78 protein-coding genes and 1 pseudogene (1 of these 79 only partly in view) are annotated in these 89,110 nt (G+C 74.8%); 53 read left to right on the top strand and 26 right to left on the bottom strand.

Going from position 1 to position 89,110, the window contains the following annotated elements:
* Positions 1-461 precede the first annotated feature (461 nt).
* The gene (gene ileS / locus OSB71_RS09395) at positions 462-3,605 is read right to left on the bottom strand and encodes an isoleucine--tRNA ligase (protein WP_265946359.1); all 3,144 of its coding nucleotides are present in this window, start codon (positions 3,603-3,605) and stop codon (positions 462-464) included.
* Positions 3,606-4,148: 543 nt separating this feature from the next.
* On the opposite strand from ileS, the gene OSB71_RS09390 reads away from it, so the two are divergent.
* A complete protein-coding gene (locus OSB71_RS09390; RefSeq protein ID WP_265946357.1) occupies positions 4,149-5,132 on the top strand; it encodes a TraR/DksA C4-type zinc finger protein in 984 nt (327 codons plus the stop codon).
* A 68-nt stretch (positions 5,133-5,200) separates the two neighbouring features.
* Positions 5,201-5,749: a signal peptidase II gene (gene lspA / locus OSB71_RS09385; protein ID WP_265946381.1), complete on the top strand. Its 549-nt coding sequence runs from the start codon at positions 5,201-5,203 to the stop codon at positions 5,747-5,749.
* Positions 5,750-5,912: 163 nt separating this feature from the next.
* Here lspA and OSB71_RS09380 read toward each other — a convergent pair whose 3' ends face one another.
* The 4 genes and pseudogenes from OSB71_RS09380 to OSB71_RS09365 form a co-directional block, all read right to left on the bottom strand.
* Positions 5,913-6,272 (bottom strand): hypothetical protein, encoded by a 360-nt coding sequence (locus OSB71_RS09380; RefSeq protein WP_265946355.1) that lies wholly within the window; start codon positions 6,270-6,272, stop codon positions 5,913-5,915.
* A 38-nt stretch (positions 6,273-6,310) separates the two neighbouring features.
* On the bottom strand, positions 6,311-6,907 hold the full coding sequence (locus OSB71_RS09375) for a peptidoglycan-binding domain-containing protein (protein ID WP_416237230.1): 597 nt from the start codon (positions 6,905-6,907) through the stop codon (positions 6,311-6,313).
* A gap of 48 nt (positions 6,908-6,955) precedes the next feature.
* Positions 6,956-7,231 (bottom strand): annotated as a pseudogene (locus tag OSB71_RS09370) (peptidoglycan-binding domain-containing protein); the annotation flags it as partial.
* Positions 7,232-7,555: 324 nt separating this feature from the next.
* Positions 7,556-9,388: a peptidoglycan-binding protein gene (locus OSB71_RS09365; protein WP_265946353.1), complete on the bottom strand. Its 1,833-nt coding sequence runs from the start codon at positions 9,386-9,388 to the stop codon at positions 7,556-7,558.
* A gap of 224 nt (positions 9,389-9,612) precedes the next feature.
* Here OSB71_RS09365 and OSB71_RS09360 point away from each other — a divergent pair, with 224 nt between their 5' ends.
* Both OSB71_RS09360 and OSB71_RS09355 read left to right on the top strand, forming a co-directional pair.
* Complete coding sequence (locus OSB71_RS09360) at positions 9,613-11,493, top strand: PhoX family protein (protein ID WP_265946351.1); 1,881 nt, start codon at positions 9,613-9,615, stop codon at positions 11,491-11,493.
* A gap of 194 nt (positions 11,494-11,687) precedes the next feature.
* Positions 11,688-12,626 carry an RluA family pseudouridine synthase gene (locus OSB71_RS09355; protein ID WP_265946349.1) on the top strand — a complete coding sequence of 313 codons (939 nt, stop codon included), beginning with the start codon at positions 11,688-11,690 and terminating at the stop codon, positions 12,624-12,626.
* A gap of 6 nt (positions 12,627-12,632) precedes the next feature.
* Here OSB71_RS09355 and OSB71_RS09350 read toward each other — a convergent pair whose 3' ends face one another.
* Positions 12,633-13,700 carry a mechanosensitive ion channel family protein gene (locus tag OSB71_RS09350; RefSeq protein WP_265946379.1) on the bottom strand — a complete coding sequence of 356 codons (1,068 nt, stop codon included), beginning with the start codon at positions 13,698-13,700 and terminating at the stop codon, positions 12,633-12,635.
* Positions 13,701-13,826: 126 nt separating this feature from the next.
* On the opposite strand from OSB71_RS09350, the gene OSB71_RS09345 reads away from it, so the two are divergent.
* A complete protein-coding gene (locus OSB71_RS09345) occupies positions 13,827-14,405 on the top strand; it encodes a dienelactone hydrolase family protein (protein WP_265946347.1) in 579 nt (192 codons plus the stop codon).
* 68 nt (positions 14,406-14,473) lie between these two features.
* Positions 14,474-15,700, top strand: a complete 1,227-nt coding sequence (locus OSB71_RS09340) for a PP2C family protein-serine/threonine phosphatase (RefSeq protein WP_265946345.1) — start codon at positions 14,474-14,476, stop codon at positions 15,698-15,700.
* 57 nt (positions 15,701-15,757) lie between these two features.
* Here OSB71_RS09340 and OSB71_RS09335 read toward each other — a convergent pair whose 3' ends face one another.
* The 3 genes from OSB71_RS09335 to OSB71_RS09325 form a co-directional block, all read right to left on the bottom strand.
* A complete protein-coding gene (locus OSB71_RS09335) occupies positions 15,758-17,323 on the bottom strand; it encodes an alkaline phosphatase D family protein (protein ID WP_265946377.1) in 1,566 nt (521 codons plus the stop codon).
* 357 nt (positions 17,324-17,680) lie between these two features.
* On the bottom strand, positions 17,681-18,487 hold the full coding sequence (locus OSB71_RS09330) for a thioredoxin domain-containing protein (protein ID WP_265946343.1): 807 nt from the start codon (positions 18,485-18,487) through the stop codon (positions 17,681-17,683).
* 79 nt (positions 18,488-18,566) lie between these two features.
* Entirely contained in the window at positions 18,567-19,250 is a 684-nt protein-coding gene (locus tag OSB71_RS09325; RefSeq protein ID WP_265946341.1) for a hypothetical protein, read from the bottom strand.
* Positions 19,251-19,591: 341 nt separating this feature from the next.
* Here OSB71_RS09325 and dnaE point away from each other — a divergent pair, with 341 nt between their 5' ends.
* Positions 19,592-23,134, top strand: coding sequence for a DNA polymerase III subunit alpha (gene dnaE, locus OSB71_RS09320; RefSeq protein ID WP_265946338.1), 3,543 nt, complete (start codon positions 19,592-19,594; stop codon positions 23,132-23,134).
* Positions 23,135-23,385: 251 nt separating this feature from the next.
* On the opposite strand, the gene OSB71_RS09315 is transcribed toward dnaE, so the two are convergent.
* Positions 23,386-23,532, bottom strand: coding sequence for a hypothetical protein (locus OSB71_RS09315; protein WP_265946336.1), 147 nt, complete (start codon positions 23,530-23,532; stop codon positions 23,386-23,388).
* A 241-nt stretch (positions 23,533-23,773) separates the two neighbouring features.
* On the opposite strand from OSB71_RS09315, the gene OSB71_RS09310 reads away from it, so the two are divergent.
* The 4 genes from OSB71_RS09310 (at position 23,774) to OSB71_RS09295 (ending at position 27,763) form a co-directional block, all read left to right on the top strand.
* Positions 23,774-25,021 carry an NYN domain-containing protein gene (locus tag OSB71_RS09310; RefSeq protein WP_265946334.1) on the top strand — a complete coding sequence of 416 codons (1,248 nt, stop codon included), beginning with the start codon at positions 23,774-23,776 and terminating at the stop codon, positions 25,019-25,021.
* Between the two features lie 87 nt (positions 25,022-25,108).
* Positions 25,109-26,122: an ABC transporter ATP-binding protein gene (locus OSB71_RS09305; protein WP_265946332.1), complete on the top strand. Its 1,014-nt coding sequence runs from the start codon at positions 25,109-25,111 to the stop codon at positions 26,120-26,122.
* On the top strand, positions 26,119-26,964 hold the full coding sequence (locus tag OSB71_RS09300; RefSeq protein ID WP_416237226.1) for an ABC transporter permease: 846 nt from the start codon (positions 26,119-26,121) through the stop codon (positions 26,962-26,964). Before OSB71_RS09305 ends, OSB71_RS09300 begins: the two co-directional genes overlap by 4 nt.
* Before the next feature lie 70 nt (positions 26,965-27,034).
* Positions 27,035-27,763, top strand: coding sequence for an ABC transporter permease (locus tag OSB71_RS09295; RefSeq protein WP_265946330.1), 729 nt, complete (start codon positions 27,035-27,037; stop codon positions 27,761-27,763).
* A gap of 227 nt (positions 27,764-27,990) precedes the next feature.
* Here OSB71_RS09295 and ybaK read toward each other — a convergent pair whose 3' ends face one another.
* The 3 genes from ybaK to OSB71_RS09280 form a co-directional block, all read right to left on the bottom strand.
* On the bottom strand, positions 27,991-28,497 hold the full coding sequence (gene ybaK / locus OSB71_RS09290; protein WP_265946328.1) for a Cys-tRNA(Pro) deacylase: 507 nt from the start codon (positions 28,495-28,497) through the stop codon (positions 27,991-27,993).
* A gap of 20 nt (positions 28,498-28,517) precedes the next feature.
* A complete protein-coding gene (locus OSB71_RS09285) occupies positions 28,518-29,264 on the bottom strand; it encodes an LON peptidase substrate-binding domain-containing protein (RefSeq protein WP_265946326.1) in 747 nt (248 codons plus the stop codon).
* A gap of 318 nt (positions 29,265-29,582) precedes the next feature.
* Positions 29,583-31,229: an oxidoreductase gene (locus OSB71_RS09280; RefSeq protein ID WP_265946324.1), complete on the bottom strand. Its 1,647-nt coding sequence runs from the start codon at positions 31,227-31,229 to the stop codon at positions 29,583-29,585.
* Positions 31,230-31,361: 132 nt separating this feature from the next.
* Here OSB71_RS09280 and hisD point away from each other — a divergent pair, with 132 nt between their 5' ends.
* The 8 genes from hisD to hisF all read left to right on the top strand — a co-directional run bounded on the left by hisD (position 31,362) and on the right by hisF (position 37,169).
* Positions 31,362-32,702 (top strand): histidinol dehydrogenase, encoded by a 1,341-nt coding sequence (gene hisD, locus OSB71_RS09275; protein ID WP_265946322.1) that lies wholly within the window; start codon positions 31,362-31,364, stop codon positions 32,700-32,702.
* Positions 32,699-33,823: a histidinol-phosphate transaminase gene (locus tag OSB71_RS09270; protein WP_265946320.1), complete on the top strand. Its 1,125-nt coding sequence runs from the start codon at positions 32,699-32,701 to the stop codon at positions 33,821-33,823. Before hisD ends, OSB71_RS09270 begins: the two co-directional genes overlap by 4 nt.
* The gene (hisB, locus tag OSB71_RS09265; protein WP_265946318.1) at positions 33,820-34,413 is read left to right on the top strand and encodes an imidazoleglycerol-phosphate dehydratase HisB; all 594 of its coding nucleotides are present in this window, start codon (positions 33,820-33,822) and stop codon (positions 34,411-34,413) included. Before OSB71_RS09270 ends, hisB begins: the two co-directional genes overlap by 4 nt.
* Positions 34,410-34,574, top strand: a complete 165-nt coding sequence (locus tag OSB71_RS09260; protein ID WP_265946316.1) for a CG2302 family histidine operon protein — start codon at positions 34,410-34,412, stop codon at positions 34,572-34,574. Before hisB ends, OSB71_RS09260 begins: the two co-directional genes overlap by 4 nt.
* Positions 34,575-34,657: 83 nt before the next feature.
* Positions 34,658-35,278: an imidazole glycerol phosphate synthase subunit HisH gene (gene hisH, locus OSB71_RS09255; RefSeq protein ID WP_265946373.1), complete on the top strand. Its 621-nt coding sequence runs from the start codon at positions 34,658-34,660 to the stop codon at positions 35,276-35,278.
* Positions 35,279-36,019 (top strand): bifunctional 1-(5-phosphoribosyl)-5-((5-phosphoribosylamino)methylideneamino)imidazole-4-carboxamide isomerase/phosphoribosylanthranilate isomerase PriA, encoded by a 741-nt coding sequence (gene priA / locus OSB71_RS09250; RefSeq protein ID WP_265946314.1) that lies wholly within the window; start codon positions 35,279-35,281, stop codon positions 36,017-36,019.
* The gene (locus OSB71_RS09245) at positions 36,016-36,417 is read left to right on the top strand and encodes a Rid family hydrolase (protein ID WP_265946312.1); all 402 of its coding nucleotides are present in this window, start codon (positions 36,016-36,018) and stop codon (positions 36,415-36,417) included. The genes priA and OSB71_RS09245 overlap by 4 nt, the downstream gene beginning before the upstream one ends.
* Entirely contained in the window at positions 36,414-37,169 is a 756-nt protein-coding gene (gene hisF, locus OSB71_RS09240) for an imidazole glycerol phosphate synthase subunit HisF (protein ID WP_265946310.1), read from the top strand. Before OSB71_RS09245 ends, hisF begins: the two co-directional genes overlap by 4 nt.
* Positions 37,170-37,316: 147 nt before the next feature.
* Here the strand turns inward: hisF and OSB71_RS09235 are convergent, their stop codons facing one another.
* Both OSB71_RS09235 and OSB71_RS09230 read right to left on the bottom strand, forming a co-directional pair.
* Positions 37,317-37,949, bottom strand: a complete 633-nt coding sequence (locus tag OSB71_RS09235) for a TIGR03085 family metal-binding protein (protein WP_265946308.1) — start codon at positions 37,947-37,949, stop codon at positions 37,317-37,319.
* A 110-nt stretch (positions 37,950-38,059) separates the two neighbouring features.
* The gene (locus tag OSB71_RS09230; protein ID WP_265946306.1) at positions 38,060-38,995 is read right to left on the bottom strand and encodes a hypothetical protein; all 936 of its coding nucleotides are present in this window, start codon (positions 38,993-38,995) and stop codon (positions 38,060-38,062) included.
* 157 nt (positions 38,996-39,152) lie between these two features.
* On the opposite strand from OSB71_RS09230, the gene hisI reads away from it, so the two are divergent.
* From hisI to trpA, 8 genes are all read left to right on the top strand, one after another.
* The gene (gene hisI / locus OSB71_RS09225) at positions 39,153-39,527 is read left to right on the top strand and encodes a phosphoribosyl-AMP cyclohydrolase (RefSeq protein WP_265946304.1); all 375 of its coding nucleotides are present in this window, start codon (positions 39,153-39,155) and stop codon (positions 39,525-39,527) included.
* 2 nt (positions 39,528-39,529) lie between these two features.
* Positions 39,530-41,113 carry an anthranilate synthase component I gene (locus OSB71_RS09220; protein WP_265946302.1) on the top strand — a complete coding sequence of 528 codons (1,584 nt, stop codon included), beginning with the start codon at positions 39,530-39,532 and terminating at the stop codon, positions 41,111-41,113.
* Entirely contained in the window at positions 41,110-41,862 is a 753-nt protein-coding gene (locus tag OSB71_RS09215) for a TIGR02234 family membrane protein (RefSeq protein WP_265946300.1), read from the top strand. Before OSB71_RS09220 ends, OSB71_RS09215 begins: the two co-directional genes overlap by 4 nt.
* Positions 41,863-41,940: 78 nt before the next feature.
* The gene (locus OSB71_RS09210; RefSeq protein ID WP_265946298.1) at positions 41,941-42,186 is read left to right on the top strand and encodes an HGxxPAAW family protein; all 246 of its coding nucleotides are present in this window, start codon (positions 41,941-41,943) and stop codon (positions 42,184-42,186) included.
* Positions 42,187-42,564: 378 nt separating this feature from the next.
* Positions 42,565-43,371, top strand: coding sequence for an indole-3-glycerol phosphate synthase TrpC (trpC, locus tag OSB71_RS09205; RefSeq protein ID WP_265946295.1), 807 nt, complete (start codon positions 42,565-42,567; stop codon positions 43,369-43,371).
* 4 nt (positions 43,372-43,375) lie between these two features.
* The gene (trpM, locus tag OSB71_RS24615; RefSeq protein ID WP_416237225.1) at positions 43,376-43,543 is read left to right on the top strand and encodes a tryptophan biosynthesis modulator TrpM; all 168 of its coding nucleotides are present in this window, start codon (positions 43,376-43,378) and stop codon (positions 43,541-43,543) included.
* A 141-nt stretch (positions 43,544-43,684) separates the two neighbouring features.
* Entirely contained in the window at positions 43,685-44,920 is a 1,236-nt protein-coding gene (gene trpB / locus OSB71_RS09200; RefSeq protein WP_265946293.1) for a tryptophan synthase subunit beta, read from the top strand.
* Positions 44,920-45,816: a tryptophan synthase subunit alpha gene (trpA, locus tag OSB71_RS09195; RefSeq protein WP_265946291.1), complete on the top strand. Its 897-nt coding sequence runs from the start codon at positions 44,920-44,922 to the stop codon at positions 45,814-45,816. The genes trpB and trpA overlap by 1 nt, the downstream gene beginning before the upstream one ends.
* 117 nt (positions 45,817-45,933) lie before the next feature.
* Here trpA and OSB71_RS09190 read toward each other — a convergent pair whose 3' ends face one another.
* The 6 genes from OSB71_RS09190 to OSB71_RS09165 all read right to left on the bottom strand — a co-directional run bounded on the left by OSB71_RS09190 (position 45,934) and on the right by OSB71_RS09165 (position 51,945).
* A complete protein-coding gene (locus OSB71_RS09190) occupies positions 45,934-47,394 on the bottom strand; it encodes a sodium/solute symporter (protein ID WP_265946289.1) in 1,461 nt (486 codons plus the stop codon).
* A complete protein-coding gene (locus OSB71_RS09185; protein WP_265946287.1) occupies positions 47,391-47,771 on the bottom strand; it encodes a hypothetical protein in 381 nt (126 codons plus the stop codon). Before OSB71_RS09185 ends, OSB71_RS09190 begins: the two co-directional genes overlap by 4 nt.
* Positions 47,768-48,523 (bottom strand): LytR/AlgR family response regulator transcription factor, encoded by a 756-nt coding sequence (locus OSB71_RS09180; RefSeq protein ID WP_265946285.1) that lies wholly within the window; start codon positions 48,521-48,523, stop codon positions 47,768-47,770. The genes OSB71_RS09185 and OSB71_RS09180 overlap by 4 nt, the downstream gene beginning before the upstream one ends.
* A complete protein-coding gene (locus tag OSB71_RS09175; protein WP_265946283.1) occupies positions 48,520-49,587 on the bottom strand; it encodes a sensor histidine kinase in 1,068 nt (355 codons plus the stop codon). The genes OSB71_RS09180 and OSB71_RS09175 overlap by 4 nt, the downstream gene beginning before the upstream one ends.
* Positions 49,588-49,825: 238 nt before the next feature.
* Positions 49,826-51,502 carry a monocarboxylic acid transporter gene (locus tag OSB71_RS09170; protein ID WP_265946281.1) on the bottom strand — a complete coding sequence of 559 codons (1,677 nt, stop codon included), beginning with the start codon at positions 51,500-51,502 and terminating at the stop codon, positions 49,826-49,828.
* Positions 51,499-51,945 carry a DUF485 domain-containing protein gene (locus OSB71_RS09165; RefSeq protein WP_265946279.1) on the bottom strand — a complete coding sequence of 149 codons (447 nt, stop codon included), beginning with the start codon at positions 51,943-51,945 and terminating at the stop codon, positions 51,499-51,501. The genes OSB71_RS09170 and OSB71_RS09165 overlap by 4 nt, the downstream gene beginning before the upstream one ends.
* 244 nt (positions 51,946-52,189) lie before the next feature.
* Between OSB71_RS09165 and OSB71_RS09160 the strand changes: the two genes are divergently transcribed.
* The 10 genes from OSB71_RS09160 (at position 52,190) to OSB71_RS09115 (ending at position 66,521) form a co-directional block, all read left to right on the top strand.
* Entirely contained in the window at positions 52,190-52,975 is a 786-nt protein-coding gene (locus tag OSB71_RS09160) for a DsbA family protein (RefSeq protein WP_265946277.1), read from the top strand.
* A 54-nt stretch (positions 52,976-53,029) separates the two neighbouring features.
* Complete coding sequence (gene lgt / locus OSB71_RS09155; RefSeq protein ID WP_265946275.1) at positions 53,030-53,995, top strand: prolipoprotein diacylglyceryl transferase; 966 nt, start codon at positions 53,030-53,032, stop codon at positions 53,993-53,995.
* Between the two features lie 124 nt (positions 53,996-54,119).
* Positions 54,120-54,824 carry a VIT1/CCC1 transporter family protein gene (locus OSB71_RS09150; RefSeq protein WP_265946273.1) on the top strand — a complete coding sequence of 235 codons (705 nt, stop codon included), beginning with the start codon at positions 54,120-54,122 and terminating at the stop codon, positions 54,822-54,824.
* Positions 54,825-55,132: 308 nt separating this feature from the next.
* Complete coding sequence (gene gltB, locus OSB71_RS09145) at positions 55,133-59,707, top strand: glutamate synthase large subunit (RefSeq protein ID WP_416237229.1); 4,575 nt, start codon at positions 55,133-55,135, stop codon at positions 59,705-59,707.
* Entirely contained in the window at positions 59,700-61,160 is a 1,461-nt protein-coding gene (locus OSB71_RS09140) for a glutamate synthase subunit beta (protein WP_265946269.1), read from the top strand. The genes gltB and OSB71_RS09140 overlap by 8 nt, the downstream gene beginning before the upstream one ends.
* A gap of 193 nt (positions 61,161-61,353) precedes the next feature.
* Complete coding sequence (locus tag OSB71_RS09135; RefSeq protein ID WP_265946267.1) at positions 61,354-61,881, top strand: hypothetical protein; 528 nt, start codon at positions 61,354-61,356, stop codon at positions 61,879-61,881.
* A 436-nt stretch (positions 61,882-62,317) separates the two neighbouring features.
* Positions 62,318-63,601 carry a sugar ABC transporter substrate-binding protein gene (locus OSB71_RS09130; protein ID WP_265946265.1) on the top strand — a complete coding sequence of 428 codons (1,284 nt, stop codon included), beginning with the start codon at positions 62,318-62,320 and terminating at the stop codon, positions 63,599-63,601.
* Positions 63,591-64,790: an ABC transporter permease subunit gene (locus tag OSB71_RS09125; RefSeq protein ID WP_265946263.1), complete on the top strand. Its 1,200-nt coding sequence runs from the start codon at positions 63,591-63,593 to the stop codon at positions 64,788-64,790. The genes OSB71_RS09130 and OSB71_RS09125 overlap by 11 nt, the downstream gene beginning before the upstream one ends.
* On the top strand, positions 64,787-65,611 hold the full coding sequence (locus OSB71_RS09120; RefSeq protein ID WP_265946261.1) for a carbohydrate ABC transporter permease: 825 nt from the start codon (positions 64,787-64,789) through the stop codon (positions 65,609-65,611). The genes OSB71_RS09125 and OSB71_RS09120 overlap by 4 nt, the downstream gene beginning before the upstream one ends.
* A gap of 28 nt (positions 65,612-65,639) precedes the next feature.
* On the top strand, positions 65,640-66,521 hold the full coding sequence (locus tag OSB71_RS09115) for a hypothetical protein (RefSeq protein WP_416237224.1): 882 nt from the start codon (positions 65,640-65,642) through the stop codon (positions 66,519-66,521).
* Between the two features lie 31 nt (positions 66,522-66,552).
* On the opposite strand, the gene OSB71_RS09110 is transcribed toward OSB71_RS09115, so the two are convergent.
* The 4 genes from OSB71_RS09110 to OSB71_RS09095 form a co-directional block, all read right to left on the bottom strand.
* Entirely contained in the window at positions 66,553-66,753 is a 201-nt protein-coding gene (locus tag OSB71_RS09110; protein ID WP_265946257.1) for a DUF397 domain-containing protein, read from the bottom strand.
* Positions 66,750-66,938, bottom strand: coding sequence for a DUF397 domain-containing protein (locus OSB71_RS09105; RefSeq protein WP_265946255.1), 189 nt, complete (start codon positions 66,936-66,938; stop codon positions 66,750-66,752). Before OSB71_RS09105 ends, OSB71_RS09110 begins: the two co-directional genes overlap by 4 nt.
* Before the next feature lie 249 nt (positions 66,939-67,187).
* Complete coding sequence (locus OSB71_RS09100; protein ID WP_265946253.1) at positions 67,188-67,379, bottom strand: DUF397 domain-containing protein; 192 nt, start codon at positions 67,377-67,379, stop codon at positions 67,188-67,190.
* Complete coding sequence (locus OSB71_RS09095) at positions 67,376-68,248, bottom strand: helix-turn-helix domain-containing protein (protein WP_265946251.1); 873 nt, start codon at positions 68,246-68,248, stop codon at positions 67,376-67,378. The genes OSB71_RS09100 and OSB71_RS09095 overlap by 4 nt, the downstream gene beginning before the upstream one ends.
* A gap of 198 nt (positions 68,249-68,446) precedes the next feature.
* Between OSB71_RS09095 and OSB71_RS09090 the strand changes: the two genes are divergently transcribed.
* The 4 genes from OSB71_RS09090 to OSB71_RS09075 all read left to right on the top strand — a co-directional run bounded on the left by OSB71_RS09090 (position 68,447) and on the right by OSB71_RS09075 (position 73,054).
* Positions 68,447-68,896 (top strand): ATP-binding protein, encoded by a 450-nt coding sequence (locus OSB71_RS09090; RefSeq protein ID WP_265946248.1) that lies wholly within the window; start codon positions 68,447-68,449, stop codon positions 68,894-68,896.
* Positions 68,897-69,105: 209 nt separating this feature from the next.
* A complete protein-coding gene (locus OSB71_RS09085) occupies positions 69,106-69,414 on the top strand; it encodes a chorismate mutase (protein ID WP_265946246.1) in 309 nt (102 codons plus the stop codon).
* Positions 69,415-69,496: 82 nt separating this feature from the next.
* Positions 69,497-72,046, top strand: a complete 2,550-nt coding sequence (pepN, locus tag OSB71_RS09080) for an aminopeptidase N (protein ID WP_265946244.1) — start codon at positions 69,497-69,499, stop codon at positions 72,044-72,046.
* Between the two features lie 195 nt (positions 72,047-72,241).
* Positions 72,242-73,054, top strand: coding sequence for a (2Fe-2S)-binding protein (locus OSB71_RS09075; RefSeq protein ID WP_265946242.1), 813 nt, complete (start codon positions 72,242-72,244; stop codon positions 73,052-73,054).
* A gap of 266 nt (positions 73,055-73,320) precedes the next feature.
* Here the strand turns inward: OSB71_RS09075 and OSB71_RS09070 are convergent, their stop codons facing one another.
* On the bottom strand, positions 73,321-74,334 hold the full coding sequence (locus OSB71_RS09070) for an ABC transporter substrate-binding protein (RefSeq protein ID WP_265946241.1): 1,014 nt from the start codon (positions 74,332-74,334) through the stop codon (positions 73,321-73,323).
* A 139-nt stretch (positions 74,335-74,473) separates the two neighbouring features.
* Here OSB71_RS09070 and OSB71_RS09065 point away from each other — a divergent pair, with 139 nt between their 5' ends.
* The 12 genes from OSB71_RS09065 to OSB71_RS09005 all read left to right on the top strand — a co-directional run.
* Positions 74,474-75,472, top strand: a complete 999-nt coding sequence (locus OSB71_RS09065; RefSeq protein WP_265946239.1) for a FecCD family ABC transporter permease — start codon at positions 74,474-74,476, stop codon at positions 75,470-75,472.
* A 92-nt stretch (positions 75,473-75,564) separates the two neighbouring features.
* Positions 75,565-76,629, top strand: a complete 1,065-nt coding sequence (locus tag OSB71_RS09060) for a FecCD family ABC transporter permease (protein WP_265946237.1) — start codon at positions 75,565-75,567, stop codon at positions 76,627-76,629.
* A complete protein-coding gene (locus OSB71_RS09055) occupies positions 76,629-77,486 on the top strand; it encodes an ABC transporter ATP-binding protein (RefSeq protein WP_265946235.1) in 858 nt (285 codons plus the stop codon). The genes OSB71_RS09060 and OSB71_RS09055 overlap by 1 nt, the downstream gene beginning before the upstream one ends.
* A gap of 527 nt (positions 77,487-78,013) precedes the next feature.
* Positions 78,014-78,211: a hypothetical protein gene (locus OSB71_RS09050; RefSeq protein WP_265946233.1), complete on the top strand. Its 198-nt coding sequence runs from the start codon at positions 78,014-78,016 to the stop codon at positions 78,209-78,211.
* Positions 78,208-79,722, top strand: coding sequence for a pyridoxal phosphate-dependent decarboxylase family protein (locus OSB71_RS09045; RefSeq protein WP_265946231.1), 1,515 nt, complete (start codon positions 78,208-78,210; stop codon positions 79,720-79,722). Before OSB71_RS09050 ends, OSB71_RS09045 begins: the two co-directional genes overlap by 4 nt.
* Positions 79,723-79,793: 71 nt before the next feature.
* Positions 79,794-80,381 carry a hypothetical protein gene (locus OSB71_RS09040; protein WP_265946229.1) on the top strand — a complete coding sequence of 196 codons (588 nt, stop codon included), beginning with the start codon at positions 79,794-79,796 and terminating at the stop codon, positions 80,379-80,381.
* 71 nt (positions 80,382-80,452) lie between these two features.
* On the top strand, positions 80,453-81,697 hold the full coding sequence (locus OSB71_RS09035; protein ID WP_265946227.1) for an alanine racemase: 1,245 nt from the start codon (positions 80,453-80,455) through the stop codon (positions 81,695-81,697).
* Positions 81,698-81,723: 26 nt separating this feature from the next.
* Positions 81,724-83,487, top strand: a complete 1,764-nt coding sequence (locus OSB71_RS09030; protein WP_265946225.1) for an IucA/IucC family protein — start codon at positions 81,724-81,726, stop codon at positions 83,485-83,487.
* Positions 83,484-84,866, top strand: a complete 1,383-nt coding sequence (locus tag OSB71_RS09025; RefSeq protein WP_265946223.1) for a lysine N(6)-hydroxylase/L-ornithine N(5)-oxygenase family protein — start codon at positions 83,484-83,486, stop codon at positions 84,864-84,866. The genes OSB71_RS09030 and OSB71_RS09025 overlap by 4 nt, the downstream gene beginning before the upstream one ends.
* Entirely contained in the window at positions 84,863-86,194 is a 1,332-nt protein-coding gene (locus OSB71_RS09020; protein WP_265946221.1) for an MFS transporter, read from the top strand. Before OSB71_RS09025 ends, OSB71_RS09020 begins: the two co-directional genes overlap by 4 nt.
* Positions 86,191-87,984, top strand: coding sequence for an IucA/IucC family protein (locus OSB71_RS09010; RefSeq protein ID WP_323055261.1), 1,794 nt, complete (start codon positions 86,191-86,193; stop codon positions 87,982-87,984). The genes OSB71_RS09020 and OSB71_RS09010 overlap by 4 nt, the downstream gene beginning before the upstream one ends.
* Positions 87,981-89,110 carry the 5' portion of a glutamine synthetase family protein gene (locus tag OSB71_RS09005; protein WP_265946219.1) on the top strand. It continues 232 nt past the right edge of the window, so the window shows 1,130 of its 1,362 coding nt (coding positions 1-1,130); it begins with the start codon at positions 87,981-87,983; the stop codon falls past the right edge of the window. Before OSB71_RS09010 ends, OSB71_RS09005 begins: the two co-directional genes overlap by 4 nt.

Below are 89,110 nucleotides of genomic sequence, written 5' to 3'. Positions count from 1 at the left end.
GCGCCGGCGCCGGGGCCCGGGGGGCCCGGCCCGCCGCCGTTGTCCCACCGGCGCAACCGGCTGGAGCGCAGGACGCGCGTCGTCGGGGGTGCGGCGGAACGGGCCCCCGGCCGGGCGGCGTGGCGCCGGCACCCCCGGCGGCGGAACGGGCGTCCGGCCCCGGGCGCAACCCCGCCGCCGTCCGCAGGGTGTCTCCCTGCGCCTCGCTTCCTCGGGCGTTCCCGGGCGCGCCCGCCGGGTGGCCCCGCGCGCCCCGTTGGCCGGGTGGCTCCAGTGCCCCGTGGGCCGGGCGGCCCCGCGGGCCCGTCCACCCGGGGCCTGCTCGGGTGGTCCGCCCGCCGCGTGGGGTCCCGGGTGTTCCGTCGGCCGGTGGTCCCGGGGGAGTGGACGCGGGGCCCGCCGTCCGCTCCCGCCGGACGGGCGGGCAGCTCGTCCGGCGGGAGCGGAACAGTCCCCGGCGCTCAGATCCTGCGCAGGCGGAACGTCAGACCCAGCGCCTCGTCGGTGAAGGCGGGGCCGAACGCGTCGTCCGCCGGGTCGGCGGAGACCTCGTCGGCCAGCACCTCGGCGGCGATGAGGCCGGAGTGCTCGGCCAGCGCCGCAGCGACCTCCTCGTCGGCGGACCGCCAGCGCAGTGCGATCCGGTCGGCGACGTCCAGCCCGCTGTTCTTGCGCGCCTCCTGGATCAGCCGGATCGCGTCCCGCGCGAGGCCGGCGCGGCGCAGCTCCGGGGTGATCTCCAGGTCCAGCGCGACCGTCGCGCCGGGGTCGGACGCCACCGACCACCCCTCGCGCGGCGTCTCGGTGATGATCACCTCCTCCGGCGCCAGCCCGACGCGCTCGCCGTCGACCGTCACCTCGGCCGTGCCCGCGCGCAGCGCCGCGGACAGCTCGGCCGCGTCCGCGGCCGCGATCGCCGCCGCCACCGGCTGCGTCCGCTTGCCGAAGCGGCGTCCCAGCGCCCGGAAGTTCGCCTTGGCCGTGGTGTCCACCAGCGAGCCGCCGACCTCACCGAGCGAGGCCAGCTCGCTGACGTTCAGCTCCTCGGCGATCTGCGCGCGCAGGTCGTCGTCCAGCAGCTCGAAGCCCTGCGCCGCGATCAGCGCCCGGGACAGCGGCTGGCGGGTCTTGACGCCCGACTCGGCCCGGGTGGCCCGGCCCAGCTCCACCAGGCGGCGCACCAGGAGCATGTCCATGGACAGCCGCTCGTCGATGGCCCCGGGATCGGCCACCGGCCAGCTCGCCAGGTGCACCGACTCCGGCGCGCCGGGCGTCACCGGCACGACCAGGTCCTGCCACACCCGCTCGGTGACGAACGGCACCAGCGGCGCCATCAGCCGCGTCACCGTCTCCAGCACGTCGTGCAGGGTGCGCAGCGCGGCCCTGTCGCCCTGCCAGAACCGGCGGCGCGAGCGGCGCACGTACCAGTTGGACAGGTCGTCGACGAAGGTGGACAGCAGCTTGCCCGCGCGCTGGGTGTCGAAGTCCTCCATGGCGCGGGTGACCAGGTCCACCAGCGCGTGCACCTCGCTCAGCAGCCAGCGGTCCAGCAGCGGGCGCTCGCCGGGGGCCGGGTCGGCCTCGCCGGGCGCCCAGGCGGTGGTGCGCGCGTACAGGGCCTGGAAGGCGACGGTGTTCCAGTAGGTCAGCAGCGTCTTGCGCACCACCTCCTGGATCGTGCCGTGCCCCACCCGGCGCGCCGCCCACGGCGAGCCGCCGGCGGCCATGAACCAGCGCACCGCGTCCGCGCCGTGCTGCTCCATCAGCGGGACCGGCTCCAGGATGTTGCCCAGGTGCTTGGACATCTTGCGCCCGTCTTCGGCCAGGATGTGGCCCAGGCAGACGACGCTCTCGTAGCTGGAGCGCCCGAAGACCAGCGTGCCCACGGCCATGAGCGTGTAGAACCAGCCGCGGGTCTGGTCGATGGCCTCGGAGATGAACTGCGCGGGGTAGCGCTGCTCGAACAGCTCCTTGCCGCGGTACGGGTAGCCCCACTGCGCGAACGGCATCGAACCCGAGTCGTACCAGGCGTCGATGACCTCCGGGACGCGGACCGACCGAAGCGCGCAACCCTCGGCCGGGCAGGTGAAGGTGACGGCGTCGATGAACGGGCGGTGCGGGTCCAGACCGCTCTGGTCGCTCCCGCTCAGCTCGCTCAGCTCGGCCAGCGAGCCGACGCAGGTCAGGTGGTCGTCCGCGCAGCGCCAGATGGGCAGCGGCGTGCCCCAGTAGCGGTTGCGGGAGAGCGCCCAGTCGATGTTGTTGCTCAGCCAGTCCCCGAAGCGGCCGTGCTTGACGGACTCCGGGTACCAGTGGGTCTTCTCGTTCTCCTGGAGCAACTGCTCCTTGATCTGCGTGGTGCGGATGTACCAGGAGGGCTGGGCGTAGTAGAGCAGCGCGGTGTGGCAGCGCCAGCAGTGCGGGTAGCTGTGCTCGTAGGCCAGGTGGCGGAACAGCAGCCCGCGCGCGTCCAGGTCGGCGACGAGGGTCTCGTCCGCCTTCTTGAAGAACTGGCCGCCCACCAGCCCGAGCGCCGGGTCGAAGGTGCCGTCCGAGCGCACCGGGTTGACCACGGGCAGCCCGTAGGCGCGGCACACCCTCAGGTCGTCCTCACCGAACGCGGGGGCCTGGTGCACCAGACCGGTGCCGTCGTCGGTCGTCACGTACTCGGCGTTGACGACGAAGTTCGCGCCCTCCAGCTCGACCAGGTCGAACGGCCGGCGGTAGGTCCAGCGCTCCATCTCCGCGCCGGTGAAGGACCGGTCCGTGGCCTGCCAGCCCTCGCCGAGCGCCTTGGCCAGCAGCGGTTCGGCGACCACGAGCCGCTCGGTGCCGTCCGTGGCGACGACGTAGCGCACGTCCGGGTGCGCGGCGACGGCCGTGTTGGACACCAGCGTCCACGGCGTGGTCGTCCACACCAGCAGGGCGGCCTCGCCGGCGAGCGGACCGGAGGTCAGCGGCAGGCGGACGTAGACGGAGGGGTCGACGACCGTCTCGTAGCCCTGGGCGAGCTCGTGGTCGGACAGGCCGGTGCCGCAGCGCGGGCACCAGGGCGCCACCCGGTGGTCCTGCACGAGCAGGCCCTTGCCGAAGATCTGCTTCAGCGACCACCAGACGGACTCGATGTACTGCGGGTCCATCGTGCGGTAGGCGTCGTCCAGGTCCACCCAGTAGCCCATGCGCCGGGTCAGCTCGGCGAAGGCGTCGGTGTGCCGGGTGACGGACTCGCGGCACTTGGCGTTGAACTCCGCGATGCCCATCGCCTCGATGTCCTGCTTGCCGGTCAGGCCCAGCTCCTTCTCCACGGCCAGCTCCACCGGCAGGCCGTGGCAGTCCCAGCCGGCCTTCCGGGGCACGTGGTAGCCCTGCATGGTCCGGAAGCGCGGGAAGACGTCCTTGAACACCCGGGCCTCGATGTGGTGCGCGCCCGGCATGCCGTTGGCGGTGGGGGGGCCCTCGTAGAACACCCACTCGGGGCGGCCCTGGGACGCCTCCAGCGTCCGGGCGAAAATCTTCTGCTCCCGCCAGAACTCGAGCACGGCGTGCTCCAGGGCGGGCAGATCCACCTGGGCGGGCACCTGGCGGTATTGCGGGGTGGGGCTCATCGGGCGGTTCCTCCGGCGGACAGGGCAGCTTCCGTCGGAGGGACGAGACGCGCCGTGCGGCGCCTCCCGCGGTACCACCCTCCTTGGCGGCGGACCCGCGGCCCACCACCCCCTCGTTGGGCGCGGCCGCCTCACCTGCCGCGGCCGCCCGCGTGCCGGTTCTACTCACCCGCCCGGACCAGGGGCGCGCTTTCCTCCGGCGGCTCCGGGGTGATCTTCACGTCGCGCTCGCCCCCGGGCTTCCACCGTCCCCGGGTCGCTCACGGCTGCTCGACGACGCTACTCGTCCCCATCCACGCCTTTCGCTGCGCCCAGTGTACGGGCCCGCGCGAGCGGGTGCCGAGCGGTTTCCGGGCCGCCGGGCCGGGCACAACGCCTTCGCGGCGTCCGGTGGCGCCGTGCCGCGGATCGCGCCCGTTCGGCGCGTCCCGTTGCCGTGCACCGCGGGTCGATTTATCGTTCCGGCACGATTCACGAGCAAGATCACACTATGTGAGGGGTCGGCGAGGACAGGCTCCGGACCGGCAGGAGGTGGCCGTCAACATGACCCCCGCGAAGCGACCCCCGGCCGACGCGGCGCACGGCGCGGACGAGCCGGCGGCGAAGACCCCGGCGAAGCGGGCGGCCGAGGAGAAGGCGCCGACCGAGGAGGCGTCGGCCGACACGGCACCGGCCGAGAAGGCGCCGGCCGAGAAGGCGCCGGCCAAGCGGGCGCCGACGGGCGGGGCCGCGGCGAGGAAGGCGCCGGCCAAGGGCGGCCCGGCGGCCCGGGCGCGGGCGGCGGAGCGACCGCCCGCGAAGCCGGCGGGCACCTCCGCGCACGCCGCGCGGGAAGAGCCCGTGCCGCCCACCGGCGCGGCGGCACGGCGCGCCGCCGCCGAGCGGGCGCCCGCGAAAAAGACCGGGGCGAAGAGGACCGCGGCCGACGGTGCTCCGGCCGAGGAGGCCGCGGGCCGGCAGGCCGCCGCCCGGAAACGGGCGGCGCCGCAGGCGCCCACCGGCGCCGGGCGGGGTAGGGACACGGTGGGCCGAGAGGCGGCCCAACGGGAGACGGGAGCCGAAGCGGTGGCTGCGAAGAAGACGACGACCGGTACGCACACGGCGGTGCCCCAGGCCCGGGTCGCGGCCGCCCCCGACGAACTGGCGGTCCGCACGGGCGAGGACCCGTGGACGGAGAGCGAGGTCGACGAGGCCCGCACCGAGCTGGCGACCGAGGTGGACCGGCTGCGGGCCGAGATCGACGCCGTCGAGCGCGGGCTGGCCGGGCTGATGCGCGACTCGGGTGACGGCGCCGGGGACGACCAGGCGGACACCGGCACGAAGAACGTCACGCGCGAGCACGAGATGGCCATCGCGGAGAACGCCCGCGAGATGATGTACCAGAGCGAGCGCGCCCTGGAGCGCCTTGAGGCCGGTACGTACGGCCTGTGCGAGAACTGCGGCAACCCGATCGGCAAGGCCCGCATGCAGGCCTTCCCCCGGGCCACGCTGTGCGTGGAGTGCAAGCAGAAGCAGGAGCGTCACTGAGGGCGCGAGCGGGCGGCACCGCACCGGTGTCGTACGCTCGACCCGTGACAGCAGAGGCGGAGCGGGCCATCGACGACGGGCCGGAGAAGTCCCGGGCGGGAGCGGAAGACGACGCCGTGCGGCAGACCCGCGGCAGGCGGCGCGTCGGCGTGCTCCTGAGCGTGGCGGGCGTCGCGTACGTGCTCGACCTGGTCTCCAAGCTCCTGGTCGTGGAGCACCTGGAGGGCCGGCCCTCCATCGAGGTGGTCGGTGACCTGCTGCGGCTGACGGCGGTGCGCAACTCCGGCGCCGCCTTCGGCATCGGGGAGGCGCTGACCATCGTCTTCACCGTCATCGCGGCCGCCGTCATCGTGGTGATCTTCCGGCTCGCCCGCAAGCTCTACAGCACGCCGTGGGCGCTGGCGCTCGGGCTGCTCCTGGGCGGGGCCTTCGGCAACCTCACCGACCGCGTCTTCCGCTCGCCCGGCGTGTTCCGGGGCGCGGTGGTGGACTTCATCGCCCCGGCGCACTTCGCCGTGTTCAACCTCGCCGACACCGCGATCGTCTGCGGCGGCGTGCTGATCGTCATCCTCTCCTTCCGGGGCCTGGACCCGGACGGCACGGTCCACCGGGACTAGCGGACCGGCCGCACCGGCACCGCCGCCGCACGGGGCCGCACGGCGGACGGGGCCGCACGACCGCGCGCGGGAGCGTCACCGGCACGCCGGACCCGGCCGCCCCCTCCGACGGCCGGGTCCGGCGTGCCGCCGACGCGGCGGCGTGCCGCGCCGGCGGGTGCGCTCAGCAGCTCGCGGACCAGGAGATCCTCAGCCCGGTCAGTGTGGCCGGCCGGGCGATCCGCTGGTGGGTGTTGGGCGTCACGCAGGTCTCCACGCCGTCGGACCAGCGCAGGTGCACCACGTCGTCGTTGCGCGTGTTGTGGATCACCTGTGCGGTCGCGCTGCGCGTGACCGACTGGTAGGAGGACGTGACGTCCCGGTACTGGCCCGTCTTGTTGCCGTGCACGTACAGGCACACGTAGGGGTAGGAGCAGGTGTTCGACGCCGCCTGCGCGGTGCCGGTGGTCGCGGCGGTCAGGCCCGCGGTCAACGCGAGGGCCACGAAGGCGCCGACGGCCTTTCTGGCGAAGTTCTTGCGCATGACTTTCTTCCCGTTCTTCTCAGGCACTCGGACGGAATTCAGCAGCCGCAGCTGTGGAATGTGGCGTCCCAGTGGTTGCTTTCGCGGGCGTAGATGTTCCCTGAGGCGGCTTTGTACTGCGCCGCCCCGTCACCGCGATAACCGATGAAGGAGAAGTTGCCGGTGATGTAGTTGCTGATGCAGCCGTACGTAGCGAAATCGAGCTTGTAGCCGTTCCAGTGGCTGTAGGTGCCGGAGGCGTGCCCGGTTTCCGTGCCGCCGGTCAGGTGAATGGAGCACCCGCTGGCGCGCTTCAGGGTCACGATGCCCTCGGCGCTCGTGCGCCGCAGTTGGTCGAAGGAGGTGCAGGTGCTCACGTTCCGGTTGGAGCAGTTCCCGGAGGAGGACCAGTTGATCCCGGCGCTGCGGAACATGGAGGTGGCCTGGGAGTGCGTCAGCTTGGAGCCGTCACCCCCGCCGCCCGAGCCGGAGCCGGTGATCAGGGCGCGCCAGGTGTTGGGGCCGACGACCCCGTCGACGCTCAGGCCCTTCGACTTCTGGAAGGAGCGGACCGCGCCGGCGGTGCCGCTGCCGAAGACACCGTCCACCGCGAGCTGGTGCCCGTAGGTGTTGAGCTGGACCTGGGCGGCCTTCACGGCACTGCCGTCGCTGCCGCTGCGGACCGTGACGACCAGGGCGCTCCAGGTCTGGCTGCCCACGTAGCCGTCCGCCGTCAGGCCCTTGGACCGCTGGAAGGCCTTCGTCTTCGACGTGGTGTCGGAGCCGAAGATGCCGTCGGCCGAGGTGCTGTGGCCCCGGGCCGTCAGCAGGTGCTGGGCGGTGGTGACGTCGGCCCCGGTGCTGCCGCTGCTCAGCACCGGCCAGTCGGCGGCCTGCGCGGTGGGGGCGGACAGCAGCGTGACGAGCAGCGCGCTCAGCACGGTGGCGACGACGGCGGGCAGACTTCTGCGTCTGTGCATCCTTGCGTTTCCTCCGCTGTGTGGTGCGAACTCTTGGGCCGCGGGCCCCGGGGAGCGGCGTGCCGCCAGTCTTCCGGCGGAGGGCCGCCTGCGGGGCCGTCCCGGGGCGTTCTGGGACGGTCCGGGACGGCCCGGGACGCCGGGAACGCCTCCTGGGCGGCCGGGACGCCGGGCCGGACCCCGCCCCGGAGCGGGCGCGTGGGACGCTCCGGGACGCGGGCCGGGTCCCAGGGCCGTGGAACGCGAGCGGGCCCGCCCGGCCCCGAGGGGACGGGCGGGCCCGCTCGCGCGTCGGCGGCGCGGTGGCCCCGGTCGCCGGGAGGGTCAGAACCGGCCGCGGTTCAGGGCGGTCTGCAGGGCCCGGGTGGTGGCGCTGCCCCAGTCGCCGTCCACGGTGAGACCGGCGCCGGTCATGGTGTTGAGGTGCCGCTGGAGCGCCCGTACCGACGCCGGGCCGAAGTCGCCGTCCACGACCAGGTCGGCGTCGGCCCAGCGGTTGAGGTGCCGCTGGAGCGCCCGGGCGGACGCCGGGCCCCACTGGCCGTCCACCGTCGCGCCCGTCACCCGCTGCACGGCCGACACGGTGGCCGGGCCGAAGACGCCGTCGACGTCGAGGCCGGCGCCGGAGTCGATGTAGGCGTAGTAGGCGCTTTCGGTGTTGGGTCCCCACAGGCCGTCGTCGGTGACGCCGACGCGGCGTTGCAGCCAGCGCACGCCCGCGTCCGTGTTCGGCCCCCAGATGCCGTCCAGCTCCAGGGCGGGGCTGTGGCCCAGGGAGTTGACGGCGCTCTGCTGGGAGATGACCGAGCGGACGGACGTCATGCCACCCGAGCCGCCCGAGCCGCCCGACAGGTAGGCGGTGTGAGCGCTTTCGGTGTTGGGTCCCCACAGGCCGTCGTCGGTGACGCCGACGCGGCGTTGCAGCCAGCGCACGCCCGCGTCCGTGTTCGGCCCCCAGATGCCGTCCACGGCCAGCGCGGGGCTGTAGCCCAGGGAGTTGACCGCGCGCTGCTGTGCGGCGACCGAGCGGACGGACGTCATCCCGCCGCCGCCGGGGTCGCCGGGCGCGGGGCGCTCGTCGATCGGCACGTCCTCGCCGTCCATGCCGCCGCGGACCCAGGCCCGCAGGTCGGCGCCGGGGCAGGAGGTCGAGTTGCCCGGCAGGCCGCCGTGGTAGGTGGGGGTGAGCGCGCGCCCGGCCAGCGCGTTGGCCTTGCGGTACAGCGCCCGGATCGTCGTCTTGGCCGCGGCGGTGGCGTCCCCGTCGCCGCCGATGAAGCACACCCCGATGTGGCTGGTGTTGTGGCCGGTGGCGTGCGCGCCGACCGTCAGCCAGCCGCGTCCCTCGTAGGCCCGCCCGTAGCGGTCGACCAGGAAGTTGTACCCGATGTCCGACCACTGGCGGACGTCCATGTGGTAGTTCTGGATCTGCCGCGGCGTCTGGGTCGTCGGCCCCGCCGAGTAGTGCACCGTGAAGCCCTGCCGGGCCGACCAGGTGGTCCGCGTCTGTTCCCGGGGCGCCCTGGCGCCCCACTGGGCCCGCGGGGTGATGGAGATGGTCGGCGGCGGCGTGGGCGGGGTCGGCGGCGCGAGCGAGCCGTTGCGCACGTAGGGCTGGAGGTTGCCCGGGCACTCGGTGTCCCAGACCTGCTGGTGGCCCCGGATCAGCGGGCCCGCCGGGTAGCGGTCGTGGTCGCGCAGGTAGCCGATGAGGTCCTTGATGGACGACCGCATGGCGGCCGACGGGCTGTCCTCGGAGCCCAGCAGGCCGAGCACCGCGTAGAACCCCTCGTTGGCGCCCACCCGGACGGCGTTGCTGACGTCGATGGAGCGCGTGCCGTTGGCGGCCGGGCGGGTGGCCACGCCGCGGCCCTCGAAGATGTCGCCGTGCTGGCAGACGACGAAGCTGTAGGCGATGTCGTCGTAGGTCTCCAGGTAGCCGGGGGACCAGTCGGGCAGCCAGCCGCGCCAGCCCGGGTCCATGTGCTTGCTCTGGATGTCCTTGACCATGCCGTAGCAGTGCAGGCCGCTGTCCGGCGGATGGCTGCCGCCGCCCATGTGGTGGATGACGACACCGCCCTTGCGCGGGTCCCAATTCCCCTCGACCGGTCTGCCCGGCTGCGCGCCCCAGGTATCGCGTCCTCTGATGGTGACCACGTGCACCCTCCCGGAAATCTCTGGAATCTCGGCTGTGACGGAATGACGAAATGCTGCCGAATGGCGGCGGCGGGGTGGGCGCGCAACTATGGCTTTTTCAGCGGAGCATGACGCGTTATCACTGTCAAGAACTTGACCGCCCGCGGCAGTTGTGCGTAAGTTTTTGCTCGCTCGCTGATGCAGTGCGGTGAACGGGTGGGCGCACCCATCAGTGAGGTATTCGCATGAGATCTGCATCCGGCGCCGAAGAGCGCCCCGGAGAAAATGCACCGGACTTCGGCACCGACGGGTCGGCGGAACCGGGGCGGAGCCGGGTCACGCGACGGGCGCTGCTGGCGACCGGCGCGGCCGGGCTCCTCGCCCTCGCCGCGCCGCCCGCGCTGGCGTCGGCGCCCGCCCCGGCCCGGCGCGCGGACGGCCGCGACACCGGCCGGCTCGGCTTCCGCGCCGTGGCGCCCGACGACCGGGACGAACTCACCGTCCCCGAGGGCTACACCGCCGAGGTGCTGGCCCCGTGGGGCGCCCCCCTGCTGTCCACCGGCCCGCGGTGGCGGCCGGACGGGCGGCACGCGGCGCTGGACCAGGCCCACCAGGTCGGCACGCACCACCACGGGCTGGAACTCTTCCCCGAGCCGGACGGCCGCCGCGGCCTGCTGGCCATCGGCCACGAGGCCGTCGACGCGGCCCAGCTCACCGGCGGGCTCGCCCAGGCGCTCGCGGCCCAGGGCGTGACCATCGCCGCGGTGGCCGAGCGCGGCGGCCGGTGGTCGCTGGTGGACTCCGCGCACAGCCGCCGGACGACGGGCACCACCCCGGTGCGCTTCGCCGGGCCGGTCGGCGCCGACCACCCCTGGCTGCGCACCGGGCAGCCGCCCCGGGGCGTGCTGGCCTCCGGCGGTGGCGGTGCGACGCCCTGGGGCACTTACCTGGCCTGCGAGGAGAAGGTCAACTCCTGGTTCGGCACGGACGACGCGGAGTGGGAGCGCACCGAGGCGCAGGCGCGCTACGGGCTCAGCGCGGCCGGGTTCGGCGCGCCCTGGCACCGCGAGGACGCCCGCTTCGACCTGGCGGCCACCCCCGGGGAGGCGCAGCGCCACGGGTGGGTCGTGGAGATCGACCCGCGCCGGCCGGGCGCCGCCCCGGTCAAGCGGACGGCGCTGGGTCGCTTCCTGCACGCGGGGGCCACCGTCACCCAGTCGCGGGGCCGTGTGGTCGTCTACAGCGCCGACGCCGAGGACGGCGAGTACGTGTACAAGTTCGTCGGCGACCGGCCGTGGCGGCAGGTGCGGGCGGAGGGCGCGGACCCGCTGGACCACGGCCGGCTCTACGTGGCCCGCTTCTCCGCCGACGGCACCGGGCGCTGGCTGCCGCTGTCCCACGGGACCGGCCCCCTGGTCCGTGCGGCCGGCTGGCAGGACCAGGCCGACGTGCTGGTGCGCGCGCGGATGGCGGCCGACGCGCTCGGTGCCACCGGTCTGCCGCGTCCCGAGCGGCTGGCCGCCGGTCCCTCGGGCGGTGAGGTCTACCTCGCCCTCGCCGGCGGCGCGGGCGGTGGCGCCTGCTGTGCCGACGCGGGCGGCGCGGACCAGGCCGGACGGGTGCGCCGCTGGCGGGAGGCGGCCGGGGACGCCGCCGCCGAGTCCTTCACGTGGGAGGAGTTCGCCGTCGGGGGGGAGTCGGACCCGGGCCCGGCGGGGCGGCCGGACCAGGGCGACCTGTTCGCCGCGCCCAAGGACCTCGCGCTGGACCCCGGCGGGCGGCTGTGGATCTCGACCGGGATCTCCGGCTACCTGCTCCACCGCGCCGAGACCGGCCACGAGCGGTTCGGGACCAACGCGCTGCTGGCGGCCGACCCCGGCACCGGGGAGGTGCGGCGCTTCCTGACCTCCCCGCGCGGCGCGGAGATCACCGGCGTCACCGCGAGCCCCGACGGGCGCGCCCTGTTCGTCAACGTGCAGCACCCGGGGGAGGCGGGGTCCCGCTGGGGGACGCCGGGGCCGGACCGGCCGGACGCGGTCAGCTCCTGGCCGGACCGCCGCGGCGGGCGCCCGCGCTCGGCGACCGTGGTCGTGCGCCGCGCAGACGGCGGGGTGGTCGGCGCCTGACCCCGGGCCCGGTGGGGCCGGCGCGCGACCCCACCGGGCCGCCGGTCCGTGCGCGGGCTCCGGCGCCCGGCCCCGCCCGGGTACGCGCCCGGCGCCGCCGGCCCCCGCCCGGCCCCCGCCCGGCCCCCGCCCGGCCCCCGCCCGGACCCGGCTCGGGTCCGGGCGGGGGCCGCCCGTCCGGCATACTCGACCGGGTGAGTACCGCACCGCCCCCCGAGATCCGCACCCTTCCCGTACCCGACGGCCTGGAGGGCGAGCGCCTGGACGCCGCCCTGGCCAGGATGTTCGGCTTCTCCCGCACCAAGGCCGCCGAGCTCGCCGCCGAGGGCAAGGTGCTGGTGGACGGGGCGGCGGCCGGGAAGTCCGACCGGGTGCACGGCGGCGCCTGGCTGGAGGTGGAGATGCCCGCCCCGCCCGCGCCGGTGCGCGTCGTCGCCGAGCCGGTGGAGGGCATGGACGTCGTCCACGACGACGACGACCTCGTCGTGGTGATGAAGCCGGTCGGCGTCGCGGCCCACCCCAGCCCGGGCTGGAGCGGGCCGACCGTCATCGGCGGGCTGGCCGCCGCCGGGTACGCCGTGGCCACCTCCGGCGCGGCCGAGCGGCAGGGCGTCGTGCACCGGCTGGACGTGGGCACGTCCGGGCTGATGGTCGTCGCCAAGTCCGAGCGCGCGTACAGCAGGCTCAAGCAGCAGTTCCGCGAGCGCACCGTGGACAAGCGCTACCACGCGCTGGTCCAGGGGCACCCCGACCCGCTGAGCGGCACCATCGACGCGCCCATCGGACGCCACCCGCAGCACGACTACAAGTGGGCCGTCACCGCGGACGGCAAGCCGTCGGTCACCCACTACGACCTCGTCGAGGCGTTCCGCGCCGCCAGCCTGCTCGACATCAAGCTGGAGACCGGCCGCACCCACCAGATCCGGGTGCACATGGCCGCGCACCGGCACCCCTGCGCCGGTGACCTCACCTACGGGGCCGACCCCACGCTCGCGCGGCGGCTGGGGCTGACCCGGCAGTGGCTGCACGCGGTGCGGCTCGGCTTCACCCACCCCGGGGACGGCCGCTGGGTGGAGTACGCCAGCGACTACCCGGCCGACCTCCGGCACGCGCTGGAGCGGGTGGCGGGGTAGGCCGCGTCAGCCGGCGTCGAGCGGCCGGTCGGCGCCGCCCGGCCCCGGCCGCTCCCGGGTGGTGCGCAGCCGCGGCAGCGCGTAGGGGTGCTCGTCGCGCAGCCACCCGATGAGCTGTTCGCGCACCTCGCAGCGGAGCGTCCAGATGTCGTCCGGGGTGCGGGCCGTCATCGACGCCCGCACCTCGATCGTCGACGGGGTGGTGTCGGTGACCACCACGCCCCAGTTCCGCCCGTCCCAGGAGTCGCTGGCGCGCACGATCTCCTCGGTCTTGGCGCGCAGCTCCGCGAGGGGCGCCGTGTGGTCCAGGTGCAGGTAGACGGTGCCGGTCATCTGCTGGCCGCCGCGCGACCAGTTCTCGAACGGCTTGTTGGTGAAGTAGGACACCGGCATGGTGATGCGCCGCTCGTCCCAGGTCAGCACCACCAGGTAGGAGACGGTGATCTCGTCGACCACCCCGTACTCGCCGTCGACTATCACCGTGTCGCCGATGCGCACCATGTCGCCGAAGGCGATGGACAGGCCGGCGAAGAGGTTGCTCAGGGTCGACTGGGCGGCGATGCCGGCGACGATGCCGAGCACACCGGCCGAGGCCAGCATCGAGGTCCCCACGGTGCGCATGCCGTCGAACTGGAGCAGCATCGCGGCCACCGCCACGACGACGACCACCGCGGTCACCATGCGCTGGATGAGCGTGAGCTGGGTGCGCACGCGGCGGGCCCGGGCCGGGTCGTGGGCGCCCCCGCTGTACCGGGCCGCCGCCGTCTGCATGGCCGCCCCGGCCACCCGCAGGGCCAGCCACGCGGAGGCGGCGATCACGATGAGGGTCAGCCACAGGTCCACTCTCTGGCGACCGTCCCCGACGAGGTGGGTACTGCCGAAGAAGCCCCGCACCAGCGCGACGAACAGCACGGCCATCAGCGGTGTGCGGCCCTGCCGCAGCAGGCCCCACAGGGGCGTCTCCGGGTGCCGCCGGTCGATGCGCACCAGCAGCCGGTCCACGGACCAGGCCACGGCCCAGGCCACGACGGCGGCGCCACCGAACACGAGGACCGGGCGCAGCACGGCTTCCATGGTGGTCTCCACGGTCGTAACGGCTCCTTGTCTCGATGGGCTCCGTCGACCGTACCTGGCACCATGGGACGTCCGGCCCGGCCGACGGGGCGGACGAGGACGAAGTGACGAAGGAGACGTGAGACCGTGGCGACCGTGGTGCTGTTCCACTCCGTGTACGGGCCGCGGCCCGCGGTCGAGGACGCCGCGCGCCGGCTGCGGGAGGCCGGGCACGAGGTGCACACCCCCGACCTGTTCGACGGCCGGACGGCCGGCACGGCCGAGGAGGGCATGGCCCTCGCCGCGGAGATCGGCCGGGACGAACTGCTGCGCCGGGCCGTCGCCGTCAGCGCACCGCTGTCCGAGCGGGGGCTGGTCTACGCCGGGTTCTCGCTCGGTGCCGCCCTGGCGCAGAACCTCGCGCTCGCCGACGCGCGGGCGCGCGGCCTGCTGCTCCTGCACGGTACGTCCGACATTCCCGAGGACGCCGCCGCCGACGGCCTCCCGGTGCAGTTGCACGTCGCCGACCCCGACCCGTTCGAGCCGCACGACTGGCTGAGCGCCTGGTACCTGCGCATGGGGCGGGCCGGCGCCGACGTCGAGGTCTTCCCCTATGCGGGGGCCGGGCACCTCTACACCGACCCCGGCCTGCCCGACCACGACGCCGAGGCCGCCGAGCGGACCTGGCGCGTGGCCCTCGCCTTCCTGGCCGAAACGGACGCCTGACCGCCGAGCGGACGCCCGGGTCCCGGGGCAGACTGGTCGCGCAGACCCCCGGCTCAGGAGGCGGCCGCATGACTCACGGCGGGCAGGAGGAGAACGGGTTCGACGAGTGCCTGTTCGCGGAGCTGGTCGCGCAGGCGCAGGCCGCGGCGCCGATGGACGTCGGCGCCCTGGTGGACCGGTGCGCCAGGGCGCTGGACCTGGAGAGCGTCGTCCCCTACGTGGCCGACGTCCAGCAGCGCCACCTCGTCCCGCTCACCGACCACGCCGGGGCCGCGCTGGAGATCGACGCCTCGACGGCCGGGTGGGCGTACCGCACGCTGTCGCTGCGTGTGGAGGAGAGCCGTGGCGGGGACCCGGACGAGGCGGTGCTGACGGCCTGGCTGCCGCTGCTGGACGGCGTCGAGCGCATCGGCGTGCTCGCCGTGCACACCATGAGCCTGGACGCGCGCGGGCTGCGCCGCTGCCGCGTGCTCAGCTCGCTGCTGGCCCTGCTCATCTCCTCCAAGCGGACGCACAGCGACAGCTTCGCCCGGCACACCCGCACGGAGCCGATGCGCCTGGGCGCGGAGATGCTGCGCACCCTCCTGCCCCCGCGCACCATCGGGGACGCCCGGGTGATCTCCACCGGTGTGCTGGAACCGGCCTACGAGCTGGGCGGCGACGCCTTCGACCACGCGCTGGGCCGCTCCCACCTGCACGCGGCCATCTTCGACTCCGTGGGCCACGACCTCTCCTCCGGACTGACCACCGCCGTGGCCCTGGCCGGCTGCCGCAACGCCCGCCGCACCGGGTCCGGCCTCGCCGGGCTCGCGGAGACCATCGACCAGGCGCTCGCCCAGTGGCTCCCGGAGCAGTTCTGCACCGGGATCCTCGCCCGGCTGGACCTGGCCACGGGCGTGCTGAGCTGGTGCAACTGCGGCCACCCGCCGCCGCTGCTCATCCGCGACCAGCGCGTCGTCGCGGGGGCGATGGAAGGGCGGCCGCAGCCGCCCATGGGCCTGCCCGCACGGCTGGCCCGCACCGGCCAGGGGCGCGCGGTCGCCGAGCTGCGGCTCCGGCCGGGGGACCGGGTGCTGTTCTACACCGACGGCGTCACCGAGGCGCGGCGCGACGACGGCTCGCTGTTCGGCCTGGAGCAGTTCACCGACTACATCATCCGCGCCACGGCGGCCGGCGAACCCGCCCCGGAGACCCTGCGGCGCCTGATCCACGAGATCCTGGACCAGCGCAACGAGCTGCGGGACGACGCCACCATGCTGCTGATGGAGTGGACGCGGGCCGAGCCGCGGCCGTGAGCCGCGCGGCGCCGCACGGGCGGCCCGTCCCCCGGGTCCCCCCGTGCGGCGGGCGGTTCAGCGCACGGGCCGGCTCTCCCGCTCCACCCGCTGCGTCCCGGACCGGGTGCGGTAGGAGCGGGCGTGCTCGCTGGTGGCGTCCGGCCGGGTGCGGTCCGACAGCCGGTAGAAGTCCATCTGCGTCCGCTCGGCCGTCACGTCCAGCACGCCGTAGCCGTGCGCGTCGGTGTCGACCCAGCGGGCGTGCCGGTTGGCGGCGCGCAGGGCGGCGGAGGCGAGGGGCGTGGCGGTGCCCTCCGGGACGCGCAGGTAGTCGTCGACGTTGTCGGAGGTCACCGACGTCACGACGAACTCGGTGGCGGCGGTGGGCGACAGCGGGTACGTCCCGGCTTCCACGGGCACGTCGTTGGCCCACGCCATGTGGATGTCACCGGTGAGGAAGACGGTGTTGTCGATGCCGTGGGTGCGCAGGTGGGCGAGGAGCTCGCGCCGGTCGTCGGTGTAGCCGTCCCACTGGTCGGTGTTGGGTGCGAGCCCGCCGCCGGGCAGGCCGAGCAGCTCGGCCAGCGGGCGCAGCAGGTAGGCGGGCACCGACCCGAAGGCCAGCGGCGAGATCATCACGGACGTGCCCACCAGGTGCCAGCGGGTGCGGGAGGACGCGAGCCCCGCCTTGAGCCAGTCGAGCTGCGCCCGCCCGGTCAGCGTGCGCGCCGGGTCGTCCACGGAGCCGTCGCCCGCCGCGGCCTGCTGGTCGCGGAACGAGCGCAGGTCCAGCAGGTGCAGGTCGGCCAGGGTGCCGAAGCGCAGGTGGCGGTAGGTGCTGCCGCTGACGGACGGCCGCACCGGCATCCACTCGAAGTACGCGCGCTTGGCGGCCGTCACCCGGTCCGCCCAGGACCCCTCCACGCCCGGGGTGTGGTTCTCCGCCCCGCCGGACCAGGCGTTGTTGGCGAACTCGTGGTCGTCCCAGATCGCGATGACCGGGTGGGCGGCGTGCAGCGCCCGCAGGTCGCGGTCCGTCTTGTACTGGGCGTGCCGGACGCGGTAGTCGGCGAGGGTGGTGATCTCGTGCGCGGGCTCGTGCGGCCGCACCGTGCGGCCCCGGGTGCCGTAGGAGCCCGCGGGGTACTCGTAGAGGTAGTCGCCCAGGTGCAGCACGGCGTGCAGGTCGCGGCGGTCGGCCAGGTGGCGGTAGGCGGCGAAGTACCCGGCCTCCCAGTTGGAGCACGAGACGGCGCCCAGCCGCAGGTTGCCGGGGGTGGCGTCGGCGGCCGGCGCGGTGCGGGTGCGCCCGGCGGGGGAGCGGGTGCCGCCGGCGGTGAACCGGTAGTGGTAGGCGGTGTCGGGGCGCAGGCCGCGCACGTCCGCCTTCACGGTGTGGTCGGCGGCGGCGTCCGTGCGCACGGCGCCCCGGGCGGCGACGCGGGTGAAGGCGGCGTCCTCGGCGACCTCCCAGGCCACCTCCAGCGCCGGGCCCAGGCCGGAGCCGGGGGTCGCGGCGGGTTCCGGGGTCACCCGGGTCCACAGCAGCACGCCGTCGGGCAGCGGGTCGCCGGAGGCGACGCCGTGGTGGAAGGCGGGGCGGGCGGCCGCGGCCGCGCGGGCCGGGGCGCCGGCGGCCAGGGGGGCGAGGGCGGCGGTCGTCGCGGCGGCCGTGACGACGGCGCGGCGCGGCGGGCCGGAGCGCGCGCGAGGCGGGCGCGCGGCGGGGTCGGTGGACGGGTGGCCGGGTGGGGTGTCAGCAGTGGTCACAGCGGCGGACGTTAGAGGCCGGGGCGCGCTCACGGTAGGTGAAATCCGGCTGTTCACCCACCTGTCGCCCGCGCGTGGGGCGGCGCCTTGGCCCGTTCGCCGCCGCGGGGTGGCGGGGGCCGCGGCGGTACCCGCGCGGGGCGACCCACGCGGCATGGCGACGGGCGGCCGGCGCGTGGGCCGGCCGCCCGTCGGTGCCGGAGGCGGGTCACCGCCCCCGCGCGTGGGTCACTTCTCCAGCGCCGCCTCGACGGCCTGTGTGAACTGCTCGGGCGAGGGAGCGGGCATGTTCGGGACCTCCAGCTTCTCGCCGTCCATCACGAACGAGGGGGTGCCCGTCACGCCGTCCTTGTTGTCGTCGAACTTCTCCGACATCTCCAGCGCCCACCTGTCGAACGTGCCCTCCTCGACGTTCCGCTCGAACTCGGCGTTGTCCTTGAGCGCGTCGACCTCCTGGGCGACGTCGAGGAGGTAGTCATCCTTGGCGAACTCGTCCAGGCTCTCCTGCGGGTGGTTCTCCGCGGAGTACAGCGCGTACTTGTACTCCATGAACGCGTCCTCGCTCACGTCCAGCGCGGCGCCGAGCGCGCTGAGGGAGTTCTTGGAGCCCTCGCCGCTGGCGACGTCGTCGATGAAGGTGGCCATGGTGTAGGACACCTGGTACTTGCCGTCCGCGACGTGCTCCTTCAGCGTCGCGCCCGCCGACTGCTCGAAGGCCGCGCAGGCGGGGCAGCGCATGTCCTCGTAGACGTGCAGCGTCTTCTCGGCGCTCTCGTCCCCGATGAGGACGGTCGTGCCGTTCTCGCCCGAGGCGTGCTCCGGCACGACCAGCTCGCCGTCGGAGGCCTTGTCCCAGTCGCTGCCCATCTGGGTGACGGCGTAGCCGATGCCCCCGGCGATGGCGAGGATGGCGACGACGGCCCCGGCCACGCCGAGCTGGCGGCGCCGCTTGTCCTTCTTGGCCTGCTGTTCCCGCTCGACGCGGAGCCGCTCGCGGGCGGCCCTCTTGGCGTCCTGGCTGTTGCGCTTGCTCATGGTGTGTTCTGCTCCGTGACGGTGTACGACGTGGGGGACGGTCCGCGCCGGCGCGGCGCGGCGTGGCGGCGGGCCGGGTTCAGCCCGCGGCGGCCGTGCGCGGCGGGCCGCGTCGTACCACGGAGTGGGTCAGGAGGGGGAGGGCGGGCAGCGGACGGGCCCGGTGCGCGGGGCGCGGGCCGGTGCGCGGAGCCGCCGCCCGGGCGGCGGTGGGCACGGGCCGGGCCACGGGCGGCCACAGCAGCTCGTAGGCGTGCGCGGCCGCCGCGCGCAGCAGCCGGGCGAACGCCTCCTCGCCGCGCCACAGCCAGACGGCGGCGGCCAGCCCGACGGCCACGTGGCCGCCGAGGAGCAGCCACGGCGCGGCGGGGTGGGCGAGGGCGGGCGCCGGGCCGTCGGCGGCCATCCGGGCCAGCGGCGTGCCGAAGCCGCCGCCCGCGCAGACCAGGTCCAGTCCCAGGCTGCGCAGCGGCCCGGTCACCGGGCCTCCGGCCGTGCCGTAGCAGGCGGCCTGGCCGCTGGTGAAGACGGTGTCCGCGGCGAGCTGCAGCGGTATCAGGGTGGCCGCGATCGCGCCCAGGCCGCGCCTGCGGTCCCCGAGCACGAAGGCGCAGCCGAAGACGGCGCCGGCGACGGCCAGCAGCGTGGCCCAGGGCACCGGCGTCCCCGACAGCAGCACGTGCGTGCCCGCGGACAGCGTGAGGCACACCGCGGTGAAGACCACGGCGCGCCCGGTCCGCGAAGCGGTGCGAGAGTCACCCATCGCGGCCGAGTGTGCCACGCCCCGGATAAGCGCGGAATCAAGCCCGCGCTCCGCAACCGTTCCGTGACCGTCACCCCGCCCCGGGACCGCGCCGCCCCGGGACCGCGCCGCCCCGGGACCGCGCCGCCCCGGGACCGCGCCGCGCCGGGACCGCGCCGCGCCGGACCGCGCCGCGCCGGACCGCGCCGCGCCGGACCGCGCCGCGCCGGACCGCGCCGCGCCGGGTCCGTGCCGGGCTCGCCTCCCGCCGGGCCACGCCCGTGCGCCGCGGGCCGGGGTGTCGGTGGCCGGTCGTAGACTCGGCGGCGCCCTGAGAACCCCGTGCCGGAGGTGGCCGCCCCGTGACCGATCAGCCGTTCACGCATCTGCACGTGCACACGCAGTACTCGCTGCTGGACGGCGCGGCGCGCCTGAAGGACATGTTCGCGGCGTGCAACGACATGGAGATGTCGCACATCGCCATGACCGACCACGGCAACCTCCACGGGGCGTACGACTTCTTCCACCAGGCCCAGGGCGCGGGCGTGACGCCGATCGTGGGCATCGAGGCCTACGTGGCGCCGGAGTCGCGGCGCTTCACCCGGCCGGTGCGCTGGGGCGCCCCCCACCAGAAGCGCGACGACGTCTCCGGCGGCGGCGCCTACACCCACATGACGATGTGGGCGCGGGACCTCACCGGCCTGCACAACCTCTACCGCGCCCAGTCCCGCGCCAGCCTGGAGGGCTTCTTCCGCAAGCCCCGCATGGACCGGGAGCTGCTCGCCGAGTACGCCGACGGGCTGATGGCCACCACCGGCTGCCCGTCCGGCGAGGTCTCCACCAAGATCCGGCTCGGGCAGATGGACGAGGCGCTGAAGGCGGCCGGCGAGTTCCAGGACATCTTCGGCAAGGAGAACTTCTTCGTCGAGCTGATGGACCACGACATCGACATCGACCGGCGCGCCCGCGCGGGTCTGGAGGAGATCGCGCGCAAGATCGGCGCGCCCTTCGTCGTGACGAACGACTCGCACTACACCTTCGAGCACGAGTCCGCCGCCCACGACACGCTGCTGTGCATCCAGACCGGCAGCAACCTCTCCGACCCCGACCGGTTCCGGTTCGACGGCTCCGGCTACTACCTGAAGTCGGCCGCCGAGATGTACGCGATCGACTCCTCCGACGCCTGGCAGGAGGGGTGCCGCAACACCCAGCTCCTGATCGCCGACCGGATCGACACCAGCGGCATGTTCAAGCCGCGCAACCTGATGCCGCGCTTCGACGTGCCGGAGGGCTACGACGAGGTGACCTGGTTCCAGGAGGAGGTCCGGCGCGGCATGGCCCGCCGCTACCCCGCGGGGGTCCCGGAGGACCGCCAGCGGCAGGCGGCCTACGAGATGGGCGTCATCATCGAGATGGGGTTCCCCGGCTACTTCCTCGTGGTCGCGGACTTCATCATGTGGGCCAAGAACAACGGCATCGCCGTGGGCCCCGGCCGCGGTTCGGCGGCCGGTTCGATCGTCGCCTACGCCCTGGGCATCACCGACCTCGACCCGATCGACCACGGTCTGATCTTCGAGCGGTTCCTCAACCCCGAGCGCGTCACCATGCCCGATGTCGACATCGACTTCGACGAGCGCCGGCGCGGTGAGGTGATCCGCTACGTCACCGAGAAGTACGGCGCCGACAAGGTGGCCATGATCGGCACCTACGGCACGATCAAGGCGAAGAACGCGATCAAGGACTCGGCCCGGGTGCTGGGCTACCCGTACGCCGTGGGCGACCGCATCACCAAGGCGATGCCGGCCGACGTGCTGGGCAAGGGCCTGCCGCTGTCGGGCATCACCGACAAGGACCACCCCCGCTACAGCGAGGCGGGCGAGATCCGGTCGATGTACGAGAACGAGCCGGACGTCACCAAGGTGATCGACGCCGCGCGGGGCATCGAGGGCCTGGTGCGGCAGATGGGCGTGCACGCGGCCGGCGTGATCATGTCCAGCGAGCCGCTGATCGACCACGTCCCGGTGTTCTCGCCCAAGAACGACGGCGTCGTGGTCACCCAGTGGGACTACCCGAGCTGCGAGGCGCTCGGCCTGCTGAAGATGGACTTCCTGGGCCTGCGCAACCTCACGATCATGGACGACGCCCAGAAGGCCATCAAGAAGAACAAGGGCGTCGACATCGAGCTCCTCGGGCTCCCGCTGGACGACCCGAAGACCTACGAGCTGCTCCAGCGCGGTGACACCCTCGGCGTCTTCCAGTTCGACGGCGGCCCCATGCGCTCGCTGCTGCGCATGATGAAGCCCGACAACTTCGAGGACATCTCCGCGGTCTCGGCCCTGTACCGGCCGGGCCCGATGGGCATGAACTCCCACATCAACTACGCGCTGCGCAAGAACGGGCAGCAGGAGATCACCCCGATCCACCCGGAGCTGGAGGAGCCGCTCAAGGAGGTCCTCGACGTCACCTACGGCCTGATCGTCTACCAGGAGCAGGTGCAGAAGGCCGCGCAGGTGCTCGCCGGGTACACGCTCGGCCAGGCCGACCTGCTGCGCCGGGCGATGGGCAAGAAGAAGCTGGAAGTGCTCCAGAAGGAGTTCGTCAACTTCCAGGCCGGCGCCCGCGAGAAGGGCTTCTCGGACGAGGCCATCCAGGCCGTGTGGGACGTGCTGGTCCCCTTCGCGGGCTACGCGTTCAACAAGGCGCACTCCTCGGCGTACGGGCTGGTCACCTACTGGACGGCCTACCTCAAGGCCAACTACCCGGCCGAGTACATGTCCGCCCTGCTCACCTCGGTGCGCGACGACAAGGACAAGTCGGCCGTCTACCTCAACGAGTGCCGCCGCATGGGCATCAAGGTGCTCCCCCCGGACGTCAACGAGTCGGAGGCCAACTTCACGCCGCGCGGCGACGACACGATCGTCTTCGGGCTGGCCGCCGTCCGCAACGTCGGCCAGAACGTGGTGGACTCCATCGTGCGCTGCCGCCGGTCCAAGGGCGCCTACGAGTCCTTCCCGGACTTCCTGGACAAGGTGGAGGCCGTCGTCTGCAACAAGCGGACGATCGAATCGCTGATCAAGGCCGGCGCCTTCGACGAGCTGGGCCACACCCGCAAGGGGCTGACGGCCCACTTCGAGCCGATGATCGACAACGTGGTGCAGGTCAAGCGCAAGGAGGCCGAGGGCCAGTTCGACCTCTTCGGGGACCTCGGCGGCGACGACGGCGGGGACGGCCCCGGCTTCGGCCTGGACGTGCAGTTCTCGCCGGAGGAGTGGGACAAGGGCTACCTGCTCGCCCAGGAGCGGGAGATGCTCGGTCTGTACGTCTCCGACCATCCGCTGTTCGGCATCGAGCACGTGCTCAACGAGAAGGCGGACGCGGGCATCTCCCAGCTCACCGGCGGGGAGTACAGCGACGGCTCGACGGTCGTCATCGGCGGCATCATCTCCGGCCTCCAGCGCAAGATGACCAAGCAGGGCAACGCCTGGGCCATCGCGACGGTGGAGGACCTGGCGGGCTCCATCGACTGCATGTTCTTCCCCGCCACCTACCAGTTGGTCTCCACGCAGCTCGTCGAGGACGCCGTCGTGTTCGTCAAGGGCCGCCTGGACAAGCGCGAGGACGTGCCGCGGCTGGTGGCGATGGAGCTGTCGGTGCCGGATCTGAGCGAGGCCTCGGCCAACGCGCCGGTGACGATCACGATCCCGACGGTCAAGGTCACCCCGCCGCTGGTGGCCAGGCTCGGCGAGGTGCTCACCCACCACCGGGGCTCGTCCGAGGTACGGGTGCGGTTGCAGGGGGCGCGCAAGACCACGGTCCTGCGGCTGGACCGGCACCGGGTGACGGCCGACCCGGCGCTCTTCGGGGACCTGAAGGAGCTGCTGGGCCCGTCCTGCCTGACGGGGTGAGGCCCCGGCCGTCCGCGCACGTCCGGCCGCGTCCCGCCCGCCGTTCGTCCGGCCCGTCGGCTGTCCCCGGCCGTCGTCGGCCCGCGTCCGGCTGCCGTCCGTGCGCCGCCGGCCCGGGTGCCCGATCACCGTCCGTCGGCGTCCGGTCACCGGGCGGGTGGGGCCGCGGTGGCCGACGGACGAGGGCGCGGTCCCCTGGGGGAGCCGCGCCCTCGTCACATGCCGCGTGCGAAAGGGGTGGAGGGAAGCGGTCAGTTGTGGCCGAGCCGCTTCGGCTTGCGCGTCGAGCCCGAGCCCGACTCCTCGACGCGCGGTTCCTCCGTGGTGCTGTCCCGCCGCTCCGGCCCGGGGCCGGAGCGGCTCGGCCTCTGGCGATCTCGGTTCTTGTTCTTGGCCATGGTGAACCTCCTCAAGGTCCTTGGAACAGGGCCGTGATCAGATTCGCACGGCACGACACTCCTCGCATTTCGGGCAACACCCTTCGTGCGCGGGGCGCTCCGTGTGTCCGGATCGACACCGACCGCCCACGCTTTCGCCACGCCGAAGATCGAGTTCCCGCTGATAACCCCGGTACGGTCGGGCAGACTCGAAGAAACCGGCCGACGGCCGACTGTGCTGTCCGACGAGAGTGGGTGGAGCGTGGACCGCTGCGTCGTCCTGGTGGACGCCGGATACCTCCTGGGCGCCGCCGCGAGCCTGCTGGCCGGGGAGCCCACCCGCTCCGGGATCACCGTCGACCACGCCGCGCTCATCCAGGGCCTGCGGGAGCGCGCGGAGGTCGAGACCGGTTGCGGGCTGCTGCGGATCTACTGGTTCGACGGCGCGCCCGACCGCGTCCCGCAGCCCGAGCACCGCAGGCTGCGCGTCATGCCCCGGGTCACGGTCCGCCTGGGCGCCCTCACCCGGACGGACGGCCGCTGGGCGCAGAAGGGCGTGGACGCGGCCATGCACACCGAGCTGACCGAGCTGGCGCGCAACCGGGCCTGCTCCGACATCGTGCTCGTCACCGGCGACGGCGACCTGCTGCCGGGGCTGATGTCGGCCAAGGAACACGGCGTGGCCGTCCACCTGTGGGCCCTCCAGGCGGCCGACGGCGACTACAACCAGTCCGAGGACCTGGTGGCCGAGGCCGACGAGCGCCGGGTCCTGGACCGCGACTGGATCACCCGGGCGGTCCGGGCCAGGGAGGGCGCCTGCCCCGGTGCGCCGCACGCGCCGACCCGGCCGGAGATCGCCGCCATCCTCTCCGCGCCGCTGCCCGAATCCGGGCGCGGCGGCTCCTCGCCCTCCGGGCTCGCCGGCAAGAACGGCGCCGCACCCGAGTCCGGCGCGCAGACCGCCGCCCCGCCGCACCCCGCCGAGGAGCCGCCCGGCGCCCATCCGCGCGGCGTGCCCACCCCGAAGGACCTGGCCGAGCTCGGCCGGCCCCCCGCCGCCCCGCACAGCGCATCGCAGCAGGCCCCGGCCGGCGCCACCCTGCGCTGGTCCTCCGACAAGGGCTGGGTGGACCGGGGCGGGGCCCCGGCCGAGCCGCCGGAGGCCGCGTCCCTGCCGATGCTGGCCCAGCTCACCAGCGCCGAGCAGCGCTGGGCCGACCGCGAGGAGGACATCACCGCCGTCAGCGGTGACCCCTTCGAGGTCGGCCAGGTCTACGCCCGCCGCTGGATCGCGCGCCTGGGCGGCCCCGGCCACCTGCACCAGCTCACCGCGCTCTACCCGCGCATCCCGCACCGCATCGACGGGGAGCTGCTGCGCTACGCCGCCCGCTTCGGGCTGCTCGCGCACAAGGACGACCAGATCGACGAGAACGACCGCTACGCCATCCGCGCCGGCTTCTGGCGCGAGGTGGACACCCACACCGGCACCGAGCGCGCCCCCGCCGAATAGCGCCCGCCCCCGCCCCGCGGGCGGCACCCGTCGCTTGGGGAAGGGGTGCGTACGGGGCGCGAAGGGCAGCGCGTACCCTCGTACGTCGTGGATACGGGCGCACTGCGAGACGGCACCAGCGGCGGGCCGGTGTGCGCGGTGCGGGGCCTGGTCAAGACGTATCCCGCACAGCGGTCCCGGCGCCGGGCGCCGGTGGCCGCGCCGGTGCGGGCCAGCGACGGCGTCACCCTCAGCGTGCGCCGCGGCGAGCTGTTCGGCCTGCTCGGCCCCAACGGCGCCGGGAAGTCCACCCTCGTGCGCCAGCTCACCGGGCTGCTGCGGCCCGACGCGGGCGAGATCACCGTCCTCGGCCACGACCTCGTGCGCCACCCCGAGCGGGCCGCGCGCCTGCTGGCCTATCTGGGCCAGGAGTCCACCGCGCTGGACGAGCTGACCGTCTGGCTCGCCACCGAGACCACCGCGCGGCTGCGCGGCCTGCCCCTGGCCGACGCCCGCCGCGCCACCGGCGCCGTGCTGGAGGAGCTGGACCTCACCGCGCTCGCCGCCCGCCCGCTCAAGCGGCTCTCCGGCGGCCAGCGCCGCCTGGCGTGCGTGGCCACCGCCCTGGTGGGCGAGCGGCCGCTGCTCGTCCTGGACGAGCCCACGACGGGCATGGACCCCGTCGCCCGGCGCGCCGTGTGGGCCGCGGTGGGCCGGCGGCGCGGCGAGCGCGGCACGAGCGTGGTGCTGGTCACCCACAACGTCATGGAGGCGGAGTCGGTGCTGGACCGGGTGGCCGTCCTGGACCGCGGGCGGGTCATCGCCTGCGACACGCCCGGCGGGCTCAAGGCGCTCGTCGGCGACGACGTGCGGCTTGAGCTGGTGTGGCGCGACGAGCCGCCGCTGCACTTGCCCGAGGTCGCCGCGCTGTCCCCGGCCGCGCGGCGGACCGGCCGCCGCTGGTCGCTGCGGCTCCCCCCGGATGCCGCGCGGGCCGCCGTCACCGCCGTCACCGGCGGCGCGGCGTTCGCGGCACTGGACGACTTCTCCCTGGCCACGCCGAGCCTCGAAGACGTCTACCTGGCCCTCGGCGGCCGTACGGAAGGTCTGGTGAAGGCGTGAGCACCCTGTCCGCCGAGTCCGCCCCGGGGGCGGCGCCCCGCGCGGCGCGCGACGCGGTCCCGGTGCCGCGCGGCGACGGCGCCGCCGAGCTGGCACCCCGCGTCCGGCTGTGGCCCGCGCTCGGCGCGGTCTACCGGGCCCAGCTCTCCCGGGCCCGCGTCGCCCGTATCCCGCTGCTGTTCGTGGCCACCTTCCAGTCCATCGGGATCATGGTGCTGCTGCGCGGGGTCGTGACGCCCGGCCCCGGGCCGGAGGCGCAGGCGGTCGTCGCCGGGTCCAGCGTGCTCGTCGTCGCCTTCGTGGCGCTGAACCTGCTGGCCCAGCACTTCGGCGCGCTGCGCGCCTCCGGGGGGCTCGACCACTACGCCACCCTGCCGGTGCCCCCGGCGGCCGTGGTGCTCGGCGCGGCCGCCGCCTACGCCTCGTTCACCGTGCCCGGCGTCCTCGTCACGGCGGTGACCGGCAGCCTGCTGTACTCCCTGCCGGTCACCGGGCTGTGGGTGCTGCTGGCGGTCATCCCGCTGGCCGGGGCCGCGCTCGCCGGGGTCGGGGCCGCGCTCGGCCTCCTCGCGCCCCGCCCGGAGCTGGCCACCCTCTGCGGCCAGCTCGGCATGTCGGCCGCGCTGCTGCTCGGGGTGCTGCCGCCGCAGGCGCTCCCGGAGCCGCTGCGCTGGGCCCGCGAGCTGCTGCCCTCGACCTACGGCGTCGAGGCGCTGGCCGCCACCTTCGGCCCCGCGCCCGCCTGGGCCAGCGTCGCGCTCGACCTCGGCGTGTGCGCCGCCGTCGGCGCCCTGGGGCTGGCCCTGGCCACCTGGGCCTACCGCCGCGCGGCCGTCCGCTGACCCGGGGCGCGGAGCACCGGGGGGCTCGCCCGGTGCTCCGCCGACCGGCCCGGCCTGGCACGATGGCGGGGTGACCGCACCGACACCGCCTCCGCCGGAGCCCGGACGCCCCCCGCAGCACCCCACGGCGCACGCCTACGACCCGTGGGCCGCCACCGAGGCGGACGCGCCGCCCGCCGCCGGTGCGGAAGCGCCCGACGGGGGTCCGGCGCGGGCGGTGGGCGCGGAGGACGCGCGGACCTGGGCGGTCACCGCGGCCGCCCTCACGGCGCTCGGCGCGGCCTTGGGCCTGCTGTGGTGGTGGCTGGCCCCCGAGGTGGTCTACGTCTCCGACGGGCGGCGGGCGTTCCTGCGCAACAACGAGAGCGAGCACTCCTTCGGCGTCGACGGCACGTTCGTGCTGCTCGCCGCGGCCTTCGGGCTCGGCTGCGGCGCGCTGGCCTTCGCGGTGCGGCGGCACGGCGGCGTCGGCGTCGTGCTCGGGCTCACCTCCGGCGGCGTACTCGGCTCCTGGCTGGCCGCCTGGCTGGGCGGGGTGCTCGGCCCCGGCGCGGACCTCACCGCGCGCGCGGTGGAGGCCGGGCGGGGCGGGGTGTTCACCGGCCCGCTGGAGCTGAGCAGCCTGGTGCTGCTGCTGGTGTGGCCGCTGGTCGCGGTGGCCACCCACCTGGTGGCCCTGGGCGCCCTCGGGCCCCGCGAGCCCGCCCCCCGGCCGCTGGTGCACCCGCGCTGGGCGCCGGAGGGGGACGACGCGCCTCCGGTCGGCGGACCGCCCCCCGGGCCGGCGCCGCGCGGCTGAGCTCCGCGAGCTGCGGTGCGCACGGCCGCGCCGTGCGGGCTGCCGGGGTGCTGGGCTGCCGGGCTGCCGGGGTGCTGGGCTGCCGGGGTGCTGGGGTGCCGGGCCCAGGGTGGGCTCGCCGCGCCGTTCGCCACCGCACGCACGGAAACGCCTCGGAGGGCGCGCGTCACCGCCGTCGCGCTCGCTCCACGGGCGGCCCCGGTGCGGTGCCGGCCGCCGCCGGCCGCTCAGTCCCGGGCGATGGGCGCGGTGCGGGCGGCGGTGAGCGCGACCAGGTCGCCGGGGGCCAGCTCCACCTCCAGGCCGCGCCGACCGGCCGACACGCACACCGTGGCGTGTCCGGCCGCCGAGGCGTCCACCACGGTGGGCAGCCGTCGGCGCTGGCCCAGCGGCGAGATGCCTCCGCGCACGTAGCCGCTGGAGCGCTCGGCCGCCGCCGGGTCGGCCATGACCGCGCGCTTGCCGCCCACGGCCGCCGCCAGGGCCTTGAGGTCCAGCGACCGGGCCACCGGGACGACGGCGACGGTCAGCGCCCCGTCCACCTCGGCGACCAGCGTCTTGAACACCTGCTCCGGCGCCACGCCGAGCGCCCGCGCCGCCTCCTCGCCGTAGGACAGCCCGGCCGCCGGGTCGTGCTCGTAGGCGTGCACCGTGAAGGGCACGCCCGCCTCGGTGAGCGCGACCGTGGCCGGCGTGCCGTTGCCGCCGCCCTGCCGCTTCCTCGCCTTCGCCATGGCCGCCGTCCCCTTCCGGGTCAGTTCGGGCAGGTGGGCTGCTGGGTGAGCTCCACGGCGGGCAGCGAGGGCAGCTCGCCCAGGACGGCCGTCTCCCGGCGCAGCAGCCGCAGCTCCTCGCGCAGCCGGGCGGCCGTGTCCGGGGCCTGGAGCAGCCGCTGCTTGTCGGCGGTGTCCAGCACCGTCGCCGCCGCCACCAGGTAGGAGACGACCGAGGGTTCCTCCGGCAGCTCCTGACCCGTGGTCAGGGTGAGCTGCTGCGCCCCGGCCAGGCGCTTGCGGTACCCGGCGAAGGCGCGCAGCACGCCGGCGGCCAGCGGCGCCGCGCCCTCGCCGTCCTCCTCCTCCAGCTCCTCGACCTCGCCGACCAGGTAGGGGCCCGAGGCGTCCACCGACAGCAGCCGGAACCGGCTGGTCCCGGTGGCCATCAGCTCGTAGCCCTCGCCCTCCTCCCGCTCGCGCACGGTGGAGGCGTCCGCGACGCAGCCCACGCTGTGGAAGGAGGCGAGCGGGTCGGTCCCGAACCCGGCCGTCGGCCCGCGCTCGGGCGCCGGCGCGGAGCCGTCGGGCAGGCCGGTCCCGGTGGGCGCCACCTCGTGGCCCTCCCGGATCGCGACGACGCCGAACGGGCGCGGCTCGTCCTCCGGGACTTCCAGCAGGTCCCGGACCAGGGCGCGGTACCGCGACTCGAAGACGTTCAGCGGCAGCACCAGCCCGGGGAAGAGCACGGTGTTCAGCGGGAACAACGGAAGGCGCGCGATGGTCACAGTCGGCCACCTTACGGCGTCCGCGGCCCGCCGCGGCGCGGTGGTGCTCCCCGGTCCCGCCGCCGCCCCCGCCGGGCGCCGCCCCCGGGCAGCGCCCCCGGGCAGCGCCCCCGGGCACCGCCCCCGCGCTCCCGCACGGCCCGCGCGCCCGGCCGCCCGCACGCCGGAGCCGCCCGCGCGCTGCGCCGCGGGCGGCGCCCGGAACCGGCCGTGGCGTCCGCGGGCGCCCCGGGCGCCGCCCGCCGCCCTCGGACGGCCCGGCGCGCCCGGCGCTCCGGTGGCCCGGTGCTCCGGTGCCCGGCGGCCCCCGGGCCCGGCCTACTGCCGTCGCAGGACGCGGGTGACGCCGGCGGCGGCCGTGGTGGCGAGGACCCAGCCGGCCAGGACCAGCGCCACGGACACCCCCTGGCCCGCGCCCGCCGGGTTCCACGCCTTGTCGTGGCCCAGGTCGATGACCGGCAGCAGCAGGTCGAGCACGTAGACGGCGGTGTTCCAGTGGGGCGTCTTCTCCGGGTCCAGCGGGGCCGGGCGGCGGCGGCCGGAGAAGAACAGGGTGCCCGCCAGCCACAGCACCGCCATCCACAGCGCCGCGAGGCCGGGCCGGTAGCCGTAGGCGACCGTCCAGTCCTGGAGGTACCCCCACATTTTCCCCGCCAGGGAGAGCGTCTCGCGGCGGCGGCGCTGCTTGGCCAGCAGGACCAGGCGGGCGTCGGCGTCCTCGCCGCTGTTGCGCAGGACGGTGGCGAGCTGCTCATAGGGGCCGGGGGAGTACTCCGGCGTCGCGGCCCCGACCCACTCCAGGCGGCGGGCCAGCGGGAACGGCCCGACGGGGATCACCTGCTCGTAGGTGAACCCGGCCATCCACAGCCCGTCGCGCACCGGCCAGCTCTCCTGGCGGTCCACCAGGTTCCCCACGGTCGCCCCGGACAGGACGACGCGCCCCCACTCGGGGCGCTCGGGGGTGAAGCACAGCTCCGGGGTCTGCACCCGGCGCAGCGAGATCTCCTGGTCGGGCCCGAGGGTGAAGCGGGCCTGGTCGATGACGAGGGAGTCCCCGAACCGGCCGTCGTCGAGCTTCATCCCGCCGGTGCACTGGAAGTTCTTGTACCGGGGCGGGAAGCCGGCCGCGTCGCCCGGGGCCCGCGCCGGGGCCGACGCGTCGGGGCGGTACGGCGTGCCGGCCGGCGGCGTCGGGCTCTGCGCCGCGTAGACGGTGCCGGGACCCGAGGGCGCGAAGTGGGCGAAGCGGGCGACGTGCATCTCCGGGGCGTGCAGCGCGTACCGCCCGCGGTGGCTGCGCAGCACGCTGCCGTACAGGTACAGCGAGCCGCCGATCTGCGCGCCGCGCAGGCTCACCTCGCCGGTGCACAGCAGCAGGGCGGCCTGGAGGTCCTGGCCCACGGACAGCCCGTCGGCGGCTATGGCCCGCAGCCGCTGCCCGCTGCCGACGGTGCTCTCGCCCAGCAGCAGGTCGGTGCCGATCGCGGCGTCGGTGAGCCGGACGCCCTCGGGCACGGTGCAGCGGGCCAGGTGCAGGTCGCCGTCGGTGCCGGCCCGGGCCGCCTCCACCCGGGGCACGTGGCAGTCCACCAGGCGGAACGTGCCCATCCGGCACTCGGTCAGCACCAGCTCCTCCTCGAACCGGCACTGCACGAACTCCGCGAAGTGCTGCACCCGCCCGCCGGACAGGTCGAGGCGGCCGGTGATCAGCGCCCCGCGGAGCTGCAACGAGGCCACCCGGCCCAGCAGCGGCGGCGGCCCGTGCAGCAGGAGCAGCGCGACGACCCGGGCCCGCACCGCGCGCTGCGGCCCCCACGCGCCGTCCCCCACGGGGTCGTCGCGGCCCGGGTCACCGGTGCGCAGGTCGTGCGTGCTGCCGTTGCGGAAGGCCTGCCACAGCCCCCACTCGGCGGTCGTCAGTTGGAGCTCGGCCGGCGGTTCGCCGTCGGTCAGCGGCTCACTCACACCCGTTCCCCCTCGTCGTCGGCCCCCGTACGTGACGAGATCGCTACGTACGGCCTACCCGCCCGTCCGCCCCGCGTATCACGCTTCGATACGCGGGCCGGGACACCCCCGGTGGTCTGCGAGACTGGAGGGGTGCTGCGAACCATTTCCCTGGCCCGGATCGATCTGCGCGGTTCCGCCGACGGCGGCGTGCGCGGCCGGATCGACCGCGATGTGCTGCCCCGTGCCGAGCTCGACGTCGAAGCCGCCCTGGAGAAAGTGCGGCCCATCTGCGAGGACGTCCGGCATCGCGGCACCGCGGCGCTGATCGACTACGCCCGGCGGTTCGACGGCGTCACCCTGGACCGCGTCCGCGTCCCCGCCGAGGAGCTGAAGCGAGCGCTGGAGGAGCTGGACCCGGCCGTGCGGGCCGCGCTGGAGGAGTCCGTCCGCCGCGCCCGCGCCGTCCACCGCGCCCAGCGCCGCACCGACCACACCGTGACCGTCGTCGAGGGCGGCACCGTCACCGAGCGCTGGGTGCCGGTCGAGCGGGTGGGCCTGTACGTACCGGGCGGCCGGGCGGTCTACCCGTCCTCCGTCGTGATGAACGTCGTGCCCGCGCAGGAGGCCCGGGTCGACTCGCTCGCCGTCGCCTCACCGCCGCAGGCGGACTTCGGGGGCCTGCCGCACCCGACGATCCTGGCCGCCTGCGCGCTGCTGGGTGTGGACGAGGTGTACGCCGCCGGCGGCGCCCAGGCGATCGCCATGTTCGCCTACGGCACCGAGGAGTGCGCCCCGGCCCAGCTCGTCACCGGCCCCGGCAACATCTGGGTGGCCGCCGCCAAGCGTCTGCTCAAGGGCCGCATCGGCATCGACGCCGAGGCCGGCCCCACCGAGATCGCCGTCCTCGCCGACGACACCGCCGACCCGGCGCACGTCGCCGCCGACCTGATCAGCCAGGCCGAGCACGACACGCTGGCCGCCGCGGTCCTGGTCACCGACTCCGAGGCGCTCGCCCGGGCGGTCGACGCCGAGCTGACCGAGCAGGTCGCCGCCACCCGGCACGGCGAGCGGATCACCGAGGCGCTCGGCGGCCGCCAGTCCGGGGTCGTCCTCGTCGACGACGTCGAGCACGGCCTGCGGGTCGTGGACGCCTACGCCGCCGAGCACCTGGAGATCCACACCGCCGACGCCGCCGCCGTCGCCGCCCGGGTCCGCAACGCCGGAGCCGTCTTCGTCGGCCCCTACGCACCCGTGTCGCTGGGCGACTACTGCGCCGGCTCCAACCACGTGCTGCCCACCGGCGGCTGCGCCTGCCACTCCTCGGGGCTGTCCGTGCAGTCCTTCCTGCGCGGCATCCACGTCGTGGACTACACCCGCGACGCGCTCGCGGAGGTCACCCACCACGTGGTCGCGCTCGCCGAGGCCGAGGACCTGCCCGCCCACGGCGCCGCGCTCAAGGCCCGCTTCGACTGGAAGGTGCCCGGCGCGTGACCGCCCTGGACGACCTGCCCGTCCGCGACGAGCTGCGCGGCTCCTCCCCCTACGGCGCGCCGCAGCTCGACGTCCCGGTGCGGCTGAACACCAACGAGAACCCCTACCCGCTGCCCGAGGAGCTGGTGGCGCGGATCGGCGAGCGCGTCACCGAGGCCGCGCGCGGCCTCAACCGCTACCCGGACCGCGACGCCGTCGAGCTGCGCACCCGCCTGGCCGCCTACCTCACCCGCACCTGCGGCCACCCGGTCAACGCCGACGGCGTGTGGGCGGCCAACGGCTCCAACGAGGTGCTCCAGCAGCTCCTGCAGGCCTTCGGCGGCCCGGGCCGCACCGCGCTCGGCTTCGACCCGTCGTACTCGATGCACGCCCTGCTCGCCCGCGGCACCGGCACCGGCTGGGTATCCGGGCCGCGCCACGAGGACTTCACCGTCGACGTCGAGGCCGCCCGCCGCGTCATCGCCGAGCACCGCCCGCACGTGGTCTTCGTCTGCTCGCCCAACAACCCCACCGGCACCGCCACCCCGCCCGAGACCGTGCTCGCGGTGTACGAGGCCGCGCAGCGGGCGGCCGGGGGGCGCGGCGCCCTGGTGGTGGTGGACGAGGCGTACGGCGAGTTCAGCCACCGGCCCTCGCTGCTGCCGCTGATCGAGGGCCGCCCCAACCTGGTGCTCTCCCGTACCATGTCCAAGGCCTTCGGCGCCGCGGGCCTGCGCTTGGGCTACCTGGCCGCCGACCCGGCCGTGGTCGACGCCGTGCAGCTCGTGCGGCTGCCCTACCACCTGTCGGCCGTCACCCAGGCCACCGCGCTGGCCGCGCTGGAGTACACCGACACGCTGCTGGGCTACGTCGAGCAGCTCAAGAACGAGCGGGACCGCCTGGTCACCGAGTTGCGCGCGGCGGGCTGCGACGTCGTGGCCTCCGACGCCAACTTCGTGCAGTTCGGCCGCTTCGACGGCCCGGGCGGCGCGCACGCCGTCTGGCAGGCGCTGCTGGAACACGGGGTGCTGGTCCGGGACAACGGCGTCCCCGGCTGGCTGCGGGTGACCGCGGGCACCCCGCAGGAGAACGACGCGTTCCTGGACGCGGTACGTGCAGTGACGAAGGAGAACGAGCGATGAGCCGCGTGGGCCGTGTGGAACGCACCACCAAGGAGACGTCCGTGCTCGTCGAGGTCGACCTCGACGGGACGGGCAGGGTCGACGTCGCCACCGGCGTCGGCTTCTTCGACCACATGCTGGACCAGCTCGGCCGCCACGGGCTGTTCGACCTCAGCGTCAAGACCGACGGCGACCTGCACATCGACAGCCACCACACCATCGAGGACACCTCGCTGGCGCTGGGCGCCGCCTTCCGCCAGGCGCTGGGCGACAAGCGCGGCATCGTGCGGTTCGGGTACGCCTCGGTGCCGCTGGACGAGTCGCTCGCGCAGGTGACCGTCGACCTCTCCGGCCGCCCCTACCTGGTGCACTCCGAGCCGGACACCATGGCCCCGATGATCGGCCCGGACTACGACACGACGATGACGCGGCACATCCTGGAGTCGTTCGTCGCGCAGGCCCAGGTCGCCCTGCACGTGCACGTGCCCTACGGCCGCAACGCCCACCACATCGTGGAGTGCCAGTTCAAGGCGCTGGCCCGCGCGCTGCGCCAGGCCGGTGAGATCGACCCGCGGCAGACGGGCATCCCCTCCACCAAGGGCGCCCTGTGACCGGACTCTCCACCCTGCTGATCTTCGTCGGCCTGTTCCTGCTGGGCGGGGTCTTCTCCCTGCGCAAGCAGGGGCTGCCCACGGGCGTCATCGTGCTCGTCGGCGTCGGCGCCGCCCTGGCGCTGACGGCCGGCATCCTGCGACTGGAGGTGTGGCAGTGACGGGGAACGCCAACAACGACAGCAACGTCGGCAACGCCGGCAACGCGAACAACACCAAGAACACCAACACCGCCAAGAACGTCGTGGTCTTCGACTACGGGTTCGGCAACGTCCGCTCCGCCGAGCGCGCCCTGGCCCGGGTGGGCGCGCGCGTGGAGATCACCCGCGACTACGAGCGCGCGATGAACGCCGACGGCCTGCTCGTCCCCGGCGTCGGCGCCTTCGCGGCCTGCATGGCGGGGCTGCGCGAGGCCCGCGGCGACTGGATCGTGGGCCGCCGCCTGGCCGGCGGCCGCCCGGTCATGGGCATCTGCGTGGGCATGCAGATCCTCTTCTCGCGCGGCATCGAGCACGGCGTCCAGGCCGAGGGGCTGGACGAGTGGCCCGGCACCGTCGGGCCGCTGAAGGCCGACGTCGTCCCGCACATGGGCTGGAACACCGTCGAGCAGGCCGCGGACTCGCGGCTCTTCGCCGGGGTGGCGCCGGACGCCCGCTTCTACTTCGTGCACTCCTACGCCGCCCACGGCTGGGAGCTCCAGGCCCACAACCCGGCGCTGCGGCCGCCGAAGGTGACCTGGTCCACCCACGGCGAGCGGTTCGTCTCCGCCGTGGAGAACGGCCCGCTGTGGGCCACGCAGTTCCACCCAGAGAAGTCCGGCGACGCCGGCGCGCAGCTCCTCACGAACTGGATCGAGACGCTCTAGATGACCGACGTGACGCCCCAGAGGCTCGAACTGCTCCCCGCCGTCGATGTGCGCGACGGCCAGGCCGTGCGCCTGGTGCACGGCGAGTCCGGCACCGAGACCGGCTACGGCGACCCGCTCCAGGCCGCGCTCGCCTGGCAGGCGGCCGGCGCCGAGTGGCTGCACCTGGTCGATCTGGACGCCGCGTTCGGCACCGGGGACAACCGCCGCCGGATCGCCGAGGTCGTGGACCGCATGGAGCTCAAGGTCGAGCTCTCGGGCGGCATCCGCGACGACGCCTCACTCGCCGCCGCGCTCGCCACCGGCTGCACCCGGGTCAACCTGGGCACGGCCGCGCTGGAGTCCCCCGAGTGGGTGGCCAAGGTCATCGCCGAGCACGGCGACCGGATCGCCGTCGGCCTCGACGTGCGCGGCACCACGCTGCGCGGCCGTGGCTGGACGCGCGACGGCGGCGACCTCTACGAGACGCTGGAGCGGCTGAACGCCGAGGGCTGCGCCCGCTACGTCGTCACCGACATCAACAAGGACGGCACCCTCAAGGGCCCCAACCTGGCCCTCCTGCGCGACGTGTGCGCCGCCACCGACCGGCCGGTCGTCGCCTCCGGTGGCGTCTCCTCGCTGGCGGACCTGCGTGCCCTGGCCACCCTCGTCCCGCAGGGCGTCGAGGGCGCCATCGTGGGCAAGGCCCTCTACGCGAAGGCGTTCACGCTGGAAGAGGCGCTGGAGGCGGTGGCGGAATGACGATCGAGCGCGTGCACGGCGAGGGTTCCTGGGAGGAGACCATCGGCTCCGCACGCGCGGTCGCCGCCGGTGACCGGGTCGTCGTCGCGGGCACCATGCCGTTCGTGGACGGCGCGGTGGAGGGTGAGGGCGACCCGTACGAGCAGGCCCGGGTCGCCTTCGGACACGCCCTGGCGGAGCTGGCCCGGTTCGGCCTCGGCGCCGACTCCGTCGTCCGCACCCGCATGTACCTGGCCCACGCCCGCGACGTGGAGGACGTGGGCCGCGCCCACCGGGAGCGCTTCGGCGCCGCGCCGCCCGCGGCCACGCTCGTGGTCGTCTCGGGCTTCGCGGACAGCCGCGTGCTGGTGGAAGTCGAAGTGGAAGCGTTCCGAGACGTGACGGGAGAGCGTTCGTGACCCTGGCCGTACGAGTCATCCCCTGCCTGGACGTGGACGGCGGCCGGGTCGTCAAGGGCGTCAACTTCCAGAACCTGCGCGACGCCGGGGACCCGGTGGAGATGGCGAAGGTCTACGACGCCGAGGGCGCGGACGAGCTGACCTTCCTGGACATCACCGCCTCCTCCGGGGACCGCGAGACCACCTACGACGTCGTGCGCCGCACCGCGGAGCAGGTGTTCATCCCGCTCACCGTCGGCGGCGGCGTGCGCACCGCCGAGGACGTCGACCGCCTGCTGCGCGCGGGCGCCGACAAGGTGGGCGTCAACACCGCGGCCATCGCCCGCCCGGAGCTGATCCGCGAGATCGCCGAGCGCTTCGGCCGCCAGGTGCTCGTCCTGTCCGTGGACGCCCGCCGCACCCAGTCCGGGTCGTTCGAGGTGACGACGCACGGCGGCCGGCGCGGCACCGGCATCGACGCCGTGGAGTGGGCGCACCGGGCGGCCGACCTCGGCGCGGGGGAGATCCTGCTCAACTCCATGGACGCCGACGGCACCAAGGACGGCTACGACGTGGAGATGATCGGCGCGGTGCGCCGGCACGTCTCGGTCCCGGTCATCGCCTCCGGAGGCGCCGGCCGACTCGCGGACTTCCCCGCCGCCGTCAGCGCGGGCGCCGACGCGGTGCTGGCCGCCTCCGTGTTCCACTTCGGCGACCTGCGGATCACGGAGGTCAAGTCCGCGCTGGCGGAGGCGGGGCACCCGGTGCGGTGAGCCGCGGTGCGGCGGGGGCGGGCACCGGCGAGCGCCGGCCCGCCCGCACCGCCCGGAGCGGCTCCCCGCGCCCGCGTCCGCCGGGCGGCGCCCACCGGGCGCTCCGCGTCGGCGCCGCGGGACGGCTACCGGGCGCCGCGCCCCGGGTCACAGGCCCAGCGACGCCTCCTGGGCGCGCACCGCCGCGTCCTTGTCGCCCTCCAGCTCGACGCGCGCCGCGTCCTGCCGCCCGAACGCGAACAGCAGCAGCTCACCGGGCTCCCCGGTCACCGTGACGACGGGCGTGCCGCGCCGGGCGACGGCGGTCTGCCCGTCCGGGCGGCGCAGCACCAGCCCCACCGGGCACGCGCGCCCCAGCACCCGCGCGGCCTTCTCCAGCCGCGCCCACAGCACGTCGGAGAAGACCGGGTCCAGCGTGCGCGGCTTCCAGTCCGGCTGTGCGCGCCGCACGTCCTCGGCGTGCACGTAGAACTCCACCGTGTTCGCGGCCTCGTCGACCTGCTTGATGGCGTACGGCGAGCGGCGCGGCGGCCCGCCGCGCACGAGGCGGACCAGCTCCTCGTAGGGCTTGGCGGCGAACTCGGCCCGCACCCGCTCGTTCCGCGCGGCCAGCGGCTTGATCAGCAGGCCGGCGGCCGCGTCCGGGCGTCGCTCCCGGACCACGGCGTGGGCGGCGAGGTCCCGGGTCGTCCAGCCCTCGCACAGGGTCGGCGCGTCCGGGCCCGCGCTCTCCAACAGATCGGCGAACAGCAGGCGTTCCCGTGTGGCATGAGTCGACATGCCGCCACCCTACGGCGCCGCCGCCCCACGGCGACGGCGCCGGGCCGGGCGGAGCGAGCCCGCGCCGCCCCCCGGCGCCGGGCGGGGCGGCCGTGGGCTGAGGGGCCCGCTCAGGGCAGGGCCGCGGTGAGCTCGTCGCCGTCCTGGGTGGCGCTGAGCGTCAGCGAGCAGGACACCTGGTCCTTGCCCTGGAACTCGTAGGTGATCTGGAGCGGGTAGAGGGCGAAGGGGTAGTACGTCGGCCCGGCGGGCATCTCGTTCACCTTCTGCTGGGCGTCCTTCTCGCACAGCCCCAGCGCTTCCTCGCCGATCTCCGTGTTGTCCGCGTAGTCGCCCTCCAGGGTGAGGTTGGAGATGACCTCCGCGTCGTGCGGCTCGTCGCAGGCGACCTCTTCCAGGTCGGTGACGTCGGTGCTCAGCGTCGGGTGGTTGAAGCAGGTGCCCGGCTCCAGCACGACGTAGTCGACGTAGTCGGGTGGGGTGGCGGTCGGCTCGTCGGCGGACGGGGTGCCGGTGGGCTCGTCCTCGGGCTCCTCCGGCGGGCTCGGCGCGGCCTCCTCGGTGGGCCCCTGCGAACCGTCGCTCGGCGAAGCCGTCGGCGTGGTCGTGTCCTGGGCCGTGTCGTCCCCGTCACCTCCCGAGCCGAACAGCAGCAGGCCGCCGACCGCGAGCGCGGCGACGAGCACGACGGCGACGACGATCGCGGCGACCTTGGGCCCGTTGCCCCCGCTCCCGCCGGGCGGCGGGGGAGGGTAGCCGCCGGGCCCCCCGGGCGGCCCGGGCGGCGGGCCCCCGGGTATGCCGGGGCCGCCGTAGGGCGGCTGCTGCCCCGGGTACCCGCCACCGGGACCGCCCGGCTGGCCGGGATACCCGCCGGGCTGGCCGGGCTGGCCGGGCTGGCCCGGGTACCCGCCCGGCTGGCCGGGGTAGCCGTAGCCGCCCGCGGGCGGGCCGGGCTGTTCGGGGGGCCCGAAGCCCTGCGGCGGACCGAATCCGCCGCCGGCGCCGGACCCGGACTGGTTGTTCGGCGGCGGTGGGAAACTCATGGCGAAAGGATGCCCCATGCCACAGACATTCGACGCTCCGGGCTCCGTCACAGGTTCGGAACAGCGGCACGTCGCGAACCTGCCGCAGCGATACGGGTGTTATGCCGGTTTCCGGCGGGGTGTGCGAGCGCACGGGGCCGGGCGGCAGAATGACCCCATGCCAGCTACCGCGCTCGATCCCGCCATCGCCGCCCGCCTCAAGCGCACCGCCGACGGCCTGGTACCCGCCATCGCCCAGCAGTACGACACCGGCGAGGTGCTCATGCTCGGGTGGATGGACGACGAGGCCCTGCACCGCACCCTGACCACCGGACGCTGCACCTACTGGAGTCGCAGCCGCCGCGAGTACTGGGTCAAGGGGGACACCTCCGGGCACGTCCAGCGGGTGAAGTCCGTGGCGCTGGACTGCGACGGGGACACCGTGCTGGTCCAGGTCGACCAGGTCGGCGCCGCCTGCCACACCGGCGACCGCACGTGCTTCGACGCCGGCCGCCTCCCGGTGGCGCCGCGCGCGGCGGGGGAGGAGGGCTGACCATGGCGACCGGAACCACCCGGACCGACCGCACCGCCGACGAGGCCCCCGCCCCGGCGTCCGCCCCGGTGAGCCCCGGCCTGGCGGACTTCCGCGCCCTCGCCAGGGACCGGCGCGTCATCCCCGTCACCCGCCGCCTGCTCGCCGACGGCGACACGCCGATCGCGCTGTACCGCAAGCTCGCGGGGGAGCGGCCGGGCACCTTCCTGCTGGAGTCCGCCGAGAACGGCCGCACCTGGTCGCGCTACTCCTTCGTGGGCGTGCGCAGCGCCGCCACCCTGACCGTCCGCGACGGCCAGGCGCACTGGATCGGCACCCCGCCGGTCGGCGTCCCCGTCGACGGCGATCCGCTGGCCGCCCTGCGCGCCACCGTCGAGACGCTGCACACCCCCCGTGAGCGGGGGCTGCCCCCGTTCACCGGCGGCATGGTCGGCTACCTGGGGTACGACGTCGTCCGCCGCCTGGAGCGCGTCGGCGACAGCGCCGAGGACGACCTCGGCCTGCCCGAGCTGACGATGCTGCTCGCCTCCGACCTCGCGGTGCTCGACCACCGCGACGGCACCGTGCTCCTGATCGCCAACGCCATCAACCACAACGACCTGGACACCGGCGTCGACGAGGCGTACGCCGACGCCGTCGCCCGGCTGGACGCCATGACCGTCGACCTGGACCGCCCCGCCCCGGCCGGCGCCGCCGCGCTGCCCGAGCCCGAGGTGCCCGCCTACACCGAGCTGTGGGGCGGCGAGCAGTACCGGGCGGCCGTGACGGACGTCAAGGAGCGCATCCGGGCCGGCGAGGCCTTCCAGGTGGTGCCCTCCCAGCGCTTCCAGACGCCGTGCGACGCCGGCGCCCTGGACGTCTACCGGGTGCTGCGCACCACCAACCCCAGCCCGTACATGTACCTGTTCCGCTTCGGCGGACCGGACGGCGAGGAGCCCGGGTTCGACGTCGTGGGCTCCAGCCCGGAGGCGCTGGTGCGGGTGCAGGACGGCCGGGCGGTGCTGCACCCCATCGCCGGGACGCGCCCGCGCGGCGCCACGCCGCAGGAGGACCACGACCTCGCCGACGAACTGCTCGCGGACGCCAAGGAGCGCGCCGAGCACCTGATGCTCGTCGACCTGGGCCGCAACGACCTGGGGCGGGTGTGCGAGCCCGGCAGCGTGGAGGTGGTCGACTTCATGACCATCGAGCGCTACAGCCACGTCATGCACATCGTCTCCACGGTGACCGGGCGACTGCGCGGGGACCGCACGGCGTTCGACGCGCTGCTGGCCTGCTTCCCCGCCGGAACCCTCTCCGGGGCCCCCAAGCCCCGGGCGCTGCGGATCATCGAGGAGCTGGAGCCGGTCCGCCGGGGCCTGTACGGCGGCTGCGTGGGCTACCTGGACTTCGCCGGGGACTCCGACACCGCCATCGCCATCCGCACCGCGCTGCTGCGGGAGGGCACCGCCTACGTGCAGGCCGGGGCGGGCGTCGTGGCGGACTCCGATCCGGCGGCCGAGGACACCGAGTGCCGCAACAAGGCGGCCGCGGTGCTCAGGGCGGTGCACGCCGCACGCCGACTCGGCGGTAGCGTGGCGGGGTGACACCTTCGCCCCCCTCTGACCCGGAACCGCCCCCCGCCGGCCGGTCCGCCGGCCCGCCGGACGACGCCGCGCCGCCCGACGGCGGCGCCGCCGCCCGCCGCGCGCTGGGCGCCACCCTGCTCGGAGGCGCCCTGGGCGCGGCCGTGGTGCTGGTCGCCGCCGGCCGCACGTGGGCCGAGGCGGTCGCCGTCGGCGGCGGGGCCCGGCTGCCGGTGACGGTCCAGGGCGGGGACGTGAGCGGGCTGCCCAGCGCGCTGGCGCTGGTCGGGCTCGCCGCTCTCGTCGCCGTCTTCGCCGTGCGCGGGCGGGCGCGCCGGCTGGTGGGCGCGCTGCTCGCGGCCTGCGGCGCGGGCACGGTGGCCGCCGCGCTCGTCGGCGCGGCCGACACCGCGGCCCTGCGCACCGCCGGGGCGGAGGCGACCGGGCTGACGGGCGGCTCCCTGGCGGACGTCAGCCACAGCGCCTGGCCCTACGTCGCCGCCGCCGGCGGCCTGCTCCTGCTGCTGGCCGGCCTGCTGGCGCTGCGGTACGCGGGGCACTGGCCCGCCATGGGCAGCCGCTACGAGCGCGCCGGGGCCCGGCCCGCCGCGCGCCGCGCCGCGCCGGCCGACCCGGACCGTCCCGAGGACTTGTGGAAGGCCCTGGACCGGGGCGAGGACCCCACCGGCGCACCGCCGCCGCCGCGGTCCGCCGCGGGCCGGAACGCGGCCCAGGAGGCGGCCGGGGACGAGCGGCCCGAACGGTCCTGACACAATGGCCCCGGACGCGGCCACCGGCCCGTTCCCCTCACCCACGACCCAGTGAGCACGACCGACCGAGGAGCTCCCATGGCGGACAGCAGCCACGGACACACCCCCGCCGCCTGGACCGGCGTCACCATCGCCTTCATCGGCTTCTGCGTCAGCGCCGTGTTCATGGTGCTGGCCCAGCCGGTGCTCGTCTGGGCCGGGCTGGCCCTTGCGGGGCTCGGCGGGATCGTCGGCCTGATCATGCGCTCCATGGGCATGGGCATGCCGAAGGAGCCCACCGACCTGACCGCCCGCCGCGAGGAGGCCGGCGCGGCTCAGCGCTGAGCCCCCGGCCCGGCGGTGAGCGCCCGGCGCGGCGCTGGACCGCTCGGCGCGGCGTGCTCGGGAGTGCGGCTTCGCGCCGGTCTCCCGGGCGCCGCGCCGTCCCGCGTCCGCCGCACCGCCCCGGTCCCGCCGCCGCTCCCGTCAGGCGCCGGGGCCGTGGCCGCGCCCGGCCCGTCCGCGCAACGGACGCCCGCCGCGCCGTCCGGCCCCGGTCGGCCGTGACCGGACGCGCCCGGCACGGAAGGCTCCGGAAAGCGGGCGGGCTCGTCCGATAGATGAGACCCGGCCGCACCGGATGCGGGGCCCGCGCCGCTGGCCGGATACCATCGCAGACGTTGACCGCGACGATCCGTAACTCAGCAGAAAGGGGCCGCTCGCGTGAGTGTGCTCGCCGAGATCATCGACGGAGTCCGCGCAGACCTCGCCGAGCGCCAGCAGCGCGTCAGCCTTGAGGAACTGAAGGAGCGCGTCGCACAGGCCCCGCCCGCCAAGGACGGCGCGGCCGCGCTGAAGGGCGAGGACATCCGGGTCGTCTGCGAGGTCAAGCGCTCCAGCCCCTCCAAGGGCGCGCTGGCCGCCATCGCCGACCCGGCCGGGCTGGCCGCCGACTACGAGGCCGGCGGCGCCGCGGTCATCTCCGTGCTCACCGAACAGCGCCGCTTCGGCGGCTCGCTCGCCGACCTGGAGGCGGTGCGCGCCCGGGTGGACATCCCGGTGCTGCGCAAGGACTTCATCGTCACCGCCTACCAGCTCTGGGAGGCGCGGGCGCACGGCGCCGACCTCGCCCTGCTCATCGTCGCCGCGCTGGAGCAGGACGCGCTGGTCTCGCTGATCGAGCGCGCGGAGTCGATCGGCCTCACCCCGCTGGTCGAGGTGCACGACGAGGAGGAGGTCGCGCGGGCGGTGGACGCGGGCGCCCGCGTCATCGGCGTCAACGCGCGCAACCTGAAGACCCTGGAGGTCGACCGGGGCAACTTCTCCCGTGTCGCCCCGGAGATCCCCGACCACATCGTGAAGATCGCCGAGTCCGGGGTGCGCGGCCCGCACGACCTGATCGCCTACGCCAACGACGGCGCGGACGCCGTCCTGGTCGGCGAGTCCCTGGTCACCGGCAAGGACCCCAAGTCGGCGGTGGCCGACCTCGTCGCCGCCGGGGCGCACCCGGCGCTGCGCCACGGACGCTGACGCCGTGACGCACGCTCTCGCCCGACTCGCCCGCGGCTGCCGGCCGCGGGGCTGCCGCGCGCCCGCGCGGCGCGTGCACGGGCGGCGGGTGCGCTACCACATCGGCGCGGAGCCGGGACAGATCAACGGGCGGCGATGGCGCGGCCGCCACGGGCGGCCGCACCCGGCGTGAGGGGACGCCCCTCGCGCGGCCGGGTGCGCGCCCCCGCGGTTCCCCGCCACCGGCGGGGCGCGTGCGCGCGCCCCCACCCGTCGCAGGCACCGCGCGCCCCGCGCGCCCGGTACCGCTTCCCGTTCCCTGGAGACCGTCCTGATGTCCGTTGACTTCTTCCTGCCCGACCCCGAGGGCCGGGTCCCCAGCGCCGAGGGGTACTTCGGCGCGTTCGGCGGCAAGTTCATCCCGGAGGCGCTGGTCGCCGCCGTGGACGAGGTGGCCGCCGAGTACGCCAAGGCCAAGGCCGACCCCGCCTTCGCCGCCGAGCTCAACGACCTGCTCGCGCACTACACCGGCCGCCCCAGCGCGCTGACCGAGGTCCCGCGGTTCGCCGAACACGCCGGCGGGGCGCGGGTCTTCCTCAAGCGCGAGGACCTGAACCACACCGGCTCCCACAAGATCAACAACGTGCTGGGCCAGGCACTGCTCACCCGGCGCATGGGCAAGACCCGCGTCATCGCCGAGACCGGCGCGGGCCAGCACGGCGTGGCGACCGCCACCGCCTGCGCGCTGTTCGGCCTGGAGTGCACCATCTACATGGGCGAGGTCGACACCCGGCGCCAGGCGCTCAACGTCGCCCGGATGCGCATGCTGGGCGCCGAGGTCGTCCCGGTGTCCTCCGGCAGCCGCACCCTGAAGGACGCCATCAACGAGGCGTTCCGCGACTGGGTGGCCAACGTCGACCACACCCACTACCTCTTCGGCACCGTGGCCGGGCCGCACCCCTTCCCGCAGCTCGTGCGCGACTTCCACCGGGTCATCGGCGTCGAGGCGCGCCGCCAGGTGCTGGAGCGCACCGGGCGGCTGCCGGACGCCGTCGCGGCCTGCGTCGGCGGCGGCTCCAACGCCATCGGCCTCTTCCACGCCTTCCTCGGCGACACCTCGGTGCGCCTGGTGGGCCTGGAGGCGGCGGGCCACGGCGTGGACTCCGGCGAGCACGCCGCCACCCTGAGCGTCGGCGAGCCCGGCATCCTGCACGGCTCCCGCTCCTACGTCCTCCAGGACGACGAGGGGCAGATCACCGAGCCGTACTCCATCTCCGCGGGCCTGGACTACCCCGGCATCGGCCCCGAGCACTCCTACCTCAAGGACACCGGGCGCGGCGAGTACCGGCCGGTCACCGACGCGCAGGCGATGGAGGCGCTGCGGCTGCTCTCCCGGACCGAGGGCATCATCCCGGCCATCGAGTCCGCCCACGCGCTCGCCGGGGCGCTGGACCTCGGCCGCGAGCTCGGGCCGGACGGGCTCGTGCTGGTCAACCTCTCCGGGCGCGGCGACAAGGACATGGACACCGCGGCCCGCTACTTCGGGTACTACGACGAGGAGGCCCGGTGATGGCGGGCACGGCACACATCCACGGCACGTCCGCCCCGGCCCACCACGACGCGGACGGCCCCGCCGGCGTCCCGGGCGACGCCACGGGCCGGGCCGACCTGCTCACCTCGGTGCTCGCCCGGGCCCGCCAGGAGGGCCGCGCGGCCCTCGTCGGCTACCTGCCCGCCGGGTTCCCCACCGTCGACGGCGGCGTGGCCGCCTGCACGGCGCTGCTGGCGGGCGGCTGCGACGTCGTCGAGGTCGGCCTGCCGCACAGCGACCCGGTGCTGGACGGACCGGTGATCCAGACGGCCGACGACATCGCCCTGCGCGGCGGGGTGCGCATCGCCGACGTCCTGCGCACGGTGCGCGAGGCGCACGCCGCCACCGGGGCGCCGGTGCTGGTGATGACCTACTGGAACCCGGTGGACCGCTACGGCCCCGAGCGGTTCGCGGCCGAGCTGGCCGCGGCCGGGGGCGCGGGGTGCATCCTGCCGGACCTGCCGGTCGAGGAGTCCGCCGCGTGGCGGAAGTCCGCCGAGCACCACGGACTGGCCACGGTGTTCGTCGTCGCGCCCAGCAGCCGCGACGAGCGGCTCGCGAAGATCACGGCGGCCGGTTCCGGGTTCGTGTACGCGGCGTCCCTGATGGGGGTCACCGGCACGCGCGCGTCGGTCGGCGGCCAGGCGCGGGACCTCGTCACCCGCACGCGGGCGGTCACCGACCTGCCGGTGTGCGTGGGGCTGGGCGTCTCCGACCGCGCCCAGGCCGCCGAGGTCGCGGGCTTCGCCGACGGCGTCATCGTCGGCTCGGCGTTCGTCAAGGCGCTGCTGGAGCACGGCGACGACCTCGACGCCGGCCTGGCCGCCGTCCGGCACCTCGCCGGAGAGCTCGCGGCCGGCGTCCGCGAGGGCTAGCAGGCCGCACCGCCCGTGCCACCGGACGGCCCGCGCCCGCCGCACCACGCGGGCGCGGGCCGTCCGCGGCCGGGGAGCGGCCCGGCGCGCCCCACGGTGCGGGCGGGGCCGTCCGGCTCACGGTGCGTGCAGGCGCAGGACCGCCTGCTCGGCGCCCTCCGGTGGGGCACCGCGCCGGCGGGAGACGCCGACCATCGTGGCGAAGGCCAGCGGCACCGTCCAGGACGCGGGCTGCGCCAGCAGCACCGTGAGCAGCCCGGAGAACTCGCCCAGCGCGGAGACCAGCGCCGCGCCGGTGGCGGAGACGGCGCCGACGGCGAGCCCGGCCACGGCGCCGCCCCGGGTCAGCCCCGGCCACCAGATGCCCAGCACCAGCAGCGGGCAGAACGTGGACGCCGCCACGGCGAACGCCCAGCCGACCATGACGTTGATGTCCACGTGCGCCGCGGGCAGCGAGAGCAGCACGGCCACGCCCGCCCCCACCGCCACCGCCAGGCGCAGCCGGGACAGCCCGCTGCCGAACAGGTCGTGCGAGAGCCCGCCCGCGAGCGCCAGCAGCAGCCCGGACGAGGTGGACAGGAACGCCGCGAACGCCCCGGCGGCCACCAGCGCCGTCAGCACGCTGCCCAGCGTGCCCGGGGCGACCTGGCCCGGCAGCACCACGGCCACCGTGTCCGTCGTCCCCGAGCGCACCAGGTGCGGCGTCATCACCCGGCCCAGCAGGCCGTACACCACCGGGAAGAGGTAGAACACGCCGAGCAGCGCGATCACCAGGACCGCCACCCGCCGGGCCGCGCGCGGACTGGAGCTGGTGTGGAAGCGCATGATGACGTGCGGCAGCCCCACCGCGCCGAGCGTCGTGGCCAGCAGCACCGACCAGGTCGACAGCAGCGGGTACCCCGAGTCGCCGATGTCCAGCAGCGGCCTGCTCCACCCCTCGGGCACGGTCACCGGGGTCAGCGCCGCAGCCCGGACGTCCGCGCCCGCGCGCACCGTGAGGAACACCGCGGGCACCGCGATGAACACCAGCTTCACCAGGTAGTGGAACGCCTGCACGTAGGTGGCCGAGCGCATGCCGCCCACCGCGATGGAGCCGCTGACCACCAGCCCGGCCAGCACCACCCCCACCCAGTACGGCGTGCCGCTCACCAGGTGCAGCACCACGCCGGCGCCCTTGAACTGGGGCACCAGGTACAGCCACATGATCACCAGCACGACCAGCCCGCACAGCCGCCGCACCCGGCGCGAGCCGAGCCGGTACTCGGCGAAGTCCGGCACGGTGTACGCGCCCGAGCGCCGCATCGGCCCGGCCACCAGGGCCACGACGGCCACGTAGCCCGCGGTGAACCCGACCGCGTACCACATCGTGCCGATGCCGTCCTTCAGCAGCAGCCCGGCCAGCCCCAGCACCGAGGCGGCCGAGACGTACTCGCCCGCGATGGCCATGGCGTTCCAGCGGCTGCGCACCCGCCGGGAGGCGACCAGGAAGTCCGGTGTGGTCCGCGCCGCCCGCACGCCGTAGAGGCCGATGGCCAGGCTCGCGGCGACCAGGAAGCCGATCGCCAGCAGCCCCGTCACGGCCGGTCGCCCGGGCGCGGGTGCCCCTCGGCCGCCTCGGTCCGCTCGGCGGTGCGCACGTGGGCGACGGCGATGAGCAGCAGCAGCGGGTACGTCGCCGCGGCCAGCACCAGCCAGGACACCGGCACCCCGCCGACGGCCAGCCGGTCCAGGGCGGGCAGCGCCGCGATGACCCCGCTGGTGCCGAACAGCACCAGGCCCAGCAGCGCCAGCGTGCGCAGGGCGGCGCGCCGCTGGGCGGCGAAGACCCGGCGGGCCAGCGGCGGGTCCTCGGGCCCGGGCAGCGGCAGCGGACGCCGGGTGCCGCGGTGCCCGCGCGCCAGCGCGATCCGCGTCTGCGGGCTGGTGACCTTCACCCGGCCCCGCGCGCCGCTCACCGCGCCGCCCGGCCGAGCTCGCCGTGGCGCGCCGCGTCCATGAGCCGGTCCTTCAGCCCCCGCGCGTGCCGCCGGCTGACCGGCACGTCGCCGGCCGGGGTGCAGGCCACCAGCCCCGCCGAGCTGGTGACGCGCAGGTCGTGCACCCATCCGACGGCCACCAGGTAGCCGCGGTGCACGCGGACGAACCCCGCCGGGGCCCACACGTCCTCCAGGTAGGACAGCGACAGCCGGATCAGGTGGGTGCCCTCGGCGGTGTGCAGCCGGACGTAGTCGCCGTGCGCCTCGGCGAACTGGATGTCGTCGCGCCGCACGAACACCGTGCGGCGGCTGTGCTCGATCTGCACCACCGCCAGCTCGTCGGCCGGCGCGCTCTCCCGCGGGGCCCGGCGCAGCCGGGCGATGCGGGCGACGGAGTCCGCCAGCCGCTCCGGCCGCACGGGCTTGAGCAGGTAGTCCACGGCCCCGATGCCGAACGCCTCGATCGCGTGCGACTCCGAGGCGGTGACGAACACGATCGCCGGCGGCCGCGAGAGCATGCTCACGACCCGGGCGACCTCCATGCCGTCCAGGCCCGGCATGGAGATGTCCAGGAACACCGCGTCGAACCCGGCGCCCCCCAGCAGCCGCACCGCCGCCTCGCCGCTGTCGGCCGACAGCACCTCCGCGATCTCCGGCGTGTCGGCGAGGAAGCCGTTCAGCTCCTCCCGGGTGGACGGCTCGTCCTCGACGACCAGGACCCGCAACGTCACTCGGCCACCACTCCTCGCATGAAGCGCGGCACCCGGATGACCACCTTGGTACCGCTGTCGGGCGCGGTCTCGATCACCAGGCCGTGCTCGGCCCCGTACACCGCGCGCAGCCGCTGGTCCACGTTGGCCAGCCCCACACCCTTCGCGGGCGGCCCGGTGCCGGCGAGGACGGCGCGCGCGAGGCCGGGCTCCATGCCCACGCCGTCGTCCTCGATCTCGATGACGCACAGCGGGCCCTCGCCGAAGCCCGAGACGCTGATGTGCCCGCGCCCCGCCTTGCGCTCCAGACCGTGCCGCACGGCATTCTCCACGATGGGCTGGACCACCAGGAAGGGGACGGTCACGGGCAGGATCTCCGGGGCCATCCGCACGGTGATCTCCAGCCGGTCGTCGAACCGCGCGCGTTGGAGCTCCAGGTACGTCTGGGTGGCCTGCAGTTCGGCGGCGACGGTGGCGAAGTCGCCCTTGGCGGAGAAGCTGTACCGCAGGTAGTCGGCGAAGTCGGTGAGCAGCCCGCGGGCGCGCGCCGGGTCGCTGCGGATGTGCGCGGCGATCACCGCCAGGGCGTTGTGCAGGAAGTGGGGCGAGATCTGCGCGCGCAGGGTCCGCAGGTCGGCGGCGGCGATGCGGGTGCGCGCGGTGCGCAGCTCGGCGTGGTCGAGCTGGCCCGCGATCAGCCGGGCGACCTCGCTCACGTCCTCTTCGCCCAGGTCGCCCGCGGCCAGCACGCAGCCGGCGAGGTCGTCGGCGACGATGAGCGGGGCCGCGCACAGCGGCGGCCTGCGCAGCGCCGCACCGCGCTCGAAGACCTCCGCCACCAGCGCCTCCGGGTCGCTGCCCGTCGGCATCGCACCCTGCCGGGCGACGGGGCCGTCCAGGTCGGCCAGCAGGACGGCGTCGGCGCGCAGCAGCCTGCGCACGCGGCGCGCGGCGGAGCCGGCCGCACCGCCGCGCAGGCCGTCGCGCAGGTCGCCGCCCAGCAGCCGCGCCTCGCGGAGCACGCCCATCGTGTCCGGCGGTTCCGACCGGCGCGCGCGCAGCCCTCGCCCCCACGTCGCTCTCACGCGCCGACGTTAACCCAGCCCTACCGGATTGCGACCCGGTCGCGCGGCACGTCCTGGCCGGTCCGGGCCCCGGGCCGGTCCCGGGCGCGGTGCGCGGCGCGCCCGGGACGCCGGGACGGTGCGCCCGGGGGCCCGGCCCCGGGCCGACCCGGGCGCCGCGTCCGCCGCGAGGCCCGGTCCGGGTGCGCCGCGCCCGCCCGGTGGGCCCGCCCGGGGGCGTCGGGCGGGCCCACCGGGTTCAGTGGGTGGACGCCTTCTCCGCGCCCGCGCCCGTCAGCGCCCGCACCTGGAGCTCCGCGAAGCGCCGCGCGTCGCGCTCGCCGGAGGTCAGCGTGCCCACGACCGCGCACAGCAGGCCCAGCGGGATCGACACCAGGCCGGGGTTGGCCAGCGGGAACCAGGCGAAGTCCGCGCCGGTGACCAGCGCCTTCTCCGAGCCGGAGACCACCGGGGAGAAGAGCACCAGGACGACCGCGCTGATCAGGCCGCCGTAGATGCCGGCCACCGCCCCGCGGGTGTTGAACCGCTTCCAGAACAGGCTCAGCAGCAGCGTCGGCAGGTTGGCGGAGGCCGCCATCGCGAAGGCCAGCGCCACCAGGAAGGCCACGTTCAGGCTCTGCGCGAAGATGGCCAGCACGATGGCCACCGCGCCCACCCCGAAGGCCGACATCCGCGCGACCTTGACCTCTTCGCCCTCGCTCGCCCTCCCCTTGCGCAGCACGCTGTTGTAGAAGTCGTGCGCCAGCGACGAGGAGGAGGCGATCATCAGCCCGGCCACGGTGGACAGGATCGCGGCGAAGGCGACGGCCGCGATGATGGCGAGCAGCACGGCGGCGAGTCCCGAGCCGCCGAAGTGGTCGCCCGCCGCCTCGGCCAACTGCGGGGCCGCCGTGTTCCCCGCGGCGTCCTGCGCGGTGATGGCCTCCCTGCCGACGAGCGCCGCCGCGCCGAAGCCCAGCACCAGGGTCATCAGGTAGAAGCTGCCGATCAGCCCGATGCCCCAGTTGACCGACGCGCGGGCCGTCTTGGCGTCCGGAACGGTGTAGAAGCGGATCAGCACGTGCGGCAGGCCCGCCGTGCCCAGCACGAGGGCCAGGCCCAGGCTGATCAGGTCGAGCTTGTTCCACAGCGTCTGGAGCGCGTCGCCGGGCACCTCGACGCCGTAGCGCAGGCCCGGTTCGAGGAACGACTGCCCGGCCCCGCTGGCGTTCGCCGCGTCGTTCATCAGCGAGCCGAGGTCGAAGTCGTAGACGGCCAGCACCAGCACGGTGAGCAGGAGCGCCCCGCCCATCAGCATGCCCGCCTTGATGATCTGGACCCACGTCGTGCCCTTCATGCCGCCGAAGGTGACGTAGACGATCATCAGGATGCCGACGATGACGATGCCCATGATCTTCGCGGTGTCCGCGCTCATCCCCAGGTACGTCTCGCCCGGCTCGATGCCCAGCAGCAGGGCGATGAGCGCTCCGGCGCCCACCATCTGGGCGAGCAGGTAGAAGATGGAGACGGTCATCGTCGAGACGGCGGCGGCCGTGCGCACCGGGCGCTGGTTCATCCGGTACGACAGCACGTCGGCCATCGTGAAGCGGCCCGAGTTGCGCAGCAGTTCGGCCACCAGCAGCAGCGCGACGAGCCAGGCCACCAGGAAGCCGATGGAGTACAGGAACCCGTCGTAGCCGTAGAGCGCGATCATGCCGGCGATGCCCAGGAACGAGGCCGCCGACATGTAGTCGCTGCCGATGGCGAAGCCGTTCTGCACGCCGCTGAACCCGCGGCCGCCGGAGTGGAAGTCGGTGGCCGACTTCGTCTGCCGCCCGGCCCGGATCGTGATCACCAGGGTGACCGCGATCATCGCCAGGAACAGCAGGATGGTCAGGGTGCGGCCGCTGCTCCCGGCCTCCTGCGCCAGCGTCATCGGGCGGCTCCGTTCTGCGCGTCGGTCTGGTCCGCGGACCCCGGCCCGGCGCCGGGACCCGCGTCGGTTCCGTCCCGGCCCGCGCCGCCGTCCCCGGGCGCGTCGCCCAGCTCGGCGCGCAGGGCGTCGGCGAGGCCGTCCAGGCGCCGGTTGGCGTAGCGCGAGTACAGGACGGCGATGCCGAAGGTGGAGACGAACTGCAGCACGCCGAAGACCAGGGCCACGTTGACGGTGCCGAACAGCACGGTGGACATCACCCCGCGCGCGTACGCCGACATCAGCACGTACAGCAGGTACCACGCGAGGAAGGCGACGCTCATCGGGAAGACGAAGACGAGCAGCCGTCGCTTGAGCTCCAGGAAGCGCGGGTCGGTGTGCATCGCCACGCGGCGGTCCGTCGCCTCCTTCGGCGAGCGCGACTGCGGCGGGGGTTCGGTGGGCATGAACGCCTCCTCGGCAGGGGTCGGACAGGGGGAAAGTAAGCAGCGTCACACCGGTGGGGAAGCCGTGTTCGAGTGCGTGCGCCGAACGTCGCCGGTCCGCGACGAGCGGCACACCTGTGGCCGCCGACCGGTCGGCAGCCACGCCGAACGGTCGTCAAGGCGGGCCCCCGCGCATCGCACCTTCAGGGGAAGCCGCACGTCCGGCCGTCGGTACCCGACCGGCCCGCTCGTTGACCCGGGCGTGATGAGCGAGAACCCCGAGAACCCCGAGAACCACGGGAACCAGGAGAGCCGGCACGACGGGAAGCGGCCCGCCGTCGAGCGGCTGCGCGAGCAGCGCGAACGGGAGCAGGCGGCCGAGAAGCGCAGGCGGGGCGTGAAGGCCTCACTGGTCGTCGTCGCGGTCCTGGCCGTCGTCGGCGTCGTGGGCTACGCCGCCGCGGGCGGCTCCTCCTCCTCCGGCGGCGGGCAGGCGGCGGCGCCCATCAGCGAGGGCAAGGGGCAGGCCCCCGTCACGCTCACGATCTACGAGGACTTCCGCTGCCCCGGCTGCGCGGCGTTCGAGACGCAGTTCAAGGACACCGTCCACGAACTCGTCGACGACGGCCGGGTGCGCACCGAGTACCACCTGGTCTCCATCATCGACGGCAACATGGGCGGCAACGGCTCCAAGTTCGCCGCGAACGCCGCGCACTGCGCGAAGGACGCCGGGCTGTTCACGCCCTACCACGACCTGCTCTACGCCCAGCAGCCGCCCGAGCAGGAGGACACCTTCGCCGACAAGGACCACCTGATCGAACTCGCGGGCCAGGTCCCCGGCCTGGACTCCCCGGAGTTCCGCTCGTGCGTCCAGAACGGCACCCACGACGAGAAGGTGGCCGCCACCAACGACGCCTTCACCTCCTCCGAGTACAACGCGACGCCCACCGTGCTGCTGGACGGCGAGAACATCTACGCGGACCCGAACAACCCGCTCACCCCGCAGAGCCTGCGGGCCAAGGTGGCCGAGGCCGCGGCGGCGGCCGACTGACACCTGACACCCGTTACCGCCCCGTGGCCCGGGCACGGTAGCGTCTGAACCGCCATGGAGACTCTTGCCTCGATCCCCAGCCCGTCGAACGGCGAAATCCTGCTGTTCGACACCGTTCCGCTGCGTGGCTACGCCGCCTGCATCATCATCGGAGTGTTCGTCGCCGTCTGGCTCGGCGGGAAGCGCTGGGTGGCCCGGGGCGGCCAGCCGGGCACGGTCGCCGACGTCGCCGTGTGGGCCGTTCCGTTCGGCCTCGTCGGCGGGCGCCTCTACCACGTCGTCACCGACTACCAGCTCTACTTCGCCGAGGGCGAGAACTGGGTCGAGGCCTTCCACATCTGGAAGGGCGGCCTGGGCATCTGGGGCGCGATCGCCTTCGGCGCGCTCGGCGCCTGGATCGCCTGCCGCCGCCGGGGCATCCCGCTGCCCGCCTACGCCGACGCGGTGGCCCCGGGCATCGCGATCGCCCAGGCCATCGGCCGCTGGGGCAACTGGTTCAACCAGGAACTGTACGGCCGGGCGACCGACCTGCCGTGGGCGGTGGAGATCGACAACGGCCGGGACGCGGGCACCTTCCACCCCACGTTCCTCTACGAGTCCCTGTGGTGCCTGGGCGTCGCCCTGCTGGTGCTGTGGGCCGACCGCCGCTTCCGGCTCGGCCACGGCCGGGCGTTCGCGCTCTACGTCGCCGCCTACACCGCCGGGCGGTTCTGGATCGAGTACCTGCGCATCGACCAGGCGCACGAGATCCTCGGCCTGCGCCTGAACAACTGGACCTCGCTCGTCGTCTTCCTGGGCGCCGTCGCCTTCTTCGTCCTCTCCGCCAGGCGGCGCCCGGGCCGCGAGCTGGTGGTCGAACCCCCGCCGGACGGCGCGCCCGCGGCGGCCTCGCCCGAGGCCAACACCGACGCCCCGGACCCCGACAAGCCCACCGCCGACGCCTCCGCCGACGACACTCCGTCCGACGCCGCCCCGTCCGGCGGCGACGCCCCGTCCGGCAGGACGGCGCCGAGGAAGTAACCGCGCCCCGCGCCCCCGGGCCGCCCTCCGCCCGCGCGCGGCACGGCCACGGGCGCGGGGAGCTTGCGCTCAGTACGGCCTTCCTCGCTGGCAGCCGGGCCACAAGCGCGTTTACCGTCGGGGTATGGCCGCCGCAGAGCCGCAGAGCCACACCCACCGCGACGTCAGCGGTGGGTGGCTGCGCCCCGCCGTCTTCGGGGCGATGGACGGCCTCGTCTCCAACCTCGCCCTGATCACCGGCGTGGCCGGCGGCTCCGCCGCACCGCGGACGATCGTCCTCACCGGCCTCGCGGGTCTGGCGGCCGGTGCCTTCTCCATGGCCGCCGGCGAGTACACCTCCGTGGCCTCCCAGCGCGAGCTGGTCCTCGCGGAGCTGGCCGTGGAGCGCCGCGAGCTGCTGGAGGACCCGCTCGGCGAGCAGCGCGAGCTCGCGGCCCGCTACCGCGACCGCGGGCTGGCGGAGCCGCTGGCCGCCGAGGTCGCCGCCCAGCTCTCCCGGGACCCGGAGCAGGCGCTGGAGATCCACGCCAGGGACGAGCTGGGCGTGGACCCGGACGGCCTGCCGTCTCCGCTGGTGGCCGCCGTCTCCTCGTTCGGCTCCTTCGCGCTCGGCGCGCTGCTGCCCGTCCTGCCCTACCTGCTGGGCGTGACGCTGGTGTGGCCGGCCGTGGCCGTCGCGCTGACCGGGCTGTTCCTGTGCGGGGCGGCCGTGTCCAAGGTCACCGCCCGCCCGTGGTGGTACGGGGGGCTGCGGCAGTTCATCCTGGGCGGGGTGGCGGCCGGGCTCACCTACGTGCTCGGCTCGCTCCTGGGCGCGGCGCTCGGGTGACGTGCGCGGCCGGTCGCTCCGCGTAACCTCGTTACCGGGCGGTTTCAGCGGCGCGGGCACCGGGCAGTAGCCCGAAGCACTGCGAGCAAGGGCGCTCGCCTGAACCCCTGCGCGTGCGGAGGCCATCCTCCTTCCGCTTACTCCGGATGCCCCGTCTGGCGTCCGTATGGTGGACTCCGGTATCCACTTTCCGGGAAACCGACCATCATGTAATCTGCGTGAAATTTTGATCTGCAGAGGGCCAACGTCGTCCCTCGGCACTGGTACATGCCACGACGACGACGGGAGAGCCGATGCGTGCAGCGTCTATGGCGGCCCACCCTGCCAAGCAGGGGTTGTACGACCCCCAGTACGAGCACGACGCCTGTGGTGTCGGCTTCGTGGCCACCCTCACCGGCGAAGCGAGCCACCGCCTCGTGGAGCAGGCGCTGACCGTCCTGCGGAACCTGGAGCACCGCGGCGCCACCGGCGCCGAGGCCGACTCGGGCGACGGCGCGGGCATTCTCGTCCAGGTCCCGGACGCCTTCCTGCGCGAGCACACCGGCTTCGAGCTGCCCGAGGCCGGGGCCTACGCCGTCGGCGTCGCCTTCCTCCCGGCCGAGGAGGGCGAGGCGGCCGCCGCCGTCGCCCGCGTCGAGGCCATCGCGGCCGAGGAGGGCCTGCGCGTCCTGGGCTGGCGCGAGGTGCCGGTGGCCCCCGAGCTGCTGGGCCAGGGCGCCCGGGCCACGATGCCCGCCTTCCACCAGCTCTTCGTGTCCGACGCAGCCGACGCAGCCGACGCCGACGACGCCGCCCCGCGCACCGGTGTCGCGCTGGACCGGCTCGCCTTCGTGCTGCGCAAGCGCGCCGAGCGCGAGGCCGGGGTGTACTTCCCCTCGCTGTCGGCCCGCACCCTCGTCTACAAGGGCATGCTCACCACCGGACAGCTCGAACCCTTCTTCCCCGACCTGTCCGACCGCCGCTTCGCCTCCGCCATCGCCCTGGTCCACTCCCGGTTCTCCACGAACACCTTCCCGAGCTGGCCCCTGGCACACCCCTACCGCTTCATCGCCCACAACGGCGAGATCAACACGGTCAAGGGCAACCGCAACTGGATGCGCGCCCGCGAGTCGCAACTGGCTTCCGACCTGTTCGGGCAGGACCGCGCCCTGGACCGCGTCTTCCCCGTCTGCACCCCGGACGCCTCGGACTCGGCCTCCTTCGACGAGGTGCTGGAACTGCTGCACCTGGGCGGCCGCTCACTGCCGCACGCGGTGCTGATGATGGTCCCCGAGGCGTGGGAGAACCACGACTCGATGGACCCGGCCCGCCGCGCCTTCTACCGGTACCACTCCATGATGATGGAGCCCTGGGACGGCCCGGCCTGCGTCACCTTCACCGACGGCACCCAGGTCGGCGCGGTGCTCGACCGCAACGGTCTGCGTCCGGGCCGCTACTGGGTCACCGACGACGGGCTGGTCGTCCTCGGCTCCGAGGTCGGCGTGCTGGACGTCGACCCGGGCAGGGTGGTGCGCAAGGGCCGGCTCCAGCCGGGCCGCATGTTCCTGGTGGACACCGCCGAGCACCGGATCATCGAGGACGACGAGGTCAAGTCCCAGCTCGCCGCCGAGCACCCGTACCAGGAGTGGCTGGAGGCCGGCCTCACCGAGCTGGCCGACCTGCCCGAGCGCGAGCACATCGTGCACACCCACGCCTCGGTCACGCGCCGCCAGCAGACGTTCGGCTACACCGAGGAGGAGCTGCGCGTCCTGCTCGCCCCCATGGCGCGCACCGGCGCCGAGCCGATCGGCTCGATGGGCACCGACTCGCCCATCGCCGCGCTCTCCGACCGGCCGCGGCTGCTGTTCGACTACTTCACCCAGCTCTTCGCGCAGGTCACGAACCCGCCGCTGGACGCCATCCGCGAGGAGCTGGTCACCTCGCTGATCTCCTCGCTCGGCCCGCAGGGCAACCTGCTGGAGCCGACGGCCGCGTCCTGCCGCAGCGTGACCCTGCCCTTCCCGGTGATCGACAACGACGAGCTGGCCAAGCTCATCCACATCAACGCCGACGGCGACCGCCCGGGCATGAAGGCCACCACGCTCTCCGGCCTGTACCGGGTCGGCGGCGGCGGCCCGGCACTGGCCGACCGGCTGGCGGAGATCTGCCGGGAGACTGACAACGCCATCGCCGGCGGCGCCCGGCTCATCGTGCTCTCCGACCGGCACTCCGACGCCGAGCACGCCCCGATCCCCTCGCTGCTGCTCACCTCCGCGGTGCACCACCACCTCATCCGCACCAAGCAGCGCACCCAGGTGGGTCTGCTGGTGGAGGCCGGGGACGTGCGCGAGGTGCACCACGTCGCGCTGCTCATCGGCTACGGCGCCGCAGCGGTCAACCCCTACCTGGCCATGGAGAGCGTCGAGGACCTGGTCCGGGCGGGCACGTTCCTGGACGGCGTGGAGGCCGAGGAGGCGATCGGCAATCTCATCAAGGCGCTCGGCAAGGGCGTGCTGAAGGTGATGTCCAAGATGGGCATCTCCACCGTCGCCTCCTACCGCGGCGCACAGGTGTTCGAGGCCGTGGGGCTGGACGCGGAGTTCGCCGAGACCTACTTCAACGGCACCACCACCAAGATCGGCGGCGCCGACCTCGACGTGATCGCCCAGGAGGTGGCCGCCCGGCACGCCAAGGCCTACCCGGCCTCCGGCATCGCCCCGGCCCACCGCGACCTGGACGTCGGCGGCGAGTACCAGTGGCGCCGCGAGGGCGAGCCGCACCTGTTCGACCCGGACACCGTCTTCCGCCTCCAGCACTCCACCCGCGAGCGCCGCTACGACGTCTTCAAGCAGTACACCCGGCGCGTGGACGAGCAGTCCGAGCGGCTGATGACGCTGCGCGGCCTGTTCCGGTTCGCCGCCGGGCGCCCCCCGGTGCCCATCGAGGAGGTCGAGCCCGTCTCGGAGATCGTCAAGCGGTTCTCCACCGGCGCCATGTCCTACGGGTCCATCTCCCAGGAGGCCCACGAGACGCTGGCGATCGCCATGAACCAGCTCGGCGGCAAGTCCAACACCGGCGAGGGCGGCGAGGACCCGGAGCGGCTGTACGACCCCGCCCGGCGCTCGTCGATCAAGCAGGTGGCCTCCGGCCGGTTCGGGGTGACCAGCGAGTACCTGGTCAACTCCGACGACATCCAGATCAAGATGGCCCAGGGCGCCAAGCCCGGCGAGGGCGGCCAGCTCCCCGGCCACAAGGTGTACCCGTGGGTGGCCAGGACGCGGCACTCCACGCCCGGCGTCGGCCTGATCTCGCCGCCGCCGCACCACGACATCTACTCCATCGAGGACCTCGCCCAGCTCATCCACGACCTGAAGAACGCCAACCCGTCGGCGCGCATCCACGTCAAGCTGGTCTCCGAGGTCGGCGTCGGCACCGTCGCCGCGGGTGTGTCCAAGGCGCACGCCGACGTCGTGCTGATCTCCGGCCACGACGGCGGCACCGGCGCCTCCCCGCTCACCTCGCTCAAGCACGCGGGCGGCCCCTGGGAGCTGGGGCTGGCCGAGACGCAGCAGACCCTGCTGCTCAACGGCCTGCGCGACCGCATCGTCGTGCAGACCGACGGCCAGCTCAAGACCGGCCGTGACGTGGTGATCGCCGCGCTGCTGGGCGCCGAGGAGTTCGGGTTCGCCACCGCGCCGCTGGTCGTCTCCGGCTGCGTCATGATGCGCGTGTGCCACCTGGACACCTGCCCGGTCGGCATCGCCACGCAGAACCCGGTGCTGCGCTCGCGCTACAGCGGCAAGGCCGAGTTCGTCGTCAACTTCTTCGAGTTCGTCGCCGAGGAGGTGCGCGAGCTGCTGGCCGAGCTGGGCTTCCGCACGCTGGACGAGGCCATCGGCCACGCCGAGCTGCTGGACACCACCCGGGCGGTCGACCACTGGAAGGCGCAGGGGCTGGACCTGGCCCCGCTGCTGCACGTGCCCGAGCTGCCCGAGGGCGCGGTGCGCCACCAGATCGCCGAGCAGGACCACGGGCTGGCCAAGGCGCTGGACAACGAGCTGGTCAGGCTCGCCGCCGACGCCCTCCAGGCGGACAGCGCCGAGGCCGCCCAGCCGGTGCGCGCCCAGCTCGCGATCCGCAACGTCAACCGCACCGTCGGCACCATGCTCGGCCACGAGGTGACGCGGAAGTTCGGAGGCGCCGGACTGCCCGACGACACCATCGACGTCACCTTCACCGGCTCCGCCGGCCAGTCCTTCGGCGCGTTCCTGCCGCGCGGCGTGACGCTGCGCCTGGAGGGCGACGCCAACGACTACGTCGGCAAGGGCCTGTCCGGCGGCCGGATCGTCGTCCGTCCGGACCGGGGCGCCGACCACCTGGCCGAGTACTCGGTCATCGCGGGCAACACCCTCGCCTACGGCGCCACCGGCGGCGAGCTGTTCCTGCGCGGCAAGGTCGGCGAGCGCTTCTGCGTGCGCAACTCCGGCGCGACGGTCGTCTCCGAGGGTGTGGGCGACCACGGCTGCGAGTACATGACCGGCGGGCGGGCCGTCGTCCTGGGCGAGACCGGGCGCAACTTCGCGGCCGGCATGTCCGGCGGCACCGCCTACGTCATCGACCTCGACCCGGACAACGTCAACAAGGAGCTGGCCCCGGCCGTCGAGGAGCTGGACGCCGAGGACCAGCGGTGGCTGCACGACGTCGTGCGCCGGCACCAGGAGGAGACCGGCTCCACCGTGGCCGAGAAGCTCCTGGCCAACTGGGAGACCGCCCTGCCGAGGTTCCGCAAGGTCCTCCCGCCCACGTACAAGGCCGTGCTCGCCGCCAAGGACGCCGCCGAGCGGGCCGGGCTCACCGAGTCCGAGACCCACGAGAAGATGATGGAGGCGGCGATCAATGGCTGACCCCAAGGGCTTCCTGACCACCGACCGCGAGGTCGCCCCGACGCGGCCGGTCGAGGAGCGGGTCAAGGACTGGAACGAGGTCTACGTCCCCGGCTCCCTCCTGCCGATCATCAGCAAGCAGGCCGGCCGGTGCATGGACTGCGGCATCCCGTTCTGCCACAACGGCTGCCCGCTGGGGAACCTCATCCCCGAGTGGAACGACTACGCCTACCGCGAGGACTGGGGCGCCGCCATCGAGCGGCTGCACGCGACGAACAACTTCCCGGAGTTCACCGGGCGGCTGTGCCCGGCGCCGTGCGAGTCGGCCTGCGTGCTGGGCATCAACCAGCCCGCGGTGACCATCAAGAACGTCGAGGTCACCATCATCGACAAGGCGTGGGACAACGGGGACGTCACCCCGCAGCCGCCGGAGCGGCTGTCCGGCAAGACCGTCGCCGTCATCGGCTCGGGACCGGCCGGCCTGGCCGCCGCGCAGCAGCTCACGCGGGCCGGGCACACCGTCGCCGTCTACGAGCGCGCCGACCGCGTCGGCGGGCTCCTGCGGTACGGCATCCCCGAGTTCAAGATGGAGAAGCGGCACATCAACCGGCGCATCGAGCAGATGCGCGCGGAGGGCACCAAGTTCCGCACCGGCGTGGAGATCGGGCGCGACCTCAGCGCCACCGACCTGCGCCGCCGCTACGACGCCGTGGTCATCGCCGCGGGCGCCACCACCGCGCGCGACCTGCCGGTGCCCGGCCGCGAGCTGCGCGGGGTGTACCAGGCGATGGAGTACCTGCCGCTGGCCAACAAGGTGCAGGAGGGCGACTACGTCACCCCGCCGATCTCGGCCGAGGGCAAGCACGTCGTCGTCATCGGCGGCGGCGACACCGGCGCGGACTGCGTGGGGACGGCCCACCGCCAGGGCGCGGCCTCCGTCACCCAACTGGAGATCATGCCCCGGCCGGGCGAGGAGCGCGCCCCGCACCAGCCGTGGCCGACGTTCCCGATGCTCTACAAGGTGACCTCCGCGCACGAGGAGGGCGGCGAGCGGGTCTACTCCGTGTCCACCACCCACTTCGAGGGCGACGAGGACGGCAACGTCACGGCGCTGCACCTGACCGAAGTGGAGTTCGTGGACGGCAAGCTGACGCAGAAGCCGGGCACCGAGCGCCGCATCCCGGCCGAGCTGGTCACCCTCGCCATGGGTTTCACCGGCACCGACCAGGAGAACGGGCTGGTGCGCCAGTTCGGCCTGGCGATGGACGAGCGCGGCAACGTGGGCCGCGACGCGGACTACGCCACCAACATCGACGGCGTCTTCGTCGCCGGTGACGCCGGTCGCGGGCAGTCGCTGATCGTGTGGGCGATCGCCGAGGGCCGCGCCGCGGCGCGCGGCGTCGACCGCTACCTCACCGGCACCAGCGCGCTGCCGTACCCGATCCGGCCGACGGACCGCGCGCTGACCGTCTGAGCGCTCACCGCCTCACCGCCTCGGCGCCCCCGCACTGCCGCGAACCCGCACCCACCCCCGACCGGGTGCGGGTTCGCGGTGTGCCGCCACCCGGGCGCCCGCGCCCGAGGGGCCCGGGCGGCGCGGGCTCCCCGGCGGAACCGGAACGCGGGCCGCCGCGTCCAAGGCGCATCCGGCGAGGAGGAAAGAGACCATGCGACACACTCGACGCATCGCGGCGGCGCTCGTACTGACGGCCACGGCCGCCTTCACGGCCGTCGGCTGCGGCACCGAAGGCGGCGACCAGGGCGGCACCGGCGCGGGGGACGACCAGCAGAAGGTCGAACCGAAGGACCCCACGCCCCCCGCCTCCGAGGCCGGCACGCCCTTCGAGGAGCGTGCCGAGGCGATCGAGGAGAACTGGCCCGACGTCGCGCCCACCGGCAGCACCGGCCTGGAGGAGCTGCAACCGGTCCCGGCGGCCGAAGCGGCCGAGGACGGCGCGGCGCTCACCGTCACCGTCGGCCACGGCGCCTGCGACGCGGACTGGGGCGTCCACGTGGCCGAGTCCGAGGACCTGGTGGTCCTGGGCGGCTGGCGCGAGGCCGGGGACGCCGAGGCCTGCACCGAGCAGCTCCTGACCGACGAGGTCACCGTCGAACTGGACGAGCGGCTCGGGGACCGGGCGGTGGTGGACGCCGCCACCGGCGAGAGCCTGGTCAACCCCACGCTCACGAAGTAACACGCGGCGCGGCGCGGGCGGGCGCGGCGGCGGCACGGCGGGCCGCCAGGGTGAGCGGTGCCGCCACCGGCCGGCGCGCCCCGCCCGGCGCCGCCCCGCCGCGGGCGCACACCACCCCTGGGTCCGGCGCCGACGCCGCCCCGGCCGCGTCGCCGGGCGGGTGACCGGGGGCGGCCCCACCGCGCCGACCACCCCGAGGCGGCGGTGCGCACCGGCGGCCCCGGGCGTGGGGCTGCCGGGCCGGGGCGCCCCGCGCACGGGGGGTGCGGGGACCCGATGCGCACGGACGGCGCGCGCTCACCGGGTCAGGGGCGTGTCGGTCGGGTGAATGGGGGCGGCGGTCCGTGATGTGCCGGAGGCTGTGGCGCAAGGTGACAGTGTGACCAGCGGTGCCCATGAGTGCACCGTGCGTACCCGCCCTGGGAGGAGCCCGGCCATGAAGCAGCGCGTGAGGCCACCCGTCAGAGGCGTCGCCCTCGCCCTCGTCACCGCCCTGGCGTGGACCGTGACCGGCTGCGGCACCGGCAGCGCGTCCGACGACGGCACGCTGACCGTGTGGATCATGGAGGGCACCAACCCCGACGCCGGGCCCTTCTTCGACGAGGTGGGCGCCGCCTTCACCGAACGCACCGGCGCCCGGCTGGACGTCCAGTACGTGCCCTGGCCGGACGCGCACGACAAGTTCACCAAGGCCATGGCGGGCGGCACCACGCCCGACGTGGCGGAGATCGGCACCACCTGGACCGCCGAGTTCGCCGACGCCGGGGCCCTGGCCGACCTGACCGCGCACAGCGCCGCCGCCGAGGGCGAGGACGACATGGTCCCCGCCCTGCGCACCGCCGGCACCTACGACGGCAAGCTCTACGGCGTCCCCTGGTACGCGGGGGTGCGCGCGCTGCTCTACCGCCGCGACGTCTTCGCCGAGCACGGCCTGAGCGCGCCCACGAGCTGGCCGGAACTGCGCGAGGTCGCCCGGGAACTGAAGGAGAGGGAGCCGGGCATGCTCCCCTTCCCGGTGCTCGGGGACAGCGAGTACACCCTGGACGCCTTCGTCTGGGGCGCCGGGGGCGAGCTGGCCACCCCCGCGGGGGACGGCTGGCGGTCGGCCATCGGCGACCGCGAGGCCGTGCGCGGCGTGGACTTCTACACCTCGCTGGCCACCGAGCACGGCACGTCGGCGCAGGCGGCCACCACCTGGGACGAGGCCGACCTGGTCGCGGGGCTGACCAACGGCAAGGTGGCCATGGCCGTCGCCGGCTCCTGGACGCCCGCCACCATCGTGGGCGACCGCCCCGAGCTGGCGGGCAAGCTCGCCGCCGCGCCCCTGCCCGGGTCCGACGGCGGGCTGAGCCCGTCCTTCCTCGGCGGGTCGCACCTGGGCGTGTTCCACACCGCCGCCGACCAGGAGCTGGCGTGGGAGTTCATCGAGCTGATGACCTCCGCGGAGTACGCCCGCAAGTGGGCCGACCAGACCGGGTACTTCCCCGGGCGGACCTCGCTGGTCGAGCGCGCGGCCCAGCGCCGCGACCCCCTCGTGGCGCCGTTCGCGCGGCAGATGGCCGACGCCGGGCGCACCGTCCCCGTCACCCCCGCCTTCGGTGAGATCCAGGGCAAGAAGACGCTCGCCCGCATGGTGCAGGCCATCCTCAGCGGCAAGAAGAGCGTGCAGCAGGCCACCCGGGAGGCCGCCGCCGAGATGGACGAGTCCTTTGGCGACTGAGGCCCCCGACCCGACTGAGGTCCCCGACCCGCCCGCGGCCCCCGAGGCGCCCGCGGCCCCCGAGCCCCCGGGCGCGTCCGAGCCGCGTGGTGCCACCGGGGCACCGGGCACGACCGAAGCGCCTGGTGCCGTCCAGGCACCCGGGCCCGGCGCGGGCGGCACATCCGGCGCGGGCCGCGCCCCCGGCGCGGGCCGCTCGCCGCACCGCGCCGCCGCACCCGGGACGGCGACGGCGCCCGCCCGGGCCGCGAGCGCGCGGGAGCGGGCCGCCCGGGCCGCGCGGCGGCGGCGCCGGTCGCGGCCCTGGCTGCTGCTGGCCCCCGCCCTGCTGGCCGTCGGCGGGCTGCTGCTGTGGCCGCTGGGCCGCGTGGTGTGGATGTCCTTCCAGGACTACGGGCTGCGCGAGATCGTCGGCGGCTCCACCAACTACAACGGCGGCGCCAACTACGCCGAGATCCTGGGCCAGTCCTACCTGTGGACGACCGTCCTGCCCAACACCGTGCTCTTCGCCGCCGTCTGCGTCGCGCTCACCGTCGTCCTCGGCACGCTGGTGGCCCTGCTGCTGCTCCGGCTGCCGCCGCTGTGGCGCACGCTCACCGCGAGCACGATCATGATGGCGTGGGCGATGCCCGCCGTCACCGGCACCTACGTGTGGGTGTGGCTGTTCGACCCGTTCGGCGGCGCCGTCGTCCAGGGCCTGGGCTCGCTCGGCCTCGTCGACCCGGCGGCCACCAACTGGTTCACCGGGCGGCTGACGTTCTACGCCATCGCCACGGTCAACGTCGTCCACCACAGCTTCCCCTTCGTGGCCGTGACCGTCTTCGCCGGCCTCCTGACCATCCCGCGCGAGCTGCACGAGGCGGGCGTCGTGGACGGTGCGAACGCCTGGCAGCGGTTCTGGTCCATCACCGTGCCCGCCATCAAGCCCGTCTTCCTGGTGGTGGTCATCCTCTCCACCATCTGGGACTTCAAGGTGTTCGTGCAGCTCTACCTCATGCCCGGCGGCAACGGCGCGAACCCGGCGGTGCTGAACCTGGGGGTGTGGTCCTACGTGGAGTCCTTCGCACAGCGCCAGTACGGCATGGGCGCCGCCATCGCCGTCCTGCTCACCCTGCTGCTGCTCGCCATCACCGTCGTCTACATCCGGGCCCTGTTCGCCGAGGGTCGCGAGAAGGGGGAGTCGCTGTGAGGACCGGCCTGGCCGCGCGCACCGGCACCGGGGTGGCCACCGCCGCCCTGCTGGCCTTCACCGTGCTCCCCGGCTACTGGATGGTGACCTCCGCGTTCGATCCGCGCGCGAACGCCCGGGGGGCGTCGCCGCTGCCCTCCGGTTTCACCCTCGACCACTTCCGCTTCGTGCTCGCCGACGGCGGCTTCGGCCGGTTCCTGCTCAACTCCGCGCTCGTCGGCGCCGGGACGATCGCGCTGGCCGGGGCGCTGGCGCTGCTCGCCGCCGTCGCCGTCGCCCGCCACACCTTCCGGCTGCGCACCACGGTGCTCGTCATGGTGCTCGTGGTGCAGATGGTGCCACTGGAGGCGCTCGTCATCCCGCTGTTCGTCCAGATGCGCAACCTCCAGATGCTCAACAGCCTGCTCGGGCTCACCATCGTCTACCTCGCCTTCTCGCTGCCCTTCGCGATCTGGATGCTGCGCGGCTTCGTCGCCGCCGTGCCGCGCGAGGTGGAGGAGGCCGCCTACCTCGACGGCTGCTCCTGGTGGCGGATGTTCCGCTCGGTGCTCCTGCCGCTGACCGCGCCGGGCCTGGTGGCCACGAGCGTGTTCTCCTTCATCGTCGCCTGGAACGAGTTCCTCTTCGCCTTCACCTTCCTCCAGGACGAGGCGAAGTTCACCGCCGCCGTCGGGCTGCACCGCTTCTTCGGCCAGCACACCAACGACTGGGGCGCGGTGATGGCCGGCTCCACCCTCATCACCGTGCCGGTGCTGGTCTTCTTCGTCCTCGTCCAGCGCCGCCTGTCCACCGGGCTCGCGGCGGGCGCGGTCAAGGGGTGAGGGCGGCCGGACTACCGGCCGGACTACAGTGGGTCCGGTGACGGCCGACCGAGTCGAGCGGGGCTTTCCCCACCTGGACACCGTGCGCGCGGCGCTCACCGCCCTCTACCAGCGCCTGTCCGTCGACGGCGTCGCCCGCCACGCCACGAGCGTGGCCCCCGCCGACGTGGCCGTCGACGACGGCGAGGAGCTCTACACGGCCGTCCAGCGCGTGGCCGCCGCCCTGGTGGCCCAGCTCCACTTGCCGCAGGCCCGCGTCATCGTCGGCTTCCGCGCCATGGAGCACGCCGCCACCGTCGAGCTGGCGGCCGGGCCCGAGTACTTCGTCGAGCTGAACGCCCGCTTCAAGGAGCACCGCCGCGACATCGGCGCCGCCCTCGCCCACGAGATCACCCACGTCGCCCTGCACCGGCTCGGGCTGGCCTTCGACGGCACCCGCGACAACGAGGTCCTCACCGACACGGTGGCCACGTACCTGGGGGCGGGCTGGCTGCTGCTGGACGCCTTCCGGCAGGACGCCCTCACCTCGCAGAAGCTGGGCTACCTCACCCCGGAGGAGTTCGGCTACGTGCTGGCCAAGCGCGCCGAGGTCTTCGCCGAGGACCCCGCGGTGTGGTTCACCAGCCCCCAGGCGTCCCCGGCGTACACGCGGGGCCGGGAGCGGGCCGCCGCCGACCGGCGTCGCCCCCCACTCGCCGCCGCCGGGTGGGCCGCCCGCCGCCGCTACGCCCACGACCGCCGCCGCGCCGCCGCGCCGTCCACCGCCCCCTACCGCTTCGAGCCCGGCCCGCCCCCGCGCGTCTCCTTCCCCTGCCCCACCTGCTTCCAGCGGGTCCGCCTCCCCGCCTCCCGCGGCCACCTGCGAGCCCGCTGCACCGTCTGCGCCTCGCTCCTGGAGTGCGAGACGTGACCCGGCGACGCGCGCGGGCGCCGGGGCCCGGTCAGCCGCGCGCGACGCCGCCGAACGCCGTGAACGCCGTGAACGCCGCCCACGCGTCGGCCGGAACGGCGAGCGATCCGCGCCGGGTGTCCTTGGAGTCGCGGATGTGGACCGCTTCCGTGCCGATGGCGACCTCGACGCAGTTGTCGCCCTCGCTACCGCTGTAGCTGCTCTTGGACCAGGCCAGTTCCGTGGTGGTCATAGCGCTCCTCGCATCCGAGCCGTGAACGCCGCCCACGCGTCGGGCGGGAGGGTGAGCGATCCGCGCTGGGTGTCCTTGGAGTCGCGGATGTGGACTGCTTCCGTGCCGATGGCGATCTCGACGCAGTTGTCACCCGAGCTACCGCTGTAGCTGCTTTTGAACCAGGTCAGTTCCGTGGTGGTCATAGCGCTCCTCGCGTTCCGCTTCGACAGGCTCGCTCAGGCTTCGCGGCCGGGGCCTGCGGCCGTAGCTTGCCATGGCATCGCGACCGCGTCAGGGGCTTTGCGGCCAGGACACTTGTACGACAACGAGGAGGGGCGTACCGGCCGACGAGCTGGCTTTGAAGTGCAGGCGTCGGCTCCCCGGGCGGGGTGGCGTGGAGTGGCGGATCCCCGGGAGGTGGGTGGGGCAGCGGGGCCGCTGCCCCAGGGAAGTCAGGCGCGTGTGTCGGCCGCGAGGGTCGTGAACGCCGCCCACGCGTCGGCCGGGATGCTGAGCGATCCGCGCCGGGTGTCCTTGGAGTCGCGGATGTGGACTGCTTCCGTGCCGATGGCGATCTCGATGCAGTTGTCGCCGCCACCGCCGCTGTAGCTGCTCTTGAACCAGGTCAGTTCCGTGGTGCTCATAGCGCTCCTCGCATCCGCTCCAACAGGCTCATGGTGGTGTGGTGACTGAGAGCCTGTGAGCGCATCTTGCCATAGCGCTGGAGCATGGCACTGGCTGCTTTCGGGTCAGTGACCAGCATGCTGGTTTCGTGCCCCTCGAGGTAACCGATCCACCGATTCTCCGTCGTCTCAGCGAGATACATCGGGCCTTCGAAACCCGAGTGGTCTTCCTGGTGCAGTGGCATGACCTGCACCTCGACGTTGCGCAGGCGCCCGCACTCCAGCAGGCGGTCAAGAAGCGCCCGCGTCACCTCTCGTCCACCGAAACCACGGTCGAGCAACGCCTGTTCGACGATGAAGCTGAACGTGGTGTTGGGCCGCTCGGCGAGCAGCCGCTGTCTGTCGAGACGAGCGGCTACCTGCCGCTCTGACTGTTCCTCGGCGAGCGGCGGCAACCTGCGATCGAACACGGCCCTGATGTACGGCTCCGGTTGCAGCAGTCCCGGAATCGCTCGGCACTCATACGTGTAGAGCGAGATCGCCTCCTCCTCGATGCCCGCCCACTGGCGGAACCAGGACGCGAGACCAGCCTTGCGGGTCAGGCTCTTCGCGGCCGCCGCAAGAACGCGGGCCGCCGAGGCGCCGAGAACCTGCTCCGCGCGGTCGAGCAGTTCACGCGGCGGGAAGCGCTTCCCCTGTTCGATCTTGGCGATGTACGCCGTGGAGTAGCGGACCAGGGGCGCGAACTGCTCCTGGGTGAGCCGGGCCTCGTCGCGGAGAGCCTTGAGGACGGCCCCGAACGTCTTGAGGCTGTCCGACAGCTCCGGCTCACCGCCGTTTCCGCCGCCGCCGGTTCCGGGCCCGCCCGTGCCGCCGTTACCGCTCGTCATCGCAGCCGCCTTCCGCCGTGCCGGGGCTGCCGAACGCCCCGCGCGTCCCGTACCGTGCGCCGTCCGTGCTGCGTCACGCACGACACCTCCATGGTCACGCAGGGTGAGGCGCCCAGTCCAGCGGGTGAACCCGTACACCGGGAACTGTAGGGGTACCGTGCCTGCCGACAGGCCGTCAGCCGGGCGCACGATCAAGCCATGCAAGCTCATCGACAACACCTTCACGCCACCGTAGGCCCGTTCACCCAGTGGTTCTCCGCCACGCGGCGCGGTGCACGGCTGGCCCGCCTGCTGGCCGCCCACCAGCTCTCCGCCTGGGGGCACCCCTACGGCACTCCGGCCCACGAAGCGGTCGTGCTCGTCGTCGCGGAGCTGGCCGCGAACGCGGCGACGCACGGCCGGGTGGCGGGGCGGAGCTTCGCCGTGCGGCTCCAGTACGACCCGGCGCCCGGCCTCGTCCGCGTCGAGGTGTCGGACACGCACCCCGGGCACCCGGTGCGCAGGGTGCCGCAGCCCGAGGAGGACCACGGCCGGGGGCTGCTGGTGGTGGACGCCCTGGCCGCCCGGTGGGGCGTGCGGGACCGGGTCGGGCCGGGGAAGACCGTCTGGGCCGAGTGCGAGGTTCCCGGCGTGCGCGACGGTGTTTGAGTGCGGGGCTCGGGTGCCCCGCGTCGTAGGGCGCCCCCGCGCCGCGGGGTGGGTCGCGGCAATCGTCGGCGCCGCGTGCTCGCCGCTGCCGTGGTCGGTGGTGGGGTCGTCGCCGGAGGGTGGGGCCACGGGTGCGGCACCGCCGGAGGGGCGTTCAGCCGGTGGACGGTGCGGCTCGTGGCGGGGGTGGCGGGCTAGGGTCGGGCGTCATGAGCGAGAGCGACATCGGACCGGCCGTCCACGGCGAGCTGGAGCGGCTGCGGGACAGCATCGACAACATCGACGCGGCTGTGGTGCACATGCTCGCCGAGCGGTTCAAGTGCACCCAGGAGGTCGGCCGTCTCAAGGCCGAGCACCGGATGCCGCCGGCCGACCCGGCGCGCGAGGCGCGGCAGATCGCGCGGCTGCGTCAGCTCGCCGCGAACGCCAAGCTCGACCCGGCGTTCGCGGAGAAGCTGCTCAACTTCATCATCGCCGAGGTCATCCGGCACCACGAGACGCTGGCGAACGGGGAGTAGCCGCCGGGGCGCCCGGGTCCGCACACGCGTGCCGGGGTGCACCCGCCTGCGGCCCGGGCGGGCGTGCGGCACCATATGGCGCATGTCCGTACTGACGCGCGACGAAGCGCACGCCCGAGCCGCCCTCCTCGACGTCCACCGCTACACGATCGACCTCGACCTCACCCGCGGTGCGGAGGTCTTCGGGTCCACGACCGTCGTCCGCTTCACCGCCCGGGAGGCGGGGGACACGTTCGTCGAGGTGCGTCCCGCCGCGCTGCACCGCGTCGAGCTGGACGGACGGCCGCTGGCGGACCAGGCGCACGCCGAGGGGCGCGTCGCCCTGACCGGGCTCGCCCCGGGCGAGCACGAGCTGCGCGTCGTCGCGGACATGCCCTACTCGCACACCGGCGAGGGCATGCACCGCTTCACCGACCCGGCCGACGGGCACGTCTACCTCTACACGATGTGCTGCCAGTCCGACGCCCCCCTGGTCTTCGCCTGCTTCGACCAGCCGGACCTGAAGGCCGAGTTCGCCGTCTCGGTGACCGCGCCCGAGGAGTGGACGGTGCTGGGCAACGGCGTCGCCGCCCGCGACGCCGCCCGCCCCGGGCACTGGCGGTGCGCGACGACGCCGCCGCTGAGCACCTACCTCATGGCCGTCGCCGCCGGGCCCTACCACTCGGTGCGTACCGAGCACGCGGGGCTGCCGTTCGGCCTGCACGTGCGCCGGTCGCTGGCCGCGCACCTGGACGCCGACGCCGAGGAGCTGTTCGACGTCACCCGGCGCTGCTTCGACCGCTACCACGAGCTGTTCGACGAGCCCTACCCGTTCGACTCCTACGACCAGGCCTTCGTGCCGGAGTTCAACTCCGGCGCCATGGAGAACCCGGGGCTGGTCACCTTCCGCGACGAGTTCGTCTTCCGCTCCGCCGTCACCGACAACCAGCGGCAGACGCGCGGCATGGTCGTCGCCCACGAGATGGCGCACATGTGGTTCGGCGACCTGGTCACCCTGCGCTGGTGGGACGACATCTGGCTGAACGAGTCCTTCGCCGAGTACATGGGCTACCAGGTGCTCACCGAGGCCACCGGCTGGAGCGAGTCCTGGACGGACTTCGCCATCGCCCGCAAGTCCTGGGGCTACGACGCCGACCAGCGGCCCTCCACCCACCCCGTCGCCCCCGACCCCGAGGCGGTGCCCGACACCGCGGCCGCCCGGCTGAACTTCGACGGCATCTCCTACGCCAAGGGCGCCTCCGCGCTGCGCCAGCTCGTCGCCTGGCTCGGCCGCGACGCCTTCCTCGCGGGCATCAACGCCCACTTCGCCGCGCACCGCTTCGGCAACGCCACCCTCGCCGACTTCCTCGACTCCCTGGCCGGCGCCTCCGACCGGGACGTGCACGGCTGGGCGGCCCACTGGCTGCGCACCTCCGGCGTCGACACCCTCGTCCCGGAGGTCACCGCCGAGGGCGCCGGGAGCGGCGCGGCCGAGCACACCGGCGGCGGGGGCGGCGGCGCGGGCTGGCGGCTGGTGCTGCGGCACGAGGGCACCCGCCCGCACCTGCTGCGCGTCGGGCTCTACGACCGGGCCGCGGACGAACCCGGGCGGCTCCTGCCGCGCGAGCCCGTCCACGCCGACGTCCCCGCGGAGCCCGGCACCACCGCGCTCGACCTGCCCGGGACGCGCCCCGACCTCGTCCTGCTCAACGACGGCGACCTGACCTACGCCAAGATCCGCCTGGACGCGCACTCCTGGGCGACCGTCGGCGCCGCCCTGTCCGGGCTGCCCGACGCGCTCTCCCGCGCGGTGGTGTGGAACGCCGCCCGCGACATGGTGCGCGACGGCGACCTCCCGCCGACCGCCTACCTGGACGCCGCCCGCGCCCACCTGCCGCGCGAGACGGACAACGGCATCGTGCAGACCGTGCTCGCCTTCGCCCGCACCGAGGTCGCCGACCGCCTGCTGCCGCCCGCCGACCGGCCCGCCGCCCTCGCCACGCTGCGCGCGGTCTGCCGCGAACTGCTGGACGCGACGGCCGACGGCCGGGACCCGGGACTGCGCCTGACCGCCGTCCGCGCCGCCGTCGCCTGCGCCGCGGACCCCGCCGAGCCCGCCCGCTGGCTGGCCGAGGGCACCGTGCCGGGCGGCCCGGAGCTCGACGCCGAACTGCGCTGGCGCGTCCTGCACCGCCTGGCGGTGCTCGGCGCCGTGGGCGAGGCGGAGATCGCCGCGGAGGCGGTCCGCGACACCAGCGCCACCGGGCGCGAGGGCGCCGCGCGCTGCCGGGCCGCCCGGCCCACGGCCGAGGCCAAGGCCGCCGCGTGGGAGGCCCTGTTCGGCCCGGCCGACGAGCTGTCCAACTACCTGTTCGCGGCGACCGCGCAGGGCTTCTGGCACCCCGAGCACGCCGACCTCGTCCGCCCCTACGCCGAGCGGTACTTCGCGGCCGCCGTCGACGTCGCCGAGCGGCGCGGCCCCTCCCTGGCCCACTTCGCCGCCGCCGAGGGCTTCCCCCGGGCGCTGGTGGAGCCGCGCGTGCTGGAGCTGGGGGAGGAGCGCCTGGCCCGCCCGGACGTGCCGCCCGCCCTGCGCCGCCCGCTGGCCGACCAGCTCGACGACCTGCGCCGCGCCCTGCGCGTGCGGGGCTGAACCCACGGTCCGCGCCCGCCCGTTGGCGGGCGCGGACCCGGGCGTCTTTTGATCTTGGACTGCCGCTGCCGCTGCCGCTCTTGGCATGGGCATGTGAAGAGCCGTTGACCGAGGGCGGCCCTGTCGCCGGGTGCCCCTGGGGCTCTAAGGTGAGGCTTACCTGACCGAGTCGTCCGCATCGGCTGAGAGGCGCCCGTGTCCACCACCGCAGCACCGCCGTCCGTACCCGCCGCCGGAGCGCCGTCGGACTTCGACGCGCTCGTCGCCGACGTCTACGCGCGCTTCGGCGCGGGCTTCCCGCTCCTGCGCGTGGTCACCGGCCCGCCGACGGGCGGCGGCTGGCTGACGGGCCGGGCGCTGGCCGAGGACGCCGCGCTGCGCGGGTGGCTGGTGGACCGGCAGGGCGAGCGCCTGCACGCCGCCCGGGGCACGGCGCCCCGCCGCGACGTGGCCGCGATGGAGGTGCTGCACCAGTACGCGTTCGTGGCCTGCCTGGCGATGAGCGCACCGTGGCACCTGGAGCGGCGGGTGCCCTGGCTCGCCCCGGACGGCGTCGGCTACCACGAGGAACGCGGGCTGCTCACGCTCGCCCCGCACGCGGTGAGCTGCCTGCCGGACGACCCGGCGGCCGACGTGCCCGGCACCCGCGTGGTGGCCGACGCCCCGGCGCTGCGCGCCGAGCTGCGGGCCGCGGTGGCCGCGCACCTGGCGCCGGTGCTGGACGCCTTCGCCCCGCTGCTGCGCCGTGGGCCGCGCGGCCTGTGGGGCGTGGCGACGGACGAACTGGCCGACGGGCTCGGCTACCTGGGCACGCTGCTCGGCGACCGGGAGGCGGCCGCGCGGGCGGCGAACGCCGTGCTGCCCGGCGGCACCCCGCCGTTCACGGGCGCCGCCGGGTTCCGCCCGGGGGCCGATGACCCGGCCCGGGGCCGCACCCGGATCAACTGCTGCCTGTACTACACCTTTCCCGGTCAGCCCCTGTGCGGGAGCTGCCCGCGGGCGCGGTGAGGCGGAACGCGGGCGCGTACGGCGCGGGGGCGCGGCGCGCCGCCGGCCTTGCTCCGGGGCGTAGACGTCCGGCCGGTGTCCCGTGCTCGGGCGTGCCGGCGCGCCGGTGCCGCGGGTCCGGGCGCCCCGGCGGCCGAGGCCCGCATGCCGCGGACCCCGCGCGCCGGGGCCCGCGACGGGCCGCGTCGGGCGCGGACGCGGCGAGGGGCGGCCGTCCCGCTCCTGCGGGCGCGGCCGCCCCTCGGCGGATGCGTGCCGCCGCCCCGTTACGCCCGGGCCGGGTCCACGTCGTAGGCCGTGGCGACGTCGTCCAGGACGGCGTGCGCGCCGTAGAGACCGACGGCGATCATCCAGGTGATGTCGCTCACCTCGTGCACCTCGCCCTGGAGCTGGCCCCACAGCGGGTTGGCCGTGAACTGCTCCTTGCTCTTCTCCGAGGCGCCCGCCGGGTCGGGGTAGGCGGTGACGAAGATGTCGTCGGCGTCGACCTTCGCGATCTGCTCTTCGGAGATGTCGGCGTTGAAGCCGGTGCCCTGCGCGTCCTTCGGCTTGTCGAAGCCGAGGTCGTTCACGATGACACCGATGTAGGTGTCCTCCTTGTACAGCCGCGTCGGGCCGTCCACGAAGCGGACCACGGAGACGGACGGGTTGCCGCCCTCCTGCTCGCGCACCGCGTCACCGATCGTCGCGGCGCGCTCCTCGAAGCCGGAGACCTTCTCCTCGGCGAGCTCCTCCTTGCCCAACGCCTCACCGGTCAGGCGCAGGTTGTCCTTCCACGTCGCGCCGGTGTCCTCGCTGAAGACGGTCGGGGCGATCTCGGAGAGCTGGTTGTAGAGCTTCTCGTGCCGCACCTTGGCGGACAGGATCAGATCCGGCTTCAGCGCGATGATCTTCTCCAGGTTCGGCTCGTCGAGCGTGCCGACCTCCTGCGCCTCGCCGCCGTAGGTCTGCGCGTCCTCGCCGAAGTGCGGCGAGAGCTTCTCCTCGGGGCCGGTGAGCGTGGTGTAGCCGACGACCTGGCTCTCCAGGGCCAGCGTGGCGTCCACGAAGGTCATGTCGAGGGCGACGACCCGCTGCGGGGCCTCCTCGATCTCCGCACTCCCCATGGCGTGTTCGACCGTCCGCGGGAACGCGGCGTCGGAGGCGGCCGGGGACTTGCCGTTCTCCTCGTCCGTATCCTGGTTCGAGTCGCTGCTGCACGCGGCGGTGGCGAACAGGCCGAGGGCGACGGTGACGGCGCCGACTGATCGGCCGAAGCGTGTGAGCCAACGGGCTCTCATCAGGGGGTTCCCTTCGTTCACGGGGGGGGGTGCACTGTAAGGATAGGCTCGCCTAACCTACAGGATGGTGCCGGCGAAGGAGATCGTGATCGAAGCGCTATCTGCGCCACCGCGGACGGGGCGGCGCCCCGTCACGCCCGTGCGCGCCCGTAAACGCTGGGCGGGACTCGCCGTCCTGCTCGGCGTGCTCGCCCTCGCCCTGCTGGCCTCCATCGCGTTCGGCTCCAAGGCGCTGACGGTGGGCCAGGTCTGGCACGGGCTGTGGAGCCCGGCGGGCGCGGAGGCCGACGTCATCGTCGGCTCCCTGCGACTGCCGCGTACGGTGCTCGCCGCCGTCGCCGGGGTCGCCCTCGGGGTGGCGGGCGCGCTGATGCAGGGGCACACCCGCAACCCCATCGCCGACCCGGTGATCCTCGGGCTGAGCGCGGGCGCCGGCGTGTGGGTCGTGGGGGCGGTGTTCGTCCTCGGTATCACCAGCCTCTACGGCTACGTGTGGTTCGCCTTCGCCGGGGCGCTGATGGCCGCGCTGCTGGTGCACGGCGTGGGCACCCTCGCCCGCGGCGGCGCGACGCCGGTGACGCTCGCCCTCGCCGGGGCCGCGGCCCACGCCCTGTTCACCGCGCTCACCGCCGGCATGGTGATCTTCGACCGGCAGGCGCTGGAGACCTACCGCTTCTGGATGGTCGGCGCGGTCAACGGGCGCCCGCTGGAGTTCACCGTGCAGCTCCTGCCGTTCGTCGTCCTCGGGCTCGTCCTCGCCGCGTTCAACGCGCCCGGCCTCAACGCGCTCTCGCTGGGCGAGGACGTCGCCCGCGGCCTGGGCGTGCGCCTGGGCGTCACCCGCGCCACCGGCATGGCCGCCATCACGCTGCTGACCGGCTCGGCCGTCGCCGCGTGCGGCCCGATCGGCTTCGTCGGACTCGTCGCCACGCACATCGCCCGCCACTTCACCGGGCCCGACTACCGCTGGACGCTCGCCTACGCCGGGCTGCTGGGCGGTTCCCTGGTGCTCCTCGCCGACGTGCTGGGGCGGGTCGTCGCGCGGCCCGGCGAGCTCCAGGTCGGCATCATGCTCGCGCTCATCGGAGCGCCGGTGTTCATCTACCTCGTCCGCCGCACGAAGCCGGTGCGGCTGTGAGCGCCCCGCCCGCCGCCCGCGCCGCGGACTCCGGCCGCCCCGGCAGCTCCACAGGCACCTCAGGCACCACAGGCACCACAGAAGGGAAGCACGTGTCCCGCGTACCCGGACGCACGCCCGTGCGCGTCGGCCCGGTCTCCGCGGTGTGGCGGCCCCGCACGGTCCTGGTGCCGCTGGCCATGGCCGCCGCGCTGTTCGCCGCCATCGTCGCCGGCTCCGGGCGCGGCGACTTCCCGCTCAGCCCGCAGGAGGTGGTCACCGCCCTCTTCGGCGGCGGGGACAGCGCCGCCCGGCTGGTGGTGTGGGAACTGCGGCTGCCCCGCTCGGTGGTGGGCGCGCTGGTGGGCGCCTCCCTCGGACTGGCCGGCGCCATCCTCCAGGGCATCGCCCGCAACCCGCTGGCCAGCCCCGACATCCTGGGCATCACCGCGGGCGCGGGGGTGGGCGCCGTCTCCGTCATCGTCTTCGGCGGCGCCTACGGCAGTGTCAGCGGGCCGCTGGCCGACATCGGCGTGCCCGGCGCCGCCATCGCGGGCGCGCTGCTGGCCTCACTCGCGGTGTACCTGCTCGCGGTGCGGCGCGGACTGAGCGGGTACCGGGTGCTGCTGGTCGGGGTCGGCGTCAACGCCGCGCTCACCAGCGTGCTGTCCTGGCTGCTCATCAAGGCCGACATCGTCGACGCCGGGCGGGCGCTGATCTGGCTCAACGGCAGCCTGAACGCCGCGAACTGGGACATCGCCGCCCCGGCCGGGTGGGCGCTGGTGCTGCTCCTGCCCGCCGCGCTGCTGCTGTCCTTCCAGTTCGGCGCGCTGGCCTTCGACGAGGACACCGCGCGCGGTCTGGGCGTGCGGATGACCGGCTCCCGCGTGGCGCTGCTGGTGACCGCCGTGCTGCTGGCGGCCACGGCCACCGCGGCCGCCGGGCCCATCGCCTTCGTCGCGCTGGCCTGCCCGCAGCTCGCGCTGCGGCTGCTGCGCACCGGCCACCCGCCGCTGCTGGCGTCCATGCTGCTGGGCGCGGCCGTCACCGTGTGGGCCGACGTGCTCGGCCGCACCGCGTTCGGCGACGTGGAACTGCCCGTCGGCATCCTCACCGCGGCGCTGGGCGCGCCGTACCTGCTCTACCTGCTCGTCCGCAGCGGAAAGGCCCGCACCTGATGACCCACACCGCCCCCGCCTCCGTGCGGGACGACGCCCTCGACGCCGCCGCCCCCGCCGTCCGGCTGCGCGCCGAGCGGCTCACCCTCGGCTACGGCGAGCGCGCCGTCGTCCACGACCTGGACCTGGACATCCCCGACGGCTCGGTCACCGCCGTCATCGGGCCCAACGGCTGCGGCAAGTCCACGCTGCTGCGTGCCTTCGGACGGCTGATGAAACCGCGCGGGGGCCGGGTGCTGCTGGACGGCACGCCGCTGCACACGCTGCCCACCCGGGCCGTGGCCGCGACGGTGGGGCTGCTGCCGCAGTCGCCGGTGGCCCCCGAGGGGCTGACCGTCGCGGACCTGGTGGCCCGCGGCCGCCACCCGCACCAGAGCTGGTACCGCCGCTGGTCCGCGCACGACGAGGAGGTCGTGGAGCGGGCCCTGCGCGCCACCGGCACCTTCGAGCTGGCCGAGCGCACGCTGGACGAACTCTCCGGCGGCCAGCGGCAGCGGGCCTGGATCGCCATGGCACTCGCCCAGGACACCGAGCTGCTGCTGCTGGACGAGCCCACCAACCACCTCGACCTCGCCCACCAGATCGAGGTGTTGGACCTGGTGCGCGAGCTGCACCAGGACACCGGGCGCACCGTCGTCCTCGTCCTGCACGACCTGTCGCTGGCCGCCCGCTACGCCGACCGGCTCGTGGCCATGCGGGAGGGCCGCATCGCGGCCAGCGGCCCGCCCGCACAGGTGCTCACCGAGGAGCTGCTGGGCGAGGTCTTCGGGCTGCGTGCCCGGGTGCGGCACGACGAGGAGACGGGCGCGCCGCTGGTCGTCCCGCTCAGCCGCCACCAGCGGACCGCGGCGCCCTGAGCCGCCCTGGCCGTCTTGGGCTGGCCTGGCCGCCCCGGGACGTCCTGAGCTGCTCTGCCGTCCTGGGTTGTCTTGGGATGTCTTGGGCCGTCCTCGCCGTTCCCGCGCCGTCCTGCGCCGTCCCGCGCCGTCCTGCGCCGTCCTGCGCCGTCTTGGGCCGTCCTGCGCCGCCCCGAGTCGCTCTGGAGCTGTTCCGGGCCGCCTTGAGTCCTCCGGCCGGTGCCGCGGTGGCCTGCTCGGGTCGTCTGGCGGCGCCGCCCCGGTGGGGTCCGCTCGGGGGCCTGGCGGCGCCCGCTCCGGTGGCCGGCCGCCCCGCTCGGCCCGCCCGGCGATGGCGCGTAACCCCGCCGCACCGCCCGGCGTTCCACAGCCGGGGGCCGCGCGCCACCGCCCACCCACGGGCCCCGTACCGCACGCCTTGAAGGTTAGGCTAACCTAAGCACGCCTTCGGGCTGCCCACCGCGCCCGAAGCCCCGCGCGCGGCCACCGCGTGCGGCACGAACCGTGACCGAAGGGCCCGTTGACGCATGCTGCGTGCTCAACTCCTCGACCGGCGGGCGCACCGCGACCCCGCGGCCCGCGCCTCCGCGCGCACCCCGCCCCTCGCGCCTCCCGTGCCCCCCGCCGCCTCGGGCGCCGAAGTCACCGGCGCGGACGGCCGCACCCCCCTCGCCCGCCTCGCCCGCCTCGCCGACGCCCTCAACGACGTGGAGCCCCCCGCATGAGCCACCACCCCGACACCGCCGTCGCCGCCGGTCCCGGCGACCCGCGTGCCCTGCGTGCCCTGACCGCCGTCGCCCTGGACGCCCTCGCCGACGGCGCCGCCGCCCGGGGCGGCCCCCTCCCCGCCGGCGGGCCCGAGGTCGTCACCGCCCGCACCCGGCAGCTCCTGCACCCCGTGCTGCCCGCCGAGGGCGTCGGCGCCCGCGACGCCCTCTACGACACCGTGCGCGCCACCGCCGAGGGGGCCGCCGACCCCGGCGAGGCGCACTGCGTGGCCCACCTGCACTGCCCGCCGCTGGCCGTCGCCGCCGCCGCCGACCTGGCCGCGTCCGCGCTCAACCCCTCCATGGACTCCTGGGACCAGGCACCGGCCGCGGCCGTCGTCGAGGAGGAGGTCACCGCCGCGCTCGCCCGGCTCGTCTTCCCCGCCGAGCACCACCCCGACGCCCTCATCACCAGCGGCGGCACCGAGTCCAACCTCGTCGCCCTGCTGCTGAGCCGCGAACGCGCCGGCGCCGCCGGGCCCCTCCAGGTGCTGTGCGGGGCCAACGCCCACCACAGCGTGCACCGCGCCGCCTGGATGCTCGGCCTGCCCACGCCCCGTCACATCGCCTGCCCCGGCGGACGCATGAGCCCGGCGGCCCTGGAGACGGCGCTCACCGAACTCGCCGACGCCAGCGGCGGCCAGACCCGTGCCCTGGTCGTCGCCACCGCCGGCACCACCGACGAGGGGCTCATCGACCCGCTGCCCGAACTCGCCCGCGTCGCCCACGCCCACGGCGCCGAGTTCCACGTCGACGCCGCCTACGGCGGGCCGCTGCTGTTCAGCGACACCCACGCCGCGCAGCTGAGCGGCATCGAACTCGCCGACTCCGTCACCTTCGACCTGCACAAGCTCGGCTGGCAGCCCGTCGCCGCCGGGGTCCTGGCCGTGCCCGACGCGAGCCTGCTGGAAGCCCTGGCCCTGCGCGCCGACTACCTCAACGCCGACGACGACACCGAAGCCGGGCTCCCCGACCTGCTGGGCCGCTCCGTGCGCACCTCCCGCCGCCCCGACGCGCTCAAGATCGCCGTCACCCTGCGGGCCCTGGGCCGCGACGGCATCGGCCGCACCGTCGACCACTGCGTCACCACCGCCCGGCGCTTCGCGAACGCCATCGACGCCCACCCCGCGCTGCGCCGCCGCCCCGGCGACGTCGGCATCTCCACCGTGCTGTTCCGGCCGCTGGCCGCCGACCGGCTGCCCCGCGAGGACGGTGACGAACTCGTCGCCTCCGTGCGCCGCACGCTCCTGCACGACGGCCGCGCGGTGCTCGGCCGGGCCAAGGCCGCCGACGCCGACGGGCTCCAGCGGCTGTGGCTCAAGGCGACGCTGCTGCACCCGCAGACCGCCGCCGCCGACCTGGACGCCCTGCTCAAACTCGTCACCGACCACTGCGCACCGGCCGCCCGCGGCGGCGTGGTGGCCTTCCCGGCACAGGCCCGGTTGGAAACGACCGCCCGCGTCAATTAGCTTAGCCTGGCCTAACTCACCGTAGTCCGCAGGCTGCTGCCGGCCGCGCCGCACACCCACCGGGAGGAACCGTGTCCGTCCCCACCGCCGACACCCGTAGAGCCATAGCCGACCAGCTCCCCGACGGTGTCCGCATCACCCACCACACCGGCGCCGACGTCCAGGCCGACCCCCGGCCCTGGGCCCGTGCCTACGAGGACGTCTACGCCCACGCCATCGACCTCGCCGACCACTGCGACCCGCCCATCACCGAACGCCTCACCCGCCACGCCACCCGCCCCGGCTTCTCCCTCGTCGCCGCCCACGCCGGCGACACCCTCGCCGGCTACCTCTACGGCTACACCCTGCCCACCGACACCCTCTGGTGGGAGGGGCTGACCCCCGACCCCGGCGCGGACTTCACCCGCGAGTACCCCGGCCGCACCGTCGGCCTGTGCGAACTGCTGGTCACCCGGCCCTTCCGGCGCACCCGCATCGCCCAGGCACTCCAGGCCCACTTCCTCGCCCGGCGCACCGAAGAGCGCGCCACCGCCCTCATCGCCGACGGCAACGACATCGTCCTGGACCGCTACGCCACGTACGGCTTCCACAAAATCGGCACCGTCGAGCCCTACCCCGGCTGGCGCCCCCACACCATGGTCGTCGGCCCCCTGCGCTGACCCGTCCGCCCCACCCGCCGCCCGCCCGCGCGGACCCGTCCGCCCCACCCGTCACCACCGAGGCAGCCCCCGTGTCCATCGAGCTCCCGCCCTCCGCCGGCCACCGCGCCGCCTACCCGCTCACCCGGCTCCCCGAGCGCGTCCGCGCCCGGCTCGCGGAACTCGCGCGCGAGCGCGCCCCCCTGGCCGCCTACCTCTACGACCCCGACACCGCCGCCAACCGCGCCCACACCCTGCGCGCCGCCCTGCCCGACTGGGCCGCCGTCTACTACGCCGTCAAGGCCAACTCCCACCCCGCCGTCCTGGGCGCCCTCGCCCCCCGCGTCGCCGGGTTCGAGATCGCCTCCCGCAGCGAACTCGCCCTCGCCCGCGCCGCCCTGGGCGACCGCCCGGGCACGCCGCCACTGCTGGCCGCCGGCCCCGCCAAGTCCACCGCCGTCCTCACCGACCTGGTGGCCGCGGGCGTGGAGGCCATCAACGCCGAATCCCTGCTGGAACTGCGCCGCATCAGCCGCATCGCCCAGGAACAGGGCACCACCGCCCGCGTCGCCCTGCGCGTCAACCCCGCGCACATCCCCATCACCGGCTCGCTCACCATGGGCGGTGTCCCCTCCGCGTTCGGCGTCCCCGAACCCGACGTGCCACAGGTGCTCGAAGCCGCCCGCGCCCTGCCCGCGCTCGACCTCACCGGCTTCCACATCCACGCCGCCTCCGGCAACCTCGACGCCGACACCCACGCCGCCTACGTCCGCTGGTGCGTGCGGTGGTCCCAGCGCACCGCCGCCGCCTGCGGCATCGACCTGCGCCACATCGACACCGGCGGCGGCATCGGTGTCGCCTTCGAGGACGAGAAGCCCTTCGACACCACCCGGTTCGGCGAACTCATCGCCGACACCCCGCCGCCCGCCGGAGCCCGCGTCATCCTCGAACCCGGCCGCTACCTCGTCGCCGACTGCGGCTGGTACGCCGCCGAGGTCACCGACCTGAAGAACTCCTACGGCCACTGGTACGCCATGCTGCGCGGCGGCATCAACCACTTCCAGCTCCCCACCTCCTGGGACATCGTCCACAACGTCGCCGTCCTGCCCGTCGACCACTGGAACGACGCCGACGGCCCCCGCCCCACCGCCGAGGACGCCGCCCTGACCGTCGTCGGCGAGCTGTGCACCCCCGAGGACACCCTCCTGCGCGACGTGCACGTCGGCCGCGTCCGCGCCGGGGACCTCGTCGTCTTCCCCAACGCGGGCTCCTACGGCTACGAGTTCGCCATGCCGAACTTCCTGGGGCACCCCCCGGCCGAACGCCACGTGCTGTGAGCCAGCACCACCCCGAGGAGCCCGCCATGCACCACGCCCCCGACCCCCTGGACCACCCCGACCCGCAGCGCGCCGCCGACCACGCCGCCACCGAGACCCTGCTGCGCGCCTACGTCCGCGAAACCGGCACGCCCGTCCCGCCCACCGGCAGCCCCCTGCGCCTGACCCTGCCCGCCAGCGGCCTGACCCTCACCGTGCCGGTCCTGCACCACTCAGCGACCGGCTGGCACCGCTTCGGCCCCGCCCTCCTCGACCGCCCCACCGGACCCCCGGTGCCCGCCGACACCGCCCTGGTCGCCGCCGCCGCCATCCGCGAGACCACCCTCGGCCGCGGCCTGCCCCCGCACCTGGGCGCCGACGCCGCCACCCGCGTCCTCACCTCCGCCCGCCGCACCGCGGCCCACCTCGCCGCCCGCCGCGCCGAACCCCCCGGCACCACCGGGCCCACCCCCTTCCTCGACGCCGAACAGGCACTCCTCCTGGGCCACCCCTTCCACCCGGCGCCCAAGAGCCGTGAAGAGGCCACCGACCATGAACTGGACGCCTACTCGCCCGAACTGCGCGGCGCCTTCCCGCTGCACTGGTTCGCCGCCCACCCCGACCTCGTCACCGGCGAGACCCTCACCGGCGCCCACCCCGCCGACCTCCTGCGCCCCCTGGCCGACGGCCTGCCCCTGCCCGACGGCATGCTCCCGCTGCCCGCCCACCCCTGGCAGGCCCGCGACGTCCTCGCCCGGCCCGCCGTCCGCGCCCTGGTGGACGCCGGACTGCTGCGCCACCTCGGCCCGCACGGCCCGAGCTGGCACCCCACCTCCTCCGTGCGCACCGTGTACCGGCCAGATGCCGCCCACCAGCTCAAACTCTCCCTGGGCATGCGCATCACCAACTCCCGCCGCAACAACCTGCGCGCCGAGATGCGCCTGGGCGTCCGCGCCGCCCGACTCCTGGACGCCGGCCCCGGCGCCTGGCTCGCCGCCCGGCACCCCGCCTTCCGCATCCTGCGCGACCCCGCCTGGATCACCGCCGGGCCCCCGGACGACGACCGCGAGAGCGGCCTGGAGACCGCGCTGCGCGACAACCCCTTCCACGGCGCCGACGACGCCCAGTGCGTCGCCGGGCTCCTCGCCGAACGCACCGGCCCCGGCGACGGCACCGCCCCCACCCACCGCGCCGCGCTGGCCGCCGCCGTCCACCGCGCCGCCGCCGTCCACCGCCTCACCACCGCCCAGGCCGCCCGGCTCTGGCTCACCCGCTACCTCGACGTCCTGGCCGCCCCGCTCGTCGGCCTCCACGCCCACCACGGCATCGCCCTGGAACCCCACCACCAGAACACCCTGGTCACCCTCGACGCCGACGGCCTGCCCCGCGCCGGCTGGTACCGCGACAGCCAGGGCTACTACCTGGCCGCCTCCCACGCCGACCGCGCCGAAGCCCTCCTCCCCGGCGCCACCAAGGACGTCGACCTCGTCTTCGACGACGCCTTCGTCGACGAGCGCGTGGCCTACTACCTCGGCATCAACAACCTCCTCGGCCTCGTCGGCGCCATGGGCGCGCTCCGCCTCGCCGACGAACGCCCGCTCCTGGCCACCCTGCGCACCCACCTCGCCGACCTGCGCACCCGCGAACCCGGCGCCGCCGGCCTGCTCGACCTCCTCCTGGACGCCCCCACCCTGCGCTGCAAGGGCAACTACCTCACCTGCGTCGACGGCCTCGACGAACTCGTCGGCGACGTCCACACCCAGTCCGTCTACATCGACCTACCCAACCCCATCGCGGAGGCCAAGCCGTGACCGCCCAGCACACCACCCACGACCTGATCGGCGTCGGCATCGGCCCCTTCAACCTGTCGCTGGCCGCGCTCGCCGACGGCGTCCCCGGCCTGGACACGCTCTTCCTCGACGCCAAGCCCGCCTTCTCCTGGCACCCCGGGCTGCTCATGGAGGGCACCACCCTGCAGGTCCCCTTCCTCGCCGACCTCACCACCATGGCCGACCCCACCAGCCCCTGGAGCTACCTCAACTACCTGCGCCACCACGAGCGCATGTTCCCGTTCTTCTTCTCCGAGCGCTTCCACATCCCCCGGCGCGAGTACGACCACTACTGCCGCTGGGTCGCCGAACGGCTCCCCAACACCCGCTTCGACGCCCGCGTCACCGCCCTGACCTGGGACGAGACCCGCGACGCCTTCGCCGTCACCCACACCGCCGCCGACGGCACCACCCGCACCGACCACGCCCGCCAGGTCGTCCTGGGCACCGGCACCCAACCCACCCTGCCCGACGCCCTCGCCCCCCTGGCCACCGCGGCCCACCCCGGACGCGTCCTGCACAGCGCCGACTACCGCACCCACCGCGCCGCCCTCGCCCGGCTCGACGACGTCACCGTCGTCGGCGCCGGACAGTCCGGCGCCGAGGTCGCCCTCGACCTCCTGCGCACCCAGGACGGCGACGGCCACGGCGGTCCCCACGTGCGCTGGCTCGCCCGCACCCCCGCCTTCGCCCCCATGGAGTACTCCAAGATCGGCCTGGAGCACTTCACCCCCGACTACATCGACTACTTCCGCAACCTCCCCGACGCCACCCGCCGCCGCCTCATCCACCAGCAGTGGCAGCTCTACAAGGGCGTCAGCGAGGAGACCCTCGGCGCCATCCACGACGAGCTCTACGAACGCACCATCGGCGGCACCCGCCCCCGCGCCGACCTCCACCCCGGCGTCGAGATCACCGCCGCCCACCCCGAGGCCGACGGCTACCGCCTCACCTGCCACCACCGCGAACAGGACACCGAGTTCACCGTCCACACCCGCGCGGTCGTCGCCGCCACCGGCTACACCCCCCAGCGGCCCGCCCTCCTGGACCCCCTGCTCGACCTCGTCGACCTCGACACCCACGGCCGCTACCAGATCGACGCCGACTACCGCATCGCCCTCGACCCCCGCGTCACCGGCACCCTCTACGTGCAGAACGCCGAAATGCACACCCACGGCGTCGGCGCCCCCGACCTCACCCTCGGCGCCTGGCGCGCGGCCACCATCCTCAACGCCGTCACCGGCCGCCCCACCCTCGCCGTGCCCCGCCGCACCGCCTGGACCACCTTCGGCGCCCCCGCCCCGCACGCCGACACCCCCGCCCCCGCACCCCGCTCCACCACCGCCGGGACGCCCCGGTGACCACCGTGGAACCCGGCCCCGGGCCCGCCGCCACCCCGGCCGCCACCGCCACGGCGGCCGGGGCCGCCACCACACCCCCCGGCCACCCCCGCACCACCCGGCACCTGCGCGGCGTCCTCATCGCCGTCATCGCCCTCTACCTCATCGCCGAAACCGCCCTCGCCCCCTTCCTCCCCCAACTCCTCGCCCGGCTCTACGACCTCCACGACCCCGACGCCACCGGCCTGTACCTGTGGACCTGCCGCGTCGTCGGGCTCGCCGCCCTGCCCCTGTGGGGGCTGGCCGCCCGCCGCGTCGCGCCCCACCGCCTCATCCTGACCGGACTCCTGGCCGGCGCCGCGTGCGACCTGGCCCTCGGCCTGGCCCCCAGCTACACCGCCTTCACCCTCATATCCGCCGCCTCCGTCGCCGCCAACAGCGCCCTCCTGCTGGCCTACCCGGCCCTCATCGCCGAGCACACCCGCCACGCCGGCGGCCAGGCCCGCCCCGACACCGACGCCGCCCGCCTCAACGCCGTCCGCGCCATCGTCGTCGTCTTCCACCTCTCCTCCGTCGCCGCCACCCTCACCGGAGCCGGCGTCCTCGCCCTGCCCGACCCCCGCGTCGGCATCTCCGCCTTCGCCCTCCTCGACCTGCTCCTGGCCGCCCTCCTCCTGCGCACCCTGCGCCACCTGCCGCCCCCCGAACCCGGCACCCGCGCCGCCACCCCCGGCAGCCGAGCCCACTGGCTCCTGCTGCTCGCCGCCGCCGCCCTCATCGGCGTCGCCTTCGACTTCGCCGTCTCCGTCGCCCGGCCCTTCTTCACCGAGCACGCCGCCACCCTGGGCACCGGCACCACTCACGCCGCCCTCCTCTTCCTGCTGCCCTCCCTCACCGCCCTCGCCGTCCTCCCCGCCGCCCGCCACGCCCACGCCCGGCTCGGCCCCCGCCTGCTGCCGCTGGCCCTCACCGTCACCGCCGCCGGCCTGGCCGCCCAGTACCTCGCCGAGAGCCTGCCCGCGCTCACCGCCGCCCGCGCCCTCTTCGGCCTCGGCCTCGGCCTCGCCCAGATCGCCGTCGAACTGCGCATGTTCCGCGCCACCGGCACCACCGGGCCCGCCTTCACCGCGGTCGAGACCGTCCGCTCCGCCGGACTCATCGCCGCGCCCATCGCCGCGGCCGCCACCGCAAGCCGGGACCTCGCCCTGCCCCTCGGCCTCGCCGCGGCCGCCCTCGCCGCCGCCGCCCTGCTCTCCCTCGCCCGCCTCCGCGGCCGCCGCCCGCCGACCCCGCGGGCATCCGCCGCCGAACCCACGCCCACCCCGACCCTGGAGGAGACCCGCCCATGAACCGCCCCACCCCCGCCACCTGGGCCGCAGCGGGCCGCCACCTCCTGGCCAAAGCCATCGCCGAGTTCGCCTACGAAGAACTCCTCACCCCCGAGCCCGTCCCCGGCCAGGACGACACCTACCGGCTCGCCCTCGCCGACGGCGTCACCTGGACCTTCACCGCCACCCGCGGCACCTTCGGCACCTGGCACCTCACCAGCACCCCCACCCGCCACCCCGCCCCCGCCGACGGCACCGAAGCCGGCCCCGAACGCCTCCTCCTCGACGCCCGCCCCGCCCTCGGCTGGGACGGCCCCACCACCGCCGAGGTCCTCCGCGAACTCACCGCCACCCGCACCGCCGACGCCACCGCCCTCACCCGCCCCCGCACCGCCGCCGAACTCGCCGACCTCGACCACCTCGACCTCGAAGCCCACCAAGACGGCCACCCCTGCATGCTGCTCAACAAGGGACGCCTGGGCTTCTCCGGCCGCGACGCCGCCACCTACAGCCCCGAGGCCGCCGGCGCCGTCCGCCTCACCTGGGCAGCCGTCCACCACAGCCTCGCCCGCTACTCCGGAACCCCCGGCCTGGACGCCGACACCCTCCTGAGCGAAGAACTCGACCCCCACACCCGCGGCCAGTACGCCGCCACCCTCGACAAAGCCTGCGCCGCCACCGGCCACCGAAGCGCCGACTACCACTGGATGCCCGTCCACCCCTTCCACTGGGACGAAGCCGTCGAGACCCTCTTCGCCCCCTACCTCGCCGACGGCCGCATCGTCCCCCTCGGCGAGAGCCCCGACCGCTACCGCCCCCTCCAGTCCATCCGCACCCTCGCCAACCTCGACCACCCCCACCGCCGCAACGTCAAGGTGCCCCTCCTCATCCGCAACACCCTCGTCTGGCGCGGCCTGTCCACCGAACCCACCCACGCCGCCCCCGACATCAGCCACTGGCTGCACACCCTGCGCGCCGCCGACCCCTACCTCAGCGAAGAACTCCGCTTCCACCCGCTCGGCGAAGTCGCCGCCGTCAGCGTCCACCACCCCCTCTACGCCGACGTCCCCGACGCCCCCTACCGCTACCACGAGCTCCTCGGCGCCGTCTGGCGCGAACCCGTCGCCACCCACCTGGGCGACGGCGAACGCGCCCGCACCATGGCCGCCCTCCTCACCACGGGCAGCGACGACCGCGCCCTGGTCAGCGAACTCATCCACCGCTCCGGACGCACCGCCGAAGACTGGCTCTCGCGCCTGCTCGCCGCCCTCCTCCCCGGCCTCCTGCACCACCTCTACGCCTACGGCGTCGCCTTCTGCCCCCACGGCGAGAACACCGTCATCCTCTACGACGCCACCGACACCCCCATCGGCATCGCGGTCAAGGACTTCGCCGAGGACGTCAACCTCCTCCCCGAAGACCACCCCCACTACGCCACCCTCACCGAACGCGCCGACGAGGTCCTCCTGCGCTGGCCCGCCGGAGAGCTCGCCCACTCCCTCCTCAGCGCCGTCTTCGCCGGACACTTCCGCTACTTCGCCCCCCTCCTCGAACGCCACGGCCACCTCAGCGAGACCCGGTTCTGGCAGCTCGTCCGCGCCGAGATCGACGCCTACCACCGGCGCTTCCCCCAGCACGCCCGGCACGCCGCCGCGTACGGGCTGCTCGCCCCCTCCTTCGACCGCGTCGCCCTCAACCGCGAACAACTCCTCGGAGGCGCCTTCCACGACCGCGCCGAGCGCGACGAGGGCTTCGACGTCACCCACGGCCGCATACCCAACCCGCTCCACACCGCCGAGGACCCCGCATGACCCCCGCCGACCCCTACGCCCAGCTCCGCGCCGACCACGCGGCGGGCCGCCTGGACAACGTCATCGTCGCCCTGCCTGACCTCCAAGGGCGCCTCCAGGGCAGCCGCCTGTCCGTGCCCCACTTCCTCGACGAAGCGGCCCCCCACGGCTTCGGCGCCTGCACCTACCTCCTGGCCACCGACGTCGAGATGAACACCGGCCCCGGCTACGCCATCGACGCCTGGAACACCGGCTTCGGCGACTTCCTCCTCAAGCCCGACCCCGCCACCTGCACCACCCTCCCCTGGGACGAGGCGACCGCCCTCGTTATCGCGGACGCCACCTGGCCCGACGGCACGCCTGTCCCCGTCGCCCCCCGCCATATCCTGCGCACCCAGCTCGACCGGCTCGCCGCCCACGGCCTCACCGCCCACGCCGGCACCGAACTGGAGTTCCTCGCCTTCCAGGAGACCTACGCCCAGGCCCACGAGGGCCACTACCACGGCCTGCGGCCCGCCACCCGCCACTCCGTCGACTACGCCCTCCAGGGCACCAGCCACCTCGAACCCATGCTCCGCCGCATCCGCCGCGAGATGGTCCAGGCCGGACTCACCCTGGAGACCGCCCGCGCGGAAGTCCACCCCGGCCAGTACGAGATCGTCTTCCGCTACGCCGAGGCCATGACCACGGCCGACCACACCATCCTCTTCAAGCACGGCACCAAGCACATCGCCGCCCAAGAGGGCCACGCCGTCACCTTCATGCCCAAGTACGACGACGGCGAAGGCAACTCCTGCCACATCCACCTCTCCCTGCGCGGTGCCGACGGCAGCCCCGTGCTCGCCGACCCCGCCGCGCCCGACGGCATGTCCCCGCTCATGCGCCACTTCGTCGCCGGGCAGCTCGCCTGCCTCCCCGACTTCACCCTGCTCATGGCACCCAACATCAACAGCTACAAGCGCCTCCAACCCGGCGCCTTCGCCCCCACCGGCATCACCTGGGGCCGCGACAACCGCACCTGCCCCGTCCGCGTCATCGGCCACGGCCACTCCCTGCGCATCGAACACCGCGTCCCCGGGGGCGACGCCAACCCCTACCTCGCCCTCGCCGCCGCCCTCGCCGCCGGGCTCCACGGCATCGAGAACCG

The organism is Streptomyces marinisediminis (assembly GCF_026262575.1).
In the GTDB taxonomy this organism is placed as follows: Bacteria; Actinomycetota; Actinomycetes; order Streptomycetales; family Streptomycetaceae; genus Streptomyces; species Streptomyces marinisediminis.
Note: the sequence above shows the minus strand (reverse complement) of the source record. Positions and strands in the feature narration are given on the sequence as shown.

Excerpts from the sequence above, each read along its gene's own strand:
- OSB71_RS09030 (WP_265946225.1), top strand. The coding sequence starts at position 81,724 with ATGCACCACGCCCCCGACCCCCTGGACCACCCCGACCCGCAGCGCGCC.
- priA (WP_265946314.1), top strand. The coding sequence starts at position 35,279 with ATGACCGACGTGACGCCCCAGAGGCTCGAACTGCTCCCCGCCGTCGAT.
- OSB71_RS09090 (WP_265946248.1), top strand. The coding sequence starts at position 68,447 with ATGCAAGCTCATCGACAACACCTTCACGCCACCGTAGGCCCGTTCACC.
- trpA (WP_265946291.1), top strand. The coding sequence starts at position 44,920 with ATGGCGGGCACGGCACACATCCACGGCACGTCCGCCCCGGCCCACCAC.
- OSB71_RS09070 (WP_265946241.1), bottom strand. The coding sequence starts at position 74,334 with ATGAGAGCCCGTTGGCTCACACGCTTCGGCCGATCAGTCGGCGCCGTC.
- OSB71_RS09135 (WP_265946267.1), top strand. The coding sequence starts at position 61,354 with ATGCGACACACTCGACGCATCGCGGCGGCGCTCGTACTGACGGCCACG.
- lgt (WP_265946275.1), top strand. The coding sequence starts at position 53,030 with ATGGAGACTCTTGCCTCGATCCCCAGCCCGTCGAACGGCGAAATCCTG.
- OSB71_RS09045 (WP_265946231.1), top strand. The coding sequence starts at position 78,208 with ATGAGCCACCACCCCGACACCGCCGTCGCCGCCGGTCCCGGCGACCCG.
- hisI (WP_265946304.1), top strand. The coding sequence starts at position 39,153 with ATGCCAGCTACCGCGCTCGATCCCGCCATCGCCGCCCGCCTCAAGCGC.
- OSB71_RS09390 (WP_265946357.1), top strand. The coding sequence starts at position 4,149 with ATGACCCCCGCGAAGCGACCCCCGGCCGACGCGGCGCACGGCGCGGAC.
- OSB71_RS09340 (WP_265946345.1), top strand. The coding sequence starts at position 14,474 with ATGACTCACGGCGGGCAGGAGGAGAACGGGTTCGACGAGTGCCTGTTC.
- OSB71_RS09105 (WP_265946255.1), bottom strand. The coding sequence starts at position 66,938 with ATGACCACCACGGAACTGACCTGGTTCAAAAGCAGCTACAGCGGTAGC.
- hisB (WP_265946318.1), top strand. The coding sequence starts at position 33,820 with ATGAGCCGCGTGGGCCGTGTGGAACGCACCACCAAGGAGACGTCCGTG.
- OSB71_RS09325 (WP_265946341.1), bottom strand. The coding sequence starts at position 19,250 with ATGGGTGACTCTCGCACCGCTTCGCGGACCGGGCGCGCCGTGGTCTTC.
- OSB71_RS09350 (WP_265946379.1), bottom strand. The coding sequence starts at position 13,700 with ATGGAAGCCGTGCTGCGCCCGGTCCTCGTGTTCGGTGGCGCCGCCGTC.
- OSB71_RS09210 (WP_265946298.1), top strand. The coding sequence starts at position 41,941 with ATGGCGGACAGCAGCCACGGACACACCCCCGCCGCCTGGACCGGCGTC.
- OSB71_RS09230 (WP_265946306.1), bottom strand. The coding sequence starts at position 38,995 with ATGAGTTTCCCACCGCCGCCGAACAACCAGTCCGGGTCCGGCGCCGGC.
- OSB71_RS09085 (WP_265946246.1), top strand. The coding sequence starts at position 69,106 with ATGAGCGAGAGCGACATCGGACCGGCCGTCCACGGCGAGCTGGAGCGG.
- OSB71_RS09150 (WP_265946273.1), top strand. The coding sequence starts at position 54,120 with ATGGCCGCCGCAGAGCCGCAGAGCCACACCCACCGCGACGTCAGCGGT.
- OSB71_RS09130 (WP_265946265.1), top strand. The coding sequence starts at position 62,318 with ATGAAGCAGCGCGTGAGGCCACCCGTCAGAGGCGTCGCCCTCGCCCTC.
- OSB71_RS09010 (WP_323055261.1), top strand. The coding sequence starts at position 86,191 with ATGAACCGCCCCACCCCCGCCACCTGGGCCGCAGCGGGCCGCCACCTC.
- OSB71_RS09170 (WP_265946281.1), bottom strand. The coding sequence starts at position 51,502 with ATGACGCTGGCGCAGGAGGCCGGGAGCAGCGGCCGCACCCTGACCATC.
- ileS (WP_265946359.1), bottom strand. The coding sequence starts at position 3,605 with ATGAGCCCCACCCCGCAATACCGCCAGGTGCCCGCCCAGGTGGATCTG.
- ybaK (WP_265946328.1), bottom strand. The coding sequence starts at position 28,497 with ATGGCGAAGGCGAGGAAGCGGCAGGGCGGCGGCAACGGCACGCCGGCC.
- OSB71_RS09110 (WP_265946257.1), bottom strand. The coding sequence starts at position 66,753 with ATGACCACCACGGAACTGGCCTGGTCCAAGAGCAGCTACAGCGGTAGC.
- OSB71_RS09330 (WP_265946343.1), bottom strand. The coding sequence starts at position 18,487 with ATGAGCAAGCGCAACAGCCAGGACGCCAAGAGGGCCGCCCGCGAGCGG.
- OSB71_RS09380 (WP_265946355.1), bottom strand. The coding sequence starts at position 6,272 with ATGCGCAAGAACTTCGCCAGAAAGGCCGTCGGCGCCTTCGTGGCCCTC.
- pepN (WP_265946244.1), top strand. The coding sequence starts at position 69,497 with ATGTCCGTACTGACGCGCGACGAAGCGCACGCCCGAGCCGCCCTCCTC.
- OSB71_RS09245 (WP_265946312.1), top strand. The coding sequence starts at position 36,016 with ATGACGATCGAGCGCGTGCACGGCGAGGGTTCCTGGGAGGAGACCATC.
- OSB71_RS09220 (WP_265946302.1), top strand. The coding sequence starts at position 39,530 with ATGGCGACCGGAACCACCCGGACCGACCGCACCGCCGACGAGGCCCCC.
- OSB71_RS09165 (WP_265946279.1), bottom strand. The coding sequence starts at position 51,945 with ATGCCCACCGAACCCCCGCCGCAGTCGCGCTCGCCGAAGGAGGCGACG.
- OSB71_RS09050 (WP_265946233.1), top strand. The coding sequence starts at position 78,014 with ATGCTGCGTGCTCAACTCCTCGACCGGCGGGCGCACCGCGACCCCGCG.
- OSB71_RS09235 (WP_265946308.1), bottom strand. The coding sequence starts at position 37,949 with ATGTCGACTCATGCCACACGGGAACGCCTGCTGTTCGCCGATCTGTTG.
- OSB71_RS09100 (WP_265946253.1), bottom strand. The coding sequence starts at position 67,379 with ATGAGCACCACGGAACTGACCTGGTTCAAGAGCAGCTACAGCGGCGGT.
- OSB71_RS09055 (WP_265946235.1), top strand. The coding sequence starts at position 76,629 with ATGACCCACACCGCCCCCGCCTCCGTGCGGGACGACGCCCTCGACGCC.
- OSB71_RS09360 (WP_265946351.1), top strand. The coding sequence starts at position 9,613 with ATGAGATCTGCATCCGGCGCCGAAGAGCGCCCCGGAGAAAATGCACCG.
- OSB71_RS09095 (WP_265946251.1), bottom strand. The coding sequence starts at position 68,248 with ATGACGAGCGGTAACGGCGGCACGGGCGGGCCCGGAACCGGCGGCGGC.
- OSB71_RS09315 (WP_265946336.1), bottom strand. The coding sequence starts at position 23,532 with ATGGCCAAGAACAAGAACCGAGATCGCCAGAGGCCGAGCCGCTCCGGC.
- OSB71_RS09160 (WP_265946277.1), top strand. The coding sequence starts at position 52,190 with ATGAGCGAGAACCCCGAGAACCCCGAGAACCACGGGAACCAGGAGAGC.
- OSB71_RS09140 (WP_265946269.1), top strand. The coding sequence starts at position 59,700 with ATGGCTGACCCCAAGGGCTTCCTGACCACCGACCGCGAGGTCGCCCCG.
- gltB (WP_416237229.1), top strand. The coding sequence starts at position 55,133 with ATGGCGGCCCACCCTGCCAAGCAGGGGTTGTACGACCCCCAGTACGAG.
- trpB (WP_265946293.1), top strand. The coding sequence starts at position 43,685 with ATGTCCGTTGACTTCTTCCTGCCCGACCCCGAGGGCCGGGTCCCCAGC.